The 112,206-nt window shown below is 72.4% G+C and carries 101 protein-coding genes (2 of these 101 running past the window's edge); 55 read left to right on the forward strand and 46 right to left on the reverse strand.

The features are described 5' to 3' along the window. Positions 1-50: the start of a nuclear transport factor 2 family protein gene (locus ACIQM4_RS13825; protein WP_401590556.1), read on the reverse strand. 325 nt of this gene lie to the left of the window's left edge; the window shows 50 of its 375 coding nt (coding positions 1-50); the start codon lies at positions 48-50; its stop codon lies beyond the left edge, outside the window. Positions 51-248: 198 nt separating this feature from the next. On the opposite strand from ACIQM4_RS13825, the gene ACIQM4_RS13830 reads away from it, so the two are divergent. The 5 genes from ACIQM4_RS13830 to ACIQM4_RS13850 are packed head-to-tail and all read left to right on the forward strand — an operon-like array spanning position 249 to position 6,219. Continuing rightward, positions 249-1,616 (forward strand): TrpB-like pyridoxal phosphate-dependent enzyme, encoded by a 1,368-nt coding sequence (locus ACIQM4_RS13830; RefSeq protein ID WP_401590559.1) that lies wholly within the window; start codon positions 249-251, stop codon positions 1,614-1,616. Between the two features lie 9 nt (positions 1,617-1,625). Further along, on the forward strand, positions 1,626-3,428 hold the full coding sequence (locus ACIQM4_RS13835; protein ID WP_401590561.1) for a gamma-glutamyltransferase family protein: 1,803 nt from the start codon (positions 1,626-1,628) through the stop codon (positions 3,426-3,428). 25 nt (positions 3,429-3,453) lie between these two features. Then, on the forward strand, positions 3,454-3,966 hold the full coding sequence (locus tag ACIQM4_RS13840; RefSeq protein WP_401590564.1) for a VOC family protein: 513 nt from the start codon (positions 3,454-3,456) through the stop codon (positions 3,964-3,966). Beyond that, complete coding sequence (locus tag ACIQM4_RS13845; RefSeq protein ID WP_401590566.1) at positions 3,963-5,048, forward strand: L-tyrosine 3-hydroxylase; 1,086 nt, start codon at positions 3,963-3,965, stop codon at positions 5,046-5,048. The genes ACIQM4_RS13840 and ACIQM4_RS13845 overlap by 4 nt, the downstream gene beginning before the upstream one ends. Then, positions 5,038-6,219 carry an NAD(P)/FAD-dependent oxidoreductase gene (locus tag ACIQM4_RS13850; RefSeq protein ID WP_401590569.1) on the forward strand — a complete coding sequence of 394 codons (1,182 nt, stop codon included), beginning with the start codon at positions 5,038-5,040 and terminating at the stop codon, positions 6,217-6,219. The genes ACIQM4_RS13845 and ACIQM4_RS13850 overlap by 11 nt, the downstream gene beginning before the upstream one ends. A gap of 3 nt (positions 6,220-6,222) precedes the next feature. Here ACIQM4_RS13850 and ACIQM4_RS13855 read toward each other — a convergent pair whose 3' ends face one another. The 4 genes from ACIQM4_RS13855 to ACIQM4_RS13870 are packed head-to-tail and all read right to left on the reverse strand — an operon-like array spanning position 6,223 to position 10,097. Beyond that, positions 6,223-6,708 carry an aminoacyl-tRNA deacylase gene (locus ACIQM4_RS13855; protein ID WP_401590571.1) on the reverse strand — a complete coding sequence of 162 codons (486 nt, stop codon included), beginning with the start codon at positions 6,706-6,708 and terminating at the stop codon, positions 6,223-6,225. 1 nt (position 6,709) lies between these two features. Continuing rightward, positions 6,710-7,291, reverse strand: coding sequence for a flavin reductase family protein (locus ACIQM4_RS13860; protein ID WP_401590574.1), 582 nt, complete (start codon positions 7,289-7,291; stop codon positions 6,710-6,712). Then, entirely contained in the window at positions 7,288-8,550 is a 1,263-nt protein-coding gene (locus ACIQM4_RS13865) for a cation:proton antiporter (protein ID WP_401590576.1), read from the reverse strand. The genes ACIQM4_RS13860 and ACIQM4_RS13865 overlap by 4 nt, the downstream gene beginning before the upstream one ends. Next, positions 8,547-10,097, reverse strand: coding sequence for a tryptophan halogenase family protein (locus tag ACIQM4_RS13870; protein ID WP_401590579.1), 1,551 nt, complete (start codon positions 10,095-10,097; stop codon positions 8,547-8,549). Before ACIQM4_RS13870 ends, ACIQM4_RS13865 begins: the two co-directional genes overlap by 4 nt. A gap of 233 nt (positions 10,098-10,330) precedes the next feature. On the opposite strand from ACIQM4_RS13870, the gene ACIQM4_RS13875 reads away from it, so the two are divergent. Then, complete coding sequence (locus ACIQM4_RS13875) at positions 10,331-11,146, forward strand: LuxR C-terminal-related transcriptional regulator (protein ID WP_401590581.1); 816 nt, start codon at positions 10,331-10,333, stop codon at positions 11,144-11,146. 79 nt (positions 11,147-11,225) lie between these two features. Here ACIQM4_RS13875 and ACIQM4_RS13880 read toward each other — a convergent pair whose 3' ends face one another. The 4 genes from ACIQM4_RS13880 to ACIQM4_RS13895 all read right to left on the reverse strand — a co-directional run bounded on the left by ACIQM4_RS13880 (position 11,226) and on the right by ACIQM4_RS13895 (position 15,435). Next, on the reverse strand, positions 11,226-11,864 hold the full coding sequence (locus ACIQM4_RS13880; protein WP_401590584.1) for a LysE family translocator: 639 nt from the start codon (positions 11,862-11,864) through the stop codon (positions 11,226-11,228). A gap of 89 nt (positions 11,865-11,953) precedes the next feature. After that, positions 11,954-13,510, reverse strand: a complete 1,557-nt coding sequence (locus tag ACIQM4_RS13885) for a PTS transporter subunit EIIC (protein ID WP_401590586.1) — start codon at positions 13,508-13,510, stop codon at positions 11,954-11,956. A gap of 37 nt (positions 13,511-13,547) precedes the next feature. Further along, on the reverse strand, positions 13,548-14,504 hold the full coding sequence (murQ, locus tag ACIQM4_RS13890) for an N-acetylmuramic acid 6-phosphate etherase (RefSeq protein ID WP_401590588.1): 957 nt from the start codon (positions 14,502-14,504) through the stop codon (positions 13,548-13,550). A 13-nt stretch (positions 14,505-14,517) separates the two neighbouring features. After that, positions 14,518-15,435, reverse strand: a complete 918-nt coding sequence (locus ACIQM4_RS13895) for a MurR/RpiR family transcriptional regulator (protein ID WP_401591402.1) — start codon at positions 15,433-15,435, stop codon at positions 14,518-14,520. Between the two features lie 140 nt (positions 15,436-15,575). Here ACIQM4_RS13895 and ACIQM4_RS13900 point away from each other — a divergent pair, with 140 nt between their 5' ends. From ACIQM4_RS13900 to ACIQM4_RS13910, 3 genes are all read left to right on the forward strand, one after another. Beyond that, entirely contained in the window at positions 15,576-15,929 is a 354-nt protein-coding gene (locus ACIQM4_RS13900) for a hypothetical protein (protein ID WP_401590591.1), read from the forward strand. Then, positions 15,926-16,210, forward strand: a complete 285-nt coding sequence (locus tag ACIQM4_RS13905; RefSeq protein ID WP_401590594.1) for a DUF4031 domain-containing protein — start codon at positions 15,926-15,928, stop codon at positions 16,208-16,210. The genes ACIQM4_RS13900 and ACIQM4_RS13905 overlap by 4 nt, the downstream gene beginning before the upstream one ends. A gap of 255 nt (positions 16,211-16,465) precedes the next feature. After that, positions 16,466-17,695, forward strand: a complete 1,230-nt coding sequence (locus ACIQM4_RS13910) for a serine hydrolase domain-containing protein (RefSeq protein ID WP_401590597.1) — start codon at positions 16,466-16,468, stop codon at positions 17,693-17,695. A 258-nt stretch (positions 17,696-17,953) separates the two neighbouring features. Here the strand turns inward: ACIQM4_RS13910 and ACIQM4_RS13915 are convergent, their stop codons facing one another. Next, complete coding sequence (locus ACIQM4_RS13915; protein WP_401590600.1) at positions 17,954-19,171, reverse strand: Cmx/CmrA family chloramphenicol efflux MFS transporter; 1,218 nt, start codon at positions 19,169-19,171, stop codon at positions 17,954-17,956. A 179-nt stretch (positions 19,172-19,350) separates the two neighbouring features. On the opposite strand from ACIQM4_RS13915, the gene ACIQM4_RS13920 reads away from it, so the two are divergent. Then, positions 19,351-19,566 (forward strand): hypothetical protein, encoded by a 216-nt coding sequence (locus ACIQM4_RS13920; protein ID WP_401590603.1) that lies wholly within the window; start codon positions 19,351-19,353, stop codon positions 19,564-19,566. 12 nt (positions 19,567-19,578) lie between these two features. Here ACIQM4_RS13920 and ACIQM4_RS13925 read toward each other — a convergent pair whose 3' ends face one another. Next, complete coding sequence (locus tag ACIQM4_RS13925) at positions 19,579-20,442, reverse strand: hypothetical protein (RefSeq protein ID WP_401590605.1); 864 nt, start codon at positions 20,440-20,442, stop codon at positions 19,579-19,581. Positions 20,443-20,862: 420 nt separating this feature from the next. On the opposite strand from ACIQM4_RS13925, the gene ACIQM4_RS13930 reads away from it, so the two are divergent. The 6 genes from ACIQM4_RS13930 to ACIQM4_RS13955 all read left to right on the forward strand — a co-directional run bounded on the left by ACIQM4_RS13930 (position 20,863) and on the right by ACIQM4_RS13955 (position 24,519). Continuing rightward, positions 20,863-21,075 carry a hypothetical protein gene (locus ACIQM4_RS13930; protein ID WP_401590608.1) on the forward strand — a complete coding sequence of 71 codons (213 nt, stop codon included), beginning with the start codon at positions 20,863-20,865 and terminating at the stop codon, positions 21,073-21,075. After that, the gene (locus ACIQM4_RS13935; protein ID WP_401590611.1) at positions 21,059-21,580 is read left to right on the forward strand and encodes a DUF6879 family protein; all 522 of its coding nucleotides are present in this window, start codon (positions 21,059-21,061) and stop codon (positions 21,578-21,580) included. Before ACIQM4_RS13930 ends, ACIQM4_RS13935 begins: the two co-directional genes overlap by 17 nt. Beyond that, the gene (locus tag ACIQM4_RS13940; RefSeq protein WP_401590614.1) at positions 21,577-22,407 is read left to right on the forward strand and encodes a helix-turn-helix domain-containing protein; all 831 of its coding nucleotides are present in this window, start codon (positions 21,577-21,579) and stop codon (positions 22,405-22,407) included. Before ACIQM4_RS13935 ends, ACIQM4_RS13940 begins: the two co-directional genes overlap by 4 nt. A 96-nt stretch (positions 22,408-22,503) precedes the next feature. Continuing rightward, on the forward strand, positions 22,504-22,839 hold the full coding sequence (locus tag ACIQM4_RS13945) for a hypothetical protein (protein ID WP_401590617.1): 336 nt from the start codon (positions 22,504-22,506) through the stop codon (positions 22,837-22,839). Between the two features lie 35 nt (positions 22,840-22,874). Then, on the forward strand, positions 22,875-24,011 hold the full coding sequence (locus tag ACIQM4_RS13950; RefSeq protein ID WP_401590619.1) for a methyltransferase domain-containing protein: 1,137 nt from the start codon (positions 22,875-22,877) through the stop codon (positions 24,009-24,011). A gap of 91 nt (positions 24,012-24,102) precedes the next feature. Further along, the gene (locus ACIQM4_RS13955) at positions 24,103-24,519 is read left to right on the forward strand and encodes a VOC family protein (RefSeq protein WP_401590622.1); all 417 of its coding nucleotides are present in this window, start codon (positions 24,103-24,105) and stop codon (positions 24,517-24,519) included. A 152-nt stretch (positions 24,520-24,671) separates the two neighbouring features. On the opposite strand, the gene ACIQM4_RS13960 is transcribed toward ACIQM4_RS13955, so the two are convergent. Both ACIQM4_RS13960 and ACIQM4_RS13965 read right to left on the reverse strand, forming a co-directional pair. Further along, positions 24,672-25,415, reverse strand: coding sequence for a hypothetical protein (locus tag ACIQM4_RS13960; protein ID WP_401591404.1), 744 nt, complete (start codon positions 25,413-25,415; stop codon positions 24,672-24,674). A gap of 390 nt (positions 25,416-25,805) precedes the next feature. Beyond that, the gene (locus ACIQM4_RS13965; protein WP_401590624.1) at positions 25,806-26,714 is read right to left on the reverse strand and encodes a LysR family transcriptional regulator; all 909 of its coding nucleotides are present in this window, start codon (positions 26,712-26,714) and stop codon (positions 25,806-25,808) included. A gap of 203 nt (positions 26,715-26,917) precedes the next feature. On the opposite strand from ACIQM4_RS13965, the gene ACIQM4_RS13970 reads away from it, so the two are divergent. Both ACIQM4_RS13970 and ACIQM4_RS13975 read left to right on the forward strand, forming a co-directional pair. Further along, entirely contained in the window at positions 26,918-27,751 is an 834-nt protein-coding gene (locus ACIQM4_RS13970; RefSeq protein WP_401590626.1) for an oxidoreductase, read from the forward strand. An 80-nt stretch (positions 27,752-27,831) separates the two neighbouring features. Beyond that, positions 27,832-28,548 (forward strand): maleylpyruvate isomerase family mycothiol-dependent enzyme, encoded by a 717-nt coding sequence (locus tag ACIQM4_RS13975; protein ID WP_401590629.1) that lies wholly within the window; start codon positions 27,832-27,834, stop codon positions 28,546-28,548. A 187-nt stretch (positions 28,549-28,735) separates the two neighbouring features. Here ACIQM4_RS13975 and ACIQM4_RS13980 read toward each other — a convergent pair whose 3' ends face one another. Beyond that, entirely contained in the window at positions 28,736-31,045 is a 2,310-nt protein-coding gene (locus ACIQM4_RS13980) for a heavy metal translocating P-type ATPase (RefSeq protein WP_401590631.1), read from the reverse strand. A 284-nt stretch (positions 31,046-31,329) separates the two neighbouring features. Here ACIQM4_RS13980 and ACIQM4_RS13985 point away from each other — a divergent pair, with 284 nt between their 5' ends. Further along, entirely contained in the window at positions 31,330-32,025 is a 696-nt protein-coding gene (locus ACIQM4_RS13985; protein ID WP_401590633.1) for a copper homeostasis protein CutC, read from the forward strand. Positions 32,026-32,367: 342 nt separating this feature from the next. Here ACIQM4_RS13985 and ACIQM4_RS13990 read toward each other — a convergent pair whose 3' ends face one another. Continuing rightward, entirely contained in the window at positions 32,368-34,455 is a 2,088-nt protein-coding gene (locus ACIQM4_RS13990; RefSeq protein ID WP_401590636.1) for a HelD family protein, read from the reverse strand. Between the two features lie 389 nt (positions 34,456-34,844). Between ACIQM4_RS13990 and ACIQM4_RS13995 the strand changes: the two genes are divergently transcribed. Continuing rightward, the gene (locus ACIQM4_RS13995; RefSeq protein ID WP_401590639.1) at positions 34,845-35,291 is read left to right on the forward strand and encodes a hypothetical protein; all 447 of its coding nucleotides are present in this window, start codon (positions 34,845-34,847) and stop codon (positions 35,289-35,291) included. A 411-nt stretch (positions 35,292-35,702) separates the two neighbouring features. Continuing rightward, positions 35,703-37,010 (forward strand): glycosyltransferase 87 family protein, encoded by a 1,308-nt coding sequence (locus tag ACIQM4_RS14000; protein WP_401590642.1) that lies wholly within the window; start codon positions 35,703-35,705, stop codon positions 37,008-37,010. Between the two features lie 82 nt (positions 37,011-37,092). Here the strand turns inward: ACIQM4_RS14000 and ACIQM4_RS14005 are convergent, their stop codons facing one another. After that, positions 37,093-38,754, reverse strand: coding sequence for a DNA repair helicase XPB (locus ACIQM4_RS14005; RefSeq protein WP_401590645.1), 1,662 nt, complete (start codon positions 38,752-38,754; stop codon positions 37,093-37,095). A 120-nt stretch (positions 38,755-38,874) separates the two neighbouring features. Between ACIQM4_RS14005 and ACIQM4_RS14010 the strand changes: the two genes are divergently transcribed. Then, positions 38,875-39,564, forward strand: a complete 690-nt coding sequence (locus ACIQM4_RS14010; RefSeq protein WP_401590648.1) for a VanZ family protein — start codon at positions 38,875-38,877, stop codon at positions 39,562-39,564. Positions 39,565-39,617: 53 nt separating this feature from the next. Here ACIQM4_RS14010 and ACIQM4_RS14015 read toward each other — a convergent pair whose 3' ends face one another. Continuing rightward, the gene (locus ACIQM4_RS14015) at positions 39,618-42,428 is read right to left on the reverse strand and encodes a helicase-associated domain-containing protein (RefSeq protein ID WP_401590650.1); all 2,811 of its coding nucleotides are present in this window, start codon (positions 42,426-42,428) and stop codon (positions 39,618-39,620) included. 151 nt (positions 42,429-42,579) lie between these two features. On the opposite strand from ACIQM4_RS14015, the gene ACIQM4_RS14020 reads away from it, so the two are divergent. Further along, a complete protein-coding gene (locus ACIQM4_RS14020) occupies positions 42,580-43,683 on the forward strand; it encodes a hypothetical protein (protein WP_401590653.1) in 1,104 nt (367 codons plus the stop codon). 302 nt (positions 43,684-43,985) lie between these two features. Further along, complete coding sequence (locus tag ACIQM4_RS14025) at positions 43,986-44,699, forward strand: HAD family hydrolase (protein ID WP_401590656.1); 714 nt, start codon at positions 43,986-43,988, stop codon at positions 44,697-44,699. Positions 44,700-44,835: 136 nt separating this feature from the next. On the opposite strand, the gene ACIQM4_RS14030 is transcribed toward ACIQM4_RS14025, so the two are convergent. Continuing rightward, positions 44,836-45,102 (reverse strand): hypothetical protein, encoded by a 267-nt coding sequence (locus ACIQM4_RS14030; RefSeq protein WP_401590659.1) that lies wholly within the window; start codon positions 45,100-45,102, stop codon positions 44,836-44,838. A gap of 168 nt (positions 45,103-45,270) precedes the next feature. Here ACIQM4_RS14030 and ACIQM4_RS14035 point away from each other — a divergent pair, with 168 nt between their 5' ends. Continuing rightward, a complete protein-coding gene (locus ACIQM4_RS14035; protein ID WP_185029282.1) occupies positions 45,271-45,654 on the forward strand; it encodes a cold-shock protein in 384 nt (127 codons plus the stop codon). A 43-nt stretch (positions 45,655-45,697) separates the two neighbouring features. Here ACIQM4_RS14035 and ACIQM4_RS14040 read toward each other — a convergent pair whose 3' ends face one another. From ACIQM4_RS14040 to ACIQM4_RS14055, 4 genes are all read right to left on the reverse strand, one after another. Next, entirely contained in the window at positions 45,698-46,567 is an 870-nt protein-coding gene (locus ACIQM4_RS14040; protein ID WP_401590662.1) for a 1,4-dihydroxy-6-naphthoate synthase, read from the reverse strand. Then, complete coding sequence (locus ACIQM4_RS14045; protein WP_401590665.1) at positions 46,557-47,195, reverse strand: futalosine hydrolase; 639 nt, start codon at positions 47,193-47,195, stop codon at positions 46,557-46,559. The genes ACIQM4_RS14040 and ACIQM4_RS14045 overlap by 11 nt, the downstream gene beginning before the upstream one ends. A gap of 5 nt (positions 47,196-47,200) precedes the next feature. Further along, a complete protein-coding gene (locus tag ACIQM4_RS14050; protein WP_401590667.1) occupies positions 47,201-47,689 on the reverse strand; it encodes a DUF2771 domain-containing protein in 489 nt (162 codons plus the stop codon). A gap of 145 nt (positions 47,690-47,834) precedes the next feature. Then, on the reverse strand, positions 47,835-49,211 hold the full coding sequence (locus ACIQM4_RS14055; RefSeq protein WP_401590670.1) for an MFS transporter: 1,377 nt from the start codon (positions 49,209-49,211) through the stop codon (positions 47,835-47,837). A 286-nt stretch (positions 49,212-49,497) separates the two neighbouring features. Between ACIQM4_RS14055 and ACIQM4_RS14060 the strand changes: the two genes are divergently transcribed. Together ACIQM4_RS14060 and ACIQM4_RS14065 are read left to right on the forward strand one after the other, a co-directional pair. Then, positions 49,498-50,427, forward strand: a complete 930-nt coding sequence (locus tag ACIQM4_RS14060) for a DUF3027 domain-containing protein (RefSeq protein WP_401590673.1) — start codon at positions 49,498-49,500, stop codon at positions 50,425-50,427. 92 nt (positions 50,428-50,519) lie between these two features. Beyond that, the gene (locus ACIQM4_RS14065; RefSeq protein ID WP_401590676.1) at positions 50,520-53,648 is read left to right on the forward strand and encodes a sacsin N-terminal ATP-binding-like domain-containing protein; all 3,129 of its coding nucleotides are present in this window, start codon (positions 50,520-50,522) and stop codon (positions 53,646-53,648) included. 225 nt (positions 53,649-53,873) lie between these two features. Here the strand turns inward: ACIQM4_RS14065 and ACIQM4_RS14070 are convergent, their stop codons facing one another. Together ACIQM4_RS14070 and ACIQM4_RS14075 are read right to left on the reverse strand one after the other, a co-directional pair. Further along, on the reverse strand, positions 53,874-56,297 hold the full coding sequence (locus ACIQM4_RS14070) for an HAD-IC family P-type ATPase (protein WP_401590678.1): 2,424 nt from the start codon (positions 56,295-56,297) through the stop codon (positions 53,874-53,876). Positions 56,298-56,576: 279 nt separating this feature from the next. Beyond that, a complete protein-coding gene (locus tag ACIQM4_RS14075; RefSeq protein ID WP_401590681.1) occupies positions 56,577-56,912 on the reverse strand; it encodes a DUF2530 domain-containing protein in 336 nt (111 codons plus the stop codon). A 203-nt stretch (positions 56,913-57,115) separates the two neighbouring features. On the opposite strand from ACIQM4_RS14075, the gene ACIQM4_RS14080 reads away from it, so the two are divergent. Then, positions 57,116-58,588 carry an NCS2 family permease gene (locus ACIQM4_RS14080; protein ID WP_401590684.1) on the forward strand — a complete coding sequence of 491 codons (1,473 nt, stop codon included), beginning with the start codon at positions 57,116-57,118 and terminating at the stop codon, positions 58,586-58,588. 22 nt (positions 58,589-58,610) lie between these two features. Here ACIQM4_RS14080 and ACIQM4_RS14085 read toward each other — a convergent pair whose 3' ends face one another. Further along, entirely contained in the window at positions 58,611-58,808 is a 198-nt protein-coding gene (locus ACIQM4_RS14085; protein WP_401590686.1) for a ribbon-helix-helix protein, CopG family, read from the reverse strand. 142 nt (positions 58,809-58,950) lie between these two features. On the opposite strand from ACIQM4_RS14085, the gene ACIQM4_RS14090 reads away from it, so the two are divergent. Beyond that, positions 58,951-59,388, forward strand: a complete 438-nt coding sequence (locus ACIQM4_RS14090; RefSeq protein WP_401590689.1) for a MarR family winged helix-turn-helix transcriptional regulator — start codon at positions 58,951-58,953, stop codon at positions 59,386-59,388. Between the two features lie 63 nt (positions 59,389-59,451). Further along, positions 59,452-60,792, forward strand: a complete 1,341-nt coding sequence (locus ACIQM4_RS14095) for an MFS transporter (RefSeq protein WP_401590692.1) — start codon at positions 59,452-59,454, stop codon at positions 60,790-60,792. A 344-nt stretch (positions 60,793-61,136) separates the two neighbouring features. Here the strand turns inward: ACIQM4_RS14095 and ACIQM4_RS14100 are convergent, their stop codons facing one another. After that, positions 61,137-62,135 (reverse strand): aldo/keto reductase, encoded by a 999-nt coding sequence (locus ACIQM4_RS14100; RefSeq protein WP_401591406.1) that lies wholly within the window; start codon positions 62,133-62,135, stop codon positions 61,137-61,139. A 139-nt stretch (positions 62,136-62,274) separates the two neighbouring features. Here ACIQM4_RS14100 and ACIQM4_RS14105 point away from each other — a divergent pair, with 139 nt between their 5' ends. Together ACIQM4_RS14105 and ACIQM4_RS14110 are read left to right on the forward strand one after the other, a co-directional pair. Beyond that, positions 62,275-62,430 carry a hypothetical protein gene (locus ACIQM4_RS14105; protein WP_401590695.1) on the forward strand — a complete coding sequence of 52 codons (156 nt, stop codon included), beginning with the start codon at positions 62,275-62,277 and terminating at the stop codon, positions 62,428-62,430. Positions 62,431-62,582: 152 nt separating this feature from the next. Next, positions 62,583-63,788, forward strand: a complete 1,206-nt coding sequence (locus ACIQM4_RS14110) for an alpha/beta hydrolase family protein (RefSeq protein WP_401590697.1) — start codon at positions 62,583-62,585, stop codon at positions 63,786-63,788. 82 nt (positions 63,789-63,870) lie between these two features. Here ACIQM4_RS14110 and ACIQM4_RS14115 read toward each other — a convergent pair whose 3' ends face one another. Continuing rightward, a complete protein-coding gene (locus ACIQM4_RS14115; RefSeq protein ID WP_401590699.1) occupies positions 63,871-64,368 on the reverse strand; it encodes a peptidylprolyl isomerase in 498 nt (165 codons plus the stop codon). Positions 64,369-64,529: 161 nt separating this feature from the next. Between ACIQM4_RS14115 and ACIQM4_RS14120 the strand changes: the two genes are divergently transcribed. Then, on the forward strand, positions 64,530-64,817 hold the full coding sequence (locus ACIQM4_RS14120) for a DUF6199 family natural product biosynthesis protein (RefSeq protein WP_401590702.1): 288 nt from the start codon (positions 64,530-64,532) through the stop codon (positions 64,815-64,817). A gap of 44 nt (positions 64,818-64,861) precedes the next feature. Here the strand turns inward: ACIQM4_RS14120 and ACIQM4_RS14125 are convergent, their stop codons facing one another. Together ACIQM4_RS14125 and ACIQM4_RS14130 are read right to left on the reverse strand one after the other, a co-directional pair. Then, positions 64,862-65,077 carry a hypothetical protein gene (locus tag ACIQM4_RS14125; RefSeq protein ID WP_401590705.1) on the reverse strand — a complete coding sequence of 72 codons (216 nt, stop codon included), beginning with the start codon at positions 65,075-65,077 and terminating at the stop codon, positions 64,862-64,864. Then, positions 65,064-65,759, reverse strand: coding sequence for a GDSL-type esterase/lipase family protein (locus ACIQM4_RS14130; RefSeq protein WP_401590707.1), 696 nt, complete (start codon positions 65,757-65,759; stop codon positions 65,064-65,066). The genes ACIQM4_RS14125 and ACIQM4_RS14130 overlap by 14 nt, the downstream gene beginning before the upstream one ends. Before the next feature lie 59 nt (positions 65,760-65,818). On the opposite strand from ACIQM4_RS14130, the gene ACIQM4_RS14135 reads away from it, so the two are divergent. Further along, positions 65,819-66,799, forward strand: a complete 981-nt coding sequence (locus ACIQM4_RS14135; protein ID WP_401590709.1) for a WD40 repeat domain-containing protein — start codon at positions 65,819-65,821, stop codon at positions 66,797-66,799. A gap of 63 nt (positions 66,800-66,862) precedes the next feature. On the opposite strand, the gene ACIQM4_RS14140 is transcribed toward ACIQM4_RS14135, so the two are convergent. From ACIQM4_RS14140 to ACIQM4_RS14175, 8 genes are all read right to left on the reverse strand, one after another. Next, positions 66,863-67,474 carry a Uma2 family endonuclease gene (locus tag ACIQM4_RS14140; RefSeq protein ID WP_401590712.1) on the reverse strand — a complete coding sequence of 204 codons (612 nt, stop codon included), beginning with the start codon at positions 67,472-67,474 and terminating at the stop codon, positions 66,863-66,865. 156 nt (positions 67,475-67,630) lie between these two features. After that, positions 67,631-68,749, reverse strand: a complete 1,119-nt coding sequence (gene serC / locus ACIQM4_RS14145; protein ID WP_401590714.1) for a phosphoserine transaminase — start codon at positions 68,747-68,749, stop codon at positions 67,631-67,633. A 121-nt stretch (positions 68,750-68,870) separates the two neighbouring features. Continuing rightward, positions 68,871-70,310, reverse strand: a complete 1,440-nt coding sequence (locus ACIQM4_RS14150; protein ID WP_401590717.1) for a cytochrome P450 — start codon at positions 70,308-70,310, stop codon at positions 68,871-68,873. Continuing rightward, the gene (locus ACIQM4_RS14155) at positions 70,307-71,542 is read right to left on the reverse strand and encodes a cytochrome P450 (protein ID WP_401590719.1); all 1,236 of its coding nucleotides are present in this window, start codon (positions 71,540-71,542) and stop codon (positions 70,307-70,309) included. Before ACIQM4_RS14155 ends, ACIQM4_RS14150 begins: the two co-directional genes overlap by 4 nt. A 104-nt stretch (positions 71,543-71,646) precedes the next feature. Next, positions 71,647-72,321 carry a GTP-binding protein gene (locus ACIQM4_RS14160; RefSeq protein WP_401590722.1) on the reverse strand — a complete coding sequence of 225 codons (675 nt, stop codon included), beginning with the start codon at positions 72,319-72,321 and terminating at the stop codon, positions 71,647-71,649. Beyond that, on the reverse strand, positions 72,302-72,676 hold the full coding sequence (locus ACIQM4_RS14165; protein ID WP_401590725.1) for a DUF742 domain-containing protein: 375 nt from the start codon (positions 72,674-72,676) through the stop codon (positions 72,302-72,304). Before ACIQM4_RS14165 ends, ACIQM4_RS14160 begins: the two co-directional genes overlap by 20 nt. Next, positions 72,673-73,161, reverse strand: a complete 489-nt coding sequence (locus ACIQM4_RS14170) for a roadblock/LC7 domain-containing protein (RefSeq protein ID WP_401590728.1) — start codon at positions 73,159-73,161, stop codon at positions 72,673-72,675. Before ACIQM4_RS14170 ends, ACIQM4_RS14165 begins: the two co-directional genes overlap by 4 nt. Further along, the gene (locus tag ACIQM4_RS14175) at positions 73,158-74,942 is read right to left on the reverse strand and encodes an ATP-binding protein (RefSeq protein ID WP_401590731.1); all 1,785 of its coding nucleotides are present in this window, start codon (positions 74,940-74,942) and stop codon (positions 73,158-73,160) included. Before ACIQM4_RS14175 ends, ACIQM4_RS14170 begins: the two co-directional genes overlap by 4 nt. A 140-nt stretch (positions 74,943-75,082) precedes the next feature. Between ACIQM4_RS14175 and ACIQM4_RS14180 the strand changes: the two genes are divergently transcribed. The 10 genes from ACIQM4_RS14180 to ACIQM4_RS14225 all read left to right on the forward strand — a co-directional run bounded on the left by ACIQM4_RS14180 (position 75,083) and on the right by ACIQM4_RS14225 (position 89,756). After that, on the forward strand, positions 75,083-77,917 hold the full coding sequence (locus ACIQM4_RS14180) for an FAD-binding and (Fe-S)-binding domain-containing protein (protein WP_401590733.1): 2,835 nt from the start codon (positions 75,083-75,085) through the stop codon (positions 77,915-77,917). 320 nt (positions 77,918-78,237) lie between these two features. Continuing rightward, entirely contained in the window at positions 78,238-79,161 is a 924-nt protein-coding gene (locus ACIQM4_RS14185) for an EamA family transporter (protein WP_401591408.1), read from the forward strand. A 121-nt stretch (positions 79,162-79,282) separates the two neighbouring features. Next, positions 79,283-80,128, forward strand: coding sequence for a TIGR03084 family metal-binding protein (locus ACIQM4_RS14190; RefSeq protein WP_401590736.1), 846 nt, complete (start codon positions 79,283-79,285; stop codon positions 80,126-80,128). Beyond that, positions 80,125-81,831, forward strand: coding sequence for an acyclic terpene utilization AtuA family protein (locus ACIQM4_RS14195; protein WP_401590738.1), 1,707 nt, complete (start codon positions 80,125-80,127; stop codon positions 81,829-81,831). Before ACIQM4_RS14190 ends, ACIQM4_RS14195 begins: the two co-directional genes overlap by 4 nt. 49 nt (positions 81,832-81,880) lie before the next feature. Further along, a complete protein-coding gene (locus tag ACIQM4_RS14200) occupies positions 81,881-83,479 on the forward strand; it encodes an acyl-CoA carboxylase subunit beta (protein ID WP_401590741.1) in 1,599 nt (532 codons plus the stop codon). Positions 83,480-83,594: 115 nt separating this feature from the next. Then, entirely contained in the window at positions 83,595-85,523 is a 1,929-nt protein-coding gene (locus ACIQM4_RS14205; protein WP_401590744.1) for a biotin carboxylase N-terminal domain-containing protein, read from the forward strand. After that, on the forward strand, positions 85,520-86,695 hold the full coding sequence (locus ACIQM4_RS14210) for an acyl-CoA dehydrogenase family protein (protein ID WP_401590747.1): 1,176 nt from the start codon (positions 85,520-85,522) through the stop codon (positions 86,693-86,695). Before ACIQM4_RS14205 ends, ACIQM4_RS14210 begins: the two co-directional genes overlap by 4 nt. Positions 86,696-86,872: 177 nt before the next feature. Beyond that, the gene (locus ACIQM4_RS14215) at positions 86,873-88,426 is read left to right on the forward strand and encodes a 4-coumarate--CoA ligase family protein (RefSeq protein WP_401591409.1); all 1,554 of its coding nucleotides are present in this window, start codon (positions 86,873-86,875) and stop codon (positions 88,424-88,426) included. Beyond that, entirely contained in the window at positions 88,423-89,166 is a 744-nt protein-coding gene (locus ACIQM4_RS14220) for an enoyl-CoA hydratase family protein (RefSeq protein ID WP_401590750.1), read from the forward strand. Before ACIQM4_RS14215 ends, ACIQM4_RS14220 begins: the two co-directional genes overlap by 4 nt. Beyond that, the gene (locus ACIQM4_RS14225; protein WP_401590753.1) at positions 89,154-89,756 is read left to right on the forward strand and encodes a TetR/AcrR family transcriptional regulator; all 603 of its coding nucleotides are present in this window, start codon (positions 89,154-89,156) and stop codon (positions 89,754-89,756) included. The genes ACIQM4_RS14220 and ACIQM4_RS14225 overlap by 13 nt, the downstream gene beginning before the upstream one ends. A gap of 113 nt (positions 89,757-89,869) precedes the next feature. Here the strand turns inward: ACIQM4_RS14225 and ACIQM4_RS14230 are convergent, their stop codons facing one another. Further along, entirely contained in the window at positions 89,870-90,970 is a 1,101-nt protein-coding gene (locus tag ACIQM4_RS14230; protein ID WP_401590755.1) for a citrate synthase 2, read from the reverse strand. 309 nt (positions 90,971-91,279) lie between these two features. On the opposite strand from ACIQM4_RS14230, the gene pdxH reads away from it, so the two are divergent. Together pdxH and ACIQM4_RS14240 are read left to right on the forward strand one after the other, a co-directional pair. After that, positions 91,280-91,906 (forward strand): pyridoxamine 5'-phosphate oxidase, encoded by a 627-nt coding sequence (pdxH, locus tag ACIQM4_RS14235; RefSeq protein ID WP_401591411.1) that lies wholly within the window; start codon positions 91,280-91,282, stop codon positions 91,904-91,906. Positions 91,907-92,330: 424 nt separating this feature from the next. Further along, a complete protein-coding gene (locus tag ACIQM4_RS14240; protein WP_401590758.1) occupies positions 92,331-93,749 on the forward strand; it encodes a PAS domain-containing protein in 1,419 nt (472 codons plus the stop codon). A 72-nt stretch (positions 93,750-93,821) separates the two neighbouring features. Here ACIQM4_RS14240 and ACIQM4_RS14245 read toward each other — a convergent pair whose 3' ends face one another. Then, positions 93,822-94,577, reverse strand: a complete 756-nt coding sequence (locus ACIQM4_RS14245; RefSeq protein WP_401590760.1) for an SIS domain-containing protein — start codon at positions 94,575-94,577, stop codon at positions 93,822-93,824. A 244-nt stretch (positions 94,578-94,821) separates the two neighbouring features. Between ACIQM4_RS14245 and ACIQM4_RS14250 the strand changes: the two genes are divergently transcribed. Together ACIQM4_RS14250 and ACIQM4_RS14255 are read left to right on the forward strand one after the other, a co-directional pair. Continuing rightward, complete coding sequence (locus ACIQM4_RS14250; RefSeq protein ID WP_398419301.1) at positions 94,822-95,514, forward strand: metal-dependent transcriptional regulator; 693 nt, start codon at positions 94,822-94,824, stop codon at positions 95,512-95,514. 706 nt (positions 95,515-96,220) lie between these two features. Further along, positions 96,221-97,099, forward strand: a complete 879-nt coding sequence (locus ACIQM4_RS14255) for an alpha/beta fold hydrolase (RefSeq protein ID WP_401590762.1) — start codon at positions 96,221-96,223, stop codon at positions 97,097-97,099. A 620-nt stretch (positions 97,100-97,719) separates the two neighbouring features. On the opposite strand, the gene ACIQM4_RS14260 is transcribed toward ACIQM4_RS14255, so the two are convergent. From ACIQM4_RS14260 to ACIQM4_RS14270, 3 genes are read right to left on the reverse strand one after another with little or no spacing between them, the layout of a single operon-like run. Then, the gene (locus ACIQM4_RS14260; RefSeq protein ID WP_401590765.1) at positions 97,720-99,366 is read right to left on the reverse strand and encodes a transporter; all 1,647 of its coding nucleotides are present in this window, start codon (positions 99,364-99,366) and stop codon (positions 97,720-97,722) included. Then, positions 99,363-100,226 carry an ABC transporter ATP-binding protein gene (locus ACIQM4_RS14265; protein ID WP_401590767.1) on the reverse strand — a complete coding sequence of 288 codons (864 nt, stop codon included), beginning with the start codon at positions 100,224-100,226 and terminating at the stop codon, positions 99,363-99,365. The genes ACIQM4_RS14260 and ACIQM4_RS14265 overlap by 4 nt, the downstream gene beginning before the upstream one ends. A gap of 37 nt (positions 100,227-100,263) precedes the next feature. Beyond that, the gene (locus tag ACIQM4_RS14270) at positions 100,264-100,974 is read right to left on the reverse strand and encodes a bifunctional DNA primase/polymerase (RefSeq protein ID WP_401590770.1); all 711 of its coding nucleotides are present in this window, start codon (positions 100,972-100,974) and stop codon (positions 100,264-100,266) included. 292 nt (positions 100,975-101,266) lie between these two features. On the opposite strand from ACIQM4_RS14270, the gene ACIQM4_RS14275 reads away from it, so the two are divergent. Further along, positions 101,267-102,658 carry a transcriptional regulator gene (locus ACIQM4_RS14275; RefSeq protein ID WP_401590772.1) on the forward strand — a complete coding sequence of 464 codons (1,392 nt, stop codon included), beginning with the start codon at positions 101,267-101,269 and terminating at the stop codon, positions 102,656-102,658. A 78-nt stretch (positions 102,659-102,736) separates the two neighbouring features. Here the strand turns inward: ACIQM4_RS14275 and ACIQM4_RS14280 are convergent, their stop codons facing one another. Continuing rightward, on the reverse strand, positions 102,737-103,501 hold the full coding sequence (locus ACIQM4_RS14280) for a hypothetical protein (protein WP_401590774.1): 765 nt from the start codon (positions 103,499-103,501) through the stop codon (positions 102,737-102,739). A 108-nt stretch (positions 103,502-103,609) separates the two neighbouring features. Between ACIQM4_RS14280 and ACIQM4_RS14285 the strand changes: the two genes are divergently transcribed. The 3 genes from ACIQM4_RS14285 to purU all read left to right on the forward strand — a co-directional run bounded on the left by ACIQM4_RS14285 (position 103,610) and on the right by purU (position 106,308). Continuing rightward, complete coding sequence (locus ACIQM4_RS14285; protein ID WP_401590777.1) at positions 103,610-104,746, forward strand: hypothetical protein; 1,137 nt, start codon at positions 103,610-103,612, stop codon at positions 104,744-104,746. A gap of 188 nt (positions 104,747-104,934) precedes the next feature. Continuing rightward, a complete protein-coding gene (locus ACIQM4_RS14290) occupies positions 104,935-105,381 on the forward strand; it encodes a hypothetical protein (protein ID WP_401591413.1) in 447 nt (148 codons plus the stop codon). A 30-nt stretch (positions 105,382-105,411) separates the two neighbouring features. After that, positions 105,412-106,308 (forward strand): formyltetrahydrofolate deformylase, encoded by an 897-nt coding sequence (gene purU, locus ACIQM4_RS14295; protein WP_401590779.1) that lies wholly within the window; start codon positions 105,412-105,414, stop codon positions 106,306-106,308. A 52-nt stretch (positions 106,309-106,360) separates the two neighbouring features. Here purU and ACIQM4_RS14300 read toward each other — a convergent pair whose 3' ends face one another. Both ACIQM4_RS14300 and ACIQM4_RS14305 read right to left on the reverse strand, forming a co-directional pair. Beyond that, complete coding sequence (locus ACIQM4_RS14300; RefSeq protein WP_401590781.1) at positions 106,361-107,533, reverse strand: maleylpyruvate isomerase N-terminal domain-containing protein; 1,173 nt, start codon at positions 107,531-107,533, stop codon at positions 106,361-106,363. Continuing rightward, the gene (locus ACIQM4_RS14305; protein ID WP_401590784.1) at positions 107,530-108,102 is read right to left on the reverse strand and encodes a sigma-70 family RNA polymerase sigma factor; all 573 of its coding nucleotides are present in this window, start codon (positions 108,100-108,102) and stop codon (positions 107,530-107,532) included. The genes ACIQM4_RS14300 and ACIQM4_RS14305 overlap by 4 nt, the downstream gene beginning before the upstream one ends. Positions 108,103-108,356: 254 nt before the next feature. Here ACIQM4_RS14305 and ACIQM4_RS14310 point away from each other — a divergent pair, with 254 nt between their 5' ends. Together ACIQM4_RS14310 and ACIQM4_RS14315 are read left to right on the forward strand one after the other, a co-directional pair. Next, a complete protein-coding gene (locus ACIQM4_RS14310; protein WP_401590787.1) occupies positions 108,357-108,731 on the forward strand; it encodes an STAS domain-containing protein in 375 nt (124 codons plus the stop codon). 90 nt (positions 108,732-108,821) lie between these two features. Beyond that, positions 108,822-109,352 (forward strand): EF-hand domain-containing protein, encoded by a 531-nt coding sequence (locus tag ACIQM4_RS14315; RefSeq protein ID WP_401590790.1) that lies wholly within the window; start codon positions 108,822-108,824, stop codon positions 109,350-109,352. A 165-nt stretch (positions 109,353-109,517) separates the two neighbouring features. On the opposite strand, the gene ACIQM4_RS14320 is transcribed toward ACIQM4_RS14315, so the two are convergent. Further along, positions 109,518-111,077 carry a class I adenylate-forming enzyme family protein gene (locus tag ACIQM4_RS14320; RefSeq protein ID WP_401590793.1) on the reverse strand — a complete coding sequence of 520 codons (1,560 nt, stop codon included), beginning with the start codon at positions 111,075-111,077 and terminating at the stop codon, positions 109,518-109,520. Between the two features lie 189 nt (positions 111,078-111,266). Here ACIQM4_RS14320 and ACIQM4_RS14325 point away from each other — a divergent pair, with 189 nt between their 5' ends. Continuing rightward, positions 111,267-112,206, forward strand: the 5' portion of a protein-coding gene (locus ACIQM4_RS14325) for an amidohydrolase family protein (protein ID WP_401590795.1). The gene runs 278 nt beyond the window's last position; only the first 940 of its 1,218 coding nucleotides appear in the window; it begins with the start codon at positions 111,267-111,269; its stop codon lies beyond the right edge, outside the window.

Raw genomic sequence — 112,206 nt, forward strand, 5'->3', positions numbered from 1 at the left:
AAGCGCCGGCTCTCCCCCTCGCGTACGGCGCCCTCGTCTCCCGCGGCCATGTCCGCCCCCTCCACCTCGCCCAACTCCCGTCCCCAGCCAGTGTGGTGGGCCGCGGCGCGAGAGTCCTGCCCCTATCGGCCTAGTCCGATGTGGGGAGTGCGATTTCGCCTGTCAGGCACAAAAGGTGAGGCTGTCCGACATTCCGCACTCATACGATCCGTCGTAGGAATGGCCCGGCCCCTCGAAGGGAACCAACGGTGTTGAAGCGAGTCCTGCTCTCCGAGAACGATCTGCCCGACCGCTGGTACAACATCCTCCCCGACCTGCCCGCACCCCTGCCCGGCCCGCTCAACCCGATGACGATGGCCCCGCTGCAACCCGGCGACCTGGCGGACCTGCTCCCGCGCAAGGTGATCGAGGACGAGTTCACCCGGGAGCGCTGGGTGGAGATACCGGACAGGGTGCGCGAGGTCTACAAGATCTGGCGACCCTCCCCGCTGGTCCGCGCCGAACGGCTGGAACGCGCGCTCGACACCCCGGCCCACATCTACTTCAAGTACGAGGGCGTGTCCCCCTCGGGCTCCCACAAGCCGAACACCGCGGTCGTCCAGGCGTACTACGCGGCCGAGGAGGGCGTACGGAGGCTGACGACGGAGACCGGGGCGGGGCAGTGGGGATCGGCGCTGTCGTTCGCCGGCGCGCTGTTCGGGCTTGAGGTCAACGTCTACATGGTCAAGGCCTCGTTCGAGCAGAAGCCCTACCGCAAGTCGCTCATGCGCAGCTGGGGCGCCGAGGTCTTCGCCTCACCCACCGAGCGCACCGAGGCCGGGCGCGCGATCCTCGCCAAGGACCCGGATTCCCTGGGGTCCATCGGCATCGCCATCAGCGAGGCCGTGGCGGACGCGCTGAGCCGGGACGACACCAAGTTCGCGCTGGGCTCCATCATGAACAACGTGCTGCTGCACCAGTCCGTGATCGGGCTGGAGGCCAAGAAGCAGATGGAGATCATGGGGGAGTACCCCGACGTCGTGATCGGCTGCGTCGGCGGCGGCTCCAACTACGCGGGTCTCGCCTACCCGTTCATGCAGGACCGGCTGGACGGGGCGCACCCCGGGACCCGGTTCGTGGCCGCCGAGCCCGAGGCCTGCCCGACCCTCACCCGCGGCAAGCTCGCCTACGACTTCGCGGACACCGCGGGGCTGACCCCGCCCCTGTACATGCATACGCTGGGCCATGAGTTCATCCCCGGCCCGATCCACGCCGGCGGCCTGCGCTACCACGGTGACGCGCCCAGCCTGTGCCTGCTGAAGGAGCACGGCCTGATCGAGGCGCGGGCCTACGCGCAGACGGACGTCTTCGACGCGGCGATCAGCTTCGCGCGCAGCGAGGGCTTCGTCATCGCCCCCGAGTCGTCGCACGGCCTGAAGGCGGCGATCGTCGAGGCGGTGGCCGCGAAGGAGGCGGGGGAGGAGCGGGTGGTGCTGTTCAACATCTCCGGGCACGGCAACTTCGACCTGGCCGCCTTCGACTCCTACCTCGCCGGAACACTGCAGAACCCGACGGTCACCGACCAGCAGATCGCGGAGAGTCTGAGCGACCTGCCGACCCCCGCCGCCTCGGCCTGAGGCGCGGGCATGACGACGCGTCCCGAGCTGCGGGGCACCTTCGGCGCGGTCTCCTCGACGCACTGGCTGGCCTCGGCCGCCGGCATGGCGACCCTGGAGGCGGGCGGCAACGCCTTCGACGCCGCCGCCGCGACCGGCTTCGTCCTACAGGTGGTCGAACCCCATCTGAACGGGCCCGCCGGTGACGTCCCGATCCTCCTCTTCGAGGCCGCTTCGGGGCGCACCAGGGTGATCTGCGGGCAGGGCCCGATGCCGGCGGCGGCGACCCCGAAGGCCTTCGCGGACCTGGGCCTGTCCCGGATCCCCGGCTCCGGCCTGCTCCCGGCCACCGTCCCCGGCGCGTTCGGGGCCTGGCTGAAGCTGTTGGAGCAGCACGGCACCCTGCGCCTGGCACAGGTGCTCAAGTACGCGGTCGGCTGTGCGGCGGACGGCTACCCGGTCCTGCCGAAGGCCGCCGAGGCCATCGGCGTGCTGGCCGAGCTGTTCCGCGACCTGTGGCCGGAGTCGGGCCGCACCTACCTGGTGGCCGGCGCCCCGCCCCGGCCGGGTTCCCGGCTGCGCAACCCGGCGCTCGCCGAGACCTTCCGGCGGGTCCTCAAGGAGGCCGAGGCGGCGGGGGCGGGCCGCGAGCAGCAGATCCGCGCCGGCCACCGGGCGTTCTACAGCGGTTTCGTCGCGGCGGCCGTCGACGCGCACCTGCGCACCGAGGTCCTGGACGCCACCGGCCGCCGCCACCGGGGCCTGCTCACCGGCGACGACCTCGCCCGCTGGGTGCCGGCCACGGAGGACACCGTCAGCCGCTCCTACCGCGGCCTGGAGGTGCACAAGCCGGGCCCGTGGTCGCAGGGCCCGGTCTTCCTCCAGCAACTCGCCCTGCTGGAGGGCTTCGACCTCGCCGCCATGGGCCTGGACAGCGCCGACCACCTGCACACCGTCATCGAGTGCGCCAAGCTCGCCTACGCGGACCGCGAAGCCTGGTACGGCGACCCGGACTTCACGGACGTACCCCTGGCCACGCTGCTCTCCGAGCGCTACGCCGCCGACCGCCGCAGGCTGGTCGGCGACCAGGCCTCCGGGCGTCTGCGGCCGGGTGCCCCGGACGGCCGCACGCCCCGGATTCCGTCCCTCGACCGGGCGGATCCGCCACAAGGGCCGTACTGGCAGGGGCAGTTGTACGACGGACTGCCCACGGTCGTGCCCCCGGTCCTGGCGGCAACCGAGGCGCGCGGCGACACCTGCTGCCTGACCGTCACCGACCGGCACGGCAACATGGTGGCCGCGACCCCCAGCGGCGGCTGGCTGAAGAGTTCCCCGGTGGTCCCGGGGCTCGGCTTCCCGCTGGGCACCAGGGGCCAGATGGCGTGGCTGGAGGAGGGGCACCCCAACTCCCTGGCACCCGGCAAGCGGCCCCGGACGACGCTGAGTCCCACCCTCGTCGTACGGGATGGCCGGGCGGCGCTGGCGTTCGGCACGCCGGGCGGGGACCAGCAGGACCAGTGGACGCTGGGCTTCTTCCTGGCCCGCACCGACTTCGGTCTCGGCCTCCAACAGGCGGTCGAGAGCCTCGCCTTCCACTCCGAGCACGTCCCCTCCTCGTTCGTACCGCGCACCCACCGGCCGCTCGGCGTCCGGATCGAGCACCGCCGCACCGAGGAGGCGGCGGCCGGCCTGGCCTGCCGCGGGCACGACCTGGTGACGGTCCCCGACTGGTCGCTGGGCAAGGTGTGCGCGGTGGGCGTCGAACCGGACGACGGGCTGCTGTGCGCCGCCGCGTCGCCCCGCGGCGGACAGGCCTACGCGATCGCCCGCTGAAACACCGGAAAGGATCTTCGAACCCGTGTCCCTCCCCGTGTCCCTCCCCGTGGACGAACCAGCAGCGCCCGGCACAGACCCGCGGGCCGCACTGCACCACCTGGCGGTCGAGACGGCCGACCTCGACAACTGTGTCGCCTGGTACACCGAGTTCTTCGGCGGCACCGCGGCCTGGACCCTCGACTCCTTCTCCGACCTGACCCGCGCGCGGCTGCCCGGCATCACCCGGCTGACCGAGGTGGTCGCGGCCGGCACCCGCTTCCACGTGTTCACCCGCGCCGCCGACTACACCCCGCCGCGCCCGGACACCTTCCAGTTCCAGCACGTGTGCATCGCCGTCGCCACGGCGGAGGAACTGCGGGACTGGCGGGAGCGCTGGGAGCGGCTGCACACCAGTGGCCGCTTCGCCTTCGTCCGCCCGGAGCCCCCCACGGAGATCGTCGTGGACGCCGACGGGGTGAGCAGCTTCTACCTCTACGACGTCAACGGGCTGGAGTACGAGTTCACCCACGTACCGGCGGAGGCCGAGGGGCGGTGAGCACGCTGGACGTCACCTCGACCGCCGGTCTGCTGGAGAGCGGCGTCATCGGGTTCGGCGGCCGGGCCTACGGGCTCGAACCCCTGGTACTGCCCACCGACCCGGTGCACGCGCGCGGCGACGGCGAGCTGGCCTGGCGGTACGCGGAACTGCTCGGCCCGCGGCCGGCTCCGGCGCAGGGGCCGCCGGCCGGGCCGGGGGCCGCGGACTCCGCCGAGCAGCTGTTCTGGTTCCGGTGGATCACCGGCCACCAGCTCACCTTCATGCTGTGGCAGGAACTGGCGCGCCGGGCCGTGCGGGCCGCCGCCCCTGCGCCGGGACAGGGGCAGGCACGTGCCCCGGCGCAGGCGCAGCCGCTTTCCCCGTCGCCCGCGCAACCGCTTCCCCCGGCGTCGGCGCAGCCCCTTCCCCCGGCGCCGGACGGGATGCTTCCGGCGGCCCGGCTGGTGCGCGGCTACTCGGCGATGCTGCTGTACACGGCGTCGTGCACCCGCGAGGTCTACCACCGGGTCATCCGGCCCAGCATGGCCCTGCACCACCCCGCGTTCAGCGGCGCCTGGGCCCGCGACTACGGACCCGTACGCGCCCTGCTGCGGGGCAGGCCGCCCGCCGCCCGGGCGGGCGGGGCCGATGCCCTGCTGGCGGAGTGCGCGCTCAACACCGCCGTGCACGAGGGCATCGCCCTCAAGCTGGTGCCCGACGCGCCTTCGCTGCTCCAGTCGGCGGCCGGCCAGGACCGTCCGCTGCCGCGCGACATCCGCGCGGTCCTCTTCGACACCTACTTCCTCACCCTGCGCGCGCCCTGTTCGCCCGCCGAGGTCGCCGCCCAACTCCTGCGCCGGATCAGGGCGGTGAGCGAGGACCTGACGGTCAACGGCCTGTACCCGGCGTACGCGTCCAGCCGGGCCGAGAAGCCGGCCGCGCTGTGTGCGGGGCCGGTCGAGGAGATCGAGCACGGCGTCCCGGGACTGCTGGCCGCCATCGCCCGCGACGCCGTGCTGCGCCCCACGCCGGACCCCTCGGACCCCGGCCCCGCCACCTCCGCCCGCCCGTTGGAAGGAAGCGATTTACATGGCACATGACGTGATCGTGGTCGGCGGTGGTGCGGCGGGCTGCGCCGCCGCCGAACGGCTGGCCGGACAGGGGCTGAGCGTGCTGCTCCTGGAACGCGGCGCCCTGGCCAAGGGCGCCTCCGGGCGCAACCAGGGCGGTCTGCTGCCGAGTCCGCTGCCGGCCTGCGGTGCCCTCTTTGCCGAGGCGGTCGCCTTCTACGAGGAGGTCGCGCGGGAGAGCGAGGCCGACCTCCGGTTCAGGCGCCACGGCTATCTGCTGGTCGCCGACGACGAGGAGGGCCTGGCACGGGCCCGCGGCCACGGCCGGGCGCTGACCGAGGTGGGCTTTGCGACGCACGAGATCGGCCCCGGCGATCTGCGGGAGCTTGAACCCGGCCTGGCGCCCGGCCTCGCGGGCGCGGTCGCCGTGGAAGGTGCGTACGCCCTGCACCCGGTGCTGGCCGCCGTGGCAGTGGCCCGGCGGGCCGTCCGGGCAGGCGCCGAGATCCGGACGAACACCCTGGTCCGGGGCCTGACGAAGGACGGCGACCGGGTCACGGGGGTGATGACCGACGACGGGCCGCTGACGGCGGGGGCGGTGGTGCTCGCCGCGGGGCCGTGGGCACGGAGCCTGGCCCAGCAGGCCGGGAGCGACGTGCCGGTCTTCGGCGCGCGCGGCTGGCTGGTGCGTACCGCGCCGGTCGAGGACACCGTGTTCCGGCACACGCTCATGCAGTCCACCTGGCACGGTCCTGTCGGCCTCAAGCGCAGCGGCCCGCCGCTGGTGACCGACGTCGCCGCCCCCGGGACCGCGGCCACCCAGGTGGTCTTCTCCCTCCAGCCGCTGCCCGGCGGGGAGGTGGTGCTCGGCTCCAGCAGCGGCCCGGCGCTCCAGCCCGACGACATACGCGACGGCGCGGAGGCGGTGCCGCTCATCGCGGCGGCGGCGGCCAGGTTCGCCCCCGTACTGGCCAAGACACCGGCGCGGGCGGCGTGGTCGGGGGTGCGCCCGATGTCCCCCGACGGTCTGCCCGTCGTCGGCCCGGCGCCCGGGGCGCCGGGGCTGTGGCTGCTCACCGGCTTCGGCATCGACGGGATACCCCTGGCGCCCGGCACGGCGCGGCTGCTGACGGAGCACTTGGTCTCGGGCCGGGTCGCGGCGGGCGCGGAGCCGTTCGCACCGGAGCGGTTCGGTACCTGAGGCTCAGGAGGACAGCTCCTCGACCTTCGGCTCCACCAGTGCGATCAGCTGCGCCGCCTCGATCCGTACCGTACGGTCCGCGCGTCCGCTGCCGCAGTAGACGGTGCCCATGCGGGTCACCGACTCGTCGAAGACGGTGACGACGCCGGGCCGGTCGCACACCGGGCTCGCCCCGCCAGGCTCCATGCCCAGCAGGCTCAGCTCGTCCGGTTCGGCCTGGCGGAGCTTGGAGCGGGAGACGCCCGCCGCGCGGGCCAGCCGGCCGTAGTTGACCCGGCCCGTGACGGGCAGGGCGGCGAGGACGAAGCCACCGTCGGCCGTCCTGAAGACCATGGTCTTCAGCAACTGCCGCGTTTCGAGGCCGAGCTTGGTCTCGGCGTCCGCCTGCCCCACGATTGGCACGTGGTCCAGGACCGTGAACGGCACTCCGGAGGCACGGAGCACGTCCTCGGGGGACCGGACATCAAGGGACTTCTCGGGCTGCGACATGTCACTCCTCGTCGAGTGGCTTCGGGCGGTTCGTTCCGGGGCCCGCCACGCTACCGTCCGACGGCCAGGCCGCGTACTGCTTCAACCCGTGCAGCAGCGGGGTGCGTTGGCGGCCCGGGGTGACGCCGACCCGCACCACGAGACCGAACACGACGGTGTGGTCGCCGACCCTGCGCACGCCGTCCACCAGGCAGTCGCCCACGGCGTGCGCGGCGTCGCGCAGGTGCGGTCCTGCGGCCGTCGCGTCGGGCAGGTGCCAGGAGGTCCGGCGGAAGCGTTCCGGGTCGCCGGAGGCGAAGAGCTCCGCCACGTCCCGGGCCCGGTGGTGCAGCAGGTTGACGCTGAACGCGCCGGAACGTTCCAGCGCGTCCAGGGTGGGACTGCCGCTGCGCACGCAGACCAGGAGCACGGGCGGGTCGAGGGAGACACCGCACAGGGACGAGCAGGTCATCCCCCACGGCCGGCCGGCGTCGTCCAGGGCGCCGATCACCGCCACGCCGGTCGGGAACAGGGACATCAGCGCTCTGAAACCGTCGGCCCCCGCGGTCGTCTCCCCGGTGGTGGCCGTCTCTGGCGTGGTCATGGGGCGGACTCCTGGGGCGCTGGCCGGGGCGGGACGGCGGTGCCGGGGTGGCGGCGGTCCGCGTAGGAGAGCAGCGGGCCGGTGGCGGCCGTGGTCACCAGCGCCATCAGCACCAGCGAGAGGAACAGCCCGGAGGAGAGGATGCCGGCCGACAGCCCGGCCTGGAGGACCGCGATCTCCGTCAGTCCGCGGGTGTTCATCAGCACCCCGAAGCGCAACGCCGTCGCACGCGGCAGCCGGGCGGCGCGCGCCCCCGCGTATCCGCCGCCCAGTTTGGCCGCGGTGGCGAGCACCAGGACCAGGGCGAGGGTCGGCCAGAAGAAGCCGTCCGGCCCTTCGGTCGACATCTGGAGGCCGGTCGTCACGAAGAACACCGGTACGAGCAGCAGCCCGCAGCGTTCCACCTTCGCCACGGGGCCGGAGCGCGGCCCGTGCTCGCCGTCCCGCGGGACCGCGAGCCCGACCAGCACCGCGCCGAAGATCGCGGTGAGCCCCGCCCGCTCGGTGCCCAGCGCGGCGCCGATCGCGACCAGGCCCAGCAGGACCGCGGCGGCGGTGGGCCGGCGGGCGCACAGCCGGGCCACGGCCGGCCTGGCGAGCAGACGCCGCAGCACTGCGGCCGCCAGCGCCCCGCCCACGATCACCGCCACCGCCCGCAGGAGCCGGCCGGGGCCGCCCGCGGTGGCCAGCGCCGCGGTCAGGACCAGCCAGGTCAGGGCGTCGATGCCGACGGCGACCAGGAGGGAGAGCCGGCCGGCGGCCGAGTCGAGGAGCCCCCGGTCGGTGAGGATCCGCGCCAGCACCGGCACGGCGGTGACCGCGAACGCGGCGGCGAGCAGCAGGAACAGCGCCGCCGTGGGCGCCGTACCGCGTTCCCCCGGCGCGTCGCGCCAGCCCACCCAGAGGGCCAGCAGCACCCCGGCCAGCAGCCCCGGCAGCAGGGAGCCCGCCAGCAGCCAGCCGTACGAGCGGGCCGACACCTCGTCGCGGCGTGGCCGTGCACTGTGCCCGACACCCGTCAGGTACAGCGCGAGGCCGGCCAGGCCGACGGTGTGCAGCTGGGACGTGAGGTCGTGCGGCAGCAGGGTGTGCACGACGTCGGGTCCGGCGACCGTGGTGAGCAGGGGGACGACCACCAGACCGAGGGCGATCTCCCCGATGACGGGCGGCTGGCGCGCGAGTACTGCCGCACGGCGGGCCGGCCGGGCCGCGAGGAGCACCACGGCCAGCACCGCCAGGGTGTGCAGGGCGAGCGTCATCGCCGGAGCCTCGCCAGGTACTCCACCTGGCTGGGCAGGGTGTCGACGAGCTTGCGCGCCTGTTCCCTGACCCGGGTCAGCTCGGCCCGCGCGGCGCGGGTGTCGACCAGGTCGAGCGCGGGCGGGTGGTGCAGCGGGATGCCGCCGAGGCCGAGGGCCATGCAGACGTAGCTGTAGGGCTCGAAGGCGTGGTAATAGGGGTAGGTGGTGTCGTTGTCGGGGAGTTTGCTCTGCCACTGTTCGAGGCGTACGGCCATGTCGTCGGGGACCGCGCGGGTCTTGGCGTCGCGCCAGTAGTCGTTGTCGGCGCGGGCGGCGCCCCGGTAGTGCAGGATCAGGAACTCGCGTACGCCCTCGATGGCGCGGGCGGTGCTGAGGTTGTAGGTGTCGCGCAGCACCGGGTCGCGGTTCGTGCCGGGGAAGTACCTGACGAGCTGTTCGATGGCGTGCTGGATGAGGAAGATGCCGGTCGATTGCAGGGGTTCGACGAAACCGGCGGAGAGCCCGATGCCCACGCAGTTGTTGACCCAGGCCCGCTTCGAGCGGCCGATCCGCATCCGGATGTGGTTGGCCTCCAGGTCGGCCGCCGCGGGCCCGACGAAGTCACGCAGGGCGCGCTCGGCCTCCTCCGGTCCGCAGTAGTCGCTCGCGTAGACGTAACCGGTGCCGATCCTGTCGTACAGCGGGATGGTCCAGATCCATCCGGCGTCCTGAGCGGTGGCGGTGGTGCACGGCCTGATGCCGGTCACGGCGGTGTCGACGGGGACCCGCAGGGCGACCGCGCGGTCGTTGGGGAGGGCGTCCTGGAAGGAGACGAACGGCTCCTGGAGCGCGTCGCCGATCAGCCGGCTGCGGAAGCCGGAGCAGTCGACGTAGAGGTCGGCGGTCAGCTCGCCGTGCTCGGCGGTGACGAGGTGCTCGATCCAGCCCTGCTCGTCCAGGGTCACGTCCACGACGTCGTCGATGACGCGGTGCACACCGCGCTCGACGGCGTAGCGGCTGAGGAACTCGGCGAGCAGGGAGGCGTCGAAGTGGTAGGCGTACGGGAACTGCGTGTTCTGCTCGGCGAGCGTGGTGCGGTAGAGCGGACGGTCGGGGGCCTCGTCGAAGTCCTGCTCGAAGAGGCGCCGGTCGAGGTACCTGGGGGACGCCTTGGCGTCGCAGAGCCAGGGGATGAGGAAGCAGTCGCGGTCGAAGCTGCCCGACTCGCCGACCTTCTGCCACCAGTCGGTGAGCGGCACTCCGTCGACGACCCGCATGCGTTCGAACGGGTGGTAGAAGTACGTGCCGGGCGCCCGCCAGTTCTCCAGGCGCACGGCCAGCTTGTAGGTGGCGTTGCACGCGGGCATCCAGTCGGCCTCGCTGAGGCCCAGGTAGTCGAAGAAGTGACGGACCGTGCTGAAGGTGGCCTCGCCCACCCCGATGGTGCCGATCCGTCCCGACTCCACGACGGTGACGTTGACGCTGTCCGCGAATGCGGCCCGCAGGTAGGAGGCCGTCATCCACCCGGCCGTGCCACCGCCCAGAATCACCACGTTCTGTGTCATGGCTCGTGACCCTAGGCGGGGTTACGGGGCGGTTTCTTCGGCAGATCGGCCACTGTGCGAAGGACCTCTCCGCACAACGGGCTAGGCCCAAAGGACCGGTTCCGAATCTCGCCGCGTGGCCGGAGGATGTGGCGGAAAACTGAGCGCTATGACCTATGGCCATAGGACAGGATGAAGAACTGTTCGATTCTGACCAACTGCCGTGTTGCCGCGTTCGGGGCCAGGGGGGACTCGTGTCAGAGGCTCGATCCGACCAGACGCCGACGCCGGGTGACGCGCACGGCCGCAGGGTGCCCGTGTCCGGTGACGCGCTCGGCCGCAGGGTGCCCGTGTCCGGTGACGCGCTCGGCCGCAGGGTGCCGGTGCCGGGCGAGACGGCCGGTGGACGGGCTCCGATCCGCATCTTCCTCATCGACGACTCGCGACTGGTGCAGGCCGGGCTGGTGCACATTCTGCGCGGCTACCCCGACCTCGTCCTCGTCGGCAGCGCCCGCGCCCGCCCGACGGTGCTCGAAGCCACGCTGGACGCGTCGTTGGACGTGCTCGTCATCAACACCGCCTGCCGGTCCATCGACGTCGTCCAGCTGATGCACCGGGCCGTCCACCACTCCGGCGCCGGGGTCTCACGGATGCTGCTGCTGACCCACGACGCCAACGATTCCCTGCACGCGGAGGCGGACCGGCTGGGGGCCGGGGGTGTGGTGCTCGCCTGGGCGGAACCGGAGTTCCTGGTGTCCGCGATCAGACTCGTCTCCGGCGGTTACCGGATCTGGGCGCCGGGCCAGGGCGCGCCGAGCCGTACCGCACCCCGCAGACAGCCGGTCCGCCACTCCGCACTCGACCTGCTGACGCTGCGCGAACGACAGGTCCTCGCGCTCCTGGCACGCGGCATGAAGAACGCGGAGATCGCCGGCGAGCTGGTGGTCAGCGAGAGCACGGTCAAGACGCATGTACAGAACCTGCTGATCAAGCTCGGTCTGCGCAACCGGGCCAGCGCGGTGGCCGTCGCGTACGAGCTGGGCATCACCCGGGCACAGTGGGCGGGTTGAACACGGGCCCCGGGGCCCCGGCGGTCAGGGCCCGGTCACGTCCGCGGAACACCGGCCACGGGACCCCGGCGGTCAGCTCTCAGTCACGCCCGCTGAGCGCCAGCTGGACCCCCAGGCCGACCATCACGACGCCCGAGGCCCCGCCGATCCATGACAGCCGGCGGGGGGACCGGGCGAGCCAGTTGCGGGCGGAGCCTGCGAGGAGGCCCCAGGTGGCGTCGGAGATCAGCGCGATCAGCACGCACAGCAGCCCCAGCACCAGCAACTGCATGTGCGCGTTCCCCGCCGAGGGGTCGACGAACTGCGGCAGGATCGCACCGAAGATCAGCAGCCCCTTCGGATTGCTCACCCCCACGATGAACCCCTCGCGGAACACCCGCCCCGTCTGCCCCGCAGCCGGCCCCTCCTGCTTCTCCGCCACCACCAGTTGCTTGCGGTGCCGCCACGCCTGGACACCGAGGTAGACGAGATAGAGCGCGCCGGCGAACTTGAGGATCGAGAACAGCAGATAGGAGCGGGCGAGCACCTCGCCCAGCCCGAACGCCACCAGCACCACCTGGACGAGCAGCCCCGCCTCGTTGCCGACCGCCGTCGAGACGGCGGCCTTGCGGCCCAGTGACACCCCCCGGCTCACCACGAAGAGAACACTCGGACCGGGCACGGCGATCAGCACGCCCACCACGGTCAGGAAGACAGCCAGCCGCTCGAATCCAATCACCACCGCAGACTACGTGCCGCAACTCCGGTACCCCGGGCTTTCGTTGAACTCGGAGTGCCGGTTGCGCCCCGCGTGGTACCCCCGGACCCCTAGACCCCGGCGGGCTCCTTCGCCGGGGCGGGGTCGGCCGCCGCTTCCGCCGCCGGGGTGTTGAGCTCCGCCAGCATGGTCCTGGTGAAGCCGAAGTAGTACGTCGCCAGGAAGCCGACGGCGTAGCCGACGAGCAGGCCGCCCGCGTAGACGGCGATGGTGGTGCCGAGGCCGTGGCTGCCCTGGAGGAGCGGGAAGAGTGCCCAGCCGGACGGGCCGATGGCGGTGGAGCCGACCTTGTCGCCCAGCATCGAGAAGAGCCCGACGAACGCGCCGCCCGCCGCGCCGCCCGCGCACGCCGTGACGAACGGGCGGCCCAGCGGCAGCGAGACACCGTAGATGAGGGGCTCGCCGACACCCAGCAGACCGGCCGGCAGGGCGGACTTGATGGTCTTGCGGACGGAGTGGTTGTGCTTGAGGCGCAGGTAGACGGCCGCCGCGCAGCCGACCTGGCCCGCGCCCGCCATCGCCAGGATCGGCAGCAGCACCGTGTAGCCCTGCTGCTCGATGAGGGTGGTGTGGATCGGGATCAGTGCCTGGTGCAGACCGAGCATGACCAGCGGGAGGAAGAGACCGCCGAGTACCAGGCCGGCGAAGGCGCCGGTGTTGTCCAGCAGCCAGTCGGCGCCGGTGCCGATCGCGGTGGCGATCTCACCGGCGACGAACATCAGGCCGAAGATGGTGACCAGGCCGGACAGCAGCACGGTCAGGGTGGGGGTGACGAGGACATCGAGCGACTCCGGCACCCACTTACGGCACCACTTCTCGATGTATACGGCGAGGACCGCCGCGCCGAGCGCGCCGAGCACGCCGCCCTGGCCGGGCGAGAGCGTCTGGCCGAACGCGTCGATCTTCGCGACGCCGGGGAAGACGATGATCGCGGCCACCGCACCGCCCAGGATGGGCGTGCCGCCGAACTCCTTCGCCGTGTTGAAGCCGACGAAGACCGCGATCAGGGCCATGAACCCGGAGGCGATGGCAGCGAGCGCCGGGGTGACGGTGGGCAGCCAGCCAAGGTTGATCAGCAGGCCGTTGAGGCCGGCGATGATGCCGCAGCCGATGAGGGCGGGGATCAGCGGGACGAAGATGTTCGCGATCCGGCGCAGGAAGAGTTTGAACGGGGTGGCGTTCTTCGCCTTCCTGGCGGCCTTGATCGCGGCGCCCTCGGCGGCGAGCTCCTCGGCGGTCGGCGTGTGCGTCCCGGCGGACCCGCCCGCCCCGGCGGGGGCGGGGGAGTCGGCCACCGGCGCGGGGGAGTCAGCCACCGGCGCGGGGGCGGCGGACCTCTCCTCCGCCACGAGTGCCTCGAACTCGGGGGTGACCCGGGCGACCGTGCCGGGCCCGAGGACGATCTGGTAGGTGTCGTCCTCGACCACGCCCATGACCGCGGGCAGCGCCTTGAGGGCGTCGTCCTGGACGAGCGTACGGTCGTGCAGGCCCAGCCGGAGGCGGGTCATGCAGTGGACGACCGAGGCGACGTTGTCCGCGCCGCCGACGAGCGGAAGGATCGCGGCTGCGGTGGCGCGGTTCTTGTTCACAGGGGAGTCGGTGCTCATGGTGCGTGGTGCCTTGCTGTGGGGAGGGAGCCCGGGGCTACGCGGTGGCGCTGCGGGCGGACTTGAGGGCGGCGCGGAGATGACCGTGCTCTTCGTCGAGCAGGGTGGTGGCGGTGGGCCCGTCCACCTCTCCGAGGATGATCAGGATGGCGTTCTTCACCTCGCCGTCGGCCGCGGTGAGGGCGGCCTCGATCTCGGCGTCGGCCGCGCCGGTGGCCAGCGAGACGATGCGCCGTGAGCGGGCGCGCAGCTTCTCGTTCGACGCGCGGACGTCGACCATCAGGTTTCCGTACGTCTTGCCGAGCCGGATCATGACGAGCGTCGAGATCATGTTGAGGACGAGCTTCTGGGCGGTGCCCGACTTCAACCGGGTGGAGCCGGTGAGGAGTTCGGGGCCGACGACGACCTCGATGCCGTGTTCCGCCGCCGCGGCGAGTGCGCTGTCCGCGTTGCAGGAGAGTCCGACGGTGAGGGCCCCGAGGGTGCGGGCGTGCTCGACGGCGCCGATGGCGTACGGGGTGCGGCCCGAGGCCGAGATGCCGACGACGCTGTCGTCGGGGCCGACCTCGATCGCGTCGAGGTCCTCGGCGGCGAGCTCCTTGCTGTCCTCGGCGCCCTCGACCGCCTTGACCATGGCGGACGGGCCGCCCGCGATCAGGCCGACGACCTCGCTCGGGTCGGTGTTGAAGGTGGGCGGGCACTCGGAGGCGTCGAGCACGCCGAGGCGTCCCGCCGTACCTGCGCCCGCGTAGATCAGCCGCCCGCCGCGTGCCATGCGGGCGGCGATGCCGTCGATGGCGGCGGCGATCTGCGGCAACCGCGCGGCCACGGCCGCCGGGACGGTCGCGTCCTCGCCGTTCATCAGGGCGGCCAGCTCGGCGGTGGGCAGCTGGTCGATCTCGGCGAGTTCGGGGCGGAAGGCCTCGGTGGTGAGGGTGTCGAGCTGGGCGCGCAGTTCGCCGTACGGGGCGGCGCCGGTGGGGCTGGTGTTCATGGGGGAGGGGTCCTTATCGGGTGGTGCGGGGGTCGTGCCGGTGGGCGAGTGCTTCGTACGAAGCGGCCAGGGCGGGCCCCGCCGTGTCGTACGTACGCTGGGCAACGCCTACGAACAGGCAGTCCACGACGAGCAGTTGGCTGGTACGGGAGGACATGGCGGCCGGCCGCAGCTCGCTCTCGCGGGCGGTGGAGGTGGTGAGGACGTGGTCCGCGTACTGGGCGACGGGCCCGCCGGGGCGGCCGGTCACGGCTATGGTCGTCGCGCCGTGCTCGAAGGCGACGCGCAGCGGCTCGATGGTGTCGCCGGTCGAGCCGGAGTGGGTGATGGCGATCGCCACGTCCCCGCTGCGGAGCAGGACGGCGTTGGTCACGGCCTGGTGCGGGTCGCTGTGCGCGTGGGCGAAGAGACCGATCCGCAGGAGCTTCTGGGCGAGGTCCATGCCGACGAGCGAGGAGGCCCCGACCCCGTAGATGTCGATACGGCGGGCCTGCGTCAACGCCTGTACGGCCGCGCCGAGTTGAACGGTGTCGAGGCCGGCCGCCGTGTCGGCGAGGGTCTGCTGCTCGTCGTGCGCGAGCTTGGCGACGACGTCGGCGATGGGGTCGTCGACGGCGATGTCGGCGGTGACGGCGGGCGCGCGCCCGGACTGCTGGTGGGCGGCGAGGCCGGCGAGGGCGAGGCGGAGGTCGCGGTAGCCCGGATAGCCGAGCAGCCGTGAGGTCCGTACGACGGTGGCCTCGCTGGTGCCGGTCAGCTCCGCGAGCCCGGTGACGGTGAGCGCGGCGCACCCGGCGGGGTCGTTGGCGACGGCCTCGGCGACGCGCTGCATGGAGCGGGTCATCGAGGGGGCGAGGGTACGGACCTTGGCGGCCAGGGCGGCGGGGGCGGGTGCGGCCGAGACCGGGGCGGACGTGGAACTTTTCTTCAGTGCGTCGCTCACCTCTGAAAGATATTTTCAGACACGGTGCCAGTCAACAGTCCGCAGGCCCCGACCCCGGTGTGACTTCGGTCCCTTCCCCGACATCGTCCGCAGTGCCGCCATCCGGCCACCCGCGAGACAATTGCGCCATGGATCCCCTCGAACAGTCCCTCCACACCGCCCGCGCCCAGGTCATGGCCGACCTGACCGCCCGCGACGTCGCGGACCCCGGCATCGTGTCGATCGTCGAGGACGCGATCGTGCACCGCCGCTGGTGGGTCGAGCAGTGGCCCGACGGCGCCGGGTTCGTCGCGGGGCTGGTCGCCCAGGACGTACAGGACGCCCTGCTGGAGAAGTACGGCCGCTGGCCGCTGTGCCCGGTCTGCCACGACGGCGATCCGCACGCCCTTGAGGTCGAGCCCGAGCTGGGCCCCGACCCGCACTGGGTGTGCACGAAGGCCGTCGTCTCCGTCGCTCCCGTCGGAAAGCTGCCGCCCGCATGACGATCTACATCGACCCGCCGACCTGGCCCGGCCACGGCCGCCTGTGGTCGCACCTGGTCAGCGACGTGTCGTACGAGGAGCTCCACGCCTTCGCCGCCCGCGTCGGCTGCCCGCCGCGCGCCTTCGAGCGCGACCACTACGACGTACCGCAGAGCAGGTACGCGGACGCGGTGGCGGCGGGTGCGGTGGAAATAGGCAGCAAGGAACTCGTCCGGCGGATCACGGCGGCCGGACTGCGCCGCCGCAAGCACGGCCACGGCGCGGAGCCCGCGTCCTCCTAGCCGCGCGAGCACACCGGGCCCCCGACAACCCCATTGCAATGCGCCCTCGGTCCGTCTTTGCGTTCACCGGCATCTCCATTGCAACGAAAGGCAGTTGGGCCGCTGTTGATGGGTATCGGTGTGCCATTTTGCGTTGACCGAATCGTAAACGCAATGTAGCTTCGTGCTCGTTCAGCACTTCCCGAACTTCTGCGGCGCCGGTCGGGCGGCCGCATCCTCGCCCGCCACCGGCGGTCCGCGACCAAGGAGTTTCAGATGAGCACGAGCACCGGCGGCTTCAGCGGTTCCGGACTGCGCAAGATGCGTGACGTACTGGCGGGGCATGTCGAGTCCGGGCGGATACCCGGCCTGGTGGCTCTGGTCAGCCGGGGCGAGGAGACGCACGTCGAGACCTTCGGGACGTTCCGGCACGACGGCGGTGCGCCGATGAGCCGGGACACGATCTTCCGGATGGCGTCGACGTCCAAGCCGGTCGCGGCTGCGGCGGCGATGGCCCTGGTCGACGACTGCAAGCTGCGGATGGACGACACGGTGGACCGCTGGCTGCCCGAGCTGGCCGACCGGCAGGTGCTGAAGCGGATCGACGGCCCGCTGGACGAGACCGTGCCGGCCCGGCGGCCGATCACCGTACGGGACGTGCTGACCTCCACGTTCGGGCTCGGTATGGACATGACGGCGCTGGGTGCTCCGATCATGAACGCGGTGTTCGAACAGGGGCTGACGCCCAATCTGCCGGAGCCGATGCCGGAGCCCGACGAGTGGCTGCGCAGGCTCGGCACGCTCCCGCTGATGCACCAGCCCGGCGAGCGCTGGCAGTACCAAATCAGCAACGACCTGCTCGGCGTGCTGGTAGCCAGGGTCACGGGCCAGTCGTACGAGGCGTTCCTGCGGGAGCGGATCTTCGAGCCGCTGGGCATGAAGGACACCGGTTTCCACGTCCCCGCGGAGAAGATCGACCGGCTGCCGGACCTCTACGCCCCGGACCCGGGCACCGGCGAGTTCCACGTGTGGGACCAGGCGAAGGGGGGACGCTGGAGCGCGGCCCCGGCGTTCCAGGGCGGCGGCGGTGGCCTGGTGTCCACGGCCGACGACTACCACGCGTACTTCCGCATGCTGCTGAACGGCGGGACGCACGAGGGCGAGCGGGTGCTGTCCCGCCCGGCGGTCGAGCTGATGACCACCAACCGCCTCACCCCCGAGCAGCAGGCCGCCCGGCACGAGATGGCCGTCAACAACGTGCACCTGTCGTTCGGCCAGGGACAGCACGGCGGCTGGGGCATCGGGATGGCGGTGCGTACGTACCGCGGTGACTACGCGCCGGTGGGCCAGTTCGGCTGGGACGGCGGCAGCGGGACGTCGACGTACGCGGACCCGGTGACGGGCCTGACCGGTGTACTGCTCACCCAGGTCGGCATGTCCGTCCCGAACGCGGCCTGGGCCTTCCACGACTTCTGGACCACGGCCTACCAGTCCCTGACCGACTGACCCGATCCCGTGGGAGGCGGGACCGCACCCGCCAGCCCCCCCAACCCTCTTGGTCGGCGGGGCCGCCCCCGCCAGCCACCCCCCCAGCCCTCTTGGGCGGCGGGGCCGCCCCCGGGGGCGGAACGGGCGGGCAAGGGGGGCGGCCCCCGGCGGAGCCGCACCCTCGCTCCCGCCCACCCTCGCTCCCGCCCGCTCCTCGCTCCCGCGCCCCCTCGCTCCCGCGCCGCGCCCCTCGCTCCCGCCCCCAACCCCTCCCGCCTACACCTCCGCCCGCACTCCGGAAGCCGCCTCCACCCCCACAACCCCCCGCGCCACCAACCGCGACGACGCATCCGTCCGCTGCCACCTGAGCGCCAGCGCCGTGAGTCCCACCGCGACGACCGTCATGCTGCCCCCGGCCCACGCCGTGGCGGAGAATCCCCACCCGGCGTCGATGACCGTGCCGCCCAGCCACGGCCCACCCGTGTTGCCGAGGTTGAAGGCAGCGGTGGTGGTCGCCCCGGCGAGCGTCGGAGCCGCGCCCGCGACGTTGAACATCCGGGCGTTGAGCGCGGGCGCCGTGAAGAAGGCGGAGAAGCCCAGCGCGAAGGAGAGGGCGACGGCCGCAGCCGCAGTCCCGCCGAACACCGCCAGCGCCGCAAGCAGCACCGTCGACGTACTGATGCCTCCGATCAGCACGCCGAACGGCCGCGCGTCCGCGATCATGCCGCCCACCGTCGTGCCGACGAGCGCACCGACCCCGAACAGCCCCAGCACCCACGGCACCCACTTGGAGTCGAGCCCGGCGACGTCCGTCAGCAGCGGCGACAGGTAGCTGAACGCGCAGAAGACGCCACCCGCGGCGAGCGCGGTGATCGCGACCGACACGAGCACCTGACGGTCCCGGTAGATCCCCAGCTCCCGCTTGAGCTGCGGCTTCTCCTCCGGTACGGGGATACGCGGAATCAGGGTCACGACACCCACCAGGGCCACCGCGGAAGCCGCGCCGACGGCCCAGAAGGCGGACCGCCACCCCAGGCTCTCGCCGAGGAACGCCCCGGCCGGCACGCCGAGCACGTTGGCGATGCTCAGGCCGCCGATCATCACGGCCATCGCCCGCGCCCTGGAGGTGACGGGCACCATCGCGATGGCGACCGCAGCCCCCACCGCCCAGAATCCGGCGCACGCGAACGCGCTCACCACGCGGGAGGCGAACAGCAGCTCGTACGAAGGAGCGAGCGCGCCCGCCACCTGCCCCAGCCCGAAGATCGAGATCAGCGCGATCAGTGTCGTCCGCCTCGGCAGCCGCAGGGTCGCCACCGCCAGCAGCGGCGCGCCGACCACCATCCCGATCGCGAAGGCCGATATCAGCAGGCCCGCCTGCGGAATGGACACGTCCATGTCGCGCGCGATCGGCGGGAGCAGGCCCGAGAGCATGAATTCGCTCGTGCCGAGGGCGAAGACGGCGAGGCCGAGCATGTAGACGGCAAGGGGCATGCGGGCGCGGGTCCGCGGCGGTCGCGTCTGACGCGACTGATCAGAGGAGGGCATAACCTTGCCCAACAATGAGCCGAAGATGGCCATTCCCGCTCCGACCGGAGTCGATTTGGTCCACTTGGCGCGGCTTTCAACTCGGTTGCTGCACAGGGACGGTGCGGACGGTAGAGATACGGATCATGCCTACCGAAAAGCTCGACATCCGAGCCGCCGAAGAAACGATCCTCACGCTCCGCGACGCCCTGACCGCCGTCGGTCTGAGCCTGCCGTCCCTCAGCCTGGACTCGGCGTCGTGCGCGAGGGACGTCCCCGCACCCCTGATCGACCTGGGCCGCTGCGACGTGGACACGGCACAGCGCCTGGTAAGCCTGATCCGCTCGGGAGGGGGCGGCTGACCGCACGCGAACCTATTGGCGTACGGGGGCGCGTTCTCGCAGCTCGTACCGGATGCGGTCGGCCTTTCCGCGTACGACATCGGCGGGCAGCCCGCGCTCCTCGGGCACGTACGGCCGGCTACGGCACACCCGGCAGAGCCCGCCGGGCAGAGCGGCGGGCTGCCCGGCCACGCCGCACTCGCTGCACTCCATGATCCGTACGCCCTGCCGCGGTGCGGGCAGCTCGGGCGGCAGCTCCTTGATCAGCTTGGCCTGCACGAAGGCGAAGGGGCTGTGCACGACCTTGGGCACGATCTGGCCGATCCCCCGCAGCAGCCGGTCCTCGGAGGCGCCGCGCCGCAGCCATTCGGCGGCGTAGGGGGCGAGCTCCTGGCACGCGGCCTCGGAGAGCGTCAACTGGGGTACCTGGTACGACAGCTGCACCATCGCCGCGTACGCACGCCCTTCCACGCCCTCGTCCCGGGACGGCACGGTCTCCTCGGTGCTCTCGCCCCGCACCATGGACTGCCACCAGGCGTCGGGCCGCTGGGTCCGCGAGAAGTACGTGCGCTGCACCCACCGGACGGTGTCGTCAGCACCCCACAGGGGCTCGCGGAAGCGCCGCAGATGACCGGCGGCGGAGAGCTGGCGCAGGGCGGTGGCGATGGCCGTCTGTCCGTAGGCGGGGATCTCCCTGGCCAGCGTCTTGATGCTGATGTCGGCGCCGTCGGGCAACCGGTCGATGTACCCGGCGATGGCGGCTTCGCGCAGCTCAAGATGGCCGAAGTCACCCTTGCTGCGGACTTGTTGATCAGGCGCCGACTGCTTCCCGAACCCGGGGGAGGCCATCGGGTGCGCGGGCGCGTGCGGGGCAGGACTAAGCTGCTGAACAGCCATGGGGATCGCCTTCTTCGATCTCGGTGGTCAGACCCCTGTGTGGTGCTGGTAACACCCACGGGGGTCGTTCTGTTGTGACGCACGGTACACGGTCACCACGTGTGGTCGCGACACGCTCACGAAAAGTCATCTCACATATGACCTGGGCAAGTTGAGCCCCTCGCGGGCGCCTGCCCGCCCGCACGCACGCGCACGCGGCCGGGGTGGGTGGTCGGGTAAGACCCCACCATCCATTCCTCAGAGAAAGCGTCTCGACTCTGGGATCTCGAATCTCAGGGGTGAGGGTGGGTGCGGGTGCTGCCGGCGGTTGGCGATTCATTCCAGTACGGGAATACGGGCGCACATCCGTGGACACGTTGGGTGAGGAGTTCGTAGCGTTGTGCTGATCGGCTCACTCATGGGCCCGAGAGGCGGAGTCACATGGCGCGTACCGAACTGACACGGCTGACCGGCAGTCCCGGAGGACCGAACTGCGACGACGATGACTGTCCGAACGTGTATCTGCGAACGCGCACCGGGACGTTGGTGATCCAAGGTGACAGGTATGAGGGCTTCGACGTGCCGGTGGGCGAGGCCTTGGTGGAGATCCCGGAGCACGTGTTGAAGGAGGCGGTCCGTGCGCTTGGATGGTGACGCATGGCGTGCGGTCTTCGACTCCTTCCAGCGGGAGGCGTGGCGGTTCGAGGCTCAGCCCACGTACACGATGCCCAGCGAGGCGGAGAACGTGGCGAGATTCCTGCGGGGAGAACCCAAACCCGCTGATCACAACGCGCGCTGGCACGAGCGTGTGCGTAACTACACCGCCTCGGGTCGACGAGTGGGACGCGTGCGCGTGGTCACACAGCCCCTTACGGACTACCAGCGCTACCAGTTCGCCTGGGGTATCCCTGGGAACATCGCGGCCGGCGAGGACATCCGGATACTCGACGTGACGGACGAGGACCGGGGGTTGCCGCTCGGCGGCGTCGACTGGTGGCTCTTCGACGAGGAGCGGTTGGTGCAGTTGCGCTTCCGTGCGGACGGGACTCAGATCGACCGACGTTGCCATGAAGGCGAGTTGGCGCCGTACCGTGAATGGAAGCGAGTCGCCCTCGCATCGTCGATACCGTTCCAGCAGTATCTGAGAGAGCACGCTTGACGTTTGAACCCGGTCAACTCGACCAGTGTCGCCAGGACTTGGCTGAGCGGCTGCGCAGCCTGCGGGTAGCAGCCGGTCTCACGGGGGATCGGCTCGCCAGGCGCTGCAACATGTCGCAGTCTCAGATCAGCAAGTTCGAAACGGGACGCAGCACCCCGAAGCTGGTCGATGTCGAGCGCATTCTGCGGGCCTTGGAAGTACCTGCCGACTTGGTCGCAGAAATCACCTCGCTGGCCCGCGTGGCGAACACTGAGTGGCAGAACAAGCGCTCGTCCTGGCGCCGGGGTCTGGAGAAAAGACAGACTGAACTGGCAAGTCTGGAGGAACAGGCTGTAGCCCTGCGATATTTCCTGCCAGCTATGATCACTGGTTTGCTCGCGACGCCTGAGTACATTCGAGCGAGTCTGACGCACTCGCCAGGAGACGTTTCTCCGACCGTTGCCCGAAAGATAGAACGCCAGGCTGTCCTTCTCGATACGTCCAAGGCATTCACCTTTCTGCTGACCGAACAAGCAGTGCGATGGGCGACGGTTTCCCCACCGGAGATGGCGGCCCAGATCGATCACTTGGTCGACCTGTCGCGCCTGGCGAACCTGCGCATCGGCCTCCTGCCATTGGGGATCGTATTCCCGCGCGGTCCGATGAACACATTCACGGTCTACGACGACTGGCTGGTGACGGCCGAGAACTTCACCGGGCGCATGACTTTCCGAGACGCGCGTGACGTACGTGAGCACTTGGCCGTGTTCGCACAGTACGAGGAATTAGCGGTATTCGGCGAGGATGCGCGTCGGCTCCTTCGCGCTTGGTCCTCCGCCTACCGGTGACCTATCTATTCCTTTTCGGGAATCGCTCTGGAAGTTCTCCGATTCTGTGCGGAGACTTCAGAGGAATCCGATCGGTCCAAAGGTAGAGGGTTGAACATGAAGCAGAATTCACGTACCAGGCGCGGCGCGACTGCGATGACCGCCCTGGACCGGCCGGTCCACCTGGAGCTACCGATGAGGGCGCCAACGCCCGCGCCCGACTGCGACGTGTGCGCCGCTCTGGTTCGGCAGCGGCAGCAGGCTCGGAGCGTGCACGACTACTCCGCGGTGACGGACGCGGACGTCGAGCTTCGGAATCACCCGCACGGCGGCGTGATCCGCATGGGCAAGCACGGAGACGGGAAGGCCGGGTCCGACGGGGACAAGCAGCAGTCGCCGAAGGAGTCGGACGGGCAGTGGAGCAAGCCCGTCCAGAACCCGCCGAAGAAGTGAGTGGAGGCGCGGAGGTGAGTTCTCCCGAGGAGTTGGTGACCGTACTTCGTGAGAAGGGCGTGCTGGTGGGTGACTGGCAGGAGGTGGTTGCCGCAGTGCGGCGCGAGGATTTTCTGCCGGCGGTGATCGAGACGCCCGAGCGGGTTGTCTCGCGGGCGCAGGAACCGGAAGCGTGGCTGGCCGCCGTCTATGAGGATCAGTCGCTGGTCACCCAGGTGAACGACGGCCGCCAGGCGGCGGAGCGGGCCGGTGCGTACCGGCTCCCGACCTCCTCCAGTTCGATGCCGTCGCTGATGCTGGAGATGCTCGGGCTGCTGGACGTACGGGACCGGCACCGAGTGCTGGAGCTCGGGGCCGGCACCGGCTATCACGCGGCGTGGCTGGCCTGCCGGGTGGGCGGTGAGCGGGTGACGTCCGTGGAGAAGGACCCGGGACTCGCGGCGCAGGCGGCGAAGAACGTGGCTGCTGCCGGGTTCACCCCGCAAGTGGTCTGCGGCGACGGCGATGCGGGGTGGCCCCTGGCGGCCCCGTACGACCGGGTGATCGCCACGTACGCCGTGCCGGCCGTCCCGTACGCCTGGGTCGAGCAGAGCGTGATGCCCGGCGGGCGGATCGTCGCGCCCTGGGGCGGGAGCTTCTTCCCGCACTCGTTCGTGACACTGGACGTGGTGGCGGGGGCCGGGGGCGGGCCGGTCGCCCGGGGGCGGTTCAGCGGCTACCCGGCCTTCATGCGCAGCAGGAACAGGCGGCCGGAGCGCGGCTACCTTGCCGACTTCCTGCACCACCGCGGTGAGGAGGACGAGTCCCGCACCCGGCTCTCGCCCCGCGAACTGTGCGCCGACGCCGACGCGTTGTTCTGGGTGGGCCTCGGGCTGACCGACGCCTGGTACCTGCTCGTCGACGCCGCCGACGGGAGCGGCGAGGCGACCCTGTGGGTGCTGGCGGACGACCGGACGTCCTGGGCGGCAGTGGAGTACGCACCCGAGCAAGAGGCTTATGCGGTGGGGCAGTTCGGACCGCGAAGGCTGTGGGACGAGGTGGAGGAGGCACACCGCGAGTGGGGCCGGCTGGGACGTCCGGGCCGGGACCGCGCCGGGTTGAGTGTGACCTCGGGTGGGGAGTACGTGTGGCTGGACTCCCCGGCGCGGGTGGTACGGATCGCTCCGCGATAGGGGAGGGGCCGGCGGGGGTGTTGTGTCGGTGGCCGGGTAGGCCCTCCCGGGCACGCGGACGGCAACGAGTTGGGCAGGAAGGCGAGGGGTGATGGGCGCGAGTGTGTTCAACGTCAACTTCGACTGCGGGGACGCCTACCGGCTGGCGGAGTTCTGGAGCCGGGTCGTCGGACATCCGCTGGACGAGGCGGACCGGCCGGGGGACTCCACGGCGCGCGTCATGATGCCCGGTGGGCTGCACCTCTTCTTCGCCGAGGTCCCTGAGCGGCAACCGGGCGGCGCCGGGAAGACCGGCAAGAACCCCGTACACCTGTGTCTCCAGCCCGACGGGCACAGGGACGACGCGGTGGAGCGCTACGTGGCACTCGGCGCGAAGCTCGTGAGCGATCACCGCGAACCGGGCGGGGGCGGCTGGGTCGTCTTCGCGGACCCCGAGGGCAACGAGTTCTGTGTGCTGCGCAGCGCGGAGGAGCGGGCCGCGATGGAGGCGACGGAAGGAGGCTCGTAGGGGCAGCGAGGCGGTTTCTACGCTGCGGGGATGAGCAGCTCACCCCACGCCGACCTGGGCTGGGCCGCAGGGGAGTCCCGCGATATCTTGTGCGGCTGCCGTGGCACCACTAGCTACCGTCGAATGCCGGGAGAGCCGCGCGCGGCCCGCCCCTACGCCGACAGCAGGGTCAGTTCCGTCGTGAGGTTGTGGCGGGCGGCCTCCTCCCATTGCCTGATGCCGTGCGGGGTGCGGAACAGGCGGGGCAGGGCGAGGAGTTGGCCCAGTACTGCGGCACGGCCCCTGCGGAAGTCCGGATCCGGTACGAAGGCGTACTCGTCGCGGACCGAGGACGCATAGGCCGCGTACTCCTCAGGAGCGGCGGCCAAGATCGCCAGGTCCGCGTCACAGAGGGCCTCGCCGTTGCTGTCGTCCGGGTCCGGGTCGTGGGTCGTGGTCAGGCGGACCAGTCGCGCCACCTCGGCCGTGGCGGCGGCGGAGAGGCCGAGCTCCGGGAGTGCGCGTTCCGCGAGCCGCGCGGAGCGGTCCTCGTTGGTGTCGCGCTCCGGGTGGTACACCGCGTCGTGAAACCAGGCCGCCAGGCGGACCAGGTCCGGATCGGCGGCGTGGTCGGCGAGAGTGTCGAGATGCGCCAGGACCGCGGCCAGGTGGGTGGGGGTGTGGTAGTGGCGTTGCGGCTCTGACCAGCGCTTGAGGAGGTTCTCTGCGTATGGGGTGGGGTCGGAGGTGGTGGTCGGGTCGGAGGTGGTGGTCGGGCCGGAGGTGGTGGTCGGGTCGGCCGTGTGGGTGGGGCCGGTCGCGTCGACGGCTCGGGCGGCCTTGATGGTGGCCGCCCAGCGGCGGCGCAGGTCCTCGGTGTCGAAGGGGGTCGGGGTAGCTGATGCGGACGCGGACACGGAGGGGGCCGGGGCAGCGGTGGCGTCAGGGGTGGTGGGGGTGTCCCCGGCGTCGGCGGGCTTCGACTCGGCACCGGCGGCGGCCTTGGCGGCGGGCTTCGTCTCGGGCTGCGCTTCGGCTGCGGTCGCGTCGGCCCTCGTCTCGGGCTCCGCTTCGGCCCCGGCCGCGGCGACCCTCGATTCGGTCGCAGCCGCGGCCTCCGCCGCGCGCTGCGCCCCGTCCTCCGTGTCCGCGGCTTGCGGCGCGTACCTCTTCGTCATGGGTTCAAGTGTGCCGCGCCGGACCGCCCGCGACGTGGTGGGCTACCCGGCTGGGGTGTCGGACGGGGCGCGGGGCCGGAACGGGGCCCGCGAAGTCCGATCCGCAGCCGGGGGGCGGCTTCCGTCCGGTCAGCCTGTCGTCGTTCCGCCGCCCCGGGACAGCTGGGCCGCCCTGGCGTACGCGCGGACCAGGGGGCGGGTGTCGTCCTTGCGCCACGCCAGGGCGAACCGCGACGGGGTGATGCCCACGACCGGGATCGTGATCACGTCGCCGCGCAGGATCAGGGACGCGTTGCCAGTCGCGACCAGGACCACCCCCTGCCCCGCGACCAACGCCTCGTACGTCTCGTCCGGGCCCGCCACCACCGCCCCGACCCTCGGCGGCGCGCCGTCACGCGCGTCCGTGGCCAGCCAGTAGTCGCGGAGCGGGCCCGCCGAGGGCGGCAGGGCCAGGAACGGCTCGTCGAGGAGCTCGGTGAAGTCGATCGAGATGCGGTCCGCCAGGCGGTGGTGCGTGGGGAGGGCGACCAGCCGGGGCTCCTCGGCCAGGACCAGGTGGGCGTAACGGGACGGCTCCGGCAGCGGGAGCCAGACGAAGGCCACGTCGCTGCTGCCGTCGGCGAGGCCCGCCGTCGGGTCCGACCAGTCGACCTGCCGCAACGAGGGCGAGGCCTCCGGGTGTTCCGCGGTGAACCGGGAGCGGATCGCCGGCAGCAGGCCGCCGCGCCCCGGGCTGGTGCTCATGCCGATGTGCAGGACTGTGGCGGTCGCGCTACGCAGGGCGGCCAGGGCGTTGGTGCCCAACTGCCACGCCGTGAGCGTCTGGTGCGCGTGCGGCAGTAGCGACTCCCCCGCCGCTGTCAGGCGTACCTCGCGGCGGTCCCGTACGAACAGGTCGGCGCCCAGAGTCCGTTCCAGCTGGCGTATCTGTTTGCTGAGGGCCGGCTGCGAGACGAAGAGGGACTCCGCGGCGCGTGTGAAGTTCAACTCCGTTGCCACCGCCAGGAAGTAGCGCAGATCTCGGGTGTGTACATCCATAGCCGATGGTTATCACCGAAGGTCTTGGACGGAAGCGGGCGGGGTCGGCGAAGGTTCTGAGGGCGGGCAGAGAGAAACGGCTCGCAGAGGTCCCGGGAGCACAAAGTACGGGCAGTCAGAGCAGTCAGAGCAGTCAGGGCAGTCAACGTCGTGAGTCTTCGGGGTCCTCGTACGGAGGCCCGCAGGAGGAATGGGGAGTCGGTATGAGCAAGGTCTGGATGATCACCGGTGCCAACAGCGGTTTCGGGAGGGCGATCGCCGAGGCCGCCGTCGCCGCCGGTGACACGGTCGTCGCGGCGGCCCGTCGCACCGGGACGCTGGACGACCTGGTCGCAGCGCACCCCGGTCAGGTCGACGCGGTGCGCCTTGACGTCACCGACATCGCCGGGATCGACGGCCTCGTGGCCGACGTGATCGACCGGCACGGACGCATCGACGTGCTGGTAAACAACGCGGGACGCACGCACGTCGGCGCCGTCGAGGAGACCACCGACGCGGAGCTGCGGTCGCTGTTCGAGGTGCACTTCTACGGTCCCGCGGCTCTGATACGCGCCGTGCTGCCGCACATGCGTGAGCGGCGGTCCGGGGCGATCGTGCAGCTCAGCAGCATGGGCGGGCAGCTGTCCTTCGCCGGGTTCGGGGCGTACAGCGCGACGAAGTTCGCCCTGGAGGGCATGAGCGAGGCACTGGCTGCCGAGGTCGCCCCGTTCGGGATCAAGGTGCTGGTCGTCGAGCCGGGAGCGTTCAGGACCGGGCTGTTCGGCGGCGGGGCTGCGGGTGTGAGCGCGGAGCACCCGGCGTACGCGGAGACGGTCGGCGCGACCCGGCAGATGATCGCGTCGGGCGACGGGACCCAGCCGGGCGACCCGGCGAAGGCCGCATGGGCCATCCGCCTCGCGCTCGACGCCGAAGTGACGCCGCTGCGGCTCCCGTTGGGCGGGGACGCGGTGGACGCGGTGCTCTCCCACGCGGAGGCCGTACGGGACGAGGTGCGGGCCTGGGAGAAGGTCGGGCGGGACACCACCGTCGACGAGTGAGGCCGGTCGGCCCCGGCCCTTTCCGGCCGGATCGTGCGCGGGACCTGCGTGGTCCGCGGGAGAGGCCCTAGCGTGAACGCATGGCTACAGGGATGACGACCGGTGACGGTGCAGGAGTGCGCGACCCGCGACTCCCGGAGCGCTTGCTGCTGGCCGAACGGGAGCAGTTCGTGAGGCTGTTGAGGTCGCGCGCCACCGACGACTACTTCTCGGTGCGGACCTGCTGCCCCGGGTGGACGGTGCGGCACGTGGTCGCCCACTGTGCCGCGGCGCTGGACCGGGTGCTCACCGGCCGGTGCCAGGAGGAGGGTGTCTTCTCGCCCGCGTCCAACGACCGGGACATCGCCGAACGCGCGGACTGGCCCCTCACCCGCCTGATCGACGAGCTCGACCGGGGGTTCGCCGAGGCGGGCGCGGTACTGGCGGACCGCACGGACGGCGCGCTGGACGCGATCGCACTCGGCGAGTACCTGCACTCGGGCGACGTACGCGAGGCCTGGCGGGTGGGTGGTGCGTACGGCGGCAGGAGCGTCGGGCCCGCGCTGGAGCTTCTCGCGCATCTGACGTACGTACGCAAGTCACCTGCGTTGACCGCGGAGTTGGGGGATCGCGGCACGGTGCGGCTCGGGGTGCACGAGGGTGCGGGCGAGGGGGCGGGCGAGGGGGCGGGCGAGGGGGCCGCGGTGTACGTCGGGGACGCCGCGACGCTGATGCGGCTGTACGCGAACCGCCCGCTGGCCGGATCCCGGTACGAGCTGAGCGGGGTGACGGAGGCGGAGCTGGTGTTCTTCCGGTAAGGGGGCGCGTTCGGTGAGGGGGCACGTTCGGTGAAGCGCGGGCGTGAAGGTGCATGCGTGTAAGCGTGGGCGTGCAGGTGCAAGCGCGTGCGTGAAGGTGCGGGCGTGTAAGCGCGGGCGTGCAGGTGCGGGCGCAGGGGGGGCCTCCGTGGCCTGTCCCCTCGCCCGCGCGGCGGTTGCCCGCCCCTCACACCGCCTTGAAGTTCCGTAGCCGCAGGCTGTTGCCGACCACGAAGACCGAGGAGAAGGCCATCGCCGCTCCCGCGATCATCGGGTTGAGCAGGCCCATCGCGGCCAGGGGCAGTGCGGCCACGTTGTAGGCGAAGGCCCAGAACAGGTTCGACCTGATGGTGGTCAGGGTGCGCCGTGCGAGCCGGATGGCGTCCGCGGCGGCGCGCAGGTCGCCCCGTACCAGAGTGAGGTCGCCCGCCTCGATCGCGGCGTCCGTCCCGGTGCCCATCGCCAGGCCCAGGTCGGCCTGGGCGAGCGCGGCGGCGTCGTTGACCCCGTCGCCGACCATGGCGACCGAACGGCCCTCCGCCTGAAGTGACTTGATGACGTCGACCTTGTCCTGCGGCATGACCTCGGCGATGACCCGGTCGATGCCCACCTCCGCGGCGACCGCCTCGGCGACGGCCTTGTTGTCGCCGGTCAGCAGGATGGGCGTGAGACCGAGGGCCCGCAGCCTGCGGATTGCCTCCGGGCTGGTGTCCTTGACCGCGTCGGCCACTGTGAGGACGGCGCGGGCCTCGCCGTCCCAGGCGACGGCGATTGCGGTACGGCCCGCCGCCTCGGCCTCCGCCCTGGCGCGTTCCAGGGTGGCGGGCAGGGCCATGGACCATTCGGCGAGGAGCTTGGCGCGGCCGACCAGGACGGCGTGGCCCTCGACGACGCCCTGGACGCCGAGGCCGGGGACGGATGCGAAGTCCTCGGGGGTGGGGAGCTTGCCGGTCCTCTCGACCCTCTCGACGGCGCCGGCGGCGACAGCGCGGGCAATCGGGTGCTCCGAGGAGTTCTCCAACGCACCGGCCAGGCGCAGTACTTCGTTCTCCTGGACGCCGGGGGCGGTGTGGACGGAGAGCAGCGTCATGCGGCCGGTGGTGACGGTGCCGGTCTTGTCGAGCACGACCGTGTCCACCTTGCGGGTGGATTCCAGGACCTCGGGTCCCTTGATCAGGATGCCGAGCTGGGCGCCGCGCCCGGTGCCGACCATGAGCGCGGTCGGGGTGGCCAGGCCGAGGGCGCAGGGGCAGGCGATGATCAGGACGGCGACGGCGGCGGTGAACGCGGCGGTCAGCCCCGCGCCACTGGCGAGCCAGAAGCCGAGCGTGCCGAGGGCCAGGGCGATGACGACCGGGACGAAGATTGCGGAGATCTTGTCGGCGAGGCGCTGGGCGGCGGCCTTTCCGTTCTGGGCGTCCGCCACGAGCCGGGCCATCCGGGCCAGTTGGGTGTCGGCGCCGACCCGGGTGACCTCGACGACCAGCCGGCCGCCGGCGTTGAGGGTGGCTCCGGTGACGGCGTCCCCGACGCCGACCTCCACCGGTACGGACTCGCCGGTCAGCATCGAGGCGTCGACAGCCGAAGTGCCCTCGACGACGGTGCCGTCCGTGGCGATCTTCTCCCCGGGCCGTACGAGGAAGCGGTCACCTGCCGCCAGGTCCCGGGTGGGGACGGTGACCTCTTCGCCGTCGCGCAGGACGGTGACGTCCTTGGCGCCGAGTTCGAGCAGGGCCTTCAGTGCGGCACCTGCCTTGCGCTTGGATCGGGCCTCGAAGTAGCGGCCCGCCAGGATGAACGCGGTGACACCGGCGGCGGCCTCCAGGTAGATGTTCCCGGCGCCGTCGCTGCGGGCGATCGTCAGCTCGAAGGGGTGCGTCATGCCGGGCATGCCGGCCATGCCGAAGAACAGCGCCCAGAGCGACCAGAGGAACGCCGCCGACGTGCCGACGGAGACCAGCGTGTCCATGGTCGCGGCACCGTGCCGGGCGTTGGTCCAGGCGGCGCGGTGGAAGGGCCAGGCGGCGTACGTGACGACGGGCGCGGCCAGCGTGAGGGACAGCCACTGCCAGTACTGGAACTGGAGGGCCGGGACCATCGCCATCGCCACCACGGGGACGGCGAGGACGGTGGCGGTGATCAGACGCTGTCGGAGGGAGACGAGGGCGGGATCGGCCGGCTCGGTGTCGTCCGCTGCTCGGGCCGCTCCCTCGGGAGGGCCTTCGGGCGGTACGGGAGCGGGCGCCGCGGCGGAGTAACCCGTCTTCTCGACTGTGGCGACGAGGTCGGCGACCTCGGTGTTCGCGCGGTCGTAGACGACCTTCGCCTTCTCGGTGGCGTAGTTGACGGTGGCCTCGACGCCGTCCATCCGGTTGAGCTTCTTCTCGATGCGGGCGGCGCAGGAGGCGCAGGTCATGCCGCCGATGGAGAGCTCGACGTGGGCGGGGGAGGTGGGGGTGGTGGGTGCGGGTGCTGGTGTTGGTGTGCGGGCGGGCATGGCCACTCCCCGGGGTCGGTGGGCGGGTACCCCTGGGGGGTATCCATCGGCACGTGCCATGTATACCCCTCCGGCCCATGTGAAGCAAGAGGTTCTCGGGTACCCGCAGGGGGTATTTCTGGCTCGCAGAGGCGGGCCCGAGGTGGAACGCTTCCTCGTGGGGTGGCGCGCGGGTGGTGTGTGGGTGGTGCGCGAGGGGGCCCGGGGCTCTAGTCTTGATATTGGACTAGACCTATATCTGTTGGCTGTGCCCGTGTCGGCGATGGCGAAGGAAGCGGAACCCCATGAGTGAGCGTGCAGTTCTGGAGGTGATCGCCCTCAATGCCGAGGACGCGGTCGCGGCCGAGTCCGGCGGGGCCGACCGGTTGGAGCTGGTCACGGACATGGCCGCGGACGGGCTGACACCGCCCGTCGAGACCTTCGCCGCGATCCGCGCGGCCGTGGACATTCCGCTGCGGGTGATGCTGCGGTCGGCGGACGGTTTCGCGGCGGGCGACGTGGAAGCACTGGTCAAGGACGCGCGGGCGCTGCGGTCGGAGGGGGCCGAGGAGTTCGTGCTCGGCTTCCTGGACGCGGAAGGTCACGCGGACCTGGTCGCGGTGGAGCGGCTGGTGGCGGAACTGGAGGGGTGTCGGTGGACGTTCCACCGGGCGATCGACAGGGCCGCCGACCGGGACGCGGTCCGCAAGCAGCTGGCGGACCTGCCGGGCCTGGACACGTACCTGACGGCCGGCTCGGCGGAGGGCGTCGACACGGGCCTGCCGACGCTGCTCGCGGAGGCGGAACGGGCGGGTCAGCCGGGGTACGCGGCGGAGATCCTGGTGGGCGGCGGCCTACGCCTGGAGCACCTGCCGGTGCTGCGCGCGGCGGGTGTGAACGCGTTCCACATCGGGGGGGCGGCGAGGCCGGGGGGCTGGGCGGAGGCGGTCTCCGCGTCGGCGGTGGGGGAGTGGCGCTCGGTCCTGGACGAGGCACGGTAGCCCGGGGCACGTCCTGGGGGCGCGGGGAACTGCGCGCCTGGCCACGAGGCGCCCGCATGTCCTGCACCCACGCCCGGGGGGCACCTCCTAGGGGCGCGGGGAACTGCGCGATCAGCCACGACGCGCCCGCGCGAAGGAAACGTCGCGAGAGGGGGCACGCGAAGGGTCACGCTCCGCGCGAGGGGCCGCCCCCTTGCCCACCCGTCCCGCCCCCGGGGGGCGGCCCCGCTGCCCAAGAGGGCTGGGGGTAGCGCGGGGAGGGAAGGGGCGGCCCCGCTGCCCAAGGCAGCTGGAGGTAGCGACGGAGGGGCGGCCCCGCTGCCCGAGGGAGGCCGGGGAGGGTCAGGGGTGCAAGGCCGGCGGCAGTGGTGTGTTGTGGCGGATCGTGAGGCCCGAGACCGCTCGGGTCAAGGCGACGTACAGCCTGCGCAGCCCCGTCCGCTCGTCCGGCTCCGCGGCGACGATCGCCGCCGGTTCGTCGAGTACCACGTAGTCGTACTCCAGACCCTTGGCGAGCGACGCCGGCACAAGTGTCAGCCGGGACTCGGCAGTTGTCTCCTCGCCCGGCGACAGCCACGCATGCCCCGCCGCCTCCAGCGCCTTGGCCAGTTCCGGCACGCGCGCGTCCGCCGCGATCAGCCCGATCGAGCCCTCGTGGACAAGTGCCTCCTCGCAGGCGGACACCACCGCATGCGCCAAGTCCGCCTCCTCCGGCACCCGTTCGACGGACATCGCCCCCGGGCTCTCCCGTACGGAGGAGACCGGGGCGAGCCCCGGCGACATGTGCGGCAGCAGCCGCGAGGCGTACGCGATCACGTCACGCGGCACGCGGAAGCCGGCCGTCAGTTCCTCGACCAGTGCGTCCGGCTTGCCCAGGTGGGTCAGCGCCTCCGCCCAACTCCCGGTGGCCCAGGGCGTGGTGCCCTGCGCCAGGTCACCGAGCACCGTCGCGGAGCCGGTACTGCACCTGCGCCCCACCGCCCGGTACTGCATCGGTGAGAGGTCCTGTGCCTCGTCGACCACGACATGGCCGAGCGAGTGCGTACGTGCGACGAGGTCGCGGGCCTCGTCGATCAGCACGGCGTCCGCCGCCGACCACTTTGCCGACCTCGGCGAACGGGCGGGCCTCGCCCAGACGACGGCGGCCTGCTCTGCGTCGCTCAGCAGCCCCGCCGCGTGCTCGGCGAGGAAGGCGGGATCGGCGAGCAGTCGCAGGACGAGCTTCGCCGGGTCGACCTGCGGCCAGATCGCCTTGACGGCCGCCTTCACGGCCGGGTTGCGAGCCACCGCGTCCTGCACGCGGTCGTCCGGTGCCTCGCCCGACTCCTCCATCCGTACCAGGATCTGGTGCGCGATGCGCTGCGGCAGGGCCTCGCGGGCGGCGCCGTACCGGATGTCCCGGGCGAGCAACTCCTCGACGAGAGACTCAAGTTCGTACGCCGCGACCCGCCAGCGCCGGGAGCCCCGTACGACCATCAGCGGCTCGGTCGGCATCGTCACGTGCGAGCGGACGGCGCGGCGCAGCACCTCCGCCATCCGGGCGTCGCCCTTGATGACGGCCGCCGCGGCCCCGTCCGTGCCGCGGATCTCGATGCCCGCGCCGTCCCCCGACGTGACGAGGTCGTCGACCGTCGCCTGCTTGACCTCCAACTCGCCCAGTGCGGGGAGAACTTGCTCGATGTAGTGCAGGAAGGACCTGTTGGGGCCGATGACGAGGGTGCCGGTACGGGCCAGCCGCTCGCGGTGCGCGTAGAGGAGATAGGCGACCCGGTGCAGGCCGACGGCGGTCTTACCGGTACCCGGACCTCCCTGGACGCAGACGGAGCCGGAGAGGCCGGCGCGCACGATCTCGTCCTGCTCGGGCTGGATCGTCGCGACGATGTCCCGCATCGGGCCGACGCGGGGGCGCTCGATCTCCGCCTGGAGCAGCTTGCTGGTCTGCTCGGTCTCCGAGGCGTCGGAGAGGTGCTCGTCCTCGTACGCGGTGAGTTCGCCCGCGGTGTAGCCGAACCTGCGGCGCAGGCCGACGTCCTGCGGGTCCTTCTTGGAGGCGCGGTAGAAGGGCTGGGAGACGGGGGCGCGCCAGTCGATGACCATGGGGTCGCCCTCGGCGTCGTGGACGTGCCGGCGGCCGATGTAGAAGCGTTCACCGGCGCTCCCCTCGGCCTGGTCGGCGCCGACGACGTGCAGGTAGTCCAGGCGGCCGAAGAACAGCGGGGTGTGCGAGAGGTCCGCGAGCGCCTTGATGCGGTCCTCGATCTGGGCGGTGAGGACGACGGCGTTGACCCAGTTCGCGGTGACGTCCGTGATGTCCAGGTTCTCGACGTCCTCGCGCATCGCGCGCAGGGCGGAGCGGGACGCGGAAAGGTGGGCGCGTTCCCGGGAGAGGGGGTCGGCGGGGGACGCGGGATCGATGTCGTGCGCGGGCACGGTGGGGCCTCCGGCTGGCTGCGGGGGCCGGGCGGCCGGGTTCCTTGCGGCGTCCTGGGTCCTGGCGCGGGGCGAGGACCGGGACGGCCGGGTGTGCGGCTCGGCTCGGCGGGAGTCACGTCTTGGATGCCGGCCGGTTTCCGTCCGGACGGCGCGCTCCACGGGAGGGAGGCGGGCAGACGGGCGATTGTAGCGGCGGGGGAGGGGGGTGGCGAATGGTTATCGGGGCGTGGGAGAGCGAACGGGGCCGGGGGTGAGTCGTCGGTGGGTCCCGTAAGACCAGGGGTTGAGTTTCGGGGGGCGGCTCAGCCTGCGGGTGGAGGACGACGGTGACCTGGTTCAACCCGGGGTCCGATGTGCGGAGGAGGGGTGAGAGCGACGATGGATGCATGAGTACAGCGACGTTCACCCCAGGTGCAGCAGCAGGAATGGCAGGAGTCCGCGCCGCGGACCACGGGCACTCCGGTGCCACCGCGATCTCGGACAAACCGCACCGCGTCTCCCGCGCGCTCCGGGCGGTCCGGATCTTCGCGGGGGTGGCGGTCGGGGTGGTCCTGCTCGGCGACTACGCGGAGGAGTGGAAGGAGGACGTGCGGCCCGCTGACGACCCTGGGAGCGGGACCCGTACGAATCACGGGACGGAGCACGGGAGCGGGACCCGTACGAATCACGGGGCGGAGCACGGGAGCGGGACCCGTACGAATCACGGGGCGGAGCACGGGAGCGGGACCCGTACGAAGCACGCGTCGGGCCCCCGGGCGATGATCCCGGGCCCCAAGGACTGGCGACACGAGCGTGACGCGTGGGCGTCCGGCCGGATGAGCGGCGACCGCTGAGCGTGCCGGGTGCCGCCGGAGGCGGTGTCCGCCGCTCAGGCAGACGGGGTCAGCGGTCGCCGCCCGCTGTGGCCACCCTGGGCGTCCCGGCCCGAAGTGCCCGTCCTGCCACCTTGGGCGTTTCTGCCCGCCCTGCCGCCCCTGGCGTGCCTGCCACCGTGGCGCGTGCCCTGCCCGCCGTGGCCACCCTGGGCGTGCCTGCCCCGCCATGCCCGCCCTGCCGCCCTGAGCGTGCCTGCCCGCCCATCCGCGCCGCCGCCGCCCCGGGCGTGGAAGTCTCGCGGGGCCCGGATCGTGCCCTCGGCAATCGCCGATCGTGCCCCCGGCAATCGCCCTTTTCGGCGTCGCCGATGCGTACCTCCGTTCCCACGCGCGTGGTTCTGCGGGCTCGCGCCTCATAGTCTTGCCGTCGTGACGACTGACCGGACCGAAAATGCCCGCGCCGCCACCGCCCGCGTGAGCTCCCGCCGCCCCGCGCAAGGGGGGCCCCGTGCGGTCCACCCGCGTGCCCTGCTCGCCGCCCGGGTGCTGCTGGTTGTTTCGCTGGCCGCGCTCACCACCCTCTTCGTGGTGGCACGCATCCCGCTGGGCGACACCCTCGTCTACCGGGCCGAGGGACAGGCCGTCGTCAACGGCACGAGTCTCTACGACTTCGTGACGACGGAGTGGAAGCTGCCCGCCACCTATCCGCCGTTCGCGGCGATCCTCTTCGTGCCGACGACCTGGCTGCCGGTCACCGCCATGAAGATCTGCTTCTTCGTCGGGAACCTGGCCCTGCTCGCCCTCCTGGTGCGGCTGTCCTGGCGGTTCGCCAAGCTGCCGAGGCGGCCCGAGCTGATCACCGCCGCGACCGCCTTCGCGATCTGGCTGGAGCCGGTCTTCCAGACGTTCGTGTTCGGGCAGATCAACCTCGCCCTGGCGTGCCTGGTGCTGTGGGACCTCACCCGGCCCAAGGGCTCCCTCGGCAAGGGTGTCGCGCTCGGCGTCGCCGCCGGCATCAAGCTCACCCCGGCGATCTTCATCGTCCATCTGCTGGTCACCGGCAAGGTGCGGAACGGGCTGACCGCCCTCGCCTCCTTCGTCGCCACCGTCCTGTTCGGCATCCTCGTGCTGCCCGCCGCGAGCCTCGACTTCTGGACCCGGCGGATGTTCGAGACCGGCCGGGTCGGCAAGGTGTGGATCGTCGACAACCAGTCCCTGCAGGGGCTGCTTGCGCGCGGGCTGCACACCATGGAACCGGGGGTGGTGTGGTTCGGGTGCGCCGCCGTCGTCGGACTCGCCGGGCTGTGGATCGCCCGCCGGGCGGTGCGCGCGGGCATGCCGGAGTGGAGCATCGTGGCCGTCGCGGTCACCATGGTGCTGGTCTCACCGATCAGCTGGTCGCACCACTGGGTGTGGTGCGTGCCCCTGCTCGCCCTGCTGCTGGCCGAGCGCCGCTTCCGTACGGTCGCCGTGGTCGCGTTCCTCTTCACCTGCCGCAGCTTCTGGGTCATCCCGCACAAGGGCGACCTCGACGTCCAGCTGCCGTGGTGGCAGCAGCCGGCGCTGTCGCCGTACCCGATGGTCGGGCTGGTGCTGCTGGGCTGGCTGGCGTGGCGGCTGCGGGACGGCCGGACGGTGGCCGACGGCGCCGCACCGCCGGCCACGGGCGAGCCGGTCCGCCGCTCGATGCCGGAACCGCGCAAGCGGACACCGTCGGAGTCCCGCTCCGAGAACTGAGCGGGGCCGGGCCGGGGCAGCCCCGTACGAGGCCATCCGTACGAGCTCCGGCGCGCCGCGCCCGCCGTCCCCCCGCTCCCCGCTACGCCGACTGCGGTCCCTGCTCCTCCGCCAGCAGGTCGTCCGCGTCCACGATCCGGTACGCGTAACCCTGCTCCGCGAGGAAGCGCTGGCGGTGTGCCGCGAAGTCCTGGTCGATGGTGTCGCGCGCCACCACCGAGTAGAAGCGGGCCTCGTGCCCGTCGGCCTTCGGGCGCAGCACCCGGCCGAGCCGCTGTGCCTCCTCCTGCCGCGAGCCGAACGTGCCCGACACCTGGATGGCGACCGTCGCCTCCGGCAGGTCGATCGAGAAGTTGGCGACCTTGGAGACCACCAGCACGCTCAGCTCGCCCGTGCGGAACGCGTCGAAGAGCTTCTCGCGCTGGGCGTTCGACGTCTCGCCCTTGATGACGGGCGCGTCCAGGTGCTCGCCCAGCTCGTCGAGCTGGTCGATGTACTGGCCGATGACGAGGGTCTGTTCGCCCTTGTGCTTGGCGACCAGTGCCTCCGTCACCTTGCGCTTGGTCGCCGTCGTCGCGCAGAAGCGGTACTTCTCCTCCGCCTCGGCCGTCGCGTAGGCGAGCCGCTCGGAGTCGGTCAGGTTGACCCGTACCTCCACACAGTCCGCCGGGGCGATGTAGCCCTGCGCCTCGATCTCCTTCCACGGGGCGTCGAAGCGCTTGGGCCCGATGAGTGAGAAGACGTCCGACTCGCGGCCGTCCTCCCGTACGAGCGTGGCGGTCAGACCCAGCCGGCGGCGGGCCTGGAGGTCGGCGGTGAACTTGAAGACCGGCGCGGGCAGCAGATGCACCTCGTCGTAGATGACCAGGCCCCAGTCGCGCGAGTCGAACAGCTCCAGGTGCGGGTAGACGCCCTTGCGGCGGGTCGTCAGTACCTGGTAGGTCGCGATGGTGACCGGCCGGATCTCCTTGCGGGTACCGCTGTACTCGCCGATCTCGTCCTCGGTCAGGGAGGTCCGCTTGACCAGCTCGTGCTTCCACTGGCGGGCCGAGACGGTGTTGGTGACGAGGATGAGGGTGGTGGCCTTCGCCTCGGCCATCGCACCCGCCCCGACCAGGGTCTTGCCCGCGCCGCAGGGCAGCACGACGACGCCCGAGCCGCCGTGCCAGAAGCCCTCCACCGCCTGCTTCTGGTACGGGCGCAGCGACCAGCCGTCCTCGGCCAGCTCGATCGGGTGCGCCTCGCCGTCCACGTACCCCGCGAGGTCCTCGGCGGGCCAGCCCAGCTTCAGCAGCGTCTGCTTGATCTGACCGCGCTCGGAGGGGTGCACGGCGACCGTGTCCGGGTCGAGCCGGGCGCCGACCAGCGGCTGCACCTTCTTGGAACGGAGGATCTCCTCCAGGACCGGGCGGTCGGTGGAGGTCAGCACCAGGCCGTGCACCGGGTGCTTGGAGAGGGTGAGCCGCCCGTACCTGGCCATCGTCTCGGCGACGTCCACCAGCAGCGCGTGCGGCACCGGGTAGCGCGAGAACTCGACGAGCGCGTCGACGACCTGCTCGGCGTCGTGGCCCGCGGCCCGCGCGTTCCACAGGCCCAGCGGGGTCAGCCGGTAGGTGTGGATGTGCTCGGGCGCACGCTCCAGCTCCGCGAACGGCGCGATGGCACGACGGCAGGCGTCAGCCCGGTCGTGGTCGACTTCGAGGAGGAGCGTTTTGTCGCTCTGGACGATGAGGGGTCCGTTCAACGCCGTGAGTCCTTCCGCGTGCGGTCAAACCTCCAGTGTGCCGTACGCGCGCAAGCGCACCCGGTGAGTGCCGGGTGACGGCCGGGTGAGTACGGCGGTTCAGGGGGTAAGCGACACGCCATGACAGCCGAACGCAACGCCACGAGCGAAGAGCAACCGCGTCCGTTGTGGACCTGGGTCCTGCTGCGTGGGGCCCTGATCGTGCTGGCGTTCCTGGTGCTGGTCGCCTTCTCCGTCGTCCTGGCGAAGCTGACGCTGGAGCCGTCGCCCGCATCCGAGGGGCTCGTGCACAGCAATCTGAAACCCGGGGACTCGCTGCGGCAGTACGCGCAGGACTACAGCTTCCTCGCCGCGTGCAAGCAGGTCGGCGGGAACGTCCTGCTCGGCGTGCCGTTCGGCGTGCTGCTGCCGGTCCTGGGGGCCAGGCGCTGGCGGTTCGTGCGGATGCTGCTGATGACGGTCGTGGTGATCGTGCTGGTGGAGCTGGCGCAGGGGGCGATCGTCACCGGGCGGGCCTTCGACGTCGACGACGTGATCATGAACACCGCAGGCGCGCTGATCGGCTACCTGGTGCTGGGGCGGCGGCTGGGACGCGTGGTGCACCGGAAGCGGTACCGGGAGGTGCCGGCGGTGGAGCCCGTGGAGCCCGCGGCCGACCCGGAGCCGGTGCACGCCGGCGGGCGTACCTCGGACCCGCTGACGGCGCCCACGAGCAAGCCCCGGCCGGGACTGAAGCAGCGACTGGCCACGAAGTGGGCGGCGCGGCCGGGCGCGGCGCCGGACGCGCTGGGCCCCGTACCGAAGAAGTAGCCCTCGGCCCCGTACCGATGAAGTAGCGGACAGTGTGGGGGCGGGCGGGCGGGCTAGGCGGGGTCGTCCGCCAGTTCCGCCACTCCCGTGATCCGGTGCAGGGGGTACGTCTTCACCTGGTCCGCCGTGTGGTCGTAGGCGGTGACGAAGCCGCCCTCCACCCGGACCGGGGCGATGACGCGCTGACTCGCCGCCCCGTCCGCGTTGACGTAGCCGATCCAGAGCGCGGAGCCGGTCATGGCGGCGGCCTGGACGGTGGCGAGGGTCTCGGCGGACGACGTACGGGGAAGCGCGCCGGGCACCGCTGCCCCGGCCTCGCCCGAGGCAGGACCGGACGCGGAGGCGGAAGCGAACGCGACGGGTTTGCGTACGGCGTTCGCGGCCATGTCGCCCGCGCGGATCGCGTGCAGCGCCGCACCGAGGAGGGTCTCGTCGGGTACGTGCGGTCCCTCCGGCACCGGCGCCGGTGCGGTGCGCGCCGGGGTGCGGTGCGCGTCCGCCCGCGTGATCAGTACGTCCCCGGCCGCCGACTCCGCGGCGGGCGCGAAGCCCATCGAACGCAGCCCGTCCAGGAGCGTGGCCGGGTCGGTGCGGGCGGCCAGCACCGTGGGGGCGAGCCGGCGCAGGCCGAGGCCGGCGGAGCGCTTGTCGGCGAGGATCTCACCGAGTACGGCGTCGTCGTCGCAGCGCACGTAGGCGGTGGCCGCGCCCACCCGGAGGTGCCCGTGCCGCCTGGCCACGTCGTCGATCAGATAGCTGAGCGGCTGGGGGACCGGGGTGCGGCTGTGTGCCGAGAGGAAGGCGTGCAGGTCGGCTGCCGCCTGCCCGGAGTCCAGTGCCCGGCGCACCGAACCGGGCGTGAACCGGTAGACCGTCGCGCCGCCCCTGCTCTCCACGTCGGCGAGCACCGAGAGCATCGCGGCGAGGGGCCGCTGGAGGGGGCCGGGGGCGACGGCGGTCAGGTCGGCCTGGAGGAGCACGTGGTCGAGGGGCTCGGGGATGAGCGGCGCGAGCAGGACGGCGGCCCGCAACGCGGCCGCGGCCGCCTCGGACTCGGTGGGGGCCTGGGCAACCGAGGGCGGGTGCGGGGTACCGGACTCGGTGGGCGCGTTCGGGACGGCGGTGGGCGAGTTCCATGCGGTCGTCGGGGTACCGGCCTCGGCGGGTGAACTCCCCGTGATCGTCGTGGTGCCGGCCTCGGTGGGTGAACCCCCCGTGGTCGTCGTGGTGCCGGCCGGACCCGGCGCCGGCAGGCTCGCCAGTGCCCGGCCGTGTGCCGACAGCGCGCCGCGGCCCGTGACGCCCAGCTGTTCCGCCTCGGCCAGGGTCCACAGCGCCACGCGGGTCCGGAGTTCACCGGTGGCGCCCCGCTGGGGGCGCTCCCAGTGGAGCCGGGCCAGTACGGATTCCGGGTCGGGGGCGGTGCCTTCCGGCAGGTCCGCGAGCAGCGCCAGCACCCGGCGGCGCACCTCGGGGGCCGAGGAGCGGTCCAGGTCCGGGCCGAGCGCGGACAGCGTGCGCCCCTTGGCGTCCTGGCTGCCGATCAGCCCCGCCGTGCGGGTGCCGCGCAGCCAGGTGGCGGCGAGGCGGGACCAGCGGTCCTGCGGCGGCAGGTCCAGCCACTCGTCGTACGCGGGCGTGGGGGCGTACCGCTCGTCCGCCTCGCCGTCGGATGCCAGCAGCCCGGCCGCGTACGCGAGTTCGAGCCAGAACGCGGCCGTCGGCTCGGGCAGGTCCATCGCCGCCGCCGTGCGCTTGAGGTCGCGCACGCTCAGGCCGCCGGAACGCAGTACCGCGGGGCCGCCCCTGTCCCACTCCTTGAGCAGGTCCTCGACCGTCGACAGCGCCGTGAACGCCTGTCCCGCCGCCGTCAGGTCGACCATCTTCTGCGCGTGCGCGGAGGCGGTGACCAGCTGCGGAGGGGACGGTTCGGTGGTGTGGTGGGTGCGTCCCGCGCGCAGGTGCAGGGCGGCTTCCCTGGGCAGTACGACCGTGCGCGCGCTGGTCGGCAGCAGCAGACCGTGGTCGCGCAGCCAGCGCACCGGCGGCGTCGGGTCCGAGCTGACCTCGCCGTACGGCGGCCCCCAGACGAGCCGGTCGAGCACGGTCAGCGCCTCGGACGGCGCGTGGTCGAGCAGCGCGTCCATCCGGGACCGGTCGGTGAAGAGCGAGGTCAGCGCGTGCACCGCCGACACCGGGTCGTGCGTGGTGGACAGTCCGACCGCCGCCAGGATGCCCTGCAGCCTGGTCGGCGACATCCCGGTGGTCGCCTCGGCGACGGTCGGGCCGAGGCCGGTGGGGGAGGGGTGCGTGGCGGAAGGCGCGAGGAGTTCGCGCGCGGTGCGCACGAGGCGGAGCCGGTCGTCCGCGCCCCAGACCAGGGCCTGTTCGCGCAGCACCCGGACGGCGTCCGGCAGCGCGGCCTCGGTGGCGGGGGCGCCCTCGTCACCGGTCATCAGGGCGCGCAGCATGTCGTACGTAGCCGGGTCGGGAGCCACGGCGAGGGCCTCGGCGGTCTGCAGTGCGAACTTGTCGAGCCGCTCCAGGGCGCGCACCACGGAGGCCCTGGTGCCGGCCCGGGTGGCCAGCAGGCCCACGTCCCCCGGCACCGGCGAGAGCAGGTCGGGCCGGGCCCGCAGCAGCGCGGCCAGCGAGCTGTCGTCCCGGGTGCGCAGGTCCTCGGCGAGGGTTCGCGGGGGCGCGGCGGCACCGGATGCGGGGGCGGTGGCACCGGGCGTGCCGGTGCGCGGCGTGGCGGTGCCGTACGGGCCGGTCGGGCCGTCGGTCGTGGTCCCGGCAGTCGTCCCACCGGTGGTGTTTCCTTCGGGCACGTGCGCCTCCAGGTCGCGCTCGCTGGTCCCCATCCGCCCCACGTTAGCCCCTGCACGGGCCCCGGCCCGGCGGCAGGCGCTAACGTCGGTGCGGTGCCGGTCGGCAACTGCGCGTAGCCGGAGTGCACTTGTGGGGTACGAGAGCCGGGACGCAACGGCACAGCACACGCAGGGGACGGACGTCGTGGGTATCGAGAGCGACCAACTGGTGTTCGACTATCTGAGCCGGGTCGGCGACCTGGCCCAGCAGCACCAGCTGAACTCCGGCGACCGCATGCGCCTGGTGGCCGCGCTGCGCGGCGAGATCGACCGGCAGCGGTCGAAGGCGATCGGCGGCCCGGACAGCGCGGCCACCGTGCAGCGCATCCTCGGTCGGCTCGGCACGCCGGACGAGGTCGTCGAGGCTGCGGGCGGCGGGGGCGTCGAGGCGGTGCTGTCCTCGCGCACGTCACGGAGGGTCCCCCGGCAGCGGCGCACCGAACCGGACCCGGGCACGGCGCGCGGCCGGGAGCCGGAGCGGGAGCGGGGCCCCGAGGCCCCCGTCGGCTTCGAGAAGGAGCCCCGGGGGCGGCCGGGCAAGGAGTCGTGGCCGCTCTCCGGGCCGTCCGCCCCGCACCTCGCCGGCCGCGACGAACTCGGTGACGGCGAGGCCGACTGGTGGCGCACCGAACCAGGCCCCTTCGGCGGCCTCGGCACCTCCGTACCCGGCTTCACCGGCGGCGTGGAGATCCCCGAGATACTCAAGCCCCCGCCGGAGGACGACGAGAACGAGGACGAGGACCGGGACGAGGATGAGGAAGAGGAAGAGGGGGATTACGAGGACGAGGACGGCGGGCGCCCGGCCGGGGGCCGCCGGCTGTGGCGCCGGCTGCGCGGTCGGCCCCGGGCGGCCGTGGTCGAGGCCGAGGTCGTGGCGGCGCCGGTACGCGCGGCGTTCATCCCGCGCGGCAGTCCGTTCCTGCTCCTGGCGGCCGTGCTGCTGATCACGGGGGCCGTACTGGGCAATGTGCTGGTTCTCGGCGGCGGCTGGTTCCTGGCGTACTTCTCCCGCAGGCTCAGCCGCACCGAGGCCAAGTGGGCCGTCCTCGGGCTGCCGGGCCTGGTCGCGGTCGGCGGGGTGGTCTGGCTGTGGGGGCGTACGGACGGACGCTGGGGCCCGCCGCTGTCCACGCAGGTCGAGGGCGCGCTCAACGACGCGATCATCGGCCTCTGGCCGGTCCTGCTGCGTACGGCGGCCGTCGTCACGGCGCTCTACCTGGTGTGGCGGGCCCGCAGGCTCGGCCGGTAACCCCGCCGCGCGAGGCAGCGTGCCGTACGAGCAGTAGCCGGGGCGCCCGCCCGGGAACGGCCAGATCCGGCCAATGATCGTCCGGGCCCCGTCCGGCCAGGACCACCCGGCGGGACGGCCCGCGGGAGTCGACAGGAGGGCCGGCGGGACGGCCCGGGGGAGTCGACAGGAGGGCCGGCGGGACGGCCCCGGGTGGAGTCGACGGGAGGGCCGGCGGGGCGTCCGGCGCGTGGGTGTCCGCGGTCGGGCGGGTGCTCGGACGGGCCTTCGGCGGCCCCGGCGGTCCCTGCACAATGGCAGTCATGACCACCACCGAATCCCTCGTCCCCGGCCTCGCCGTCGGCTTCGACCTCGACATGACCCTGATCGACTCGCGGCCCGGCATCCGCGCCGCCTACCAGCAGCTCTCCGCCGAGACCGGGGTGCCGATCGACGCCGACCTGGTCGTCACCCGGCTCGGCCCGCCGCTGGAGGACGAGATCGCCAACTGGTTCCCCGCGGACCGGGTCGAGGAGGCCGCGGACCGCTACCGCGCGCTGTACCCCACGTACGCGATCGAGCCCACCACCGCGCTGCCCGGCGCCCGCGAGGCACTGGAGGCGGTACGGGCCGCGGGCGGGCGGACCGTCGTCGTCACCGGCAAGTGGGAGCCCAACGCCAAGCTCCACCTCGCGCACCTGGGCCTGGACGTGGACGCCGTCGTCGGCAACGTGTGGGCGGAGGGCAAGGCGCTCGCCCTGCGCGAGCACGGGGCGAGCGTCTACGTGGGGGACCACCTCGGCGACGTGCGGGGCGCACGCGCGGCAGACGCGCTCTCGGTCGCGGTGACCACGGGCCCCTACGGTGCGCAGGCGCTGCGGGAGGCGGGCGCGGACGTGGTTCTGGCGGACCTGACCGGCTTCCCCGGCTGGCTCGCCGACCACTGCGCGGCGGCGGCCGCCGCCCAGGAGCCCGTGGACGCCTCTGCCGACGAGGCCGACGCCGACGAGGCCGAGAGCGCGAGCGCCCGCGCCTGACACCCGCCGGTCACAGGCGCGAGCGCCCGCGCCTGACACCCGCCGGTCACAGGCCGCTCCCCGGGCCACCGGCCCTCGCCGGCGGCCCCGCGGCACCCCTCCGTAACGTCCCTCGCCGACGCCCCCGCCGAGTCCCTCAGCCGCGTCCCCGCGGGGCGGCCGCCGCCCGCTGCGCCGCGATCGAGCGCAGCACGCCCGCCGCCGCGATCACGAATCCGACGCCCATCAGCATGCACACCGCGTACGCCACCGAAGGGAACGGCTCGGTCTTCAGGAACAGCGGGGCCACCGTGACCAGGGTGGCTACCGCGCCGACGAAGAAGACGACGGCACCGACGCGAACCAGCCGATCGCCGGCGTCACTGTCTTTCGCGGACCGTGCCGCGGGGGTTTCATAGCTCACCCGGCAAGGGTAGTTCCCAGCCCTGACGAAGCTTCCGGCGACTCTTGTCAGCGGCGTACAGAGCATTAGCCTGGTGAGTGGCGGGTCGACGGTGACCCGCTGTAGTGCTATCCGGGGCCGTTTTCGCGGCTTCCCCGGACCCGACGAGTACGAGGACGAGGACAGACGGTGCCTACCGGCAAGGTCAAGTGGTTCAACGGCGAAAAGGGCTTCGGCTTCCTCTCGCGCGACGACGGCGGCGACGTCTTCGTCCACTCCTCGGTGCTCCCGGCCGGTGTCGAGAGTCTCAAGCCCGGCCAGCGCGTCGAGTTCGGTGTCGTCGCGGGCCAGCGTGGTGACCAGGCCCTGTCCGTGACGGTCCTCGACCCGGCTCCCTCGGTGGCCGCGGCGCAGCGCCGCAAGCCCGACGAACTCGCGTCGATCGTGCAGGACCTGACGACGCTCCTGGAGAACATCACCCCGCAGTTGGAGCGGGGCCGCTACCCCGACAAGGCGGCGGGCGCGAAGATCGCGGGTCTGCTGCGGGCGGTGGCGGACCAGCTCGACGTGTAGCCGGGCCGGCCCGCGCCGGCCCGCGCGGTGAACCCCTGCCGCGCTACGGGAAACTCAGCGCGTCACGGCCGAGGGGCGGTACGAGCCCCTCGGCCGCCGCGCGTTCCAGGAGCCCGCGCACCGCCGCGTACCCGTCCGCGCCGAGGTCGGCGGTGAACTCGTTGACGTAGAGACCGATGTGCTGGTCGGCGACGGCCGGGTCCATCTCCTGCGCATGGGCGGTGACGTACGGGCGGGAGGCCTCCGGCTCGTCCCACGCCATGCGCACCGAGGTCCGCGCCGCCTCGGCGAGCTCCCGCAGCCGCGCCTCGCCCAGCGAACGCCTGGCGATGATCGCGCCGAGCGGGATGGGCAGCCCGGTGGTGGCCTCCCAGTGCTCGCCCATGTCGGCGAGCTTGTGCAGCCCGTAGTCCTGGTAGGTGAACCGCGCCTCGTGGATGACCAGGCCCGCGTCCACCCGGCCGTCCCGCACGGCGGGCATGATCTGGTCGAACGGCAGGACGACGATCTCGCCGACCTCGCCCGGCAGGACGTCGGCCGCCCAGAGCCGGAACAGCAGGTAGGCGGTCGAGCGCTCGCTCGGCACCGCGACCGTCTTCCCGGTCAGGTCGCCGCCCGGCTCACGGGTGAGCACGAGCGGCCCGCAGCCCCGGCCGAGCGCCCCGCCGCAGGGCAGCAGCGCGTACTCCTCCAGGACCCACGGCAGCACGGCGTACGACACCTTCAGTACGTCGAGCTCGCCGCGCTCGGCCATGCCGTTGGTGATGTCGATGTCCGCGAAGGTGACGTCGAGCTCCGGCGCTCCCGGCACCCGGCCGTGCGCCCACGCGTCGAAGACGAAGGTGTCGTTGGGGCAGGGCGAGAAAGCGATCTTCAGCTGTGCCGTTTCGGTGGCTGCCGTGTCAGTGGTCATACGGTGTCCAACTCTCGGTTACGGGCCTGAGCTTCCCGAACGCGTCGCCCAGCGCGGTCAGCGCGTCCCCGATCCGCCAGGCGTCGCGCTCGCGCGGGCCCACGGCGTTGGAGACGGCACGGATTTCGAGCACCGGCAGCCCGAACAGGGCGGCGGCCTCCGCCACCCCGAAGCCTTCCATCGCCTCGGCCGCGGCATGCGGGTGCCTGGCGCGCAGTTCGGCGGCGCGGGCGGCGCTGCCGGTCACGGTGGAGACGGTGAGGACGGTACCGACGGCGGCGCCGGCGGCCCGCGCCGCGTGCCGTACGAGGGCGGCGGGCGGCAGGTGTTCCACGGTCCCGAAGCCGAGCCCGGTGACCGGTACGTACCCCTCGGCGGTCTCGGCGCCCAGGTCGGCGGCGACGATCGCGTCCGCGACGACCACGGAGCCGACGGGCGCGACGCCGGCGAACCCGCCGCCGATCCCGGCGGAGACCACCAGGTCGTACGGGGCGGTGGCCAGGGCGCGGGCGGTGGCCGCGGCGGCGGCCGCGGGACCGACCCCGCCGGCGATCACGTCGTACCCCCCGGACGCACGCGTGACCGCGTCCCGCTCAGCGGGTACCGCGGTCACGACGAGGACATTCACGGGATTCAGGAAGCCTTCTCCAGCTTGAAGCTCCACACGCCGATGAGCTTCTTGCCGCCGGTCTCGACGATGCTGACCGTCGCCTCCTTGGCGGGCGCGGCACCCTGCTGACCGGTGCTGAAGAACGCGTTGCCGGGGATGGAGCGGTACGTCTTCTTGAACGGCTCCTGCTCGGCGGGCTGACCGTTGATGAAGACCGTCCAGCCGTTCTCGGCGACCTCGGGGTCGACGCCCAGGCGGACCTTGTCCTCCATGGAGACCTTGACGGACTTGGTGGGCTTCTTGTTCAGGCAGCCCGGGGTCTCCTGCTCGCCGATCCCCTCGTCGCCGTGCGCGTAGCAGGCGGCCTCGGAGTTCACCGAGTCGGAGCCGACCGTGATGGTGGCGCGCGGGGTCGGCTTGTCGCAGGCGGAGAGGACGAGCAGCCCGGCGGAGACAACGCCGAGGGCGGCAGCGGTACGGCGGGCCTTGCCCGAGAACAACGCAACGGTCATGCGCGAAGGCTATCGCCCGAACAGGGCCGGGCTGCGCGGGGGCCCTCCGGGCGGGGTGGGCGAGTTCGCGCGGAGCGTCCGCGGCAGCCGCTGTCCGCTGCCGTGCGGGAGCGTCATGGCTGATCGCGCAGTTCCCCGCGCCCCTTCAGGGCCGGCCCGCGCTCAGCAGGCCGTGGACCGAGAGCAGTACGCCGATGGCCACCAGACCCGCCGCCACGCTCATTCCCACCCAGGCCACCAGCGGCAGCACGATGCCGATGGCGCCGCCCACCACCCATGCCACCTGGAGCAGCGTCTCGGACCTGGCGAACGCCGAGTTCCGTACGGACTCCGGCACGTCCCGCTGGATCAGCGCGTCGAGCGACAGCTTGCCCAGCGCCTGGCAGAGCCCTGCCGTCGCTCCCAGCACCGCCACCAGCAGCCCGCTGAAGAAGACGGCCGTCAGCACGGAGACGCCCAGCGCGATGCCGAGGACCGTGGCGATGATCCGTTCCGGCGCCCGTGACTTCAGCCAGGCGCCGACCGCCGTGCCCACCGCGTTGCCGAGACCGGCCGCGACCCCGACGATCCCCAGCGAGATCGCCGCGCTCCGGCCGTCCAGCGGGTGCTGGCGCAGCAGGAAGGCGAGGAAGAAGATCAGGAACCCGGAGAGCGCGCGCAGTGCCGCGTTCGCCTGGAGGGCGTGCACGACGGACGGGCCCACGTCCCGCAGGCCCCGCCCGGGGCGCTCCGGCGCCTCCGGCTCACCCGGATGCTCCGCGGCCAGATGGGCCCGCCTCTCACCCTTCGCGGAATCCACCTTTCCGGGCATCGAGAAGGCGAGGAAGGTGCCGGCGACGAAGACGACGAACGCCCCGTACAGCGGCCAGGCGGGCCCCACGCGCTGGAGCGCCGCCCCGACGGGGGCCGCCGCCCCGGTCGCGAGCAGCCCGGCGAGGGTCACCCGCGAGTTCGCCTTGACCAGCGAGAAGACCGGTGGCAGCAGTCTGGGCACCACCGCGCTCCGTACGACCCCGTAGGCCTTGGAGGCCACCAGCACGCCCAGCGCCGCCGGATACAGCTCGATGCCGCCGGTGGCCACCGCCCCCGACATGGCCAGCGCCAGTACCGCCCGCGCCAGCATCGCGCCCGCCATCGCCGCCCGCCGCCCGTGCGGCAGCCGGTCGAGGAGCGGACCGATCACCGGGGCCAGCAGGGTGAAGGGCGCCATGGTGATCGCGAGGTAGAGCGCGACGCGCCCCCGTGCCTCGTCCGTGGGTACCGAAAAGAACACGGTCGAGGCGAGTGCGATTGTGATCAATACGTCGCCCGCGCCGTTGACGGCGTGCAGTTCGATGAGCTTTCCGAGCCCCGACTCACCCGCGCCGTGCGCGTGCGTGGCCCGCCGGATTCCCCGCGCCGTACCGGTGAACGGCAGGTGAAGGGCGCGACCGACCGCCCGGCCCGCCTTGCGCAGCGGCCCGGTCGGGACGTACGAACGTGACGAGAGACGTGCGGGGGTCACCACGTCATAGTGCCCCAAAGCCGCGCGCCCACCGCCCGACCCGAACCAGGATTCGGACGTGCAGGTGGGATGGCGGCGGCTGAGGGGGTAGCGTGCGTAGCGCGCCACCGGCGGTTGTCCTCGGCCGCGCGCCTCTCAGCGATCCCGCAGAATGGATGGCGGAAGGTGTGCCCGAGGCAGTAGATAGGTCGGGCGTGGACGTCGACGCGGCCCTTTGGTCCGCTCCGCCCGCGGCTCGTACATCCATCTGCATCGCTCCTCGGCAGGCGCACCCGTGATACGGCGTAGGAGAGAAGCGAAACCTGTGAGTGCTGCGACGACGAGAAGCCGTACCCCTGACCGTCTGTGCGCCGAAGCGGTCGACCTCGCGCGCGAGGCCGCCGAGGAGGCCGCCTTCCCCGGGGTGGTCGGCGAGCACGTCACTCTCTTCGCCGAGGGCGACCGGGTGGTCACCCACCTCTTCGAGGCCAAGGAGCCCGGATACCGGGGCTGGCGCTGGGCCGTCACGGTGGCCCGTGCCTCCCGCGCGAAGTTCGTCACCCTCGACGAGACGGTCCTGCTGCCGGGCCCCGACTCCCTCCAGGCACCCGAATGGGTGCCGTGGAGCGAGCGGCTGCGCCCCGGCGACATGGGTCCTGGCGACCTCCTGCCGACCGAGGCGGAAGACCTCCGTCTGGAGCCCGGCTGGACCGGCGAGGACACCCCGCCGCCGAACTCCCTGCTCTCCGACGAGATGGAGTCCCAGGCCCTCGCCGAGGTCGTGGAGGCCGAGGACGCCGAGCTGACCGCTCCGGTCGCCGCCGTCCCGGTCCGGGGCTCGATCACCTCCGTCGCCGAGGAACTCGGCATGCGCAGGGCCCGGGTGCTGTCCCGCTACGGCCTGCACCTGGCGGCCGACCGCTGGGACGAGGAGTACGGGGCGAAGACCCCGATGGCGCAGGCGGCCCCCGCGACCTGTGTCTCCTGCGCGTTCCTGATCCCGGTGGCCGGCTCGCTCGGTCAGGCCTTCGGCATCTGCGCGAACGAGTTCGGCCCGGCGGACGGCCATGTCGTCTCGCTCTCGTACGGCTGCGGCGGGCACTCCGAGGCGGCCGTCATGCCGAAGACGCCGAAGCCGACGGGGCCGGTGCTGGACTCGATGGCGGTGGACGCGTTCCCGTTGCGGCCGGACCCGGCGGGCGGATCCGTTCCCGGGGTCGCGGACCCCGAGGCGGAGGACCTGGGTCACTCCTGACCGGGGAGGACTGTCCGGCTGCTCACCGGGCAGGGGCAATGGTCGGCGCGCGGTACCTTGCACGCCGCAGACCACGACAGAGGAGCAGCACCGTGAGCGCATCGGGGACGGACAGCAGCGGGGCGCACGAGGGCGGTCCCGGCGACCCGTTCGGCACGGCCCGGCTGCGGCGCGGGGTGCTCGACGCCTGGCGCACGACCCCGGCCCGGTTCCGGGAGGACGCGAACGCGGAGGAGGACCTCGCGCTCGGCGGCTACCGGGACCGGCTCGTCGTGGAGCTGGCGCAGAACGCGGCCGACGCGGCGGGACGCGCGGGCACCGCGGGACGACTGCGGCTGACCCTGCACCCGGCCACCGCGGACGCGCCCGCCCTGCTCGCCGCCGCGAACACCGGCGCCCCGCTCGACGCCGCCGGCGCCGAGTCGCTCAGCACCCTGCGCGCCTCCGCCAAGCGCGAGGACACGGACAGCGCCGTCGGCCGCTTCGGCGTCGGGTTCGCCGCGGTGCTCGCGGTCAGTGACGAGCCCGCCGTGCTCGGCCGGCACGGCGGCGTGCGCTGGTCGCTCGCCGAGGCCCGCGGGATGACCGAGGACTCCGCGCTGCGCAGCCCGGGGCTCGCCGACGAACTCCGCCGCCGCGACGGCCATGTGCCGCTGCTGCGGCTGCCGTTGCCCGCCGAGGGGGCCGCGCCCGAGGGGTACGACACGGTCGTCGTGCTCCCGCTGCGCGACCCCGCGGCCGTCGCCCTGGTCGAGCACCTGCTCGCCGCGGTCGACGATGCGCTCCTGCTGACGCTGCCCGGACTGAACGAGGTGGTCGTCGACACCCCCGAAGGGGAGCGGGTACTGCGCCGGTCGGTGCACGGCGCGTACGTGCACGTCGAGGACAGCGCGCACGGCACGACCAGGTGGCGCACGGCCACCGCGTCCGGCGCCCTCACCCGCGCTCTCCTCGCCGACCGCCCCGTGGAGGAACGGCTGCGCCCGCACTGGTCCCTCACCTGGGCCGTCCCCGTCGACGACGACGGCTCACCGCTGCTGCCGCGCACCGCCCGCTTCGTGCACGCGCCGACACCGACCGACGAGCCGCTGGGCGTGCCCGCCCTGCTCATCGCGTCCCTGCCGCTGGACACCACCCGCCGCCACCCGGCGCCGGGACCGCTGCTGGACTTCCTCGTGGAGCGGGCGGCGGACTCGTACGCCGAACTGCTCGGCGGCTGGCAGCCGGTGTCCGTCGGGACCATCGATCTCGTGCCGGGACCGCTGGGCAAGGGCGAGCTGGACGGTGCGCTGCGGGCCGCGATCGTCGCGAGGCTGCCCCGCGTCCCGTTCCTGCCGCCGGCCGCCCCCACCGAGGAGCAGCCCGCGCTGCGACCCTTCGAGGCGGAGGTCGTGGAGGGAGCGGGCGACGAGACCGTACGGGTACTGGCGGAGGTGCTGCCCACGCTGCTGCCCGCCGGGCTGGAACGGCGCGCCGAACTCAGGACGTTGGGGGTGGGCCGGCTCCCGCTCGGGGACGCCGTCGAGCGGATCGGGGGCGCCGAGCGGGCGCCCGGCTGGTGGCACCGGCTGTACGACTCGCTGGCGGGCGTCGACCCGGACCGGCTGGCCGGACTTCCCGTACCGCTGGCCGACGGGCGTACCGCGGTCGGTCCGCGCCAGGTGCTGCTGCCGCTGCCCGACACCTCGTCACCCGCCCGGCTGGCCCGCCTCGGGCTGCGGGTGGCGCACGCCGAGGCCGCGCACCCGCTCCTGGAGAAGCTGGGCGCGCTGCCCGCGACACCGCGCGCCGTCCTGACCACCCCCCAGGTGAGGGCGGCGGTCGCCGCCTCGATGGACGGCGCCGACCTGTGGGACGAGGACGCACTCGACGCCGACGAGCTGACGGAGGTCGTCCTCACCCTCGTACGGGACGCGGACCTCGCCCCGGGTGACGAACCCTGGCTGGCCGCTCTCGCCCTGCCCGACGAGGACGGCGAACTCAGCCCCGCCGGTGAACTGGTGCTCCCGGAGAGCGACTTCGCGCAGGTCATGCGGGAGGACGAGCTCGCGCTCGTCGACGCGGAACTGGCGGACCGGTGGGGCGGCGCCACGCTCGCCGCCGTCGGTGTGCTGGCCACCTTCGCGCTCGTACGGGCGACGGACGTGGTGCTCGACCCGGACGAGTTCGAACCGCGTGACGGGGACTTCGCGGAGCCGGACGACGCGGGACTCCTCGACGCGGTGGACGTGTGGTGCGAGGACATCCTCGACCAGCTGCCGCAGACCCCCCTCCCGCCGGTGGCGACGGAGATCGTGGCCGTGCGCGACCTGGAACTGGTCGACGACGACAAGTGGCCGCAGGCGCTCGCCCTGCTCGCGCGCCCGCCGCTGCGGGACGCCCTCACCCAGCAGGTGCGGGTGCTGCTGCCGGACGGCACCACGCGGTCCGTACGCCCGTACACGGCGTGGTGGCTGCGCGACCACCCGGTGCTGGACGGGCGGCGCCCGGCGGGCCTGCTGGCGGCGGGCGGCGACGCGCTCCTGGAGGGTCTGTACGACGAGGCGGACGCGACCGGCTTCGAGGACGAGCAGGTGCTCCGGGCGCTCGGCGTACGCACCACGCTGACCTCGCTGCTCGCGGAGCCGGGCGGCGCGGCGGAGCTGCTGGGCCGGATGACCGACCCGCGCAGCGAGGTGGTGCCCGCCCAGCTGCACGCGCTGTACACGGCGTTGGCGGACCTCGACCCGGAGCAGGTGACCATCCCGGAGGAGCTGTGCGTGGTGACCGACGGGCGGGTGGAGGTGGTGGACGCGGCCGACGCGCTGATCGTCGACGCCCCCGACCTGCTTCCGCTCACCTCGGGCCTGCCGCTGCTGCCGGTCGCCCCGGCCCGCGCGGCCCAGCTCGCCGAACTCCTCCAGGTGCGGCGTCTCAGCGAGACGGTGCCGGCGGAGGTCACCTCCGAGGGAACCGTGCACGAGGTGCCGCGCCCGGTGCGGGAACTGCTCGGCCGGACCACCCCCGCGACCTATGTCGAGCACGAGGAACTGCACGCGGGCGGCGTGGAACTGGACTGGCGCAGGACCCCGGACGGCGAGATCCACGCGTCCACGCTGGAGGGTGTCGCGGCGGGTCTCGCCTGGGCGGCTGGCCAGTGGCCGAGGCGGTTCGAGGTGGCGGCCCTGCTGGAGGACGACTCCCGGTCCGCGGAACTGGCATGCAACAGGTGGTTCGACTGACCCGCGGCCCGTCCGGCGTCTGAGGACCGCGCGGGCGCAGCCCGTGCGCCTGCCCTGCGCCGGGCGGTTTCGGTGAGGGCCGGATCTCAGCCCGTCCGGCGTTTGAGGACGCGCGGGCGCAGCCCGTGCACCCGCCCCGCGGCGAGCGGTTTCGGGAAGGGGCGGGGAGGGGCCTGCGCCGCAGGCAACGCCCGCCCCCACCGGCCGCCCGGAGTAGGCCTGGGCCTACTCCGGCCACTTCCTCCCCACCCACCGCCACGCCCCCTCCAACAGCGCCGCCGCGACCGCGGCGATGCCCACGGCCGCCCACGGCATCGTCGTGCCGATCAGCTTCAGGGCGAAGAAGTCCTGCAGCCACGGCACGACCAGCACGATCAGGAAGCCCAGGCCCATCGCGGCGACCAGCGCGACGCGCCACCACGTGTACGGGCGGGCGATGATCGCCAGCACCCACATCGACACCAGGAACAGCGTCAGCGTCGCCGCGCTCGTCTCGGCGGCCAGCGCGTCGGGGCCGGTGTAGTAGGACCTGGCGATCAGGTACGTCGCGAAGGTGGCCACCGCCGCGATCGTCCCGCTCGGGATCGCGTACCGCATCACCCGCTGCACGAAGTGCGGCTTGGCCCGCTCCTTGTTGGGGGCGAGGGCCAGGAAGAAGGCGGGGACGCCGATGGTGAGGGTGGAGAGCAGGGTCAGGTGACGCGGCAGGAACGGGTACTCGACCTGCGAGCACACCACCAGGACGGCCAGCAGCACCGAGTAGACGGTCTTCGTCAGGAAGAGGGTCGCCACACGGGTGATGTTGCCGATGACGCGGCGGCCCTCCGCGACCACCGAGGGCAGCGTCGCGAAGCTGTTGTTGAGCAGGACGATCTGGGCGACGGCCCGCGTCGCCTCCGAGCCCGAGCCCATCGAGACGCCGATGTCGGCGTCCTTCAGCGCGAGGACGTCGTTGACGCCGTCGCCGGTCATGGCGACCGTGTGCCCCTTGGACTGGAGGGCGGCGACCATGTCCCGCTTCTGCTGCGGGGTGACCCGGCCGAAGACGGCGTTCGAGTCCAGGGCCGCAGCCATCTCGCCCTGGTCCTTGGGGAGCTTGCGGGCGTCGACGGTGTTCTCCGCGCCCGCCAGACCCAGCTTCCCGGCGACCGCGCCGACCGAGACCGCGTTGTCGCCGGAGATGACCTTGGCTGCCACGTCCTGGTCGGCGAAGTAGGCGAGGGTCTCGCCCGCGTCGGGGCGCAGTCGCTGTTCCAGGACGACCAGGGCGGTCGCCGTGGCCCCGGCGCCCGCGTCCGGGGCGTGCAGTCCGCCCGCCGCCCGCGTCAGCAGTAGTACCCGCAGCCCCTGCGCGTTCAGCTCGTCGATCTCGGTCAGCGCCGGGTCGCCGGCGGGCAGCAGTACGTCGGGGGCGCCCAGCAGCCAGGTCGAGTCCTCGCCGCCGCCGCCTTCGCCGAAGGCCGCCCCGCTGTACTTGCGCGCGGAGGAGAAGGGCAGGGACTCCCGGACCCGCCACCCGGCCTCGTCCGGGTAGGCGTCCTTGATCGCCTGAAGGCTCGCGTTGGGGCGCGGGTCGGACGCGCCCAGCGCGCCCAGCACCTGCCGTACGTACGCCTCGTCGGCCCCGCCGAGCGGCCGGAGCTCCGTGACGTCCATGCCGCCCTCGGTCAGCGTGCCCGTCTTGTCGAGGCAGACCACGTCGACACGAGCCAGGCCCTCGATGGCCGGCAGCTCCTGCACCAGGCACTGCTTGCGGCCGAGCCGGATGACACCGATCGCGAAGGCGACCGAGGTGAGGAGCACCAGGCCCTCGGGGATCATCGGGACGATGCCGCCGACGGTGCGGGCCACCGAGTTCTTGAAGTCGTTCTCCTTGACGACCAGCTGGCTGATGATCAGGCCGAGCGCGGTCGGGACCATCATCCACGTCACGTACTTGAGGATCGTGGAGATGCCGGAGCGCAGCTCGGAGTGGACGAGGGTGAAACGGGACGCCTCCTCGGCGAGCTGCGCCGCGTACGCCTCCCGGCCGACCTTCGTCGCGGTGAACGCGCCGCCGCCCGCGACCACGAACGAGCCGGACATCATCGCGTCGCCCGGCTTCTTCAGCACCGGGTCGGCCTCGCCGGTCAGCAGCGACTCGTCGACCTCCAGGTTGTCGGCCTCCGCCACCTCGCCGTCGACGACGACCTTGTCGCCGGGGCCCAGCTCGATGACGTCACCGAGCACGATCTGCGAGGTGGAGATCTCGGCCGGCACCCCGTCGCGCCGTACGGTCGGCTTCGCCTCACCGATGACCGCGAGCCCGTCCAGGGTCTTCTTGGCGCGCAGCTCCTGCACGATGCCGATGCCGGTGTTCGCGATGATCACGAAGCCGAACAGGCTGTCCTGGATCGGCGCGACGAAGAGCATGACGATCCACAGCACGCCGATGATCGCGTTGAAGCGGGTGAGGACGTTCGCCCTGACGATCTCCGCCGTGGAGCGCGAACTGCGCACCGGGACGTCGTTCACCTCGCCCCGCGCGATCCGCTCCGCCACCTCGGCGGCGGTCAGTCCAGTCGCGCGCACGGCGACGGAGCCTTCCGGGGCGGGGAGTCTCACCGGGTGTACGGGGTCCAGCTCCGAGCCCGCGTCGATGTGCGTCATGGCTCCGACGGTACGGGCGGATGTTCGCCCGCACCCGTCGAGTGGGCGGATTTCAGGGCCACCGGACGCAAGATCAGACCGGCGGAGGACGCTCTCGTCCCACCGGGTGACCATGCCGGTCGTCCTGCGGGGTGACCACATGTGCGGCCCCGCGGCGTTACCGTGCCGATCGCTCGGCGCGAAGTGCCGTACGCGTCGCCCTACGAGCCCGGGGTGACCGGCCCCGCCGACCCCGGCGTCCTACGAGCCCGGGGTGACGGCCCCGCGGACCCCGGCGTCCTACGAGCCCGGGGTGACCGGACCCGCGGATCCCGCAGCTCCCGCCGGTCCCGTCGTCCCCCCGGCCGCCGCAGCCTCGCGCGCCGCGTTCTCGGCCGCGAACCGCTTCAGTGCCGCGTCACGTCCACGGACGTACCAGATGCCGATGAGGCCGAGCCCCGCGCCGGCCAGCGGCGTCCAGTACCACCAGGTCAGGTCGCGGTCGGCGAACCAGCCGTAGAACGCGGCCTGGGCGAGGAAGATCACGAACCAGATGATCGTGCCACCGACGACGGTGCCTACGACGGGCCCCTCCAGGGGCTCGGGTGCCTCGTGCTTCGCTGTCCACTTCGCCATGCGAGTCAGTGTAGGCCGCGCCCCCGCAGCGGCCCGCCGAAGCCCGGCGGGCCGGGCGCCGCATGGGTCTACGCGCGGAGATACCGATCTTCTCCTTATGCATTCATACTGAATGTGCTCTGGATTGACTTGTTCCATTCGTCGGAACATCCAAGTCTGACCGGATACCGCCCCACTCCTGCCTTCTCTCCGTGAGGTCACGCATGCCCCCCGCCAGCTCCCCGGTGGATGCCGCCGAGCAGCCGCCCGTCCCCGAGTCGCCGCAGGCGCAGCCGCAGGGGCCGGTCAACGGACTCGACCGGTTCTTCAAGATCACTGAGCGGGGTTCGACGGTCGCCCGCGAGCTGCGCGGTGGTCTCGCCACCTTCTTCGCGATGGCGTACATCATCGTGCTGAACCCGATCATCCTCGGCAGCGCCAAGGACATGTACGGGCACCAGCTCGACAACGGCCAGCTGGTCACCGCGACCGTCCTGACCGCCGCCTTCTCCACCCTCCTGATGGGCGTCATCGGCAACGTCCCGATCGCGCTCGCGGCGGGCCTCGGCGTCAACACGGTCGTCGCCCTCCAGCTCGCGCCGCAGATGAGCTGGCCGGACGCGATGGGCATGGTCGTCCTCGCCGGTGTCATCGTCATGCTGATGGTCGCCACCGGCCTGCGGGAGCGCGTGATGAACGCGGTGCCGCTCGGACTGCGCAAGGGCATCGCGATCGGCATCGGCCTGTTCATCATGCTGATCGGCCTCGTCGACTCGGGCTTCGTGACCCGGATGCCGGACGTCGCGCACACCACCGTGCCGCTCCAGCTCGGCGTGGGCGGCCACCTCGACGGCTGGCCGGTGCTCGTCTTCGTGCTCGGTGTGCTGCTGACCCTGGCCCTGCTGACCCGCAAGGTGCCCGGCGCGATCCTCATCTCGATGGTCGTCATGACCGTCGTCGCGATGATCATCAACGCGGTCGCCGACGTCCAGGGCTGGGGCCTCACGACGCCCGAGTGGCCCGGCAACCCGGTGGCCGCGCCCGACTTCGGGCTGGTCGGTCAGGTCAGTCTGTTCGGCGGCTTCGAGAAGGTCGGCATCCTCACCGGTGTCCTCTTCGTCTTCTCCGTGCTCCTGTCCTGCTTCTTCGACGCGATGGGCACGATCCTCGCGGTCGGCGACGAGGCCAAGCTGACGGATGCGAAGGGCAACCTGCCCGGCGTCAACAAGGTCCTGCTCGTCGACGGTCTGGCCGTCGCCGCGGGCGGCGGCACGTCCTCCTCCGCCACCACCTGCTTCGTGGAGTCCACGGCGGGTGTGGGTGAGGGCGCGCGCACCGGGCTCGCCAACATGGTCACCGGCGGCCTCTTCACGATCGGGCTCTTCCTGACCCCGCTGGTGACGATGGTCCCCTCGCAGGCGGCCACCCCGGCCCTGCTCGCGGTCGGCTTCCTGATCCTGTCCGGCTCGATCAGGGCCATCGACTGGAGCGACTACACGATCGCGATCCCGGCGTTCCTGACGATGCTGATGATGCCGTTCACGTACTCGATCACCAACGGCATCGGTATCGGCTTCGTCAGCTTCTGCGTGCTGCGGCTCGCGGCCGGGCGCGGGCGCGAGGTACCGGTCGCGATGTACGCGGTGTCGGCGGTCTTCGCCTTCTACTACCTGATGCCGGCGCTGGGCCTCACGTAGGCACCGCTGCGCGGGCCCGCACTCAGGCGGCGCCGTAGAACCTCTCCGTCTCGTCGACCGCCGATTTGAAGCGCTCGTCGAAGTCGTCGCGAATGAGCGTCCGGACCACGTAGTCCTGGACGCTCATTCCGCGTTTCGCGGCATGGTCCCGGAGGCGGTCGAGGAGGTCACCGTCTATGCGCAGGCTGAGCACCGGGGATTCCGTCGCTGGTGGGGTCACCGCCCCAGGGTCGGCCCGGGGCCCGGCGGCGTGGGTCACTTTTCGGCTCGTTCTCACTCGTACGGGTGACTTCTGCCACCAAGACCCGTACCCCTGTGGCAGGGGTGGTCTTTAGCTTGGGTAATGAGTTACGCTAACAAACATGCCTGACCTGTCCCACGGCGACAACGCCGCCGCCGTGAACGCGCTCCGTTCCGCAGTGATGCTCCTCGGCCGCCGCCTGAAGCACCAGCGGGTCGACGAGTCGCTGAGTCCGACCGAGATGTCGGTGCTCGCCACCCTCGCCCGCTGCGGCTCCGCCACCCCCGGCGAGCTGGCCCGCAAGGAGCACGTGCAGCCGCCGTCGATGACCCGCATCGTGGCACTGCTCGAAGCCAAGGGCCTGGTCAGGCTGGAGCCGCACCCCGAGGACCGCCGGCAGAAGGTGGTCAGACAGACCGAGACCGCAGAGGCGATGCTCGAAGAGAGCCGCCGCAAGCGGAACGTCTGGCTGTCCCGCCTGGCCGACGGTCTGGACGAGGACGAATGGGCGAAGCTGCGCGCTGCCGCCCCCGTCCTGGAAAAACTCGCCCACCTGTAAGAACTGCCCAGGGTGGGCCACGCCGTTCACAACCCCGCGCGCCGCCAAGGAGGCGAACCCACTTTGAGTACGGGATCCGGAGCAGACTCCGCCCCCGCACCGACCACCCCCAAGCAGTCCATGTTCAGCTCGCTCAGGAACCGGAACTACCGGCTCTTCGCAAGCGGGCAGGTAGTTTCCAACACCGGCACCTGGATGCAGCGAATAGCCCAGGACTGGCTCGTGCTGTCGCTCACCGGATCGGCTTCCGCCGTCGGTGTGACGATCGCCCTGCAGTTCCTGCCGATGCTGCTCTTCGGGCTGTACGGCGGCGTACTCGCCGACCGGCTGCCCAAGCGTCCGCTGCTGCTGGTCACCCAGTCCGCGATGGGCCTCACCGGGCTCGCGCTGGCAGCCCTGACCCTGACCGGCCACGTCGAGGTCTGGCACGTGTACGCGACGGCCTTCGTCGGCGGACTCGTGACCGTCGTCGACAACCCGGCCCGGCAGACCTTCGTCGCCGAGATGGTCGGCCCCGCCGACATCCGCAACGCGGTCAGCCTGAACTCCGCGAACTTCCAGTCGGCCCGGCTGGTCGGCCCCGCGGTCGCCGGTGTCCTGATCACCGCCGTGGGCAGCGGCGTCGCCTTCCTTCTCAACGGTCTCTCCTTCCTCGCCCCCATCGTCGGCCTGCTGATGATGCGCACCTCGGAGCTCCACAAGGTGGAGCGCTCCCCGCGCGGCAAGGGACAGCTGCGGGAGGGACTGCGCTACGTCGCGGGCCGCCCCGAGCTGATCTGGCCGATCGTGCTGGTCGGCTTCATCGGCACGTTCGGGTTCAACTTCCCGATCTGGCTCTCCGCGTTCACCGACGACGTCTTCCACGAGGGCGCCGGAACGTACGGCCTGCTCAACACGCTGATGGCGGCGGGCTCCCTGGCGGGCGCCCTGCTGGCGGCCAGGCGCGGCACCTCGCGGCTGCGGCTGCTGGTCGGGGCCGCGCTGCTGTTCGGCGTCCTGGAGGCGGTCACCGCGTTCGCTCCGTCGTTCTGGCTGTTCGCGGTGATGATGGTGCCGATCGGGATGTTCGGCCTGACGGTCAACGTCACGGCGAACTCCAGCGTCCAGATGGCGACCGACCCCGCGATGCGGGGCCGGGTCATGGCCCTGTTCATGATGGTCTTCACCGGCGGTACCCCGCTGGGAGCCCCGCTGCTCGGCTGGATCACGGACACGTACGGCGCGCGGATCGGCTTCGCGGCCGGCGGCGTCATCTCGGCGCTGGCCGCGGCGGGCGTGGGCGTGCTGCTCTGCAAGGTCGGCGGGCTGCGCCCGAAGGTGGACCTGCGGCGCGGGCACCAGCACCTGCGCCTGGTGCCCAGCGCGCGTGCCGCACGGCACAAGGAGCTGGTGGCGGTGGCGTGAGACACCCGCCCCCGCCCGGACCCCTGTGACGATGCCCCGCCGGAGAACACTCCGGCGGGGCATCGCCGCGTCATGCCGCGGCCACGCGGCCGGCGCCACCGCACAGGGCGCACGGTGGGGCGGCGGCCCGGCCCGTCCGCCCCCGCCCGGGAAGCACGGCCGGGCGGGGGCAGGCGGCGGCACGGCCGCGGGAGCCGGTTACGCTCGTGGGGTGAATCCGAAAATCCGTAACCAGGTCATGGCCGGTGTCCTCGTCCTGATGTTCGTCGTCATCGCGGTGGCATCCCTCGCGGGCAACTAGCGCCCCACCCTCGCCGGACCGGCCGACGCCCCACCCCGCTCCCTCACCAGGCGAACGCCTCCGGTGAGGGCCCCGGTCCCGGGAAGATCTCGTCCAGGCCCGTCAGGAGCTCCGCCGACAGCTCCAGCTCGACGGCGCGCAGCGCGGAGTCGAGCTGGTCGGCGGTGCGCGGGCCGACGATCGGTCCGGTGACGCCGGGCCGAGTCAGCAGCCACGCCAGCGCCGCCTCGCCCGGCTGGACGCCGTGCTTGTCGAGCAGGTCCTCGTAACGCTGCACCTGCGCCCGTACCTCCGGCTTGGCCAGGACGTCCGCGGCGCGCCCCGAGGCCGTGCGTCCGCCGCCGCCCTCGCGCTCCTTGCGCAGTGCGCCGCCGAGCAGGCCGCCGTGCAGCGGTGACCACGGGATGACCCCGAGCCCGTACTCCTGCGCCGCGGGGATGACCTCCATCTCGGCGCGCCGCTCGGCGAGGTTGTACAGGCACTGCTCGCTGACCAGCCCGTACGAGCCGAGCCTGTGCGCGGTCTCGTTGGCGCGGGCGATGTGCCAGCCGGCGAAGTTGGACGACCCGGCGTAGAGGATCTTGCCCTGCTGCACGAGCACGTCCACCGCCTGCCAGATCTCCTCGAAGGGGGTCGACCGGTCGACGTGGTGGAACTGGTACACGTCGATGTGGTCGGTGCCCAGCCGCTTCAGGCTGGCGTCGACCGAGCGCCGGATGTTCACGGCGGACAGCTTGTCGTGGTTCGGCCACGGCTCCTGGCCGTCCGGCGACATGTTGGCGTAGACCTTCGTGCCGAGGACGACCTTGTCGCGGCGGCCGTCACCCTTGGCGAACCAGGAGCCGATGATCTCTTCAGTACGGCCCTTGTTGGCGCCCCAGCCGTAGGCGTTCGCGGTGTCGAAGAAGTTGACGCCTGCGCCGAGCGCGGCGTCCATGATCGTGTGGCTGTCGGCCTCGTCGGTCTGCGGCCCGAAGTTCATCGTGCCGAGGACGAGACGGCTGACCTTGAGTCCGGTGCGTCCGAGCTGTGTGTACTTCATACCGACCAACCCAACGCCTTCGAGCCCGCTCGATGCAAGGGGGCCCGCTGAGGCGCTGTCGAGCGGGCTCCCGCTGGAGGAGGAGAGGTGGGAGGCGGTACGGGCCTTCACGCACGCGGTGATGGACACGGCCGGGAACGTGAGCACCGCACAGCTGGAGGCGTTCTGCGCCGCCGGCTACACCAGGCGCAACGCGCTCGAAGTGGTGCTCGGCATCGGCACGTACACCCTCTCCACCTTCGCGAACCGGCTCGTGGAGCACGGGGATTCCCTCGAACGACCCGAAGGAAGGTAGGGGGCGGGGCATGACTTTCGGCAGGGGTGGCGCGGGGCGGTGATCCGTACGTTCGCGGCATGAACCGAAATCGAAGCGAGAACCGAGGCGGGAACCGAAGCGGGGGCCGGGCCGGGGGTGGGGGCCGGTGCCTCGTCGCCTCAGCCGCCGCCTTGATCGCCCTTGCCCTCGCCGCCCCGACCGCCTCCGCGGCCACCGGGCCGGGTGCCGCGGCCTACGGCGGGTCTGTTGCCGTCGACGGGCCGGGTGCCGCGGTCTACGGCGGGTCTGTTGCCAGTACCGGGCCGGGCGCCACGAGTTACGGGCCGGTCGCCGTCAGCACGCAGTTGCGGCTTCCGGCGCCCACCGGCAGGTTCGGCGTAGGGCGGAAGGAGCTGCATCTCGTCGACAGTTCCAGGGCCGATCCCTGGGCGCCCGTCGCCGCGCCCCGGGAGCTGATGGTGTCGATGTTCTACCCGGCGCGAAGGGGCGGCGCGGGCAGTCCCTCGGCGTACCTGGACAGGGCGGAGGCACGGCTGCTGGTGGCAGGGATCGGGCATGCCGACGACGTCCCGGCCGAGCTGCTGAGCGGGGCGAGGACGAACTCACGGACGGGCGCGCGTGCCGCCGGGGGCGCGTACCCACTCGTCGTGCTCTCGCCCGGGTTCACCCTGCACCGTGCGACCCTCACCGGTCTCGCCGAGGAGCTCACCAGCAGGGGGTACGTCGTCGCGGTCGTGGATCACGCCTACGAGTCGTACGGGACCAGCTTCCCCGGCGGCCGTACGCTCACCTGCGCCGCCTGCGGCCATGCCGCGATGAAGCAGATCCCCGCGGTGAGGTCCGCCGACGTCTCGTTCCTCATCGACGAACTCCTGGGCCCGAGGAGCGAGTTCAGGGGGATGATCGACCGGGGGCGGATCGGGATGGCCGGGCACTCCATCGGCGGCAACAGCGCCGCCGTCGCCATGGCGGACGACCCGCGCATCAGGGCCGGTGCGAACCTCGACGGCGGTTTCCAGGACGCGACACCGGGGGCCGGGCTGAACGGCCGGCCGTTCCTCCTGCTCGGGACCGACGCCTCCCACCGCCCCGAGCTCGGCAAGGGGAAGTGGCTGGAGGCGTGGCAGCGGATGGACGGGTGGAAGCGGTGGCTGACGGTCGCCGGGTCCGGGCACTTCTCGTTCAACGACGTGCCGGTGCTGGGCGAGCCGCTGGGTCTGGTCGACCCGAAGGCACCCCTGTCGGGCAAGCGTTCGGGCGAGATCACCAACGGATACGTGGGGGCCTTCTTCGACCGCCATCTGCGGGGCAGGCACAGCCCGCTGCTGGACGGCCCGACGGCCGCCAATCCCGAGGTCACCTTCCACCACCCCTGACGGGGGGCGACCGGACGCGCCGGAGCCCGGCGCGCACCGAGGTGCGCGCCGGGCTCCGGAACCGTACGGTCCTGCGACGAGCTCAGAGCTGGCCGGAGGAGGCGATGGTGATCTTCGCCGAGGTGCGGCCGCTCTGCGAGCCGAGCGACTCGATCTTCTTGACGAGCTTCATGCTCTCCTCGTCGGCGACCTCACCGAACACGACGTGCTTGTTGTCGAGCCAGCCGGTGACGATCGTGGTGATGAAGAACTGCGAGCCGTTGGTGTTCGGGCCCGCGTTGGCCATCGAGAGCTGGCCCGGCTTGGTGTGCTTCAGCTGGAAGTTCTCGTCGGCGAACTTCTCACCGTAGATGCTCTTGCCGCCGGTGCCGTCACCGCGCGTGAAGTCGCCGCCCTGGAGCATGAAGTCCGGGATGACGCGGTGGAAGGAGGAACCGGCGTAGCCGAAGCCCTGCTCGCCCGTGCAGAGCGCGCGGAAGTTCTCCGCCGTCTTCGGGACGACGTCGTCGAAGACGTTGAAGGTGATGCGGCCCGCGGGCTCGTCGTTGATGGTGATGTCGAAGTACGTCTGGATCGTCATGGGGGCAATCCTGACACCTGAGGGGCGGCAGCGCCCAACCGGGCTGCTTCCCGGCAGGTCAGGTGGTGGACGCCGGCCTGCTCATGGCGGGGGCGGGACGGGGTATCCGGCTCGCACGGAAGCATGGGCGGGCGGGTACGGCGGAGCACGGGGGACGGGCAGTGGTGGACGTGGCGGATGTGGCGTATGTGGCAGACGTGGTGGTGGCGGCGAAGGACGGCAGTGCCGGGCCGATGTTCTGGGTGATCCTGTCGATCATGCTGGTGATGGGGCTGGTGCAGGTGATCCGGCCGCAACTGGTGTGGCGGATGAACCGGACGCTTCGTCGTCCGTTCGTCAGGGACGTGGACGCCAGTGAGCCGTCGGGCAAGGGATATCTGTTGTACCGGGTCACCGGGGTGGTGTTCCTGGTGATGCTCGGGGTCGTGGCCTTCTCCGTGCTGAACTGAGCCCGTGCCCGACCCGCGCAGAAAGCTCCGCAAGTACCGCTTTCTCAGCGGCAGTTGGGTCCCGTCCAGTCCGGGTCGTCCCGGGCCGTGGGCAGGGGGCGGTAGCCCTCGGAGTAGTGGTTCGTCCAGCCGCAGACGCCGCAGGCGTAACGGCCGTCCAGGCCCGCTATCTCCGTGCCGCAGCGGCGGCAGTTGGTGTACGTGATCTCCGGCGGGGCGGGCGCCGGGCGGAAGGCGCGGGACGGCTTACGCGAATTCATGGTGCGAGGAGTATGCGGCACCCACGCCCCAGGCCTGGTGCATCGCGTCGGCGAACGCGGCGGCTAGTTTGTGTTCCCCGGTGGGGCCCGGGTGCGTGCCGTCGTACGTGTCGCCGTGGATGTCGTACGTGGCGTGGGCCGAGGCCAGCAGGACCGGGGAGCGGGGCTCGTCGCGGTCGGCGGCCGTCTTGGCGAGGAGCTCGTTGAACCGGGCGCACTCGGCGGCGAAGGGGGCGTCGCGCTCGGCGCGGACGTTGGGGATGACGGGGTGGATCGCGACGCTGACGCGGGGGTTCGCGGCGCGGGCCTCGGTGAGGAAGAGATCGAGGTTGGCGGCGGTCTGCGCGGCGTTCGTGTAGAAGCCGAGGTCGATCAGGCCGAGGGAGACGAGCAGCGTGTCGGCGCCGGTCGTGGCGACGGTCTCGCGGATCGCGGGGGCCATGTGCAGCCAGCCCTCGCCCCAGCCGGCCAGATGCCGGCGGGCGGCGGGCGGGAAGTCGTCGGCGGCGTACGCGTGGGAGGTGGCGGCGGCGGTGCGCGGGTCGTACAGAGCGGTGCGCGGACCGACGATCCGGTACGGCCCGCCGTGCGCCTCCAGGTGCTGCCACATGCGGTAACGCCAGGTGAAGTCGCCGGGACAGCCGATGGTCATGGAGTCGCCGACGAAGAGGAAGCTGCGCATTCGATCATCATCGGGGATGGGCTGCGGGGGCCGCACCGTGATGCTGAACACTTGGGTCCATGCGCTCATCCCGTACGTATGCAGCCGTGGCGGCCCTGGGACTGGTTCTCACCGGCCCGTCGGTGGCCCTCGCCGACGACGGCGGATTCACCATCAAGGACCCCAGGATCACCGAGTCGAGCGGGTTGGCCGCGAGCCGCGCCCACCCCGGCGTGTACTGGACGCACAACGACCAGGACGGCCCCTACGTGTACGCCGTGGACGGCCGGAACGGCGAGACGGTCGCCCGGATCACCCTGCGCGGGGTGGGCAAGCCGCGCGACATGGAGGCGGTCTCGGTGGGCCCCGACGGCGATGTGTACGTGGGGGACATCGGCGACAACCTCGGCGGCACCTGGGACCACGTGTGGATCTACCGGTTCCCCGAGCCGAAGGTGCTGAAGGACATGACCGTGTCCGCCGTGCAGTACGACGTCAAGTACGCGGACGGGGCGCGGAACGCGGAGGCGCTGATGGTGCACCCGAAGACACGGCGCGTCTACATCGGCAGCAAGGAGGAGGAAGGAGCGGGCCTCTACGAGGGTCCCGCGGAGCTGGTCGCGGGGCGGACCAACACCTTCCGGAAGATCCACACCATCCCGTGGGTGACGGACGGCGCCTTCTCACCGGACGGCAAGCAGCTGGTACTGCGGTCGTACCTGGGCGCGGAGAGCTACGGGTGGCCCGCGATGGGCGAGGGCAAGTCCCTGGGCATCGGCTACCGCGGGCAGTCGGAGTCGGTGACCTTCAGCGCGGACGGCAGGTCGATGCTGTTCGGCGCGGAGGGGGAGCAGAGCGAGGTGGCGGCGTTGCCCGCGGAGGGCACGGGCGGCGAATCCCCGTCGGGCTCGTCCCCGGGCGCCGGGAGCGACACCGCCGACCCATCACCGGGCACGGCCGGCTCGTCGGACGACGGCGGCCTGTCGGGCAAGGGAGTGCTGGCGCTGGGCCTCGGCGGGGTGCTGGTGCTGGCCTGGCTGGGGTTCAGGCGGAGGCGGTAGGGGGGCGCGGCGTCTGCCCGGTCGGCCGCCGCATCGGCGCTAGGCCTTGCGGCGGCTCGGGAGCTAGGCCTTGCGGCGGCCCGCGTTGAGGACTTCGTCGACGTCGAGTGTGATCTTGGCGCCGATGGACTCGGGGAGGGGCACCTGCTGGCCGGGGGCGTACACCTGATGGCTGGCGTAGTCGCTGCCCACCGGCTCGGTCAGGACGTGGACCCGGTCGTGCTTGCGGTTGACAATGACGTACGCGGGAATGTCGGCGTCGGCGTAGGCGGTAACCTTCGCCCTCAGGTCCTGGCTGTAGTTGCTGGAGGTGACCTCCAGGACCAGTCGGAACGCGACGGGGTCGTAGCAGTTGTTCTCGATGACGTGGTCACCGATGTCGGAGTCCGTCACCGTGAGGTCGGGGATGGCGTAGTCGTCCGCTCCGGTCGGCAGCCACACCCCGACGCCTTGCAGCACCTTTGACTCCCCGCCGTGCAGTCCGGCTGCGAGAAAGGGGATCATGAGTTCCGTCAGTGCATTGGCATGGGCGGAGTCCGGGCGCGGGGTCACGGTGAGAATGCCTCCGATGATCTCGACGCGGTAGCCGGGAAGCTGATCCAGGAGCCTGTTCGCCTCGTCGAGCAGGCTCGGCGGCTGACCGTCACAGGGGGGCTCGACTGCTGCGGCAGACACTGCGGGCCTCCTGGAGGGCTGGGGTCGAGAGCATCATCGTAGGCCGGGACGCCCCGATGTCTCCTGTACGTGGCCGTTCACCCCGGCGGGTGAACGCGGAGGGCCCCGGCGCGCGATTGCGTGCCGGGGCCCTCCGTCGGGGGCTGACCTGTGAGGTCAGAGTTGTTCGATCACGTAATCGATGCAGGCCGTCAGCGCCTGTACGTCCGCCGGGTCGACCGCCGGGAACATCGCCACGCGCAGCTGGTTGCGGCCCAGCTTGCGGTACGGCTCCGTGTCGACGATTCCGTTGGCGCGCAGCACCTTCGCGACGGCTGCCGCGTCGATGTCGTCCGTGAAGTCGATCGTGCCGATGACCTGCGAGCGCTTCGCCGGGTCGGTGACGAAGGGGGTCGCGTGCTTCGACGTCTCGGCCCACGAGTAGAGCGCGTTCGACGACGCTCCGGTGCGCTGGACCGCCCAGTCCAGGCCGCCCTGCTTGTTGAGCCAGGTCAGCTGCTCGTTCAGGAGGAAGAGCGTGGACAGGGCGGGGGTGTTGTACGTCTGGTTCTTGAGCGAGTTGTCGATCGCGGTGGGAAGCGAGAAGAACTCGGGGACGTGGCGTCCCGAGCCGTGGATGCGGGCCGCGCGCTCCAGGGCCGCCGGGGAGAACACGGCGATCCACAGGCCGCCGTCCGCCGCGAAGGACTTCTGCGGGGCGAAGTAGTAGACGTCCGTCTCGGTGATGTCGACGGGCAGACCGCCGGCGCCGGAGGTGGCGTCCACCAGGACCAGGGAGCCCTCGTCGGCGCCCTCGACCCGCTTGACGGGGGCCGCGACGCCGGTGGAGGTCTCGTTGTGGGTGTACGCGTAGACGTCCACCCCCGCCTCGGCCTTCGGGTCCGGGTGCGTACCCGGGTCCGAGGAGATGACGGTCGGGTCGGCCAGCCACGGGGCGAGCTTGGCCGCCTTCGCGAACTTCGACGAGAACTCGCCGAAGGTCAGGTGCTGGGACTTGTTGTCGATCAGCCCGTGGGTGGCGACGTCCCAGAAGGCGGTGGAGCCGCCGTTGCCCAGGACCACCTCGTAGCCCTCGGGGAGGGAGAAGAGGTTGCGCACGCCGTCCCTTACCGCACCGACCAGGTTCTTGACCGGGGCCTGGCGGTGGGACGTACCCATGAGTGAAGTGCCGGTGGCGGCAAGCGCGTCGAGCGCCTCCGTCCGTACCTTGGAGGGGCCCGCGCCGAAACGGCCGTCGGCGGGCTTGATGTCAGCGGGAATCTGGATCTCAGCCACGAGCCGGAGCGTAGCCGCTCCCGGGGGACGGTGGGGACACCCGTCCGGCGGATGAGACGACCGACACTCCGGCCCCTGTGGTGCTTTCGAACGAAACGAGCGGCTGCGGGAGCCGCGCAGGTCAGACCTGGGCGGCGGGCCTGCCCAGGTGCACGGGGACCTCGACGAGGTCGTTCTGGGTGAGCACCGCCTTGTTGCGCAGCTCGGCGGCCGGCACCGCGAGGGTGAGGTCGGGGAAGCGCGCGTACAGCGCGGGCAGCGCGACAGCGGCCTCCAGCCGGGAGAGCGCGGCACCCGGGCAGACGTGCGGGCCGTGGCCGAACGAGAGGTGCTTGACGCCGGTGCGGGTGATGTCGAAGTCCTCCGCCGTCTCCCCGTGCACCCGTTCGTCGCGGCCGAGGGCGCCGAAGGAGACCAGCAGGCCCTCGCCCCTGGGCAGGACCCGGTCGCCGACCGGGATGTCCTCGGTGGCGTACCGCAGCAGGACGTGCGAGGTCGGGGTCGACCAGCGCAGGGTCTCCTCGACGACGTTCTCCCACGGGACCTCGCCCGCGAGGACCTTCGCGCGCTGCTCGGGGTGCGTCTCCAGGCCGATGACCGCCTGCAGGAGGAGGCTGATCGTCGTCTCGTGACCGGCGACGATCATCACCTTGATGGTGTTGAGGATCTCCTCCTCGGTGAGGTGGTCGCCGCCCTCGGACGCCTGGATGAGGGCGGTGGTCAGGTCGTCGCCCGGGTGCGCGCGCTTCTCGGAGACGACCTCGGAGAAGATCTCGTCGATCTCGGCCAGCACCCGGGGCATCTCGCCCGGCTCGGTCTCGCTGGAGAAGAACCGGTCGAAGACCTCCTTCAGCCGCGGCCGGTCCACCTGCTCGACGCCCATCAGCGCGGTGACGACCTTCATCGGCAGCGGCTGCGCGAACTCGGCCTTCAGGTCGACGACCTCGGTGGCGGTACGGGACGCGAGGGCGTCGAGCAGCGCGTTCGTGAGCGACTCGATGCTGCCGCGCAGCCGCTCCACCCGGCGTACGGTCAGTGCCTGCGCGACCAGCAGCCGCAGCCTGCGGTGCTCGGGGCCGTCGACGCTGAGCATCGAGCGGCCCGGGTTGACCAGCCCGATCAGCGGCCAGTCCATGGCGATCTCGCCGCGCTGCCAGGCGTTCCAGTGGTTGATGTCCTTCACCAGCCGGGGGTCGGTGAGGAGTTGGCGGGCCTCGGTGTGGTGCGTCACCGCGTAGACCTGGACGTCGCCGGGGAGCACCACGGGGACCAGCGGGCCCGCGGCGCGCAGCCGGGCACCTTCGCCGACGAGGTCGCGGACGAGGGGGTCGAGGACGATCGGTACGGACCCGGCGGCGTCGCCGGCGTCACCTGCGGCTCCGGTGAAGGGGCAGGTGGGCTGCTCGGGAACGGCACCGGCGGGCGCCGTGCCGGCGTCGGGCGATACGGGCGCCGTGCCGGCGTCGGGCGATACGGGCGCCGTGCCGGCGTCGGGCGATACGGGCGCCGTGCCCGCGCCGGGCGGTACGGGCGGGGTGGCCGCGTCGGGTGCGGTGGTCATCTGGGTCCTCCGGTGGCGGGGGCCGGCCCGAGGGCCGGGGTCGGGGTGAAGGTCACCGGCAGCGCGGTCATTCCGCGCAGCCAGGCGGACGGTCTGCGGGTGAGGTCCCCCGCGGGCACGGCGAGGTCGATGTCCGGCAGCCGGTCGAGGAGCACTTCGACGGCGGTACGGGCGATGACCTCGGCGATCTCCTGCGCGGGGAACGGGCAGCGGTGCTCGCCGTGCCCGAAGGAGAAGAACGCGTTGTTGCCGCCGGTCAGCACGGACGCGTCCGTACGCACCTGGGGATCGGCGTTGGCGGCGGCCAGGCCGAGGATCAGCAGGTCGCCCGCAGCGACGGCCCGGCCGCCCAGGCGGGTGTCGCGGGCGGCCCAGCGGCCCGCGATGTTCTGGCTGGGGGTGTCCTCCCAGAGCACCTCGTTCATGGCCTCGGCGACGCTGTGCCGGCCGCCGGAGAGCGAGGCGGTGAAGCGGTCGTCGGTGAGCATCAGCCGCAGGGTGTTGCCGATCCAGTCCGCGGTGGGCTGATGGCCCGCCGTGGCCATCACCATCAGGTCGTGGGCTGCGTCGACCGCGCTGAAGCCCTGCGTGTTGCCGAGCATCAGGGACGCCACGTCAGGACCGGGGAACCGCGACTTCTCCTCGATCAGGGCCATGACCGTCCGCTGCACGTGCTGCTGGCCGGCGAGCGCGCGCGGACCTCCGTCGATCATGTCGACCATGGCGGTGACCAGTTCGGGGCCCTGGTCGTCCGGGACCCCGAAGAGTTTGGCGATCACGCGCACCGGGAGCAGCATCGCGTACCGGCTGATGATGTCGGTCCCGCCCGACGTGCAGAACGCGTCGATCAGCCCGTCGGCGAACTGCTCGGCGTACCGGCGCAGTTCGAACGGGTCGACGCCTTCGAGCGCGTCGCTGATCATGCCGGCGCGGGCCTGGTGCCGCTCGCCCACGGTGTAGAGGACCGAGGGCTGGTCGCGGCTGATCATCGGGGCCAGGGGCCAGTTCGAGGGGATGTTGTCCCACTGGTTCCAGAGGGAGGAGTCCCGGGTGAACAGGCCCGCGTCGCCCGTTATCTGATGCAGCTCGCGGTAGCCGATGACGAGCCAGGCGGGGATCGAGCCGGCCAGGGTCACCGGCACCACCGGGCCGTGCTCGCGGCGCAGCTCCCGGTAGAGCGTGGCGGGGTCGGCCTCGAAGCGCGGGCCGGAGAGGGGCACTGCGCCTGCCACGGCGCCGGGTCCGGTTCTCGGCCCGGGTTCCGTGCCGGGTTCCGTTCCGGTTCCGGGTTCCGTTCCGGGTCCGGCGTGGGCGGGGCAGCCCGGCGGGGGTGTGGTCACTGGGGGGTGCTCCCTCGGGCCGTTGTCGACAGCTGGTGCAGATGCTCGACGAGCGTGATCAGTACGTGCTTGCTGGACAGCCGGCTGCGTGCGTCGCAGGTGATCATCGGGATGTGGTCCGGCAGGTCCAGGGCTTCGCGTACCTGCGCGTCCGTGTGGTCGGGGCCGCCGAAGTCGTTGCGCGCCACGACGAAGGGCGTGCCGTGGTGTTCGAGGCGGTCGATGGCGTACCAGGAGTCGGCGAGGCGCCGGGTGTCGACGAGGACGACCGCACCGAGCGTGCCGGAGAAGAGGCGGTCCCACAGGAACCAGAAGCGTTCCTGGCCGGGGGCGCCGAACAGGTAGAGGACGGTGCGGCGGTCGATGGATATCCGGCCGAAGTCGAAGGCGACGGTCGTCGAGTGCTTCGTCCGTACGCCGTCGAGGTCGTCGACGTCCTCGCCCGCCCGGGTCATCGTCTCCTCGGTGTTGAGGGGACGGATCTCGCTGACGGAGCGGACCATGGTGGTCTTGCCGACGCCGAAACCGCCGACCACGACGATCTTGAGGCCGTTGTCCGCGGTGCGGGACAGGGGGGTGTCCGTACGCGCCTCGGGGGCCGTACCTGCCTCGGGGGCGGTACGTGCGACCGCCGCGGGGACGGGGGCCGGGTCAGAGATTGCGGAGGCCAACGAGCACCTGCTCCAGGAGTTCGGGTTCGGGGAGTTCGGCCGATTCGGGTGCGCGGCGCGGATGGCGGGCGCTGATCCGGCCGGTGTCGAGCAGGTCGGCCAGCAGGATGCGGGTGATGCCGACGGGCAGCGCGAGTTCGGCGGCGATCTCCACGACGGCGATCGGGTAGTCGCACATGCGCAGGATCGCCGCGTGCTCGGACTGCATGCCCGGCGTCGGGTCGCACTCGGCGACGACCAGGGTGACCAGGTCGAACGCGTCCGAGTGCGTCCTGCTGCGGCCCCCGGTGACGGTGTAGAGCCGATCGGGGGAGTCGTCGCGGCCGGGGCGGGGCCCTCTGGCCGGCGTGCTCATGCGGACGGGGTGCTGTCGGCGTCCTTGCCGGTGCTGCCGTCCGCGGTGACGCGGTGGACGGGGCCGCCGGTGGCGCCACTGGCTCTGTCCAACCGGGGCTCCGCGCTGAGGTGTTCGCCGAGCTGCTCGATGAGTTCGTTCATGTTGTGGCCGATGAGGCCGACGTCGGAGTCCTCGCCGGCGATGACCGCGAGGTGTGCGCCCGCGCCCGCCTCGACGATGAACAGGATGCCGCCGTAGAACTCGGCCATCGCCTGCCGGACCCCGCCGCTGCCGTCACCGAACTCGATGGACGCTCCGTGCGTGAGGCTCTGGATGCCCGCGGCGATGGCGGCCAGCTGGTCGGCCTGGTCGACGGAGAGCTCCGGTGTGCGGCAGAGCTTGAGGCCGTCCCGGGACAGGACGAGGGCGTGCCGCGCGCCTGGGGTGCGCTCCAGCAGACTCTCCAGCAGCCAGTTGAGCTTCTCGTCGGTGGTGGCGGTCATCGGTTCTCGTTGCCTTCCGGGTGCGGGGTCGCTGTCGCTGTGGTCTCAGGGGTGGAGTCGGTGCCGGCCGGGCCGTCGGTGCCGGCCGCTGGGCCCTCGGTGTGCGGGCCCTGACCGAGGGCCCGGGTCCTGTCCTGGCCCTGGACGGCGCTGCGGAACGTGGCGAAGCGGTCCGTCGTGGCGCGCTTGGCGGCGGACCTGGTCCCGGCCGGCTTCGACGGTGCGTCGGGGCCCGACGGGTGGGCCGCGGCGAGGGTCCGGCCGCGGCGGCGCCTGGGCAGGCCGCTCTCGCCGAACCGGGGGGTGCTGCCGGTGGTCTCGGAGGACGAACCCGGCCCGTCCACCACCGGCCGGCGCGGGGCCACCGGCTGCGGCTGTGGCTGCGGCTGCGCGCGCACGTGGTCGGGAGCGGCGTCGCTGTCCGGTGCGGACCCGCTGTCGGGTGCGGACCCGCTGTCTGACGCGGCGTCGCTTTCCGGTGCGGACCCACTGTCGGTTGCGGACCCGCTGTCCGACGCGGTGTCGCTTTCCGGTGCGGCCGGGCTGCCCGGCGCGGACCCGCTGTCCGGCGCGGGAGGCGCGGGAGGCGCGGGAGGCGCGGGAGGCGCGGAACGCGCTGCGTGCTCGACCAGGTCGTCCCGTACGACGGCAGGCTCCGTCGCACGTACGACGGTCGGCTCCGTCGCACGTACGACGGCAGGCGCCGCCTGTTGCGGTCGGGTCAGCACTTCCTGCGGCAGCAGCATCAGCGCGCCCGTGCCACCGCGTGCCGACGGCCGGAAGGACACCTTCAGCTGGTGCTTGCGGGCGAGGCAGCCGACGACCGCCAGGCCGAGCCGGGTGCCGGAGAGGCCCGTCAGGTCCAGCGGCGTGTCCGCGCTCACCGCACGTTCCGCCCGGCGCAGCTGCACGTCGCTCATGACGAGCCCGCTGTCCTCGACGGTGATGATGACGCCCGCCGGGACCTCCTCCACGTACACGTGCACCTCGGCCGTCGGCGGCGAGAAGTTCGCCGCGTTGTCGAGGAGTTCGGCGAGGGCGTGCATGACTCCCTCCGCCGCGTGGCCCGCGACGGCCACCTCGCTGGTGGAGTGCAGCCGGACGCGCTGGTAGCCGTTGATACGGCCCATCGCGCCGCGCAGGACCGACTCCATCACGATCGGCTTTGCCCATCTGCGACCGGAACGCGCACCCGTGAGGATGGCGATGCTGTCCGCGAGGCGGCCGGCCTGGGCGGTGCGGTGGTCCAGGTGCAGCAGGTCGCCCAGGACGTCCTCGTCGGAGTGCCGGTGCTCCATCTCGCGCAGGTCGGCCAGCATGCTCGTGGCGAGGGCCTGCATGCGGCCCGCCGCGTTCGCGCACGCCGACATCGCCGCCGCGCGCGCCGACTCGCCGCGGCCCACCTCGGTGGCGAGCACGGTGAGCAGCGACACCGCGTGCTCGTCGTCCCGGTCGCCCCGCTCGCGCTTCGTCGCGGCCAGCGCGGTGGCGGCCGAGTCGCCGGAGCGCAACCTGCCCACCAGGGCGGGCACGGTCTCCCGGGCGAACTGCTCGGCGTCGCGGCGGCGGTCGCCGAGTTCCGTGCGCAGCGCGCGTGCCCTCACCCCGGCGTGTACGGCCGCGGTGACCGCGGCGGTCAGCAGCGCCGCCGCCGCCCCGCCGCACCAGGCGAGCGGGGTCCGCACCTGCCCGGGGGCGGCGAGCACCGCCGCGAGGAGGAGCAGAGCGGAGACGGCCGCCGAGATCGACAGTGCCAGTGCGGATGCTCGGCGCAAGGACATGGAAGTGAGGCCTCCTGAAAGAGTGCTCACTATAAAAGAGTTGATGATCCGTTTGGAAAGCTCCTGTTCGTTTTTCTTACGCATGTGAAGGACAAGTCGACTTGTTCTGCCCGTTTCGTGTCACCGGGCATGCTTCATCCATGGCTGAACAACGGCGTGAGACGACCGAGTTGGCAGCGGACCTGAGGGCGGCCGTGCGCGGGGAGGTGTCCTTCGACGCCGCAGCGCGGGCCCTCATGACGATGGACGCCTCCAACTACCGGCGGGTCCCGCTGGGCGTCGTGGCCCCGCGCGACGCCGACGACATCGCCGCGGCCCTCGCGGTCTGCCGGGCGCACGGGGTGCCGGTGGTGCCGCGCGGCGGCGGCACGTCCATCGCGGGCCAGGCCACCGGCACCGGTGTCGTCCTGGACACCACGCGGCACCTGCGCACGATCGTCGCGCTCGACCCTGGGGCCCGTACCGCGGTGGTCGGGCCCGGCGTCGTGCTCGACGACCTGCGGGCCGCCGCCGCGCCGCACGGACTGACCTTCGGACCCGACCCGTCCACGCACAGCCGCTGCACGCTCGGCGGCATGATCGGTAACAACTCCTGCGGCTCGCACTCGGTCGCCTGGGGCACGACGGCGGACCAGGTGCGGGAACTGGACGTCCTGACGTACGCGGGCGAGCGGCTGCGACTGGCGCGCGGCGGCGCGAGCGTGCTGCCGGAGCGGCTGCGCGCGGAACTGCGCACCCTCGTCGAGCGGAACCTCGCCCTCCTGCGGACGGGCTTCCCCGAACTCCCGCGCCGCATCTCCGGGTACGCCCTGGACGCGCTCCTCCCGGAGAACGGCGTCGACCTCGCCCGCGCCTTCTGCGGCAGCGAAGGCACCCTCGGTGTGGTGACCGGGGCCACCGTCACCCTGGTCGAGGCGCCCTGCGCGCGGGCACTCGCAGTCCTGGGCTACGCCGACGAGAGCGCGGCGGCCGAGGCCGCGCCCGGCGTCCTGCCGTACGGGCCGCTGACCGTCGAGGGCATGGCCGCCGACCTCGTACCGGAGCGGGAAAGGGCGCTGCTGCCGCGCGGGGCGGCCTGGCTGTTCGTCGAGACGGGCGGCGGGAGCGGCCCGCAGGCCCGTGCGCGCGCCGAGGAGATCGTCCGGGGCGCGGACGCGTCGGACGGGCGGGTGGTGACCGACGCGGCGGGGCAGCGGGCCCTGTGGCGCATCCGCGAGGACGCGAGCGGCACCGCGACCCGGATGCCCGACGGCAGCGAGGCATGGCCCGGCTGGGAGGACTGCGCCGTGCCGCCCGCCAGGCTCGGCGCGTACCTGCGCGACTTCCGCGGCCTGCTGAAGGACCACGGGCTGCGCGGCACGCCGTACGGGCACTTCGGGGACGGCTGCATCCACGTCCGCATCGACTTCGACCTGCTGCGCGGCGAGGGCGTGGCCCGCTTCCGCCGCTTCTCCGAGGAACTCGCGGGCCTCGTCGTGGCGCACGGCGGCTCGCTCTCCGGCGAGCACGGTGACGGCCAGGCGCGCGCCGAGCTCCTGCCCCGGATGTACGGGCCCGAACTCGTGCGCCTCTTCGAGGGGTTCAAGGACGCGTGGGACCCGGCGGGCGGCATGAACCCCGGCATCCTGGCCCGCCCCGCCCGACTGGACGAGAACCTGCGCTTCGCCGTCCTGCCGGCCGGCCCCGTCCGCGACGTGGCCTTCGGCTACCCCCACGACGGCGGCGACTTCTCGGCCGCCGTGCGGCGCTGCGTGGGCGTCGCCAAGTGCCGTACGGAAACGGCGCCGGGCGGCGGCGCGGGCGTGATGTGCCCCTCCTTCCGGGCCACCGGCGACGAACAGCACTCCACCCGCGGGCGTGCGCGGCTGCTGCACGAGATGCTCGCGGGGGAGGTCGTCGAGGGCGGGTGGCGCTCCGACGAGGTCAAGGACGCCCTCGACCTGTGCCTGTCCTGCAAGGGCTGCCGCAGTGACTGCCCGGTGGGCGTCGATATGGCCACCTACAAGGCGGAGTTCCTGCACCACCACTACGCGGGCCGGGTGCGCCCCGCGTCGCACTACGCGCTGGGGCGGCTGCCCGAGTGGCTGCGGCTGGCGTCACCGGCGGCGGGCCTCGTCAACTCCGCCGCGGCACTCGCCCCGTTGGCCGCGCTCGCCGGTCGGGCGGCCGGGCTCGCCCCGGAGCGGGCGATCCCGCGGCTCGCCCCGCGGACCTTCCGCCGCTGGGCCCGCGGGCGGGCCCGGACACCCGCGCCGGCGTCGGCGCCGGTCGTCACGCTGTGGCCCGACACCTTCACCAACCACCTCTCCCCTTCGGTGGGTGTCGCGGCGGTGCGGGTCCTGGAGGCGGCGGGCCTGCGGGTGCGGCTGCCCCGGGCGGGCCTGTGCTGCGGGCTCACCTATGTCTCCACCGGTCAGCTGGACCGGGCCCGCGCGGTCATGCGCCGCACACTGGCGGCGGTGGCGCCCGACACCCCCCTGGTGGTCCTGGAACCGAGCTGCGCCGCGGCCCTCAGGAGCGACCTGCCGGAACTGCTCGGGGACGACCCGCGCGCGGCCGGGCTCGCCGACCGGGTCCTGACCTTCGCGCAGGCGCTGGAGCGGTACGCCCCTCACTGGCGCCCTCCCGTGCTGAACCGTCCCGTCGCGGGCCAGACCCACTGCCATCAGCACGCCGTGCTGGGCGACGACGCGGAGCGCCGGCTGCGGGAGCAGGCCGGGCTGACGGGCGCACTGGCCGGCGGCTGCTGCGGTCTGGCGGGCAACTTCGGCTTCGAGGCGGGCCACTACGAGGTGTCGAAGGCGTGCGCCGAGGAACAGCTGCTGCCGGCGGTACGGGGGCTCGCGGCGGGCGGCGAGCTGCTGGCCGACGGGTACTCCTGCCGCACGCAGATCGAGCAACTGGGCGAGGGCGCGCGGGCCCGCCACCTGGCGGAGGTACTGGCGGAGGGACTCTTCGGCACGTCGGAGGTGTGAGCGAGGGGGCGCGACCGGGACGGACGGACCGGGTCGGGGGGCCGGGGTGGACCGGGCCAGGGTGGGCGGACGTACCGTGCGGACCTGACCGGAGCGTGCGGACCTGACCGGAGCGTGCGGACCTGACCGGACCGAGCGGACCGGACCGGGGCGGGCCCGGGGGCGGCGGGGCGAACCGGACCGGCGGACCGGCGGACCGGCACGAGGCATGCCCGGCCTCTGCCGTGCCATCATGGGAGTACATCCCATTGAACACGAGGTGCACCACAGTGAACGAGGTCGAGCCCCACGGCGTGCCCGCCCCCGCCCCCAGCCCCCTCATGGACGCCGAGGCGGCCGTCGCAGCCGGTGCGGTGGCCGGGGGTGCGGCCGAGTCCCGCCGTGGCAGCAGCCTGGCTCCTGTGGCTCTCGTCGTCGCCGGCGGGCTCTCGGTCCAGTTCGGCTCCGCCCTCGCCGTCCTGATCATGCCCAGGACCGGCGCCCTCGGTGTGGTCACCCTCAGGCTCGCGGTCGCCGCCGTCGTGATGCTGCTGGTGTGCCGGCCCAGCGTCCGCGGCTACACCGGCCGGGACTGGGGCACCGTCCTCGTCTTCGGCGTCGCCATGGGCGGCATGAACACGCTCTTCTACCAGGCCAGCGACCGCATCCCGCTGGGTGCGGCCGTCACCCTGGAGGTGCTCGGACCGCTCGCGCTGTCCGTGTTCGCCTCCCGCCAGTGGGTCAGCGTGCTGTGGGCGGGCCTCGCCCTCGCCGGGGTGGGGCTGCTCGGTGCGGCCGGGTTCGGCGGTCTCGACCTGGTCGGCGCAGCCTTCGCGCTCTCGGCCGGCGCGTGCTGGGCCGCGTACATCGTCTTCAGTGCGAAGACCGGCCGCCGCTTCCCGCAGGCCGACGGCCTCGCCCTCGCGATGGCGGTCGCGGCCCTGCTGAGCCTGCCGCTCGGCGTGCTCGAAGCCGGTACGAAACTGCTCGACCCGGTGACGCTCGGCCTGGGCGCCGCCGTCGCGCTGATGTCCTCCGTACTGCCGTACACCCTCGAACTCGTCGCCCTGCGCAAGATGCCCGCGCCGACCTTCGCCGTCCTGATGAGCCTGGAGCCCGCGATCGCGGCAGGCGCCGGGTTCCTCATCCTGCACCAGGCGCTGTCCCTGGTCGACGCGCTGGCGATCGCGCTGGTCATCGGCGCGAGTGTGGGCGCGGTACGCAGCCAGTCCCGGCGCAGGGCCCCGGTGCCGGCGGTCGACTGACCGGCCGGCGCGCCCCCGCCGCCACTTCCGCGCAGCCCCGGAGTGATTCAAGCATGCTTGCTTGTTTCCTCCGGGGCTGCCATGCTCCGGACACGCAGCCACGCCCCGACGGGAGCGAAACGTGTCCGAACTCGACGCCGTACTGCATGACTTGCGCGAGGAGAGCGCCGAACTCGACAATCTTGTCGCGGGGTTGGCGGACGCCCGGTGGCGTCTGGCCACCCCGGCCCCGGGCTGGACCCTCGCCCATCAGATCGCCCATCTCGCCTGGACCGACGCCGCGGCCCTGCTGGCGGCGACCGACCCGGAGGGATTCCGGGCCGAGGTGGCCAAGGCGGACGCCGACCCGCAGGGCTTCGTCGACGCCGGGGCCGAGGAGGGCGCCGTGCTCCCGCCGGCCGATCTGCTGGCCGGCTGGCGGGCCGGGCGCGACCGGTTGTGGCAGGTGCTGAGCACCGCGCCCGCCGGTACCCGCTACCCCTGGTACGGGCCGCCGATGAGCGTGGCCTCGATGGCCACCGCCCGCCTCATGGAGACCTGGGCGCACGGCCAGGACGTCGCCGACGCCCTGGAGGTGCGGCGGGAGCCGACCGGGCGGCTCCGGCAGGTGGCCAGGATCGGGGTGCGGGCCCGCGACTACGCGTTCTTCGTCCGGGGGCTGCCCGCGCCCGCGCAGGAGTTCCGGGTCGAGCTGACCGGGCCGGGCGGGGAGCTCTGGGCGTACGGGCCCGAGGGGGCGGCGCAGCGCGTCACCGGCCCCGCGCTGGACTTCTGTCTGCTCGCCACCCAGCGCGCCCACCGCGACGACCTCGCCCTGCGCGCGGAGGGCGAGGATGCCGACCGCTGGCTGGACATCGCACAGGCCTTCGCGGGCCCGGCGGGGGAGGGCCGCAGGCCGAGGGGTGGCGGTCCGGCGGGTGAGGGCGGCGACTCGGGAGGAGACGCGCCCGAGGGTGGCGGCCGGTGACCGCCCGCCCCGCCGTCCTGCGCATCGGCAATGCCTCCGGTTTCTACGGCGACCGGTTCGACGCCCTCCGCGAGATGCTCACCGGCGGCGAGCTCGACGTCCTGACCGGGGACTACCTCGCCGAACTCACCATGCTGATCCTCGGCCGCGACCGCCTGAAGGACCCCGCCACGGGTTACGCCAAGACCTTCCTGCGACAGCTGGAGGAGGGCCTCGGGCTCGCCCACGACCGCGGCGTGCGGATCGTCACCAACGCCGGCGGCCTCAACCCCGCCGGACTCGCCACCGCGGTAAGGGAGTTGGCGCAACGGCTGGGGGTGCCGGTCAAGGTCGCCCATGTACAGGGGGACGACCTGATCGCGGACGGCCGCTGGGGCGAAGGGGTGCTGACCGCCAACGCCTATCTCGGCGGCGCCGGCATCACCGCCTGCCTCGACGCCGGTGCGGACGTCGTCGTCACCGGCCGGGTCACCGACGCCGCGCTGGTCACCGGGCCCGCCGCGCACTGGTTCGGCTGGGGCCCCGAGGCGTACGACGAACTTGCGGGTGCCGTCGTCGCCGGCCACGTCCTGGAGTGCGGAACCCAGGCCACCGGCGGCAACTACTCCTTCTTCGGCGCCCACGACGTGCGCCGCCCCGGCTTTCCCGTCGCGGAGATCCACGCCGACGGTTCGTCCGTCATCACCAAGCACCCCGGCACGGGCGGCGTCGTCGACACCGGCACCGTCACCGCCCAACTCCTCTACGAGACGGGCGGCGCGCGCTACGCGGGCCCCGACGTCACCGCCCGCCTCGACTCCGTACGGCTGGCGCAGGAAGGCCCCGACCGGGTGTGCGTCACCGGCGTAGGGGGCGAGGAGCCGCCGCCCACCCTCAAGGCGGGCCTCACCCGCATCGGCGGCTGGCGCAACGAGGTCGTCTTCGTGCTCACCGGGCTCGACGTCGACGAGAAGGCCGACCTGGTGCGCGAGCAGGTCGAGGACGCGCTCGACGCGGCCAAGCGGCGCCCCGCCGAGGTGCGCTGGACCCTGGCCCGTACCGACCGCGAGGACGCGGCCACCCAGGAGTGCGCGAGCGCGCTGCTGCGCCTGGTGGTCCGCGACCCGGACGCCGCGACCGTGGGCCGTGCGGTCAGCGGCGCCGCGGTGGAGCTCGCCCTCGGCAGTTACCCGGGCTTCCACGTGACCGCACCGCCGGGAAAGGGCGCACCGTACGGGGTCTTCGAGGCCCGCCACGTGGCCGCGGCGGACGTGCCGCACACGGCGGTGCTGCCCGCCGGGGACGTCCGGCGCATCCCCGCCCCGGTACGCACCCGGCCCCTCGCCCCCGTACCGGAGCCCGGCCTGCCGCGGCCCCTCGCCGCCGCGCGGCCCGTCCGGCGCGCCCCGCTCGGCCTGGTCGCGGGAGCCCGCAGCGGTGACAAGGGAGGCGACGCCAACGTGGGCGTGTGGGTGCGCACCGACGATGCCTGGCGGTGGCTCGCCCACGAGCTGACCGTGCCTCGCTTTCGCCAACTGCTGCCCGAGGTGGCGGACCTGTGCGTCACCCGGACCGTCCTGCCCCACCTGCGCGCCCTCAACTTCACCGTCGAGGGCCTCCTCGGCGAGGGCGTCGCCGCCCAGGCGCGTTTCGACCCACAGGCCAAGGCGGTCGGCGAGTGGCTGCGCTCGCGACACCTCGACATACCGGAGGCACTGCTGTGACCACCGCGAAGACCGTGACCCCTGTGACCGCGCCACCGGAGGTGCTCCGATGACCGTGCTCACCTCGTCGCTCGACACCACGGGCCCCGAGTACGCCGCGAACCGCGCCGCCATGCTCGGCAGGCTCGACGACCTGGCACAGGCGCATGCGAAAGCGCTCGCGGGGGGCGGGGAGAAGTACGTCGCCCGCCACCGCGGGCGCGGCAAGCTGCTCGCCAGGGAGCGCATCGAGCTGCTGCTCGACGTGGACACCCCGTTCCTGGAGCTGTCACCGCTCGCCGCCTGGGGCAGTGACTACCCGGTCGGCGCCTCCATGGTCACCGGCATCGGCGTCGTCGAGGGCGTCGAGTGCCTGATCACCGCCAACGACCCCACCGTGCGCGGCGGCGCCTCCAACCCGTGGACCCTCAAGAAGGCGCTGCGGGCCAACCAGATCGCGTACGAGAACCGGCTGCCGTGCATCAGCCTCGTCGAGTCGGGGGGCGCCGACCTGCCGTCCCAGAAGGAGATCTTCATCCCGGGCGGCGCGCTCTTCCGCGACATCACCCGCCTGTCGGCCGCCGGCATCCCCACGGTCGCCGTCGTCTTCGGCAACTCCACGGCCGGCGGGGCGTACGTCCCCGGCATGTCCGACCACACGGTGATGATCAAGGAGCGGTCGAAGGTCTTCCTCGGCGGCCCGCCCCTGGTGAAGATGGCCACCGGCGAGGAGAGCGACGACGAGTCGCTGGGCGGTGCCGAGATGCACGCCCGGGTCTCGGGTCTCGCCGACCACTACGCGGTGGACGAGCGGGACGCGCTGCGCCAGGCCCGGCGCATCGTCGCCCGCCTCAACTGGCGCAAGGCGCAGCCGGACCCGCCGGCCGCCGAGCCGCCCAAGTACGACCCGCAGGAGCTCGCCGGGATCGTCCCCGGCGACCTCAAGGTCCCCTTCGACCCCCGCGAGGTGATCGCCCGCCTCGTCGACGGCTCCGACTTCGACGAGTTCAAGCCGCTGTACGGGCCCAGCCTGACCACCGGCTGGGCCAGCCTGCACGGCTATCCGGTGGGCGTCCTCGCCAACGCGCAGGGCGTGCTGTTCAGCGCCGAGTCGCAGAAGGCCGCGCAGTTCATCCAGCTCGCCAACCAGCGCGACATCCCGCTGCTCTTCCTGCACAACACCACCGGCTACATGGTCGGCAAGGAGTACGAGCAGGGCGGCATCATCAAGCACGGCGCGATGATGATCAACGCGGTCTCCAACTCCAAGGTCCCGCACCTGTCGGTCCTGATGGGCGCCTCCTACGGCGCGGGGCACTACGGCATGTGCGGTCGCGCCTACGACCCGCGCTTCCTGTTCGCCTGGCCGAGCGCCAAGTCCGCGGTGATGGGCCCCCAGCAGCTCGCCGGCGTCCTGTCCATCGTGGCTCGCGCCTCGGCCGCGGCGAAGGGACAGCCGTACGACGACGAGGCCGACGCCGCACTGCGCGCCGTGGTGGAGCAGCAGATCGAGGCGGAGTCCCTGCCGATGTTCCTGTCCGGGCGGCTGTACGACGACGGGGTCATCGACCCCCGTGACACCCGCACCGTCCTGGGCCTGTGCCTGTCCGCGATCCACACGGCCCCCGTCGAGGGCGTGCGCGGCGGCTTCGGCGTCTTCCGGATGTGAGGCACCCCGTGACCCCGGAGAGCCCAGTGACCTCGGAGAGCCCTGTGACCCGGAGAGCCCTGTGACCCGGGAGAGCCCAGTGACCCCGGAGAACCTCGTGAGCCCGGAGAACCCAGTGATCACTTCCCTGCTCGTCGCCAACCGCGGTGAGATCGCCTGCCGTGTCTTCCGTACCTGCGCGGAGCTCGGCATCTCCACCGTCGCCGTGCACTCCGACCCGGACGCCGACGCCCTCCACACCCGTACCGCCGACGCCTCGGTGCGCCTGGCGGGCGCCGCCCCCTCCGACACCTATCTGCGCGGCGACCTCGTCGTGAAGGCCGCCTTGGCGGCGGGCGCGGACGCCGTGCACCCCGGATACGGATTCCTCTCCGAGAACGCCGAGTTCGCCCGTGCGGTGCAGGACGCGGGCCTCACCTGGGTCGGGCCGCCCCCCGGGGCCATCGACGCCATGGCCTCCAAGACCAGGGCCAAGGCCCTGATGGCGCAGGCGGGCGTGCCGCTGCTCGCCCCCGTCGACCCGGCCACCGCCACCGAGGCCGATCTGCCGTTGCTCCTGAAGGCGGCGGCCGGCGGCGGCGGGCGCGGCATGCGCGTCGTACGGGAACTGGAACGGCTCCCCGAGGAACTGGCCGCCGCGGCGGCCGAGGCGCGGTCGGCCTTCGGCGACGGCGAGGTGTTCGCCGAGCCGTACGTCGAGCGCGGACGCCATGTGGAGGTGCAGATCCTCGGCGACGCCCACGGCACCGTGTGGGCGCTCGGCACCCGCGACTGCTCGCTGCAGCGCCGCCACCAGAAGGTCGTCGAGGAGGCCCCGGCGCCCCACCTGCCCGACCAGCTCCGCGAAAGCCTCCACGACGCCGCCACGGCCGCGGCGCGGGCCGTCGGGTACGTGGGCGCGGGGACGGTCGAGTTCCTCGTCGACCCGCGGGGGCGCGCGTACTTCCTGGAGATGAACACCCGCCTCCAGGTCGAACACCCCGTCACCGAGGCGGTGTTCGGCATCGACCTGGTCGCGCTCCAGATCCGCCTCGCCGAGGGGGAGCGCCTCCCCGACGAGCCGCCGCAGCCGCGCGGGCACGCCGTCGAGGCCCGGCTGTACGCGGAGGACCCGGCCAACGGCTGGCAGCCCCAGACCGGGCCGCTGCACGCCCTGGACGTACCCGGCGGCGACGGACTGCGGCTGGACACCGGCTATGCCGGCGGCGACACCGTCGGCGTCCACTACGACCCGATGCTCGCCAAGGTCATCGCCTGGGCGCCCACCCGCGCCGAAGCCGTCCGCAAGCTCACCCGCGCGCTGGTACGCGCCCGGGTGCACGGCCCCGTCACCAACCGGGACCTGCTCGTCGCGTCCCTGCGCCACCCCGAATTCGCCTCGGGACAACCGGACACCGGCTTCTACGACCGCCATCTGGCGGCCCTGACCGGGCCGCGGCCCGGTCAGGAACTGGCAGCCGTCGCCGCGGCCCTCGCCGACGCCGCGGCCCGCGGCAGTCGCTTCGGGGGCGGCTGGCGCAACGTGCCCTCGCAGCCGCAGAGCAAGACCTACGGCGTGCACGAGGTGCGCTACCTGCGCGACCGGGACGGCTGGACGGTCGAAGGTGTGGATCGCGTGGTCCGCGCGCACCCGGACCGCGTCGTACTCGAAGTCGCGGGCGTGCAACGGGACTTCGCCGTCACGGTGCACGGCGACCAGGTGTACGTCGACTCCCCGGCCGGCTCCCACACCCTCACCGCGGCCCCGCGCTTCCCCGACCCCGCCACCCGTACCGCCCCCGGCTCGCTGCTCGCCCCCATGCCGGGCACGGTCGTCCGCGTCGCCGAAGGGCTCGCGGAGGGCAGCCGGGTCGATGCGGGACAGCCCCTGTTGTGGCTGGAGGCCATGAAGATGGAGCACCGCGTCACCGCTCCCGCCTCCGGCACGCTCACCGCACTCCACGTCGCACCCGGCCACCAGGTCGAGGTCGGCGCCCTGCTCGCCGTCGTCACGGACACCACCGTCCTGGCGGCCCCCAGTGCACAGGAGGACCAGGAAGCATGAGCAGCACCGCGCACAGCAGCGTCATCGAGACCGAGGAGCAGCAGGCCCTGCGGGCCGCCGTCGCCGCCCTCGGCAAGCGCTACGGACGCGACTACCTCACCAAGGTCGTCGCCGACGAGGGTCACCCCGACGAACTGTGGGCCGAGGCGGCCAAGCTCGGCTACCTCGGTGTCAACATCCCCGAGGAGTACGGCGGCGGAGGCGGCGGCATCACGGAACTCTCCATAGTCCTGGAGGAGTTGGGCGCCGCGGGCTCGCCGCTCCTGATGATGATCGTCTCGCCCGCGATCTGCGCCACGGTCATCACCCGCTTCGGCACCGAGGCGCAGCGGACCGCCTGGCTGCCCGGCCTCGCGGACGGCAGCCGCACCATGGCCTTCGGCATCACCGAGCCCGACGCGGGGTCCAACTCGCACCGCATCACCACCACCGCGCGCCGGGACGGTGACGACTGGGTGCTCACCGGCCGCAAGGTGTTCGTCTCCGGTGTCGACATCGCCGACGCCACCCTGATCGTGGGCCGCACCGAGGACGCGCGGACCGGCAGCCTCAAGCCCTGCCTGTTCGTCGTCCCGCGCGATGCCCCCGGCTTCGCGCGCACCCGCATCGACATGGAACTCCAGGCCCCGGAGAAGCAGTTCGAACTCGTGCTGGACGACGTGCGGCTGCCCGCCGACGCCCTGGTCGGCGACGAGGACGCCGGCCTCCTCCAGCTCTTCGCGGGCCTCAACCCCGAGCGCGTCATGACGGCCGCGTTCGCCATCGGCATGGCCCGCTACGCGCTCGCCAGGGCCGTCAGGTACGCCAAGGAGCGCACGGTCTGGAAGACGCCCATCGGCGCCCACCAGGCCCTGGCCCACCCCCTCGCCCAGGCCCACATCGAGATCGAGCTCGCCCGCCTCATGATGAACAAGGCCGCAAACCTCTACGACGCGGGCGACGACATGGCCGCGGGCGAGGCCGCCAACATGGCGAAGTACGCGGCGGCCGAGGCCTGCGTGAAGACCGTCGACCAGGCCGTGCACACCCTCGGCGGCAACGGCCTCACCCGCGAGTACGGCCTCGCCTCGCTGATCGTGGCCTCCCGGGTGGCCAGGATCGCCCCGGTCAGCCGCGAGATGATCCTCAACTTCGTCTCCCACCAGTCGCTGGGGCTCCCGAAGTCGTACTGAGACGACCTGGGGCTCCCGAAGTCGTACCGGGACGACCTGAGTCTCCCGAAGTCGTACCGACACGCCTGGGCTCCCCGAGCCGTACCGGTACGACCCCGAGTCTCCCCAAGCCGTACCGAACCGCGCGACCCTGTCCGTCCACACCGTCGCACCACCGTGCCGAAGGGGACCTTCACCATGGTGTTCCACAGCGAGTACGCGGAGGTGGCCGACGTCCGGCTGCCCATCCACGAGGCGGTCCTCGGACCCGCCGCCCGGTACGGCGACCTCCCCGCGCTCGTCGACGGGACGAACGGCACCACCCTCACCTACGCCCAGCTCGACACCTACCACCGCAGGCTCGCCGCCGCGCTGGCCGCGTCCGGGCTGCGCAAGGGCGACGTGCTCGCCCTGCACAGCCCCAACACGATCGCCTACCCGGCGGTGTTCTTCGCCGCCACCCGCGCGGGCGCCGCCGTCACCACCGTGCACCCGCTGTCCACGGCCGAGGAGTTCGCCAAACAGCTCCGCGACTCCTCGGCCCGCTGGATCGTCACCGTCGCACCGCTCCTGGAGACCGCGCGCAGGGCCGCGGAGATCCTCGTCTGCGACAGCGCGCCCGGCCACCGCTCCGTACTCGACCTGCTCGCCTGCACCGACCCGGAGCCGCGGATCGACATCGACCCGCTGGAGGACGTCGCCGCGCTGCCGTACTCCTCCGGCACCACAGGTGTTCCCAAGGGAGTGATGCTCACCCACCACTCCATCGCCACCAACATCGCCCAGCTGCACCCCTTCATCCCGATGGCGCCGGGCGACCGGGTGCTGGCGGTGCTGCCCTTCTTCCACATCTACGGGCTGACCGCACTGATCAACATCCCGCTGTCGCACGGCGCGACCGTCGTCACCCTGCCCCGGTTCGAGCTGGAGCAGTTCCTGCGGACCGTCCAGGACCAGCGGATCAACGCCCTGTACGTCGCCCCGCCGATCGTCCTCGCCCTGGCCAAACACCCGGCGGTGGCGCGCTACGACCTGTCCTCGCTGGAGTACGTCGTCAGCGCCGCCGCACCCCTGGACGCCCACCTCGCGCAGGCCTGCGCCGCCCGCCTGGGCATCCGGCCCGTCCTCCAGGCGTACGGGATGACCGAACTCTCGCCGGGGACGCACGTGGTGCCGCTGGACGCCGCGAACCCGCCCCCCGGCACCGTCGGCAAGCTCCTGCCGCGCACCGAGATGCGGATCCTCTCCCTGGAGACCCCCGGCAAGGACCTCGGCACCGGGGAGGAGGGCGAGATCGCGATCCGCGGCCCGCAGCGCATGAAGGGCTACCTCGGCCGCCCCGACGAAACCGCCGCGATGATCGACGCGGACGGCTGGGTGCACACCGGGGACATAGGCCGCGTCGACGCCGAAGGCTGGCTGTTCGTGGTGGACCGGGTCAAGGAGCTCATCAAGTACAAGGGCTACCAGGTCGCCCCCGCCGAGCTCGAAGCACTGCTGCTGTCCCACGAGGGCATCGCGGATGCGGCCGTGATCGGGGTATACGACGCCGACGGCAACGAGGTGCCCAAGGCGTTCGTCGTACGGCAGGCGCACGCGGGCAACCTCACGGAGGCGGACGTCATGGCGTACGTCGCCGGGCGCGTCGCACCGTACAAGAAGGTGCGCCGCGTCGAATTCGTCGACGGAGTACCCCGTGCGGCCTCCGGCAAGATCCTGCGGCGGGAGCTGCGAGAAAGGGAACGCGAATGACCCGACAGGCCCTGGTCCCCACCACCCACGAGCGAGGCATCACCACCCTCACCCTGGACTCACCGGCGAACCGCAACGCCCTCTCGGCGTCCCTCGTCCGCGAGCTGGCGACGGCGCTGGAGCGCTGCGGCAAGGATCCGTCGGTGCGGGCGGTCGTCCTCGCCCACACCGGCAACACCTTCAGCGCGGGCGCCGACCTCAAGGTGCCCGCCAGTCCGTACGCGTTCGTGGAGGTGCTGCGGCAGATCACCGAACTGCCCAAGCCCGTCCTCGCGCGCGTCGACGGGCACGCGCGCGCGGGCGGGCTCGGGCTGCTCGGGGCGTGCGACATGGCGTTCGCCTCGCTGTCGTCCGACTTCGCGTTCTCGGAGGTAAGGATCGGAGTGGCGCCCGCCGTCATCTCCATCCCGCTGCTGCCCCGCCTGGACGCCCGCGCCGCGTCCCGGTACTTCCTCACCGGGGAGGTCTTCGCGGGAACGCGCGCCCAGGAGATAGGCCTGCTCACCGAGACGGCGCCCGACGTGGACGCCGCGATGGCCCCCGTCGTCGACGCACTGCGCCGGGCCTCCCCGCAGGGCCTGGCGGAATCCAAGCGGCTGCTGACGGCCGGGGTCAGGGCCGCCTTCGACCGCGATGCGGAGGACCTGGTACAACGCTCGGCAGCGCTGTTCGCGTCCGCCGAGGCGCGCGAGGGCGTCACCGCACACCTCGAACGACGGGACCCCGCATGGCTGTTGTGACCGCCCCCCGCCAGGGCCCCAAGCAGGACCGCAGCCGGGCCACCAGGCAGCGGCTGCTGGAGGCCGCCGTGGCCTGCCTCGCCGAGCGCGGCTGGGCGGGCTCCACGGTCTCCGTCGTGGCCGAACGGGCCGGGGTGTCGCGGGGGGCGGCCCAGCACCACTTCCCGACCCGGGAGGACCTCTTCACCGCGGCCGTCGAGTACGTCGCCGAGGAGCGCTCCACCGCGCTGCGCGCCCTCCCCGGGCACGACCTGGCCGCGGTGGTGGGCGCGATCGTCGACCTGTACACGGGACCGCTGTTCCGGGCCGCCCTGCACCTGTGGGTGGCCGCGTCGAACGAGGAACAGCTGCACGCGCGGGTCACCGAGCTGGAGGCCCGGGTCGGCCGGGAGACACACCGCATGGCCGTACGGCTGCTGCACGCCGACGAGTCCAGGCCCGGGGTGCGGGAGATCGTCCAGGGCTTCCTCGACATGGCCCGCGGGCTCGGCCTCGCCAACCTCCTCACCGACGACGCGGCCCGCCGGGAGCGGGTGGTGACCCAGTGGGCCACGCTGCTCGAAGGGGCGCTGGGCGGCGGGCAGAGGTAAGGGGCGCCCTCCAGGGAGGACGCCCCTTACTTTGCCTGACTTTGCCGCAGCGGCCGTCTGCCCCTGCCTTCGACGGCGGCCGTCCGCCCTTGTTTTCAGCAGCGGCCGTCCGTTCAGCCCGCGATGTCCTCGAAGCCGGAGACCTCGCGCGGGTTGCGGGTGCCGGGGCCCACGTAGCGCGCGGACGGGCGCACCAGGCGGCCGGTGCGCTTCTGCTCCAGGATGTGCGCGGACCAGCCCGCCGTACGGGCACAGGTGAACATCGACGTGAACATGTGCGCCGGGACCTCCGCGAAGTCCAGCACGATCGCCGCCCAGAACTCCACGTTCGTCGCCAGCACCCGGTCCGGGCGGCGCGCGTGCAGCTCCTCCAGCGCCGCCTTCTCCAGGGCCTCCGCCACCTCGAAGCGCGGGGCCGCCAGCTCCTTGGCCGTACGGCGCAGGACGCGGGCCCGCGGATCCTCGGCGCGGTAGACGCGGTGGCCGAAGCCCATCAGGCGCTCACCCTTGTCGAGAGCCTGGCGGACGTAGGCGCGTGCGTCCCCGGTGCGCTCGATCTCCTCGATCATGCCCAGCACCCGGGAGGGCGCGCCGCCGTGCAGCGGGCCGGACATCGCGCCCACCGCGCCGGAGAGCGCGGCGGCGACGTCGGCGCCGGTGGAGGCGATGACGCGGGCGGTGAAGGTGGAGGCGTTCATGCCGTGCTCGGCCGCCGACGTCCAGTAGGCGTCGACCGCCTTGACGTGCTTGGGGTCCGGCTCCCCCCGCCAGCGGATCATGAACCGCTCGACCACCGACTCCGCCTTGTCGATCTCGCTCTGCGGCACCATCGGCAGCCCTTGTCCGCGCGCCGACTGGGCGACGTACGAGAGCGCCATCACGGCGGCCCGCGCCAGATCGTCACGGGCGGTCCGCTCGTCGATGTCGAGCAGCGGCTTCAGACCCCACACCGGGGCGAGCATCGCGAGGGCGGACTGCACGTCGACCCGGATGTCACCGGAGTGCACCGGGATCGGGAACGGCTCGGCGGGCGGCAGCCCCGGGTTGAAGGCGCCGTCGACCAGCAGCCCCCACACGTTCCCGAAGGAGACGTGCCCGACGAGGTCCTCGATGTCGACACCGCGGTAGCGCAGCGCGCCACCCTCCTTGTCCGGTTCGGCGATCTCCGTCTCGAACGCGACGACTCCTTCAAGCCCGGGTACGAAGTCGGACATCAGGCGGCTCCTCAAAATGTGCACGCAAGGCGTGTGCGGCAAGCGACGGAGGCAGGAACGATACCCCTGCCGCAGGGCAGCGACAGGCTCCCCACCGGGGATTTTGGCGGGTTCCGCCGATGCGGGGAAGCGTGAGAACAGGCACACCGTACGACCCACTTCCGGGAGGGTTAGCGGGAGTTGGGGAAGGGAAGACTGGGGCTGCGTCCCGGCGGGCCTGTGTGTCGCGGCACGCGCGCCCTGCGGCAGGATGGCCCCGTGCCGAACACATCCCCCGAAGCAGCCGGGCCCGACGCCGACCCCGCCGCCATGCGCGAGCAGTACCGCACCGAGGAGCTCACCGAGGACGCGCTGGCGTCCGAGCCCATGGACCAGTTCGGCCGCTGGTTCCGGCAGGCCGTGGCAGGCGGGCTGCACGAGCCGAACGCCATGGTCGTCGCCACGGCCACCCCCGACGGCCGGCCCAGCACCCGTACGGTGCTGCTGAAGGCCTACGACGGGCGGGGCTTCGTCTTCTTCACCAACTACCGCTCCCGCAAGGGCGGCGAGCTGTCCGCCAACCCGCACGTCTCGCTGCTGTTCCCCTGGCACCAGATCGCCCGCCAGGTCATCGTCACCGGCACCGCCGCCCGCGTCTCCCGCGCCGAGACGGCCGCGTACTTCCGCACCCGCCCGCACGGCTCACAGCTCGGCGCCTGGGCGAGCGAGCAGTCCCAGGTGATCGGCTCGCGCGACGAACTGATTACCGCCTACGCCGACTTGGCGGCGCGCTACCCGGAGGGTGAGAAGGTGCCGGTGCCGCCGCACTGGGGTGGCTACCGGGTCGTGCCGGAGGCGGTGGAGTTCTGGCAGGGGCACGAGAACAGGCTGCACGACCGGCTGCGGTACGTCAGGGCGGCGCCCGCGGCATGGACGGTGGAGCGCCTGAACCCCTGAGCGGGGGAGGGGCCGCGCGCCGGGGCCGTGCGCCCGGCCGTGCGCCCGGCCGTGCGCACGGCCCTGGAACGCAGAAACCCCGCGGGCTCTGGTCCCCTCCGGAGAGGGGGCCGGCCGGACGTACCGGCGAGCCCGCGGGGCGGTGACTGCTGTGGATTGGAACCGGCTGCGCCGGCACCGCACTGTGTGCGACAACGGGCAACTAGCCCGCAGTCACCTCACGCGTCCGGAAAGAAATCATTTCCCGAATCACCTCCTTTCGGTGTGAGCCACACACTAGGAGCCGCCCCGCGGCGTCTCAACCGAATTAACGGAGCACTTCGATTTCGTGGAACCCCGTGTGGGCTGCGTCACCTTCGAGTTGAATGATCGGACGTGCGGCACAGCGGACAGCGGCACGGGTGAACACCTGCGGGGGTGCCGGGTGAGTGCTTCTCTGAGCAGTGGGACCGCCGAGCCCGGACCGGAGGCGGGAGCGGGCGCGGAAGGGCCGCGGACGGGTGCGGGGCCCGACGGCCCCGAGGCGGGCGCGGGACCCGACCTCCTCGCAGCCCTCCTCGACGGCATGGACGCCGCCCTGTGTGCCTTCGACGCCGACGGCGTCGTCACCCACTGGAACCGCGAGGCCACCCGCATCCTCGGCTGGAGCGCCGCCGACGCGATCGGCAGACGCGGCTTCGCGGGCTGGGCGGTGCGCAGCGCCGACGCCGACGAGGTGCAGGGCCGGCTGATGGGGGCGATGCACGGCGGCGGCCGGCAGGTGCACGAGTTCGCGCTGGTGCGCAAGGACGGCAGCCGGGTCCTCGTACGCACCCAGTCGGCCGCGGTCACCGGTGCGGACGGCAAACCGGCCGGGGTCTACAGCGCCTTCGGCGAGGTGCACGCGCAGATCGACCTGGAGCGGGCCATAGCCCTCAGCGAGGTCCTGTTCGAGGACGCGTCGTGGGGTGTGGTCCTCGTCGACGTCGACCTGCGCCCCACCGTCGTCAACGTGCACGCGGCCCGTGCCCTCGGCGGCGGTCGCACCACCCTGCTGGGCCGCCCGCTCGGCGAGACCGTCGTCCAGGGCGTCGACGAGCTGGAGGGCGCCCTCCAGCACGTACTCGCCGAGGGCACCCCGCCCGCCCCCGTCGACCTGTGGGTGACGCTGCGCACCGCGGAGGGCGAACGCAGGCGCTGCTGGCGCAGCGGCTTCCTGCGGCTGGCGTCGCCCCTCACGGAGGAGCCGGTGCCGCTGGGTGTGGGCTGGCTCTTCCAGGACGTCACCGAGGCGAAGACCGCCGAGCAGGACGCGGCCAGGCTGCGGTTCCGGGGCAACCAGCTGCACCGGGCGGCCAGGGCCGCGGCCGAGTGCGAGGACCCGATGGAGGCCGCCGCGGCCTATCTGGACTTCGGCCTCGCCGGGTTCGCCGACCACGCAATCGTCGACGTACTGGCCGGGGACCGGCTCGTACGGGTCACGGCCACGCCGGCCGGCGAGCCGGGCCCCTGCCTCCAGGAGAACGCGGAGGCGGGTATCCCGGTGCGGTACGGGGAGGGCCACCCCGCGCTCCAGGCCCTGGAGCGAACCGGCGCGGTGCGTGCGAGCGCGGGCGCCCGCGAGGACTCCGAGGGCTGGGCCACCGACCGCCAGTGGCCCGCGGACGCCGTGCACGCGCTCTGCACGGTGCTGCGCAGCCGCGGCCGCACCCTGGGCACGGTGACCTTCCTGCGCGGCACGAGCCGCCCCGCCTTCGAGCGCCCGGACGCGACGTACGCGGAGAGCATCGCGGTCCGGGTGGCCGCCTCGGTCGACCTCGCACAGGCGGTACGGGAGGGCGGCGGCCGGGGGACGGGCGCCTGACGGGACGGGGGCCCGACGGGGCAGGGATCCGACGGGACGGGCGCGGCGGACACCGTTCGGAGATGGGCCTGCTCAGTGCCGGAAGAAGATCCGGTCGCCGTACTCGGTCATCACCCGGCCGTTCCACTCGTGCCCGCCGTCCACGTTGCCCGAGCGCAGCATCGGCGGTTCGAGGCCACGCTCCACGAGCTCGCCGACCGCCGCCGCCATGACCGCCTGCATCAGCGCGGTGGTGACCACCGTCGAGGCGGGGGCGAAGGGGGCGTCGACGCCGTCCACGGTGAGCTCGGCGTCGCCGACCGCGATCTTGCTGTCCAGCACGATGTCGCAGTGGTCCTTGAGGAAGCTGCCGGACTTGTGCCGGGACCTGGTGTCCTGCGCGTACGCCACGGAGGTCACGCCGATGACCTTCAGGCCCAGGGCGCGCGCGTTCATCGCCATCTCCACCGGGAGCGCGTTGCGGCCCGACAGGGAGATCACCACAAGCACGTCGCCCGGCTTGGCGGGGCTGCTGTCGAGCACCGCGCCCGCGAGGCCGTCGACGCGTTCCAGGGCGGAACCGAGGGTGGCGGGCATGACGTCGATGCCCACCACACCCGGTACGGCGAGCAGATTCATCAGGGCGAGGCCGCCCGCCCGGTAGACGACGTCCTGGGCGGCGAGCGAGGAGTGGCCGGCGCCGAACGCGAAGAGCCGGCCGCCGGCCGCGACGGTGTCGGCGATGGCGGTGCCGGCCGCCGCGACGGAGTCCGCCTCCTCGTCCCGCGCCCGCTGGAGAAGGTTGATCGCGGCGTCGAAGAACTGTCCGGCCAGTTTGTTCTCGCTCATCGCAGAGGGGCCTTTCCGAGGGGCTACCGAGGGTAACTAACGGGGGCGCCGTCCGCGCCGCGGATCACGTTGCGGTCTGGACCTGGGGCCTGTCAATACGGCCTCACCCCGGTCCGGCACGGTTGTCGGTGCGATGCGTCAGAATTGGTGTCGGGCCGGGGCGTCCGCGGCAATCCGCCGGACGACTCTCCGCGACGACGAGCCAGCGCACCAAGATTTTCTGTCACAGCATCGAGGGGCACACATGTCCGGACTGATCGACACCACGGAGATGTATCTCCGCACCATCCTCGAACTTGAGGAGGAGGGCGTCGTCCCCATGCGCGCCCGTATCGCCGAGCGACTCGACCAGAGCGGGCCGACGGTCAGCCAGACGGTGGCGCGGATGGAGCGCGACGGCCTGGTGACGGTCGCGGGCGACCGCCATCTGGAGTTCACCGAGGAGGGCCGGCGCCTCGCCACGCGCGTGATGCGCAAGCACCGCCTCGCCGAGTGCCTGCTCGTCGACGTGATCGGCCTGGAGTGGGAGCAGGTGCACGCCGAGGCCTGCCGCTGGGAGCACGTGATGAGCGAGGCGGTCGAGCGGCGCGTGCTGGAGCTGCTCCGCCACCCGACCGAGTCGCCGTACGGAAACCCGATCCCGGGCCTGGAGGAGCTGGGCGAGAAGTCCGAGGCCGATCCGTTCCTGGACGAGGGCATGGTCAGCCTCTCCGACCTGGTGCCGGGCCCGGAGGGCAAGACGGTCGTCGTACGGCGCATCGGCGAGCCCATCCAGACCGACGCCCAGCTGATGTACACGCTGCGCCGCGCGGGCGTGCAGCCGGGTTCGGTGGTCAGCGTGACCGAGTCGCCCGGCGGGGTGCTGGTCGGCAGCAGCGGGGAGGCGGCCGAGCTGGACGCGGAGACGGCGTCGCACGTCTTCGTCGCCAAGCGCTGACGCGGGTGCGGCTGCGGGTGCGAGTGCGGGTGCCGGGGTTCACCCTGTCGCCTGCGCCTGCCGCGCTTGTCGCACGCCCACGCCTACTCCACGCCCACGCCTAGCCCTACCCCTACCCCACGCCCACCCACTGCTCGTGCCGCTGCTGCTCGGTTGCCAACTGAGTCTGGAGTGACGGGAGTTGACCCGCGTTTTCGTGACGGAACCCAAGCAGCCGGGCGGATCGCGTGCCACCCTGTGTCTGCGGCACATGAACCGGGGCACATGACCTGAATGCAGGGCTGCCGGCCGGGCCCGCCGCACGGCTGGGGAGGAGGCGGGGGGATGCGCCCGTCGTACGTACCGCAGGGAGCGCCTCGCGAGTCCGGGGCGCCGGCGCAGGCGGTGTCGCAGGCGGTACCGCATGAAGAGGGCCCCGGCGCCCTGAGGCGCCGGGGCCTGTCCTCCCCTGTGCTGACCTGGAGCCCCGAGCTCTCAAGGTCAACTCCCGCGGACCGTCTTCCCCGAGCGGCCCGCCTCCCGAAGAAGATCTCCCCTCGGCAGCGCGAGCCAATCCTTGAGCGTTGTCACTCGAAAGAGGGGTCTTGGGTGTCACACCCACATTTTCGAATGCAAGTTCGATAGCTTGGGGTGGCCGGAGATGACGGACCGGAACACGGCAGGGACGACTACCCGGAACGGGAAGCAGAAGGGGGTGCCAGGCCATATGGTGCGGCGCACAGACGTGACCGGAGCCGACGGCGTACGCCTCGCCGCCTGGGAGTTCGCCGACCCGCCCAAGGACGGCGGGGAGTCCGCGCAGCTTCCCGGCGTCTTACTGCTGCACGGACTCATGGGCCGTTCCTCGCACTGGGCGGCCACGGCCCGCTGGCTCTCCGAGCGGCACCGGGCGGTCGCCCTGGACCAGCGCGGGCACGGTCGCAGTGAGAAGCCCTCGGAAGGCCCCTTCACGCGCGATGCGTACGTCGCCGACGCGGAGGCGGCGATCGAACAGCTCGGGCTGGCCCCGGTGACCCTGGTCGGGCACTCGATGGGAGCCCTGACGGCGTGGCAGCTGGCCGCCAAGCGGCCGGACCTGGTGCGTGCCCTGATCGTCTGCGACATGCGGGCCTCGGCGCTCGGGGCGGCGTCCCAGCGGGAGTGGGACGACTGGTTCCGGTCGTGGCCGCTGCCGTTCGCGACGCTGGCGGACGTCCGGAAGTGGTTCGGTGAGGACGACCCCTGGGTGGAGCGGCCGAGCCCGGCACGCGGTGAGTTCTTCGCCGAGGTGATGGCGGAGCGGGCGGACGGCTGGCGCCCGGTCTTCTCCCGCCGCCAGATGCTGGAGTCGCGGGAGACGTGGGTGCACGACGCGCACTGGGACGAGCTGTCCCAGGTGCAGTGCCCGACGCTGGTCGTACGAGGCCTGGACGGCGAGCTGGGCCGGGCGGAGGCGCAGGAGATGGTCCGGGTACTGCCCCGGGGGCGGTACGCGGAGGTGGTGGACGCGGGGCACCTGGTGCACTACGACCAGCCGGAGGGGTGGCGCTCGGCGATCGAACCCTTCCTGGAAGAAGCAACCGACCCCTCCCTCCCCCAACCCTGACCCTCCGCACACGCAACCACGCCGCACCCGCCCATCTCACCCCCTCGCCCAGGGTGCACCTCCTAGGGGCGCGGGGAACTGCGCGCCCAGCCACGCCGCGCCTGCGCGTCTCACACCCACGCCCAGGGGGGCCCGCCCCTCAGGGGCGCGGGGAACTGCGCGCCCAGCCACGCCGCGCCCGCACGTCCCACACCCTCGCCCAGGGGGCACCTCTTAGGGGCGCGGGGAACTGCGCGACCAGCCACGACGCGCCTGCGCGACAAGAACATCCCGTAAGGGGGCACGCAAAGGGCACGCTCCGCGCGAGGTGCCGCCCCCTTGCCCACCCGTCCCGCCCCCGGGGGGCGGCCCCGCTGCCCAAGGAGGCTGAGGGGTGGGGAAAGGGGGTGGCCCCGCTGCCCAAGGAGGCTGAGGGGTGGGGAAAGGGGGTGGCCCCGCTGCCCAAGGAGGCTGAGGGGTGGGGAAAGGGGGCGGCCCCGCTGCCCAAGGAGGCTGGGGCGGGAGTGCGGGTGAGGGGCGGCACCGCTGCCCAAGCGGGCTGGGGTGGCGGAGGGAAGAGGGGGCGGCCCCGCTGCCCGAGGGGGTCAGGTGGGGCGAGGGCTCCCGGGGGCCCGAAAGGGTCAGCTCTTGCTGACCGCGGTCAGGATCTCCGGCAAGCGGGACGCAGTCCACGGCGCCGCCACCCGCAACCCCACCCAAGTGATCAGCAGACCGTACGCCGCCCCCACCGGCAACAGCATCCACGTCGCGTGCCCCGCGACATGCAGCCACACCGTCAGCCCGATCAGCGGTGCGCACACCACCGTCGAGACCACGAGCCCCGTCAGCAGCGACATCCAGGCCAGCGAGCCCTGCCCGGGGGCCGCGTTCTTGTACGCGCCCTCCTGCGGCACCGAGTACGGGAAGCGGGCCGAGGCCACGAGCCCCGCCGCCAGCAGCGCCCCGAGCAGGGCGAACGCCAGCCCGAGCACCTCGGGGAAGACCCCCCAGTCGTCGACGATCGCCGCCGTCACGGCCGTCACCAGCACCGTGTACGGCACCGTGATCGCGAACAGCGCCAGCAGCCTGGCCCGGAGTTCCTCGTAGGCGTCCCGGGTGGTGGAGACGGTCGTTGCGACCATCCAGAAGGCCGAGGTGTCCGTCCCGAACTGGTTGAACGTCTGCATGCCGAGCATGCCGGTGGCCATGGACGCCAGATACACAGAACCGGTGCCCTGGAGCGCGTTGAAGACCGGCACGATCAGCCCGATGGCGAGGGAGGTGATCCACGCGCCCTTGGTCTTCGGATCGCGCCAGATGTACCGCAGTACCCGCTGCGCCGTCGCGGCGGTCCTGCCGTCCGGCAGCAGCCGCGAGAGCCAGCCCGCGGACGACTCCTTGCGGGCCGGACCGGACGCCTGGATCGTCGACCCGTCGGGCGCCGTCATCAACTTGACCAGGCCCCGCTCCCACGACCACAGCAGCGCCGCCAAGGCCACGGCGGCGAGGGCCAGTTGGGCGGCCCCCCGCCCGTACGCCCCCTCGCTCACCGAGTGCACCGCGCCGATCGCGGAGGCCGGCGGCACCCACTGCACGACGTCGGCCACCGGGTCGAGCACCGACAGGCCACCGGAGTTGGCGAGCCGCTGCCAGCCGAAGTTCACGAACTGGATGCCGACGGCCACGATCAGTCCGCTCAGCACCGCCAGGTCCCGGCCCCGCCGGCTGGTCAGCAGCCGTACGTTCGCCGTCGCGACGGCCCGGGCCAGCGCCACACACGTGAGCACGAGCAGCACGGCGGCCGGCACGGCCACCACCGCCCCCGCAGCACCGTGCGCCACGGCGATCACCGAGCCGATCGCCAGGCACACCGTGAACAGCGGGCCGATCCCCACCAGCGATGCCACCAGCAGGGCCTGGACCAGCGGCCTCGGCCTGAGCGGCAGCATCACCAGCCGCGACGGGTCCAGCGTCTCGTCGCCGCTGGGGAAGAACAGCGGCATGAACGTCCAGCCGACTGCGACCACCAGCGCCATCAGCAACGTCAGCGTCGGCGCGAAGGACTGCCCGCGCATCGCGATCAGCCCGACCAGCTGGAGCGCCGAGAAGAGCAGCACCAGCACCGCGGTGGTGACGAACGCGGCCTTCCGCCCGGACGACTGCCGCAGCCCGTTCTTCAGCAGCGCGAGTTTCAGCCGTACGAACAGCGGGGTCAGACCGGCGGACGCGGTGGGTCCGGCCGGCGGGGCGGCCCCGGGAGACGGGGTGTGTCCTGCGGCGATACTCATCGCGGTGCCCCGCCGCCCAGCCAGTCCAGGCTCTGCCCGGCCTCTCGCCCGCTCGCGCCCACCAGTTCGAGGAAAGCGTTCTGCAGGCTCGGCGCGTCACCCCGTACCTCAGCGAGGGTCCCCTGGGCGCGGATGCGGCCCGCGGCCATCACGGCGACCCAGTCGCACAGCGACTCCACCAGCTCCATGACGTGGCTGGAGAAGATGACGGTGGCTCCCGAGCCCGTGTACCGCTCCAGCACGCCGCGGATGGTCTGGGCGGACACCGGGTCGACGCCCTCGAACGGCTCGTCCAGGAACAGGACTTCGGGATTGTGCAGCAGGGCTGCGGCGAGACCGATCTTCTTGCGCATGCCGGTCGAGTAGTCGACGACGAGCTTGTGCTGGGAGCCGGCCAGGTCGAGCACGTCCAGGAGCTGCGTGGCCCGCTTGTCGACCTCCTCGCCCGGCAGTCCGCGCAACCGGCCGGTGTAGGCCAGCAGTTCACGGCCCGACAGTCGCTCGAACAGCCGAAGTCCCTCGGGCAGTACGCCGATCCGTGACTTGACCCGCACCGGGTCGCGCCACACGTCGTGGCCGCCGATCTCCACGGTGCCCCGGTCGGGGCGCAGCAGCCCCGTCACCATCGAGAGCGTGGTGGTCTTGCCCGCGCCGTTCGGCCCGACCAGGCCGATGAACTTCCCGGCCGGGAGTTCGAGATCGATTCCGGCCACGGCGATCTGCTCACCGAACCGCTTCCACAGGCCCTGGACACGCACCGCGGCGGGCGGCGCCGTATGCGCTCCGCCCGCCCGCCTTGCCGTCAGGTCGCCTGCTGTGCCGTCTTTTTGTGCCTCATCTTCGAATGCCTGGTCAGGCATGGCATTGCCTTTCGTGGTCCCCGTGTACGGGGCCAGCCTATGTTCGCGTGCGCCCCCGCGCAGCAGCTGCTTCACGCCCGCACGCGTACGCCAGCGGACTGATCAGCTCCTCCGCGTCCGGCAGCCACCGGTTCGCGGGGGTGGGGCGGCGCGCCCACTGCACGGCGCCCATGCCGCCCATGCGGGTCGGCGGGGCCGCCACGTAGTCGCCCTCGCCGCGGGCGACGAGGTCGAGCGTGCTCGGTGCCCAGCCCAACTTCCGTACGAGATCGGGAATCTTGGCGCCCGCGCCCGGCAGTACGAAGAAGAGGAGCCGGCGGTCGGGGGTGCTGGTGACGGGCCCGAGGGTGAGCTCCATGCGCTCCATCCGGGCCAGCGCCAGGAAGCCGGCCGTCTCGGGAACGTCGATGGCGTCGAAGGTACGTCCGGTGGGCAGCAGGACCGAGGCCTTCGGGTTCTTCTGCCAGAGCCTGCGCGCCGCGACCGCGCTGCCGGTGGCCTGCGTCGACCAGTCGCCCTTGGCCGGGTGCGCGCCGGGGGTGGCGCACGTCAGGTCACCGCAGGAGCAGCGCTCCACCCCTTCCTGGACATCGAGCCAGGTGCCGGGGACCACGTCCCAGTGCCGTTCTTCCGCGTACCGTACGGCGCTGTCGAGCAGTTGATCACCGCGCTGCTGAGGGATCTTGGCTGCGTCCGTGACGTCCGTGACTCCGATGGTCTCTTCCACGCACAGCTCAACTACGAGCATCACCTCCGGTTACGGGCGGCCAGGACCCGGGGGGGTGGCGCATCGCTCCCGCATGTGGGGCGCATGGGTGCACGGGCGGGGGCGCGCAGGTGGCGGCGGTCCCGTGAGCGGGAAGCCACAGGGGTGGAGGGCGGAGGTACCGGAAATACCTCAGGCTTCCGGAAGTGAAGCCTCATGTGCGTACATGACGCACATGGTTCGCATTCTTTGCATATCCGCCGGGCAGTGATCTCCGTGCGAATTCATCGGAATTCCGTAGGACTTCATCAGCGCCCGCACCAGGGGGTTACACATGGCAGCCAGGCCGCTCGTCGCCCGCCAGCCCAACGAACGACTCCAGGCGCTCATCCAGGAAGCCGGCTGCTCCAACGCCGGTCTGGCCCGCCGGGTCAACATGTGCGGCGCCGAGCACGGACTCGATCTGCGTTACGACAAGACATCCGTCGCGCGGTGGCTGCGCGGGCAGCAGCCCAGGGGCCGGGCCCCCGGGATCATCGCCGAGGCCATCGGCCGCAAGCTGGGGCGCACCGTCACCATCGACGAGATCGGGATGGCGAACGGCAAGAATCTGGCGTCCGGGATCGGGCTCCAGTTCTCGCCCACGGTGCTGGGCGCGATCGAGCAGGTCTGCGAGCTGTGGCGGAGCGACGTGGGACGTAGGGACTTCCTGTCCGGCTCGTCGGTGGCGGCGTCCGCGCTGGTCGAACCGAGCCGGGACTGGCTGATCACCGGCGCCGACCACCAGGTGGCGCGGACGGCCGGCTCACGGGTCGGCCTGAGCGACGTGGCGGCGGTACGGGCGACGACGGAGGCACTGACGTCGCTCGACCACCGTTTCGGCAGCGGTCACGTCCGCCCGATCGTCGTGCACTACCTCAACAGCGTGGTGTCCGGGCTGCTTTCGGGGTCGTACCGGGAGGCGGTGGGGCGCGAGCTCTTCGCGGCGGTCGCCAGGCTCACCGAACTGGCCGGATACATGGCCGTCGACACCGGCCAGCCGGGGCTGGCCCAGCGCTACTACATCCAGGCGCTGCGGCTCGCCCAGGCGGCGGGCGACCGCGGGTACGGGGGGTACGTACTGGCCGCCTCGATGAGTCACCTCGCGGCGCAGCTCGGCAACCCGCGGGAGATCTCGCAGCTGGCGCGCGCGGCGCAGGAGGGTGCACGGGGGCGGGTGACGCCGCGGGCGGAGGCCATGTTCTACGCGGCCGAGGCGCGCGGTCACGCGCTGCTGGGCGACGAGCGCACCTGCGCGGCCGTGGCGGGCAAGGCGCAGTCGGCGATGGAGCGGGCGCACGACGCGGGTGACGCGGGCGACGACCCGGTCTGGATCGCCCACTTCGACCAGGCCTATCTGGCCGACGAGCTGGCGCACTGCCACCGGGACCTGGGGCAGGCGGACGCGGCGGCGCGCCGGGCGCAGGAGAGCCTCGCGGGACATCCGGACGGCAGGGTGCGGAGGCGGGCGATCGGGCTCGTACTCCTGGCCACGGCGCAGGTGCAGAAGCGGGAGGTGGAACAGGCCTGTTCGACCGGCACGCGCGCGGTGGAACTGCTGAGCACGTTGCGCTCGAACCGGGGGGCCGAGTACCTGGAGGACTTCCAGCAGCGGCTCGACCCCTACCGGGACGAGCCCTCGGTAAGGGAGTTCGGGGCCCGGATGGAGATTCAGGCGGCGGCCTGACAGAAATTGGGAAGAGGCCGAAAAGCGTTCCTCGGCGTCAATGCGGGAGCCTATACAGCGTCAACCACGGTCTATCCGTTACAGGGGCGCGTGGCGGGTGTGTGCTGGGTGGGCGGGGATCGCGGGTGCGTGGCAGCGGGGCGGATTCACCCGGTAGCGTGAACCGGTGATTCCGTCCCTCGCTGTTGTGGCGAGGCCACCCCAGATCCCGATGGCAGGAGCCCCCCGTTGACGCAGAGCGAACAGGGTGATGAGCCGCAGCATCCCGCTGGACGCCCGGCATACGAGGGCGTCATTCTGCCCCCGGCGCAGCCCGCGCAGCTGCGGTGGCCCGCATCGGAGCTGCCCGGCCAGGGCCCCGGGTCGATGACCGGCCACACGGTGCCGCCGCAGGGACAGAGCTGGGACCAGCCGTGGGGCCCGGTGGCCCAACAGCCGCCCGTACCGCAGCAGATGGATCAAGGGCAGCACCAGCAGCCCCAGGGTGGGCAGCAGCCCCAAGCTGAGACGCAGCCCCAAGCTGGGCAGCAGCACCAGTCGCAGCAGCACGAGTTCCGGCAGAACCAGCCCCAGCAGCACCAGCCCCCGCAGTACCAGGGAGAACAGCAGCCCGCGCAGTACCGGCCCGAGCCGCAGCCCCCGCAGCAACACCAGCAGATACCGCAGCCGCCGCCGCAGATGCCCCAGCCGCAGACCCCGCAGCCGCACCCGTACCAACAGGCCCCGCAACACCAGCAGAACCCTCAGCCGCACCAGCAGAACCCGCAGCCCCACCAGCAGAACCCGCAGCCCCATCAGCAGAACCCTCAGCCCCACCAGCCCCTCCAGAACGCGCAGCCCCACCAGCAGAACCCGCACCTGCCCCCGCAGACGCCGCTGCCCTCGGGGCCCGCCTGGGGAGCGCCGCCCGCCGCCGGTGACGCCGAAGCCACCCAGTTCATGCCGCCGGTCGTGCAAACGCCCGGCGCGCTTCCGCCGGAGAGCCCCGTCGGCCCGCAGTCCGCCGCACACCACGGCGGAGCCCCCGGCCCCGGTCCCGTCGGGCCCGGCCAGGTCGACGGCACGCAGTTCCTCGGCCAGCAGGCGCTGCAGCCGCCCGCCGGGTCGGACGCCGACGCCACGCAGTACCTGCCGCCCGTGCCCGACGGGGCCGCCTACGCGCCCCGCCCCGAAGCCCCGCCGCGCTCGGAGCAGCCCGGAGAGCGGCAGCCGCCCGCCGAGTTCGACAGCCTCTTCCGTACCCAGGCCCCGCAGCCGTCGCAGGGGGCCGAGGATCCGGCGTCGCCGGGGGCCACGCAGCAGATGCCGCGTTTCCTGCCGCCCCGGCAGCAGGAGGCCGAGCAGGAGGAGGCGCGCTACCAGCAGTTCCAGCAGCCGGGAGCCGGGCCCCGGCAGGGCGGGTTCCAGCAGCCGGGGCAGGACCCGCGGGGCGGTGGCTCCGGGCGGCGCAAGATCTCGCCGGTACCGCTCATCGCGGCCGTGGTGATCGGCTGTTCCGTGATCGGCCTCGGCATCGGCGCGCTGATGAACTTCGGCGGTGACGACGAGGACAAGCCCAAGGACCCGACGACCACCGCCGCCGGTACCGAGGCCCCCGCGCAGCCGCCCGCCGAGAAGGCCGAGGACCCCGCGAAGGCGCAGGCGACGGCGCTGGACAAGCTCCTCGCCGACAGCAACAACAGCCGCTCCGCCGTCATCAACGCCGTGGCGGCCATCGGCAGCTGCGGCAAGCTCGACGAGGCCGCCAAGGACCTGCGCGGCGCCGCCGGCCAGCGGCGCGGCCTGGTGACCCGGCTGGAGGCGCTCAAGGTGGACAAGCTGCCCGACAACGCCTCGCTCACCCAGCACCTCAACTCCGCCTGGAAGGCGTCCGCCGCCGCCGACGACCACTACGCGGACTGGGCGGACAAGGTCGCGGGCGACAAGGAGCGGTTCTGCCCCAAGGGGAAGGCGAGGGCGACCGCCGAACGGCGTGCGGGCGACCGCGAGAGCGGCAAGGCGTCCGCGGCCAAGAAGAGCGCCGTGGGCCCCTGGAACGCGATCGCCGACAAGTACCAGCTGACCCCGCACCAGCCGACGGACCTGTAGCTCCGACGGACCTGTGGCCGTCCAATCCGTAGCCGTCCTTGGCCGGCCGACCTGTGGCCGCCCGCACACGGCGGGTGGTGAATGGGCGGATCGTGGGGGCTTGTCCGTACCGAAATCGGATGCCCGTACGATCGGCAACCGTGCAAGCTTCAGCTAACCCTTCCCGTCGCGGCCGTCGCTCCACCACCATGGGCGGTATGCCGCTGAATGACATGCCGTGGTGGCGCTGGCGCACTCAGGTGCGTTCCGCGCTGCACATGCTCTCCGACCCCGCCTTCCACCAGGAGTACTGGCTGGCCGGTCTCGACGGGTACGGCGACATCACCGATGCCGTGTACCGCCTCGTCGAGGACACCTGGCTCGACAACTGGTCCGCCGAGAAGTACGTCGGCACCATATTCCGGGACTCGGGCGAGGCGGCCCTCGTGGACGTCGCCGTGCTCCGGGTCCTGCGGATCATGCACCAGGTCGGCGCGGACGCCCCCGTGTCGGCGTACATGGCCCACCACGGCTGGCCGGAGGCGGTACGGGCGGCCCGCGAGGCGCACGTGCGGATGGCGTCCCAGGACGGGGACGATCCGGACGTACCGCCGCGCTCCCTCGAAGTCATCCGCATCCTGACCAGGTCGTCCTAGGCCCCACGTCATGTGCGATCCTCTGAGGTCATGAGCGTCCCCCAGCCTGCCGCGCGGCCCGAGTCCTCGCCGGACCTGACCGACCAGTACGTCCTGACCCTGTCCTGCCCGGACAAGCAGGGCATCGTGCACGCCGTGTCCAGCTACCTGTTCATGACCGGCTGCAACATCGAGGACAGCAGGCAGTTCGGTGACCACGACACGGGACTGTTCTTCATGCGGGTGGCCTTCTCGGCCGGGGCACCGGTGAGCGTGGACAAGCTGCGGGCGAGCTTCGCAGCCATCGGGGACTCCTTCCGGATGGACTGGCAGATCCACCGCGCCGAGGACCGGATGCGGATCGTGCTGATGGTCAGCAAGTTCGGCCACTGCCTCAACGACCTGCTCTTCCGCTCCCGGATCGGCGCCCTGCCGGTCGAGATCGCCGCCGTGGTCTCCAACCACCCGGACTTCCGCGAGCTGGTCGCCTCGTACGACATCCCCTTCCACCACATCCCCGTGACGAAGGACACCAAGGCGCAGGCCGAGCAGCAGGTCCTGGACCTGGTCGAGGCGGAGCGCGTCGAGCTGGTCGTGCTCGCCCGCTACATGCAGGTCCTCTCCGACCACCTGTGCAAGCAGCTCAGCGGCCGGATCATCAACATCCACCACTCCTTCCTGCCGAGCTTCAAGGGCGCCAAGCCCTACCACCAGGCGCACGCGCGCGGTGTGAAGCTGATCGGCGCGACCGCCCACTACGTGACGGCGGACCTCGACGAGGGCCCGATCATCGAGCAGGAGGTCGAGCGGGTCGGCCACGAGGTCACCCCCGAGCAGCTGGTGGCGGTCGGCCGCGACGTGGAGTGCCAGGCGCTGGCCCGCGCGGTGAAGTGGCACAGCGAACACCGGGTGCTCCTGAACGGGCACCGCACGGTCGTCTTCGCCTAGTACCCGCCCACCGCCCGCGGGGTGGCGCGCGCACCTCGTGCAGGTTCGCGCGTCACAGCCGCGAGAGCGACGCCGCCGCGAACAGCACGTCCCGTACCGCCTCCTTGTCGCCGAGCTGTCCCGCCGCCGCCTCCTGCGGCGACACGTGCCCGGCGGCCAGCTGGCAGAACTCGACGGCGTCCATCGCGATGTGCGCCACCGCGCGGTCCGGCGAGGCGACGGCCGCGGGGGAGTCCAGCGGGATCCACCAGTCGCCCCCGCCCGGTCCCTCCACCTCCAGGTGCAGCGTGCGCCCCGGTGAACCCGCGGCGACCAGCCCCCGCACCGGCGCGGCGAGGCCGGCCCGCCGGCGGGCGGCGAGGGTGCCGGGCAGCAGCCCGGCGGCCAGCGCGATCAGCTGGTGCAGATGGGGCCCCGAGGGCGGTTCGTACGGGTAGTCCACCGCCTGGGCGATGTCGTCGGCGTGCACCCAGCACTCGAAGGCCCGCTCCAGCAGCGCGTCCTTGAGGGGAAGGCCGAAACTGCCGTAGGACACGTGGAGTTCCGAGGCGCCGTCACCCGCGAAGGACACCGTACGGATCAGGGTGTGGCTCTGCTCGCGCCACGGGGCGCGGACGGCGCGGGTGGGCGGCTGCCGCGAGCCCAGCCAGTACGCCTCGGTACGGCTGGTGGGGTCGCCGTCGCCGCCGAGCGCGTCGACGGGGTCGTCCAGCCCGAGCGCCGTGGCGATGAGCCCGTCGACGGCCATGAGGTGGCCGATGACCGCCGCGACGGTCGCCTTGCGCCGTATCGGCTCGTCCTCCTCGAACCAGCGCAGCTGCACCGGCGCGTGCCACTCGCCGGGACCGATGTCGGCCAGCAGGGCGTCCAGCCTGGCCGTCTCCGTGTCGTACGGCCTGGCCCACCCGGGTACGGGGATACGGGCCGGGCGGCGGCCCAGGCAGGTGTCCAGCACCCGGGAGCGGAGCGCCGGGTCCAGGTCGAGGCCGCGCTCCGCCTGGAGCAGCCCCACGGCGTCCCGCAGCCGCAGCGCCTCGTCCGCGCAGGGCGCGCACTCGGTGAGGTGTTCCTCGACCGCGGTGGTCTCGTCGGCGGAACAGGCGGCCAGCGCCCAGGCACCGAGCAGGGACTTGAGGGTGCGGTGGGAGCGGGCGCCGGGGCCGCCGGTGTCCGGGCCGGCCCCGGGGGAGCCGTCACCCGCCGCGCCGTCGTGACCGCCGCTCACAGTGCGCCGCCGTACTCCTGCGTGTCCACGCCCCGGGCCGTGTTCGCCGTCGAGAGCAGTTGCAGCCCGAGTCGCAGCCTGCGGCGGGCCTCGTCCTCGGTGACGCCGAGCCGGCCGGCGGTCCTGCGGTAGTCGTGCCGCTCGAAGTAGGCCAGCTCCAGCGCCTCGCGCAGCGGCGCGGGCATCGAGGTGACGATGTAGTCGGCGCGGGCCACCGCCGCCGCCCGGCGCACCTTCAGCTCCAGCTCCTCGGCCGTGCCCTCGCCGTCCGCGAGGGCCGCCGCCTCCGCCTGGCGCAGCCGGTGCACCGCGCGCCTGTTGGTGAGCCGGGCGATCCAGGCCCGCATGGAGCCTTCCTTCGGGTCGTACGTGTGCGGGTTCTCCCAGACGTGCCCGAAGACGTCGCGGGTGATCTGGTCGGCGGCGTCCTCGTCGTCGAGCACCCGGTGCGCCAGGCTGTGCACCAGGGAGGCGAACCGGTCGTACAGCTCGCCGAGCGCCGCCGCCTCGCCGCGCGCGAGCCGCTGCTGCATCCTGCGGTCCCAGCGCGGTGGTGCGTCCTTCGGCATGTGCTCGTCCCCCCGCCCGAATCCGGTCCCGGTCCCCGCCCGTCTCCCCTGCTCTTTCGAATGTAGTGCGAGGAGTGGACAGCGCACGCCCCTTCCGGACAAGTGCGCCCCCGGTGCGGTCCGGGATGGTAGTGATCCGGTCACTACGTACCTCCTGCGTGCGCCGCGCACAGGGAGGCGGTGTTTCATGGGGTGGCGGCTTGGGAAGCCGCGATGAGGAAGGGCTACTTCCGGTTAGTTGAAAGGTCCGACGCGTGACGCTGAAGGTGACAGAGGCAGAGCATGGCAGCTGGGCCGTGCTGCACATCTCCGGCGAACTGGACCTGGTGACCTCACCGGCCGTGCGCCAGCATGTGCACCACGCCGTCGCCGACGGCCGCCACCGGGTCGTGCTCGACCTCTCCGACGTGCTGTTCTGCGACTCCAGCGGGGTCGGGGTGCTGATCGCCGCCCGCCGGCTGATGCGCTCCTGCCAGGGCAACCTGCGGCTGATACTCCCGGCCCAGGGCGCGGTCGACGGCTCACACGTGAACAGGGTGCTGGCCGCACTCGGCGTCCGCCGCCTCTTCGAGGTGTTCCCTGACGTGGACACGGCGGTGGACGACACCGCGCAGTCGCTGTCCGCCTGAGGGATCGGCCTGATGTCCGAACGTCCCGCGACGGATGATTTCCTCGCACACCCCGCCACCTCCGCATCCGCAGGACGTAGGCTCCGCTGCATGGACAGCGCAGAGTACGAGCGCAAGACAGCGGCCCGTTTTGCCTCCTTCGACCAGGACGGCAACGGCTACATCGACCGCGAGGACTTCAGTGCCGCGGCTGCCGCCATCCTTGCCGAGTTCGACACCACCGCCCGCTGCGACAAGGGGCAGGCCCTCTACAGCGGCGCCGAGGCGTTCTGGCAGGGGATGGCGGGCATCGCGGACGTGGACGGTGACCAACGCGTCACCCGCGGCGAGTTCGTCACGGGTGCGGTCAAGCGCCTGCGGGACAACCCGGAGCGGTTCGCCGAGATCGCCCGCCCCTTCCTGCACGCGGCCATCGAGATCGCGGCGGCCTCGGACGGCGGGGACGAGGGCGTCACCGTCGGGGCGGCCACCAGACTGCTCCGCGTCCTGGGCGCGGACCAGGAGGCCGCCGAGCGGGTGGCGACGGCCCTGGACGCGGACGGCGACGGCATCATCACCGAGTCCGAGACCCTGTCGGCGTTCGCCGTGTACTACACCGTGGACGGCCCCGACACGCAGTAGCGATCGGCACGCTCCCCTCGCCGGGGGGGGTGAGGGGGGAGCGGTGCTCTGGTGCCGGGGCACCGCTCTCGCGCCGGAACACCGCTCACCCCCCCCCAGGAGCATCGCTCACCCCCGCGAGCACCGCTCTCGCGCCGCAGCACCGCCCACCCCCGCGAGCACCGCTCACCCCCCGAACCGCTCCCGCAGCCTGTACTTGAGCACCTTGCGCAGTGCCTCGTTGCGTGGCAGCGCCTCCACCACCTCGACCTGCTCGGGCAGTTTGTGCGTGGCCAGGCCCTGGGTGCGCAGGTAGGTGACGACCGCGTCGGGAGCCAAGGGGGCCGCGTCCGTACGCAGTTCCAGCACCGCGCACACCCGTTCGCCGCGCACCTCGTCGGGCAGCCCGATCACCGCGGCGTCGGCGACCGCCGGGTGCTGGTGCAGCAGGTCCTCGATCTCCTTGGCCGAAATGTTCTCGCCCTTGCGGATGATCACGTCCTTGAGCCGGCCGGTCAGCACCAGGTGGCCGGACCCGGTGAGGTGCCCCAGGTCGCCGGTGAGCAGGTAACCGTCCTGGTCGAAGGGGGCGGTGGCGGTTCCGGCGGCGCCCAGGTAGCCCTGGCAGACCGCTTCCCCACGCAGCCGTATCTCACCGTCCACCCCGGCGGGCACCGGCTTGCCCTCCGGGTCGGTGATCCGTACCGACATGCCCTCGGGCGGCCTGCCCTCGGTCGTCGCGAGGTTCTCCGGGGTGTCGTCTGGCGCGCCCATCGTGATCATGGGTACCTCCGTCATCCCGTACCCGTGGGTGAGTTGGCAGCCCAGCTCCCGTACCACCGCGTGGTAGATCTCGGGCGGTTTGGGCGCGCCGCCGCCGGCGAGCAGCCGCAGGGTCGGGATCAGCGGCACGTCGGGGTTCTTGCGCTGCTCGGCCAGGAACATCGAGTAGAAGGCCGTCGAGCCGCCCGCCACCGTCACCCCGTGACGGCGGTATTCGGCCAAAGCCGCGGGCAGCGCGAAGTGCTCGAAGAGGACGGCCGGGAAGCCGTACAGCAGCAGCATCACGAGGTAGTCGAGGCCGCCGATGTGCGCGTACGGGAAGGCCACGGAGCCGACGTCGTCGGCCGACAGCCGCAGCGCGTGCGCCAGGCAGGAACCGCCCGCGATCAGTGAGCGGTCGGTGTGCAGCACCCCGCGGGGGTCGGAGGTGGTGCCGGACGTCCAGTAGATCCACCGCACGGACGTGCCGTCGGCGGGCGGTGGCGGCAGCAGGGCGGGGTCGCCGTCCGGCAGGCTCTCGTACGCGTGCAGGACGAGCACCGGGCGCGGCATCTCCAGGGCGAGCCGGTGGCCCATCGCGGCATGGTCAAAACCGCGCCACTCGCCGGGCACCGCGAAGTAGTCAGCCCGGGACTGCCTCAGCGCGAAGCCCACCTCGCGGTCCCGGTAGAAGGGGATCACCGGCGTCTGCACCGCGCCGAGCCGGGCCAGCGCCAAGGAGAGCAGCACCGTCTCGATCCTGGTTGGCAACTGCCAGGCGACCACGCTCCCGGCGCGTACGCCCAGCTCGTACAGCCCGGCGGCGACCCGCTCCGAGCGCCGGTGCAGCTCGCCGAAGGTGAGGGTGCGGTCCCCCTGGAGCAGCACCGGAAGGCCGGGGGTGAGTTCGCCGCGACGGGCGACCAGCTCCCAGAGGGTGCGGGATTCGCCCAGCGACGACGCGAGCGGGTTCGGTGCGGCCACTTCGGTTCCCCCGTAACTGACGGACTGTCAGAACTGACCGTGAGCGTAGAGCGCTACGCCTTGTCGGTCCAGAGGTGCGGGGCTAGCCTGGATTCTGACGGGTCATCAGATTTATCAGGAACGGTAGAGATCCAGCAGGCACGGATGAGATCCAGCAGGCACGGACGGAAACGGACAGGGGAGCACCGGATGGGCGAGATCGAACTGCCCCGCATCATCAGCGTCGACGACCATGTGATCGAGCCCCCGCACCTCTTCTCCACCTGGCTCCCCGCGAAGTACCGCGAGCGCGGCCCGCAGCCCCTCACGGCCGGCATCGGCGAACTCGCCTACACGGGTGGCAAGTACGTCATCACCATGGACCCCGATGGCCCGCCCACCGACTGGTGGATCTACGAGGACCTGAAGTTCCCGTACAAGCGGAACATCGCCGCCGTCGGCTTCGACCGCGACGACATGACCCTGGAGGGCATCACCCGCGCAGAGATGCGCAAGGGGTGCTGGGACCCGGCCGAGCGGCTCAAGGACATGGACCTCAACCACGTCGAGGGCTCGCTCTGCTTCCCCACCTTCCCGCGGTTCTGCGGGCAGACCTTCGCGGAGGCCCACGACAAGGAGGTCGCGCTCGCCTGTGTGCGCGCGTACAACGACTGGATGGTCGAGGAGTGGTGCGGCGACAGCGGCGGCCGGCTGATCCCGCTGTGCATCATCCCGCTGTGGGACATCGGCCTCGCGGTGGCCGAGATCCGCCGCAACGCGGCCCGGGGGGTGCGGGCGGTGACCTTCTCCGAGATCCCCACCCACCTCGGCCTGCCCTCCATCCACTCCGGTTACTGGGACGCCTTCTTCGCCGTCTGCGAGGAGACCGGGACGGTGGTCAACATGCACATCGGCTCGTCGTCCCAGATGCCCGCTGCCTCCCCGGACGCGCCACCGGCGGTGCAGGCCTCGCTGAGCTTCAACAACGCCATGGCGTCGATGATGGACTTCCTCTTCTCCGGCGTCCTGGTGAAGTTTCCGCAGCTCAAACTCGCGTACAGCGAGGGCCAGATGGGCTGGATCCCGTACGCCCTGGAGCGTGCGGACGACGTCTGGGAGGAGCACCGCGCCTGGGGCGGGGTCAAGGACA

Source organism: Streptomyces sp. NPDC091272 (assembly GCF_044757485.1).
Classification (GTDB): Bacteria; Actinomycetota; Actinomycetes; order Streptomycetales; family Streptomycetaceae; genus Streptomyces.

Excerpts from the sequence above, each read along its gene's own strand:
- ACIQM4_RS14245 (WP_401590760.1), bottom strand. The coding sequence starts at position 94,577 with ATGAGCGAGAACAAACTGGCCGGACAGTTCTTCGACGCCGCGATCAAC.
- ACIQM4_RS14135 (WP_401590709.1), top strand. The coding sequence starts at position 65,819 with ATGCGCTCATCCCGTACGTATGCAGCCGTGGCGGCCCTGGGACTGGTT.
- ACIQM4_RS14170 (WP_401590728.1), bottom strand. The coding sequence starts at position 73,161 with ATGACCGCCACCACCGACGAGAAGCTCAACTGGCTGCTGGAGAGTCTG.
- ACIQM4_RS14070 (WP_401590678.1), bottom strand. The coding sequence starts at position 56,297 with ATGACGCACATCGACGCGGGCTCGGAGCTGGACCCCGTACACCCGGTG.
- ACIQM4_RS14010 (WP_401590648.1), top strand. The coding sequence starts at position 38,875 with ATGACAGCCGAACGCAACGCCACGAGCGAAGAGCAACCGCGTCCGTTG.
- ACIQM4_RS13945 (WP_401590617.1), top strand. The coding sequence starts at position 22,504 with ATGAAGCAGAATTCACGTACCAGGCGCGGCGCGACTGCGATGACCGCC.
- ACIQM4_RS13920 (WP_401590603.1), top strand. The coding sequence starts at position 19,351 with ATGCCTACCGAAAAGCTCGACATCCGAGCCGCCGAAGAAACGATCCTC.
- ACIQM4_RS14075 (WP_401590681.1), bottom strand. The coding sequence starts at position 56,912 with ATGGCGAAGTGGACAGCGAAGCACGAGGCACCCGAGCCCCTGGAGGGG.
- ACIQM4_RS14225 (WP_401590753.1), top strand. The coding sequence starts at position 89,154 with ATGGCTGTTGTGACCGCCCCCCGCCAGGGCCCCAAGCAGGACCGCAGC.
- ACIQM4_RS14315 (WP_401590790.1), top strand. The coding sequence starts at position 108,822 with ATGGACAGCGCAGAGTACGAGCGCAAGACAGCGGCCCGTTTTGCCTCC.
- ACIQM4_RS14125 (WP_401590705.1), bottom strand. The coding sequence starts at position 65,077 with ATGAATTCGCGTAAGCCGTCCCGCGCCTTCCGCCCGGCGCCCGCCCCG.
- ACIQM4_RS14130 (WP_401590707.1), bottom strand. The coding sequence starts at position 65,759 with ATGCGCAGCTTCCTCTTCGTCGGCGACTCCATGACCATCGGCTGTCCC.
- ACIQM4_RS14230 (WP_401590755.1), bottom strand. The coding sequence starts at position 90,970 with ATGTCCGACTTCGTACCCGGGCTTGAAGGAGTCGTCGCGTTCGAGACG.
- ACIQM4_RS14275 (WP_401590772.1), top strand. The coding sequence starts at position 101,267 with ATGGCAGCCAGGCCGCTCGTCGCCCGCCAGCCCAACGAACGACTCCAG.
- ACIQM4_RS14180 (WP_401590733.1), top strand. The coding sequence starts at position 75,083 with ATGGCTGAACAACGGCGTGAGACGACCGAGTTGGCAGCGGACCTGAGG.
- ACIQM4_RS14215 (WP_401591409.1), top strand. The coding sequence starts at position 86,873 with ATGGTGTTCCACAGCGAGTACGCGGAGGTGGCCGACGTCCGGCTGCCC.
- ACIQM4_RS13865 (WP_401590576.1), bottom strand. The coding sequence starts at position 8,550 with ATGACGCTCGCCCTGCACACCCTGGCGGTGCTGGCCGTGGTGCTCCTC.
- ACIQM4_RS14100 (WP_401591406.1), bottom strand. The coding sequence starts at position 62,135 with ATGAAGTACACACAGCTCGGACGCACCGGACTCAAGGTCAGCCGTCTC.
- ACIQM4_RS13870 (WP_401590579.1), bottom strand. The coding sequence starts at position 10,097 with ATGACACAGAACGTGGTGATTCTGGGCGGTGGCACGGCCGGGTGGATG.
- ACIQM4_RS13930 (WP_401590608.1), top strand. The coding sequence starts at position 20,863 with ATGGCGCGTACCGAACTGACACGGCTGACCGGCAGTCCCGGAGGACCG.
- ACIQM4_RS13995 (WP_401590639.1), top strand. The coding sequence starts at position 34,845 with ATGAGTACAGCGACGTTCACCCCAGGTGCAGCAGCAGGAATGGCAGGA.
- ACIQM4_RS14250 (WP_398419301.1), top strand. The coding sequence starts at position 94,822 with ATGTCCGGACTGATCGACACCACGGAGATGTATCTCCGCACCATCCTC.
- ACIQM4_RS13900 (WP_401590591.1), top strand. The coding sequence starts at position 15,576 with ATGGATCCCCTCGAACAGTCCCTCCACACCGCCCGCGCCCAGGTCATG.
- ACIQM4_RS14175 (WP_401590731.1), bottom strand. The coding sequence starts at position 74,942 with ATGTCCTTGCGCCGAGCATCCGCACTGGCACTGTCGATCTCGGCGGCC.
- ACIQM4_RS14025 (WP_401590656.1), top strand. The coding sequence starts at position 43,986 with ATGACCACCACCGAATCCCTCGTCCCCGGCCTCGCCGTCGGCTTCGAC.
- ACIQM4_RS13850 (WP_401590569.1), top strand. The coding sequence starts at position 5,038 with ATGGCACATGACGTGATCGTGGTCGGCGGTGGTGCGGCGGGCTGCGCC.
- ACIQM4_RS13905 (WP_401590594.1), top strand. The coding sequence starts at position 15,926 with ATGACGATCTACATCGACCCGCCGACCTGGCCCGGCCACGGCCGCCTG.
- ACIQM4_RS13855 (WP_401590571.1), bottom strand. The coding sequence starts at position 6,708 with ATGTCGCAGCCCGAGAAGTCCCTTGATGTCCGGTCCCCCGAGGACGTG.
- ACIQM4_RS13835 (WP_401590561.1), top strand. The coding sequence starts at position 1,626 with ATGACGACGCGTCCCGAGCTGCGGGGCACCTTCGGCGCGGTCTCCTCG.
- ACIQM4_RS14050 (WP_401590667.1), bottom strand. The coding sequence starts at position 47,689 with ATGACCGTTGCGTTGTTCTCGGGCAAGGCCCGCCGTACCGCTGCCGCC.
- purU (WP_401590779.1), top strand. The coding sequence starts at position 105,412 with ATGAGCGTCCCCCAGCCTGCCGCGCGGCCCGAGTCCTCGCCGGACCTG.
- ACIQM4_RS14080 (WP_401590684.1), top strand. The coding sequence starts at position 57,116 with ATGCCCCCCGCCAGCTCCCCGGTGGATGCCGCCGAGCAGCCGCCCGTC.
- ACIQM4_RS13910 (WP_401590597.1), top strand. The coding sequence starts at position 16,466 with ATGAGCACGAGCACCGGCGGCTTCAGCGGTTCCGGACTGCGCAAGATG.
- ACIQM4_RS14090 (WP_401590689.1), top strand. The coding sequence starts at position 58,951 with ATGCCTGACCTGTCCCACGGCGACAACGCCGCCGCCGTGAACGCGCTC.
- ACIQM4_RS14015 (WP_401590650.1), bottom strand. The coding sequence starts at position 42,428 with ATGGGGACCAGCGAGCGCGACCTGGAGGCGCACGTGCCCGAAGGAAAC.
- ACIQM4_RS14260 (WP_401590765.1), bottom strand. The coding sequence starts at position 99,366 with ATGAGTATCGCCGCAGGACACACCCCGTCTCCCGGGGCCGCCCCGCCG.
- ACIQM4_RS14220 (WP_401590750.1), top strand. The coding sequence starts at position 88,423 with ATGACCCGACAGGCCCTGGTCCCCACCACCCACGAGCGAGGCATCACC.
- ACIQM4_RS13915 (WP_401590600.1), bottom strand. The coding sequence starts at position 19,171 with ATGCCCCTTGCCGTCTACATGCTCGGCCTCGCCGTCTTCGCCCTCGGC.
- ACIQM4_RS14270 (WP_401590770.1), bottom strand. The coding sequence starts at position 100,974 with ATGCTCGTAGTTGAGCTGTGCGTGGAAGAGACCATCGGAGTCACGGAC.
- ACIQM4_RS13975 (WP_401590629.1), top strand. The coding sequence starts at position 27,832 with ATGGCTACAGGGATGACGACCGGTGACGGTGCAGGAGTGCGCGACCCG.
- ACIQM4_RS13985 (WP_401590633.1), top strand. The coding sequence starts at position 31,330 with ATGAGTGAGCGTGCAGTTCTGGAGGTGATCGCCCTCAATGCCGAGGAC.
- murQ (WP_401590588.1), bottom strand. The coding sequence starts at position 14,504 with ATGAACACCAGCCCCACCGGCGCCGCCCCGTACGGCGAACTGCGCGCC.
- ACIQM4_RS14305 (WP_401590784.1), bottom strand. The coding sequence starts at position 108,102 with ATGCCGAAGGACGCACCACCGCGCTGGGACCGCAGGATGCAGCAGCGG.
- ACIQM4_RS14150 (WP_401590717.1), bottom strand. The coding sequence starts at position 70,310 with ATGACCACCGCACCCGACGCGGCCACCCCGCCCGTACCGCCCGGCGCG.
- ACIQM4_RS13955 (WP_401590622.1), top strand. The coding sequence starts at position 24,103 with ATGGGCGCGAGTGTGTTCAACGTCAACTTCGACTGCGGGGACGCCTAC.
- ACIQM4_RS13970 (WP_401590626.1), top strand. The coding sequence starts at position 26,918 with ATGAGCAAGGTCTGGATGATCACCGGTGCCAACAGCGGTTTCGGGAGG.
- ACIQM4_RS13860 (WP_401590574.1), bottom strand. The coding sequence starts at position 7,291 with ATGACCACGCCAGAGACGGCCACCACCGGGGAGACGACCGCGGGGGCC.
- ACIQM4_RS13980 (WP_401590631.1), bottom strand. The coding sequence starts at position 31,045 with ATGCCCGCCCGCACACCAACACCAGCACCCGCACCCACCACCCCCACC.
- ACIQM4_RS14255 (WP_401590762.1), top strand. The coding sequence starts at position 96,221 with ATGGTGCGGCGCACAGACGTGACCGGAGCCGACGGCGTACGCCTCGCC.
- ACIQM4_RS13925 (WP_401590605.1), bottom strand. The coding sequence starts at position 20,442 with ATGGCTGTTCAGCAGCTTAGTCCTGCCCCGCACGCGCCCGCGCACCCG.
- ACIQM4_RS14040 (WP_401590662.1), bottom strand. The coding sequence starts at position 46,567 with ATGACCACTGACACGGCAGCCACCGAAACGGCACAGCTGAAGATCGCT.
- pdxH (WP_401591411.1), top strand. The coding sequence starts at position 91,280 with ATGCGCGAGCAGTACCGCACCGAGGAGCTCACCGAGGACGCGCTGGCG.
- ACIQM4_RS14115 (WP_401590699.1), bottom strand. The coding sequence starts at position 64,368 with ATGACGATCCAGACGTACTTCGACATCACCATCAACGACGAGCCCGCG.
- ACIQM4_RS13885 (WP_401590586.1), bottom strand. The coding sequence starts at position 13,510 with ATGAGCACCGACTCCCCTGTGAACAAGAACCGCGCCACCGCAGCCGCG.
- ACIQM4_RS14265 (WP_401590767.1), bottom strand. The coding sequence starts at position 100,226 with ATGCCTGACCAGGCATTCGAAGATGAGGCACAAAAAGACGGCACAGCA.
- ACIQM4_RS14165 (WP_401590725.1), bottom strand. The coding sequence starts at position 72,676 with ATGAGCACGCCGGCCAGAGGGCCCCGCCCCGGCCGCGACGACTCCCCC.
- ACIQM4_RS14290 (WP_401591413.1), top strand. The coding sequence starts at position 104,935 with ATGGGCGGTATGCCGCTGAATGACATGCCGTGGTGGCGCTGGCGCACT.
- ACIQM4_RS13965 (WP_401590624.1), bottom strand. The coding sequence starts at position 26,714 with ATGGATGTACACACCCGAGATCTGCGCTACTTCCTGGCGGTGGCAACG.
- ACIQM4_RS14200 (WP_401590741.1), top strand. The coding sequence starts at position 81,881 with ATGACCGTGCTCACCTCGTCGCTCGACACCACGGGCCCCGAGTACGCC.
- ACIQM4_RS14210 (WP_401590747.1), top strand. The coding sequence starts at position 85,520 with ATGAGCAGCACCGCGCACAGCAGCGTCATCGAGACCGAGGAGCAGCAG.
- ACIQM4_RS14185 (WP_401591408.1), top strand. The coding sequence starts at position 78,238 with ATGGACGCCGAGGCGGCCGTCGCAGCCGGTGCGGTGGCCGGGGGTGCG.